The organism is Rhizobium sp. BK008 (assembly GCF_014197345.1).
Lineage (GTDB): Bacteria > Pseudomonadota > Alphaproteobacteria > Rhizobiales > Rhizobiaceae > Rhizobium > Rhizobium anhuiense.
Genome location: NZ_JACIFK010000002.1, coordinates 511293 through 604965 on the forward strand (window position 1 = coordinate 511293; position 93673 = coordinate 604965).

The 93673-nt window shown below is 59.8% G+C and carries 84 protein-coding genes, 7 pseudogenes and 1 riboswitch (1 of these 92 running past the window's edge); of the genes and pseudogenes, 39 read left to right on the forward strand and 52 right to left on the reverse strand.

The genetic code is table 11. The features are described from left to right. The 3 genes in view from FHT69_RS13860 to FHT69_RS13870 are tightly spaced (at most 12 nt apart) and all read left to right on the forward strand, a layout consistent with a single transcriptional unit that may run on beyond the window. Positions 1-13: the 3' portion of a Ku protein gene (locus FHT69_RS13860; protein WP_183905478.1), read on the forward strand. 896 nt of this gene lie to the left of the window's left edge; 13 of the gene's 909 nt are visible here — the last part of the coding sequence; its start codon lies beyond the left edge, outside the window; the stop codon is at positions 11-13. Between the two features lie 12 nt (positions 14-25). Continuing rightward, positions 26-838, forward strand: coding sequence for a Ku protein (locus FHT69_RS13865; protein ID WP_183905479.1), 813 nt, complete (start codon positions 26-28; stop codon positions 836-838). 4 nt (positions 839-842) lie between these two features. Next, on the forward strand, positions 843-1106 hold the full coding sequence (locus tag FHT69_RS13870; RefSeq protein WP_183905480.1) for a hypothetical protein: 264 nt from the start codon (positions 843-845) through the stop codon (positions 1104-1106). 256 nt (positions 1107-1362) lie between these two features. Here the strand turns inward: FHT69_RS13870 and FHT69_RS13875 are convergent, their stop codons facing one another. Together FHT69_RS13875 and FHT69_RS13880 are read right to left on the reverse strand one after the other, a co-directional pair. Further along, positions 1363-1581 carry a hypothetical protein gene (locus tag FHT69_RS13875; protein ID WP_183905481.1) on the reverse strand — a complete coding sequence of 73 codons (219 nt, stop codon included), beginning with the start codon at positions 1579-1581 and terminating at the stop codon, positions 1363-1365. Positions 1582-2176: 595 nt separating this feature from the next. After that, positions 2177-2545: a response regulator transcription factor gene (locus tag FHT69_RS13880; RefSeq protein WP_183905547.1), complete on the reverse strand. Its 369-nt coding sequence runs from the start codon at positions 2543-2545 to the stop codon at positions 2177-2179. Between the two features lie 317 nt (positions 2546-2862). On the opposite strand from FHT69_RS13880, the gene FHT69_RS13885 reads away from it, so the two are divergent. Together FHT69_RS13885 and FHT69_RS13890 are read left to right on the forward strand one after the other, a co-directional pair. Continuing rightward, on the forward strand, positions 2863-3162 hold the full coding sequence (locus tag FHT69_RS13885; protein WP_183905482.1) for a response regulator: 300 nt from the start codon (positions 2863-2865) through the stop codon (positions 3160-3162). A 206-nt stretch (positions 3163-3368) separates the two neighbouring features. Further along, on the forward strand, positions 3369-3998 hold the full coding sequence (locus FHT69_RS13890; RefSeq protein WP_183905483.1) for a hypothetical protein: 630 nt from the start codon (positions 3369-3371) through the stop codon (positions 3996-3998). A 141-nt stretch (positions 3999-4139) separates the two neighbouring features. On the opposite strand, the gene FHT69_RS13895 is transcribed toward FHT69_RS13890, so the two are convergent. Together FHT69_RS13895 and FHT69_RS13900 are read right to left on the reverse strand one after the other, a co-directional pair. Beyond that, positions 4140-4808: a hypothetical protein gene (locus FHT69_RS13895; RefSeq protein WP_183905484.1), complete on the reverse strand. Its 669-nt coding sequence runs from the start codon at positions 4806-4808 to the stop codon at positions 4140-4142. Positions 4809-5685: 877 nt separating this feature from the next. After that, positions 5686-6267, reverse strand: a complete 582-nt coding sequence (locus FHT69_RS13900; RefSeq protein ID WP_210304239.1) for a TetR/AcrR family transcriptional regulator — start codon at positions 6265-6267, stop codon at positions 5686-5688. A gap of 115 nt (positions 6268-6382) precedes the next feature. Here FHT69_RS13900 and FHT69_RS13905 point away from each other — a divergent pair, with 115 nt between their 5' ends. The 3 genes from FHT69_RS13905 (at position 6383) to FHT69_RS33960 (ending at position 8272) form a co-directional block, all read left to right on the forward strand. After that, complete coding sequence (locus FHT69_RS13905) at positions 6383-7138, forward strand: 3-oxoacyl-ACP reductase family protein (protein ID WP_183905485.1); 756 nt, start codon at positions 6383-6385, stop codon at positions 7136-7138. Between the two features lie 317 nt (positions 7139-7455). Beyond that, positions 7456-7650 carry a hypothetical protein gene (locus FHT69_RS34780; protein WP_210304240.1) on the forward strand — a complete coding sequence of 65 codons (195 nt, stop codon included), beginning with the start codon at positions 7456-7458 and terminating at the stop codon, positions 7648-7650. Between the two features lie 367 nt (positions 7651-8017). Further along, positions 8018-8272 carry a hypothetical protein gene (locus tag FHT69_RS33960; protein WP_210304241.1) on the forward strand — a complete coding sequence of 85 codons (255 nt, stop codon included), beginning with the start codon at positions 8018-8020 and terminating at the stop codon, positions 8270-8272. A gap of 151 nt (positions 8273-8423) precedes the next feature. On the opposite strand, the gene FHT69_RS13915 is transcribed toward FHT69_RS33960, so the two are convergent. Genes FHT69_RS13915 through FHT69_RS13925 form a run of 3 tightly spaced genes read right to left on the reverse strand, consistent with a single transcriptional unit; the run spans position 8424 to position 13910 of the window. Then, positions 8424-11723, reverse strand: a complete 3300-nt coding sequence (locus FHT69_RS13915) for an error-prone DNA polymerase (protein WP_183905486.1) — start codon at positions 11721-11723, stop codon at positions 8424-8426. Next, a complete protein-coding gene (locus FHT69_RS13920) occupies positions 11720-13231 on the reverse strand; it encodes a DNA polymerase Y family protein (RefSeq protein ID WP_183905487.1) in 1512 nt (503 codons plus the stop codon). The genes FHT69_RS13915 and FHT69_RS13920 overlap by 4 nt, the downstream gene beginning before the upstream one ends. Continuing rightward, positions 13152-13910, reverse strand: a complete 759-nt coding sequence (locus tag FHT69_RS13925) for an ImuA family protein (protein WP_183845652.1) — start codon at positions 13908-13910, stop codon at positions 13152-13154. The genes FHT69_RS13920 and FHT69_RS13925 overlap by 80 nt, the downstream gene beginning before the upstream one ends. A gap of 167 nt (positions 13911-14077) precedes the next feature. On the opposite strand from FHT69_RS13925, the gene FHT69_RS34170 reads away from it, so the two are divergent. Then, positions 14078-14332: a hypothetical protein gene (locus FHT69_RS34170; RefSeq protein ID WP_246780723.1), complete on the forward strand. Its 255-nt coding sequence runs from the start codon at positions 14078-14080 to the stop codon at positions 14330-14332. Between the two features lie 13 nt (positions 14333-14345). Then, positions 14346-15437 (forward strand): DNA polymerase IV, encoded by a 1092-nt coding sequence (dinB, locus tag FHT69_RS13930; RefSeq protein ID WP_183905488.1) that lies wholly within the window; start codon positions 14346-14348, stop codon positions 15435-15437. A 181-nt stretch (positions 15438-15618) separates the two neighbouring features. Here dinB and FHT69_RS13935 read toward each other — a convergent pair whose 3' ends face one another. Then, a complete protein-coding gene (locus FHT69_RS13935; protein ID WP_183845655.1) occupies positions 15619-16014 on the reverse strand; it encodes a response regulator transcription factor in 396 nt (131 codons plus the stop codon). Positions 16015-16558: 544 nt separating this feature from the next. On the opposite strand from FHT69_RS13935, the gene FHT69_RS13940 reads away from it, so the two are divergent. The 3 genes from FHT69_RS13940 (at position 16559) to FHT69_RS13950 (ending at position 24948) form a co-directional block, all read left to right on the forward strand. Further along, the gene (locus FHT69_RS13940) at positions 16559-17197 is read left to right on the forward strand and encodes a response regulator transcription factor (RefSeq protein ID WP_183905489.1); all 639 of its coding nucleotides are present in this window, start codon (positions 16559-16561) and stop codon (positions 17195-17197) included. A gap of 708 nt (positions 17198-17905) precedes the next feature. Continuing rightward, complete coding sequence (locus FHT69_RS13945) at positions 17906-23443, forward strand: trifunctional serine/threonine-protein kinase/ATP-binding protein/sensor histidine kinase (RefSeq protein WP_183905490.1); 5538 nt, start codon at positions 17906-17908, stop codon at positions 23441-23443. 1289 nt (positions 23444-24732) lie between these two features. Beyond that, positions 24733-24948, forward strand: coding sequence for a hypothetical protein (locus FHT69_RS13950; protein ID WP_097544219.1), 216 nt, complete (start codon positions 24733-24735; stop codon positions 24946-24948). A 343-nt stretch (positions 24949-25291) separates the two neighbouring features. On the opposite strand, the gene FHT69_RS13955 is transcribed toward FHT69_RS13950, so the two are convergent. The 7 genes from FHT69_RS13955 to FHT69_RS13985 all read right to left on the reverse strand — a co-directional run bounded on the left by FHT69_RS13955 (position 25292) and on the right by FHT69_RS13985 (position 31553). Further along, a complete protein-coding gene (locus FHT69_RS13955) occupies positions 25292-25486 on the reverse strand; it encodes a hypothetical protein (protein WP_183905491.1) in 195 nt (64 codons plus the stop codon). A 298-nt stretch (positions 25487-25784) separates the two neighbouring features. Continuing rightward, entirely contained in the window at positions 25785-26390 is a 606-nt protein-coding gene (locus tag FHT69_RS13960) for a thiamine phosphate synthase (RefSeq protein ID WP_097544217.1), read from the reverse strand. Next, entirely contained in the window at positions 26387-27160 is a 774-nt protein-coding gene (locus FHT69_RS13965; RefSeq protein ID WP_097544216.1) for a thiazole synthase, read from the reverse strand. The genes FHT69_RS13960 and FHT69_RS13965 overlap by 4 nt, the downstream gene beginning before the upstream one ends. 3 nt (positions 27161-27163) lie before the next feature. Beyond that, entirely contained in the window at positions 27164-27361 is a 198-nt protein-coding gene (gene thiS, locus FHT69_RS13970; protein WP_018245349.1) for a sulfur carrier protein ThiS, read from the reverse strand. Between the two features lie 4 nt (positions 27362-27365). Next, positions 27366-28343 (reverse strand): glycine oxidase ThiO, encoded by a 978-nt coding sequence (gene thiO / locus FHT69_RS13975; protein ID WP_183905492.1) that lies wholly within the window; start codon positions 28341-28343, stop codon positions 27366-27368. Further along, entirely contained in the window at positions 28343-30166 is a 1824-nt protein-coding gene (thiC, locus tag FHT69_RS13980; protein WP_183905493.1) for a phosphomethylpyrimidine synthase ThiC, read from the reverse strand. Before thiC ends, thiO begins: the two co-directional genes overlap by 1 nt. A gap of 92 nt (positions 30167-30258) precedes the next feature. Next, positions 30259-30390: riboswitch (TPP riboswitch) on the reverse strand. A 263-nt stretch (positions 30391-30653) separates the two neighbouring features. Next, positions 30654-31553: a LysR family transcriptional regulator gene (locus FHT69_RS13985; protein WP_183905494.1), complete on the reverse strand. Its 900-nt coding sequence runs from the start codon at positions 31551-31553 to the stop codon at positions 30654-30656. 120 nt (positions 31554-31673) lie between these two features. On the opposite strand from FHT69_RS13985, the gene FHT69_RS13990 reads away from it, so the two are divergent. The 7 genes from FHT69_RS13990 to FHT69_RS14020 all read left to right on the forward strand — a co-directional run bounded on the left by FHT69_RS13990 (position 31674) and on the right by FHT69_RS14020 (position 38994). Then, positions 31674-32606 (forward strand): VOC family protein, encoded by a 933-nt coding sequence (locus FHT69_RS13990; protein ID WP_183905495.1) that lies wholly within the window; start codon positions 31674-31676, stop codon positions 32604-32606. A 95-nt stretch (positions 32607-32701) separates the two neighbouring features. Next, positions 32702-33391, forward strand: a complete 690-nt coding sequence (locus tag FHT69_RS13995) for a hydrolase (protein WP_097544211.1) — start codon at positions 32702-32704, stop codon at positions 33389-33391. A gap of 71 nt (positions 33392-33462) precedes the next feature. Next, positions 33463-33744 carry a XapX domain-containing protein gene (locus FHT69_RS14000; RefSeq protein WP_097544210.1) on the forward strand — a complete coding sequence of 94 codons (282 nt, stop codon included), beginning with the start codon at positions 33463-33465 and terminating at the stop codon, positions 33742-33744. Then, a complete protein-coding gene (locus tag FHT69_RS14005) occupies positions 33744-35726 on the forward strand; it encodes an amidohydrolase (protein ID WP_127430007.1) in 1983 nt (660 codons plus the stop codon). The genes FHT69_RS14000 and FHT69_RS14005 overlap by 1 nt, the downstream gene beginning before the upstream one ends. A 181-nt stretch (positions 35727-35907) precedes the next feature. Continuing rightward, positions 35908-36351, forward strand: coding sequence for a DoxX family protein (locus FHT69_RS14010; protein WP_097631640.1), 444 nt, complete (start codon positions 35908-35910; stop codon positions 36349-36351). Further along, positions 36348-37946, forward strand: coding sequence for an MFS transporter (locus tag FHT69_RS14015; RefSeq protein WP_097631633.1), 1599 nt, complete (start codon positions 36348-36350; stop codon positions 37944-37946). Before FHT69_RS14010 ends, FHT69_RS14015 begins: the two co-directional genes overlap by 4 nt. Before the next feature lie 211 nt (positions 37947-38157). Beyond that, positions 38158-38994: an alpha/beta fold hydrolase gene (locus FHT69_RS14020; RefSeq protein WP_409527533.1), complete on the forward strand. Its 837-nt coding sequence runs from the start codon at positions 38158-38160 to the stop codon at positions 38992-38994. 130 nt (positions 38995-39124) lie between these two features. On the opposite strand, the gene FHT69_RS14025 is transcribed toward FHT69_RS14020, so the two are convergent. Beyond that, positions 39125-40030 carry a helix-turn-helix transcriptional regulator gene (locus tag FHT69_RS14025; RefSeq protein WP_244604755.1) on the reverse strand — a complete coding sequence of 302 codons (906 nt, stop codon included), beginning with the start codon at positions 40028-40030 and terminating at the stop codon, positions 39125-39127. Positions 40031-40322: 292 nt separating this feature from the next. Here FHT69_RS14025 and FHT69_RS14030 point away from each other — a divergent pair, with 292 nt between their 5' ends. After that, positions 40323-41156 (forward strand): helix-turn-helix domain-containing protein, encoded by an 834-nt coding sequence (locus FHT69_RS14030; RefSeq protein ID WP_183905549.1) that lies wholly within the window; start codon positions 40323-40325, stop codon positions 41154-41156. Between the two features lie 84 nt (positions 41157-41240). Here FHT69_RS14030 and FHT69_RS14035 read toward each other — a convergent pair whose 3' ends face one another. The 4 genes from FHT69_RS14035 to FHT69_RS34655 all read right to left on the reverse strand — a co-directional run bounded on the left by FHT69_RS14035 (position 41241) and on the right by FHT69_RS34655 (position 44579). Further along, positions 41241-41660, reverse strand: a complete 420-nt coding sequence (locus FHT69_RS14035; protein ID WP_183905497.1) for a type II toxin-antitoxin system VapC family toxin — start codon at positions 41658-41660, stop codon at positions 41241-41243. Continuing rightward, positions 41657-41911: a FitA-like ribbon-helix-helix domain-containing protein gene (locus FHT69_RS14040; protein WP_097544240.1), complete on the reverse strand. Its 255-nt coding sequence runs from the start codon at positions 41909-41911 to the stop codon at positions 41657-41659. Before FHT69_RS14040 ends, FHT69_RS14035 begins: the two co-directional genes overlap by 4 nt. Before the next feature lie 147 nt (positions 41912-42058). Beyond that, complete coding sequence (locus tag FHT69_RS14045) at positions 42059-42682, reverse strand: response regulator transcription factor (RefSeq protein WP_028757555.1); 624 nt, start codon at positions 42680-42682, stop codon at positions 42059-42061. Then, positions 42672-44579, reverse strand: a complete 1908-nt coding sequence (locus FHT69_RS34655) for a PAS domain S-box protein (RefSeq protein ID WP_183905498.1) — start codon at positions 44577-44579, stop codon at positions 42672-42674. The genes FHT69_RS14045 and FHT69_RS34655 overlap by 11 nt, the downstream gene beginning before the upstream one ends. Before the next feature lie 431 nt (positions 44580-45010). On the opposite strand from FHT69_RS34655, the gene FHT69_RS14055 reads away from it, so the two are divergent. The 9 genes and pseudogenes from FHT69_RS14055 to FHT69_RS34785 all read left to right on the forward strand — a co-directional run. After that, positions 45011-45985 carry an alpha/beta fold hydrolase gene (locus tag FHT69_RS14055; protein ID WP_183905499.1) on the forward strand — a complete coding sequence of 325 codons (975 nt, stop codon included), beginning with the start codon at positions 45011-45013 and terminating at the stop codon, positions 45983-45985. A 99-nt stretch (positions 45986-46084) separates the two neighbouring features. Next, positions 46085-46711 (forward strand): pyridoxamine 5'-phosphate oxidase family protein, encoded by a 627-nt coding sequence (locus FHT69_RS14060; RefSeq protein ID WP_183905500.1) that lies wholly within the window; start codon positions 46085-46087, stop codon positions 46709-46711. Beyond that, complete coding sequence (locus tag FHT69_RS14065) at positions 46668-46943, forward strand: DUF1348 family protein (protein ID WP_244653192.1); 276 nt, start codon at positions 46668-46670, stop codon at positions 46941-46943. The genes FHT69_RS14060 and FHT69_RS14065 overlap by 44 nt, the downstream gene beginning before the upstream one ends. Then, a pseudogene (locus tag FHT69_RS14070) lies at positions 46915-47235 on the forward strand (alpha/beta fold hydrolase); the annotation flags it as partial. The gene FHT69_RS14065 and the pseudogene FHT69_RS14070, both read left to right, overlap by 29 nt. Then, positions 47214-47847: pseudogene (locus FHT69_RS14075) on the forward strand (SDR family NAD(P)-dependent oxidoreductase); the annotation flags it as partial. The pseudogenes FHT69_RS14070 and FHT69_RS14075, both read left to right, overlap by 22 nt. Positions 47848-48212: 365 nt before the next feature. Next, positions 48213-48785: a hypothetical protein gene (locus FHT69_RS34175; RefSeq protein WP_097544201.1), complete on the forward strand. Its 573-nt coding sequence runs from the start codon at positions 48213-48215 to the stop codon at positions 48783-48785. Between the two features lie 50 nt (positions 48786-48835). Next, positions 48836-49180: a hypothetical protein gene (locus tag FHT69_RS14085; protein ID WP_183905501.1), complete on the forward strand. Its 345-nt coding sequence runs from the start codon at positions 48836-48838 to the stop codon at positions 49178-49180. Positions 49181-49190: 10 nt separating this feature from the next. Beyond that, complete coding sequence (locus FHT69_RS14090) at positions 49191-49634, forward strand: hypothetical protein (RefSeq protein WP_028757460.1); 444 nt, start codon at positions 49191-49193, stop codon at positions 49632-49634. 274 nt (positions 49635-49908) lie between these two features. Then, a pseudogene (locus tag FHT69_RS34785) lies at positions 49909-50197 on the forward strand (hypothetical protein); the annotation flags it as partial. Positions 50198-50230: 33 nt separating this feature from the next. Here the strand turns inward: FHT69_RS34785 and FHT69_RS14095 are convergent. Beyond that, on the reverse strand, positions 50231-51988 hold the full coding sequence (locus FHT69_RS14095) for an aconitase X (RefSeq protein WP_183905502.1): 1758 nt from the start codon (positions 51986-51988) through the stop codon (positions 50231-50233). A 240-nt stretch (positions 51989-52228) separates the two neighbouring features. Continuing rightward, positions 52229-52837: a class I SAM-dependent DNA methyltransferase gene (locus FHT69_RS14100; RefSeq protein WP_097623375.1), complete on the reverse strand. Its 609-nt coding sequence runs from the start codon at positions 52835-52837 to the stop codon at positions 52229-52231. A gap of 366 nt (positions 52838-53203) precedes the next feature. On the opposite strand from FHT69_RS14100, the gene FHT69_RS14105 reads away from it, so the two are divergent. After that, complete coding sequence (locus FHT69_RS14105; RefSeq protein ID WP_245445215.1) at positions 53204-54448, forward strand: MFS transporter; 1245 nt, start codon at positions 53204-53206, stop codon at positions 54446-54448. 32 nt (positions 54449-54480) lie between these two features. Here the strand turns inward: FHT69_RS14105 and FHT69_RS14110 are convergent, their stop codons facing one another. The 8 genes from FHT69_RS14110 to FHT69_RS14145 form a co-directional block, all read right to left on the reverse strand. Beyond that, the gene (locus FHT69_RS14110) at positions 54481-55365 is read right to left on the reverse strand and encodes a ribokinase (RefSeq protein ID WP_097623374.1); all 885 of its coding nucleotides are present in this window, start codon (positions 55363-55365) and stop codon (positions 54481-54483) included. Further along, a complete protein-coding gene (locus FHT69_RS14115; protein ID WP_028757177.1) occupies positions 55362-56234 on the reverse strand; it encodes a MurR/RpiR family transcriptional regulator in 873 nt (290 codons plus the stop codon). Before FHT69_RS14115 ends, FHT69_RS14110 begins: the two co-directional genes overlap by 4 nt. Then, the gene (locus tag FHT69_RS14120) at positions 56231-57205 is read right to left on the reverse strand and encodes an ABC transporter permease (protein WP_183845459.1); all 975 of its coding nucleotides are present in this window, start codon (positions 57203-57205) and stop codon (positions 56231-56233) included. The genes FHT69_RS14115 and FHT69_RS14120 overlap by 4 nt, the downstream gene beginning before the upstream one ends. Before the next feature lie 17 nt (positions 57206-57222). After that, complete coding sequence (locus tag FHT69_RS14125) at positions 57223-58734, reverse strand: sugar ABC transporter ATP-binding protein (protein WP_183905503.1); 1512 nt, start codon at positions 58732-58734, stop codon at positions 57223-57225. Between the two features lie 63 nt (positions 58735-58797). After that, a complete protein-coding gene (locus FHT69_RS14130; RefSeq protein WP_183905504.1) occupies positions 58798-59838 on the reverse strand; it encodes a substrate-binding domain-containing protein in 1041 nt (346 codons plus the stop codon). Between the two features lie 27 nt (positions 59839-59865). Next, a complete protein-coding gene (locus FHT69_RS14135) occupies positions 59866-60855 on the reverse strand; it encodes a sugar phosphate isomerase/epimerase family protein (protein WP_183905505.1) in 990 nt (329 codons plus the stop codon). A gap of 188 nt (positions 60856-61043) precedes the next feature. Continuing rightward, positions 61044-61208 carry a hypothetical protein gene (locus FHT69_RS14140; RefSeq protein ID WP_183905506.1) on the reverse strand — a complete coding sequence of 55 codons (165 nt, stop codon included), beginning with the start codon at positions 61206-61208 and terminating at the stop codon, positions 61044-61046. Between the two features lie 22 nt (positions 61209-61230). Beyond that, on the reverse strand, positions 61231-62130 hold the full coding sequence (locus FHT69_RS14145) for a LysR family transcriptional regulator (protein ID WP_097623372.1): 900 nt from the start codon (positions 62128-62130) through the stop codon (positions 61231-61233). 98 nt (positions 62131-62228) lie between these two features. Between FHT69_RS14145 and FHT69_RS14150 the strand changes: the two genes are divergently transcribed. Further along, entirely contained in the window at positions 62229-63644 is a 1416-nt protein-coding gene (locus FHT69_RS14150) for an aldehyde dehydrogenase family protein (protein ID WP_183905507.1), read from the forward strand. Positions 63645-64622: 978 nt separating this feature from the next. Here the strand turns inward: FHT69_RS14150 and FHT69_RS14155 are convergent. Together FHT69_RS14155 and FHT69_RS14160 are read right to left on the reverse strand one after the other, a co-directional pair. Next, the gene (locus FHT69_RS14155; RefSeq protein ID WP_127430153.1) at positions 64623-65555 is read right to left on the reverse strand and encodes an NAD(P)/FAD-dependent oxidoreductase; all 933 of its coding nucleotides are present in this window, start codon (positions 65553-65555) and stop codon (positions 64623-64625) included. A 280-nt stretch (positions 65556-65835) separates the two neighbouring features. Beyond that, positions 65836-66420, reverse strand: a complete 585-nt coding sequence (locus FHT69_RS14160; protein WP_097623369.1) for an alpha-ketoglutarate-dependent dioxygenase AlkB — start codon at positions 66418-66420, stop codon at positions 65836-65838. A 284-nt stretch (positions 66421-66704) separates the two neighbouring features. Between FHT69_RS14160 and FHT69_RS14165 the strand changes: the two genes are divergently transcribed. Then, entirely contained in the window at positions 66705-67004 is a 300-nt protein-coding gene (locus FHT69_RS14165; RefSeq protein WP_097623368.1) for a hypothetical protein, read from the forward strand. 312 nt (positions 67005-67316) lie between these two features. Here the strand turns inward: FHT69_RS14165 and FHT69_RS14170 are convergent, their stop codons facing one another. The 3 genes and pseudogenes from FHT69_RS14170 to FHT69_RS14180 form a co-directional block, all read right to left on the reverse strand. Next, complete coding sequence (locus FHT69_RS14170; RefSeq protein WP_097623396.1) at positions 67317-68201, reverse strand: DUF72 domain-containing protein; 885 nt, start codon at positions 68199-68201, stop codon at positions 67317-67319. A gap of 444 nt (positions 68202-68645) precedes the next feature. Then, a pseudogene (locus FHT69_RS14175) lies at positions 68646-68759 on the reverse strand (TerC family protein); the annotation flags it as partial. 426 nt (positions 68760-69185) lie between these two features. Then, positions 69186-69935, reverse strand: a complete 750-nt coding sequence (locus tag FHT69_RS14180) for a sulfite exporter TauE/SafE family protein (RefSeq protein ID WP_183905508.1) — start codon at positions 69933-69935, stop codon at positions 69186-69188. 247 nt (positions 69936-70182) lie between these two features. Here FHT69_RS14180 and FHT69_RS14185 point away from each other — a divergent pair, with 247 nt between their 5' ends. Then, entirely contained in the window at positions 70183-71742 is a 1560-nt protein-coding gene (locus FHT69_RS14185) for a phospholipase D family protein (RefSeq protein ID WP_183905509.1), read from the forward strand. Positions 71743-71831: 89 nt separating this feature from the next. Continuing rightward, complete coding sequence (locus FHT69_RS34550; protein WP_254955937.1) at positions 71832-71954, forward strand: hypothetical protein; 123 nt, start codon at positions 71832-71834, stop codon at positions 71952-71954. On the opposite strand, the gene FHT69_RS14190 is transcribed toward FHT69_RS34550, so the two are convergent. The 10 genes from FHT69_RS14190 to FHT69_RS14235 all read right to left on the reverse strand — a co-directional run bounded on the left by FHT69_RS14190 (position 71947) and on the right by FHT69_RS14235 (position 82850). Next, a complete protein-coding gene (locus FHT69_RS14190; RefSeq protein ID WP_097623365.1) occupies positions 71947-73014 on the reverse strand; it encodes an AI-2E family transporter in 1068 nt (355 codons plus the stop codon). The two genes, FHT69_RS34550 and FHT69_RS14190, sit on opposite strands and share 8 nt — an antisense overlap. A 477-nt stretch (positions 73015-73491) precedes the next feature. Next, positions 73492-74376 carry an intradiol ring-cleavage dioxygenase gene (locus FHT69_RS14195; protein ID WP_097623364.1) on the reverse strand — a complete coding sequence of 295 codons (885 nt, stop codon included), beginning with the start codon at positions 74374-74376 and terminating at the stop codon, positions 73492-73494. 7 nt (positions 74377-74383) lie between these two features. Beyond that, positions 74384-76138 (reverse strand): FAD-dependent monooxygenase, encoded by a 1755-nt coding sequence (locus tag FHT69_RS14200; RefSeq protein WP_183905510.1) that lies wholly within the window; start codon positions 76136-76138, stop codon positions 74384-74386. Beyond that, positions 76131-77216: a branched-chain amino acid ABC transporter permease gene (locus FHT69_RS14205; protein ID WP_097623362.1), complete on the reverse strand. Its 1086-nt coding sequence runs from the start codon at positions 77214-77216 to the stop codon at positions 76131-76133. The genes FHT69_RS14200 and FHT69_RS14205 overlap by 8 nt, the downstream gene beginning before the upstream one ends. 9 nt (positions 77217-77225) lie before the next feature. Further along, positions 77226-78089 carry a branched-chain amino acid ABC transporter permease gene (locus FHT69_RS14210; RefSeq protein WP_097623361.1) on the reverse strand — a complete coding sequence of 288 codons (864 nt, stop codon included), beginning with the start codon at positions 78087-78089 and terminating at the stop codon, positions 77226-77228. After that, positions 78076-78795, reverse strand: a complete 720-nt coding sequence (locus FHT69_RS14215) for an ABC transporter ATP-binding protein (RefSeq protein WP_097623360.1) — start codon at positions 78793-78795, stop codon at positions 78076-78078. Before FHT69_RS14215 ends, FHT69_RS14210 begins: the two co-directional genes overlap by 14 nt. Further along, positions 78795-79514, reverse strand: a complete 720-nt coding sequence (locus FHT69_RS14220; protein WP_097623395.1) for an ABC transporter ATP-binding protein — start codon at positions 79512-79514, stop codon at positions 78795-78797. The genes FHT69_RS14215 and FHT69_RS14220 overlap by 1 nt, the downstream gene beginning before the upstream one ends. Before the next feature lie 61 nt (positions 79515-79575). Next, positions 79576-80856 carry an ABC transporter substrate-binding protein gene (locus FHT69_RS14225; protein WP_028757987.1) on the reverse strand — a complete coding sequence of 427 codons (1281 nt, stop codon included), beginning with the start codon at positions 80854-80856 and terminating at the stop codon, positions 79576-79578. A gap of 54 nt (positions 80857-80910) precedes the next feature. Next, positions 80911-81969, reverse strand: coding sequence for a maleylacetate reductase (locus FHT69_RS14230; protein WP_097623359.1), 1059 nt, complete (start codon positions 81967-81969; stop codon positions 80911-80913). After that, a complete protein-coding gene (locus FHT69_RS14235) occupies positions 81966-82850 on the reverse strand; it encodes a dioxygenase (RefSeq protein WP_028757989.1) in 885 nt (294 codons plus the stop codon). Before FHT69_RS14235 ends, FHT69_RS14230 begins: the two co-directional genes overlap by 4 nt. A 94-nt stretch (positions 82851-82944) precedes the next feature. On the opposite strand from FHT69_RS14235, the gene FHT69_RS14240 reads away from it, so the two are divergent. Next, positions 82945-83895: a LysR family transcriptional regulator gene (locus tag FHT69_RS14240; RefSeq protein WP_183905511.1), complete on the forward strand. Its 951-nt coding sequence runs from the start codon at positions 82945-82947 to the stop codon at positions 83893-83895. Positions 83896-83963: 68 nt separating this feature from the next. Here the strand turns inward: FHT69_RS14240 and FHT69_RS14245 are convergent. The 4 genes and pseudogenes from FHT69_RS14245 to FHT69_RS14260 form a co-directional block, all read right to left on the reverse strand. Then, positions 83964-84467 (reverse strand): annotated as a pseudogene (locus tag FHT69_RS14245) (winged helix-turn-helix domain-containing protein); the annotation flags it as partial. Positions 84468-85196: 729 nt separating this feature from the next. Continuing rightward, positions 85197-86723, reverse strand: coding sequence for a SulP family inorganic anion transporter (locus FHT69_RS14250; protein WP_097623357.1), 1527 nt, complete (start codon positions 86721-86723; stop codon positions 85197-85199). A gap of 4 nt (positions 86724-86727) precedes the next feature. Further along, a complete protein-coding gene (locus tag FHT69_RS14255; RefSeq protein ID WP_183905512.1) occupies positions 86728-87417 on the reverse strand; it encodes a carbonic anhydrase in 690 nt (229 codons plus the stop codon). 189 nt (positions 87418-87606) lie between these two features. Continuing rightward, positions 87607-87972: a hypothetical protein gene (locus FHT69_RS14260; RefSeq protein ID WP_183905513.1), complete on the reverse strand. Its 366-nt coding sequence runs from the start codon at positions 87970-87972 to the stop codon at positions 87607-87609. A 57-nt stretch (positions 87973-88029) separates the two neighbouring features. Between FHT69_RS14260 and FHT69_RS14265 the strand changes: the two genes are divergently transcribed. Continuing rightward, complete coding sequence (locus FHT69_RS14265) at positions 88030-88779, forward strand: IS5 family transposase (RefSeq protein ID WP_183905514.1); 750 nt, start codon at positions 88030-88032, stop codon at positions 88777-88779. A gap of 79 nt (positions 88780-88858) precedes the next feature. Further along, positions 88859-89157 (forward strand): annotated as a pseudogene (locus tag FHT69_RS14270) (DUF1236 domain-containing protein). A 64-nt stretch (positions 89158-89221) separates the two neighbouring features. On the opposite strand, the gene FHT69_RS14275 reads toward FHT69_RS14270, so the two are convergent. After that, positions 89222-90361: a glycosyltransferase family A protein gene (locus FHT69_RS14275; RefSeq protein ID WP_183905515.1), complete on the reverse strand. Its 1140-nt coding sequence runs from the start codon at positions 90359-90361 to the stop codon at positions 89222-89224. A gap of 396 nt (positions 90362-90757) precedes the next feature. On the opposite strand from FHT69_RS14275, the gene FHT69_RS14280 reads away from it, so the two are divergent. Next, positions 90758-91504 carry an SOS response-associated peptidase gene (locus tag FHT69_RS14280; RefSeq protein ID WP_183905516.1) on the forward strand — a complete coding sequence of 249 codons (747 nt, stop codon included), beginning with the start codon at positions 90758-90760 and terminating at the stop codon, positions 91502-91504. Between the two features lie 163 nt (positions 91505-91667). Here the strand turns inward: FHT69_RS14280 and FHT69_RS34185 are convergent. Beyond that, positions 91668-91887, reverse strand: a pseudogene (locus FHT69_RS34185) (hypothetical protein). A 415-nt stretch (positions 91888-92302) separates the two neighbouring features. After that, a partial coding sequence (locus FHT69_RS14290) for a VCBS domain-containing protein (protein ID WP_246780717.1) occupies positions 92303-93673 on the reverse strand: 1371 nt, incomplete at its 5' end.

Genomic DNA, 93673 nt, shown 5'->3' on the forward strand with positions numbered 1-93673 from the left:
CAAAGCCAGCTAGGGAGATTAGACGATGGCTCCGAAATACTACTGGAAAGGCTATCTCAAACTCTCCCTGGTCACCTGCCCCGTGGCCATGACCCCGGCCACGAGCGAAAGCGAGAAGGTTCGCTTCCATACACTCAACAAGGAGACGGGCAACCGCATCGTCTCCCGATACATCGATTCCGTCACGGGCAAGCCCGTCAAGGACGAGAACGAAGCCAAGGGCTACGCTCGCGGAGAGAACGACTACGTTATCCTCACCGAGGACGATCTGGATGCCGTTGCGCTCGACACGGTGAAGACGATCGACATCGACAAGTTCGTCCCGGCCGACAGCATCGAGTGGATCTACCTTGAGAAGCCGCATTACCTGATGCCGGACGACGCCGTCGGCAACGAGGCATTTGCGGTGATCAGGGATGCCATGAAGGCCGACAAGGTTTTCGGTGTGTCGAAGCTCGTGATAGGCCGCCGAGAGCGGGCGGTCGTCCTGGAACCGCGCGGCGAAGGAATCGTGCTCTGGACGCTGCGTTTCGGCGACGAGGTTCGACCGGAGGAGAATTACTTCGAGCAAATCGACGAGCAAGCAGATCCGGATCTCATTCCACTCGTCCAGAAGCTCATCAAGCAGAAGACCGCGCGCTGGTCGCCGGACATGGTCAGCGATCCCATTCAGACCAGCCTGCTGAAGCTCATCGACGAGAAGAAAAAGGCGTTGAAACCGAAAAAAACGGCGAAGGGGAAAGCGGCCGAATCCGCACCGAAGTCGAATGTGGTCAGTATCATGGATGCGCTCCGGAAGAGCGTCGAGGCCGATCTCAAAGGCAGGAAGGCCGGGTAGTCACATGCACTTGCTGGAAACCAAGGTTGCACACGAGACGACGGGCTGGCGGATAGATTTCGTCGGCGACGACGGTGAAGTGGTGTCGATCAAGGTCGCAGACGGTCACGCTGCAAGCGAAGACGAGGCCATTGAGCGTGCGAAAGAGGTCATGGTTCAGTTGACGGCATATGGCACGCGTGGCGGTGGCCGCAGCATCAACCCGTACGATGCTGCCAGCAATGGAAACTTTGACGACGACGAGCCGTTGTTGGATACGTGGCACTGATCCGCCCTGAGGAACCCCCCGGCCTCTCAGGCAACAAAAAAGGCCGGGTCGAAACCGCACCGACCCATCATCGCCCTCTGACCAGTGCCAGTACATCCGTGATCAAAGGCATTTCAGCGATGCAGCGTTGCCAGCAGTGAATTCAGCGCTCATCAGCGAGGCCTATAAGGGAGCTCTAGCTGTGAGAAGTGTGTCCGCAACAAGTCTCAACTAGAAATTTCCTGAAGGATGTGCCAACCGGCTTCCCGGCCGTTGGTCAGGCCTGGGAAGCCGGCCAGTCGTTTGACGGTTCCTCGACAACGTTGTCCGATTGGTCGTCTGCGGGATCCGGGTCCCGGTCGTACGCAACCCTCAGGCGGTCGAGTTCATTCTGGATGGCATCGTAGACGTCCGTCGCCTTTGCGCCTTTAACCACAAACGTGTCGACGAAATCTTCGAGCTTCAGGCTCAGGTCGTCGCGCCATTCCTTGGTCATTGCCCGTTCTCCGGCTGAAGACGAATGCCTCTGCAAAGAAGGTCCCACGTCGGGCAATGTACGGAAGCGCGTATTCTTGGAGAAGCGCCCTCGTCGGGTTCGGGATCGGGAAGCGGTTCCTCCCCGGGTATCCGGTCAGGATCGTGCGGTGGCGTGTCGACGGGCGGCGGCGATGGCGGCGGCACAATGGGTTCGTTTGGCACAGACATGGGGTCCTCCTCGCTGCGAAAACGTGGGAAATCCTCCCGAGTTCCCTTGACGCTTGACTCCTTCGACACCATTTGCTGCGACATGCCCAAGACAAAGACGAATAGCAAGGAAGGCGACGACCCGCACCGCCCGACTTCGAGCCGCCACCCGCTCTTCGCGTAGGTGGAAAAGGGCGTCACCGCATCTGTATGCGCGGTCGCCTGCATCTCGATATTGTGTACGGGCGTCCTTGAGAGTTTCCCGCATTGCCGTATGCTTCGGCGACTGGTCCGATATCATCTGCTTGGCGACGTCCTTTATCCTTATGTACGCGGTACCTAGGCCCGACCGTAGAGAAGGAATTCCAGTCTCGTGATCATCGCCGGCATGAAGAAAGCTGGGAGCGCTATTGTCCTTTAGGAAGGCTCATATTTACCGTTGAATCGGACGTGGAAGCTGCCAGTGCCTTGCTAACGGCGTTGATCAGCAAGGCACCTGGAAACGGCTTATGCAGATAGGCGATGCATCCCGCTTGCACCGCGCCTGCTTCCACTGCACTCTTTTCGAGAGCCGTGATGAAAATTACCGGAAGCTTGGAACCGCACTCCCTCAGTCGTCGCTGCAGCTCGATCCCGGACATACCGCCGAGATCAATATCCAGCACGAGGCATTCAACCTTGCTCGCGGCGTCGCGGCTCAAAAATGCTTCGGCGGACGAATATTCCTCCGTCAAAAAGCCGTAGACATTCAGCAACCTCCGGACGCTCCTGCGCATGCTCGGATCGTCTTCCACGACAGCCACTATGCCTGGTGGGAGTTCCAATTTTGTGCCTCGCTTCAGCCAGCCGAGAAGGTGGATCTCCGATACTGTCCTAAAGGGAAGCGTTTCCGCGTTCAGACGTGACGCGGTGGGTTTGACGCGGGTTCGAGACGTCCCATTCTTTCAGCGATCGACACCGCCTCGCCAGCCGAACGCGCCCCGAGCTTTTCCATGACCAGCCCGCACCGGCGCGTCAGTTCGGCGCCTACATAATCGGGACCGCCGCGATGCTGTGGCTGGTTTCGCGGATCGCCGGGTTGGCGGCGTGAGCGGTGCGATCCACTGAAGGTCTGCTTCTCGCTCTGTCCGCCATGGTGATCGGCACTGCAAGTCGGCTCGACGAGGCGCTGGAGATGGTCAAGACGACCAAGTTCGACATTGCGGTTCTTGACCTTAAGCTCGGCAGAGAAATGAACTATCCCGTCGCCGATCTTCTCATCAAGCTGAAGAAGGGCTTCATCTTCTCGACGGGATTCGACGAGGCCGACATGGACGGCCGCTACAGCCAGCCTGTGCTCGAAAAGCCATACGACGAAGCACGGCTGGTCGAGCTGATCGCCAGGGCTTCGTGACGCTCAGGGAACGGCTGCGGACGCCGCCAAAAGGAAGGTGATCCAGTCAAGAGTACTCGAAGGCGGGCCTGCTCGATTGATTTGGATGCGTTAGCACCTTCCGCCGGCTAGCCAGCGATAATGACTAAGGTTCCACGAAGGTTTGCGGGCGGGTTCAAACTGTCACTGTCGTTGACGTCGAAGCACTCCCATCCCATCTAGCGCTCATGCCGAAACACGAAAAGAACGACGTAGAGCTCATCAGGACATGGACACTGTCTCCCGCAGCCACCATGGGGTCGTCGGTGCGCGCGAAAGGAATACTTCAGGAACTGCAATCGCGTGTTCCCGCGGCCTCGAAGAAGTCGCTAGCACTCGATGGAAGCGACATCATACTCGCGATGTCAGCTAGCGAGAAGGCCGTCTTCAACGCGGCGGCCGCAGTCGTCTCAAGGGCCATGGAGGACGTCGAAACCCTGCCCGTCATCCCGCGCGAGATCCAGGACATCCTAACTATGAAGGTCGGCGAACGACATCGCTGGCTCGCGGACGGCCGTCTGCCGAGCGCGGGAACCCGGACCGTACGACTTAACGGCCGAGCCCGGAGGATCACCTTTCATGTCTTCGATCCCAAGGTGGTCGAAGATCTGCTCGACCGCGGGGCGGTCGACGAATGGCGTGAACAAGATGCCGAAGCCAAAGCGGAGAAACGTCGAAAGGCGGTATACAAGGCGAAGCTGACGAGGTCGCTGAAGAAGGCCGCTAAGACCGAGAAGGTCAATAAGGGAAAGCCGGACGACGCGGCTTCGCAGCTTCGCGGTTGGGAAGAATTCGACGTCGATGGACTCTTGCGCTGAGGCCTCATCCTCGACGTTGTGGCGACCTCGAACGACCGGGGGAATCTTGAAACGGACACACTGACCGTCTATATGTCGGTCATTCGGCGTTGCTGGTGAGTGCTCCACGCCAGTCGTCCGCTGGGCCGTTGACCCCGGACGTTACTCACCCTCTTCACTTGTCTTCGGAAAGAGATGAGTGACATTGGAACCAGGGGTCTGAACCCTCGCTGCCATCTTCTTAATGCCGGTGCTGCGTTCGCCAGCAGCTTGTACGACCGAGGCAAATCCATCGCGCTGCCTGTAGTAGTCAGGTTTTCCCGGAAGACTGAGATCAAAATCGGCAAGCAGTCGCTCGATGAGGTCCATCGCCTTCGCCGCGACCACCGCATAGCCCTCCTGGCGCCGCTCGAAAAAGCTGTCGAAGCCTGGGCCGGAGAGATCAAGGTTATCCAACGCGTTCCCAAGGTTCGTCACTCGGTTCGATAACCATAAAGCCTCGTGGAAGAGCTCGTCGCCGAGGAGGCTCAAATCTTCAGCCAGTGGAAGGATAAGGACCGGATCCGGTGTGTGGAAGACGAATTCGCCTTCGTTGACTGGGTTGAACTCAGGCGTATCGTGAACGGCAGCGTATGCGGTGCCGACAAAATCGTCCAATGCCAGAGCTGTCAGCATCGCCGCGCTGCGCGCTTTGGCTTTTGGGTTCCGCCCGCGTCCAGCACTCGTCCACCGCAGTGCGCTCGGTATGATCGTGCCGGCGGCGAAACAGCCAGCCCCAATCATCGCTCCGACTAGCATGATGCCCTGAGTTGTTTCAAAGAACTGCGTCAACACTTACCTCGTAGAGTTCGAGAAGCGATTTGCATCGGTCGCACGCACGACGGAATCAGTACCGGCTATTGCAGTGTGCCTCGCTTGAAAGCGATTAGGAATGCTCTCCCCAAGATGAGATCTCGACAGAGTAGATTCAAGGTGTGGTCCGTATGCCCCCCTGCCCGATGACCCGCGGCCGAGCGACAAGACAAGGTTAAGGCCGGTCTGAATCCTGGCCCCACCCGTGCCACTGATGTTGGTATCCGGCCTCGCCTTCGCGGCCGTAGCACCAACCGATTTTATCGAGCTTCGCGCCTATAGCTTCCCGTCGCTCACAAGCTTTCCAGGTTTCTGGATCGTCGCCGGAGTTGCCTCGACAGCTTCCGTTTTCCTCTCCCCACTGAGCGATCAGTCGGCTCGGTAATCCCCCTATGCCCAGTGTCTACATGCCGGACAAACAATGGCTGCTCTTGGGAACCCCCACAATCAAATCGATGGCTGGTAGGGAAGATCGGGTCGAAGCGGGAAGTGCAATTTCTCACCCGTAGCGAGATCGAAGCGATCCTCGCGGCTCCTGATCGACAAATTGGGTTGGGCGTCGTGATTGTGGCTCGGCCATGAGTCCATGCGGTCCACACAGCCGTACTTGCATGCCCACCTGGCAATCACGGAGGCCGCTCTAGCCAAGATCGACCCGTTCAATGGACAATCGCCTGGCCGGTTCAGGGCTGGCGACGAGCTATTGGCGTTTTTCGACGAACTTTGATCCCTGCCGGAGCTATTGACATCGCGGTGAGGGCCGCGATGTCTTGCCGAGCCCACCAATCATCGAGGAACTCTCACTAGGCAGGAAAGCGCCGCCACAGGACATTGCATTCCCCTTGACAGCGCATCGTCACAGCAAAAGGCCATCCGCCAACAACGCCACCATCCGTTGCGCCTGGGCGGGGTCGTCATTCTCCGACATTGATAAACGGGCGATTGCTCCCAGCAATTCATCTGCGGCGATGTCCGAACGGATACGTCCGGTGGCTGACGCCGAAGCAAGAAGTTCTTGAAGAGCGGGACGAAGGCGTGCCTCGAAATGGCCCGGCAAGGCTGAATAGGCGGGTTCGCCCGAGTGAAGTGCTCCTGCGAGCCCGCGCTTGGTTGCGAAGAACGCAGAGAAGCGCTGCATCCACAATCGCAATGCCTCGAAGGGCTCGTGACGTTGCGCGAGATCGATAGCTGCGTCTGCGCAGTCGTCGATTTCGCGACGAAAGACAGCGGCGATCAGGTCAGACCGCTGCGGGAAGTGCCGGTACACCGTGCCCAAACCCACGCCTGCCTTGTTGGCAATGGTGCGAATGGGAGCATCCACTCCCTCGACGGCGAAAACGTCTTTGGCCGCCCGCAGCAGGGCATCCAGACTACGCTGCGCATCCGCACGCATGGGTTTGGTCGCCCCCTTCGCATCGCCATCCGATCCTGTTTCCATAAATGCTCCTTGACAAACGGAACATCGTTCCGCATTTAAAGTGAACGTTGTTCCGTTTCCCTGTAACCGGTGCGACGTCTTTTGACAATGGCATGGCCCTCATGGAGATCGCCCGATGAACACTGAAATATTTAATCTTTCCGGGAAAGCCGCCCTTGTAACAGGGGGCAGTCGCGGCATCGGCGCTGCCTGCGCCAAGCTTCTGGCTCATCGTGGTGCTTCGGTCGCGATCACCTATTCGAAGAGCGCGGAACGGGCCGAGGCACTTGTAGCTGAAATCGTAGCCGCAGGCGGATCGGCCTTTGCAATCTTTGCCGACGCTGGTGACGCCAACACCACCAAGGAAGCCGTGGCTCAAGCCCTTGATCGGCTCGGCGGTCACCTCGACATCCTGGTCAACAACGCTGGCATTGCCGAGCACGGTCCGGTTGGACTGGTGAGCGATGCCAGCTTCGAACGACAGATGGACATCAACGTGCGCGGCGTCTGGTATACGACTTCCTCCGCCGTTGCGGCGATGCGTGATGGCGGACGGATTATCAACATCGGCAGCTTCTTCAGCGAGCGCGTGCCGACGCCCGGTGCCAGTTCCTACGGGATGACAAAGCACGCCGTGGTCGGGATGACCAGGGGGTGGGCACGTGATCTCGCGGCCCGCCAGATCACGGTCAACACGGTCGAGCCGGGACCGATCGCGACAGAAGCCAATCCTGATGAAGGTGACCGCGCCGCAATGATCAAGACCATGGTCCCCCTTGGTCGCTATGGACAGCCTCACGAGGTAGCCGAGCTGGTTGCCTTTCTGGCGTCACCAGCAGCGGCTTACATCACTGGCGCACAAATTCTCGTGGACGGGGGTATGCTTGCCTAACGCTGGCGTGGCAGTCCCAGACTTGAGGATACCTATCGGCATGACCACTTGCCTCTACGGCGGCATTATGAGCTGAGCCCCGAGACGAGAGCTAGATTTATCATCTCGGGGATCGGCATACCTTTAGGCTTCGGCTGGCGCTGGACCGGTCCGGCATAACCCCGCTTTTGCCCACATGCAGGAACTATCCCGATGAGCCATAAGCAACACCCCATCGGCAGTGCTTCGCGCCCGCGTCGACAGCAGACGACGCCCTCGCCGGCATCGATCTCACCGGTCGGAACGTCGTCGTCACCGGCGGCCACGCCGGCATCGGATTGGAGGTCACACGCGCACTCACTAAGGCCGGTGCATCTGTCGTAGTTGGGGCCCGCAATCCCGATGGAGCCGCCGAAGCATTAAGAGGCCTATTTCGCGTCGAGGTGGACAAGCTCGACTTGATCGACCCGTCGTCGATCGACGCCTTGCCGCTCGTTGGCTCGACACGGGAAAGTCGCTGCACATCGTTGTAACAATGCCGGCGCGTCCGGCGGACCCGAGCGCGACGCGCGAGATACGAAACACAGTTCGCAACCAATCATCTCGGCCATTTCCAGCTAACGCTGGCGCTGCTGCCAGCACTACGTGCCGCCATGGGCGCGCGAGTGGTCAACGTATCCTCCGGCGCTCATCGGTTCGGACGCATCCGCTCGGAGGACCCGAACTTCACAACGGACTTCGACTCGCTCGCCGCATACGCCCAGTACAAGACGGCGAATGTGCTGTTCGCGGTCGAACTGGATCGTCGCTACGCAGCGGACGGGATTCGCGGGTACGCGGTCCATCGGTCGTCGCCGGCACCAAGCTTAACAGCGCTGCCGGCGATGAACACTGCGCAGAATGGGCCTGATCGACGAGGCAGGTCTTCCAATTATCGATCCCATCATCGGCAAGAAGACGCCTGCCCAGGGTGCCAGCACGATCGTCTTCGCTTCTGCTAGTCCTTTGCTTGACACCGTTAGTGGCGTGTATCTCATGGACAACGACATTGCACCGCTGAACGATGAGCCTCGATCGCTTACTGATCAAAGCATCCCGGCCGACGCGGCGTCGCATTCAATCGATCCGCACTCCGCCAAGCGGCTTGGGATATGAGCAAACGGCTGCGTCGGCGGACCTGACTTGAAAGTCACCGCGGCCGTATCACCCGCATTTCCATATCGGCACTTGCAACAAGCGAATGCCGGCTTCGGGCCGAACCCGGTCTTCCAACGCGTTCAAATTATGCCGAGCTTTCGATCCTGGATTATCGGAAATCTCGGGCCTTAGGGAAGTTACTCGGCATAGTATCGGGCTCGGGATAAATTCCCTTATGCCGAGTTCGGCATAAGGGAATGAAAATGTCCCTCGGTGTCAACGCCGGCACCTTGTCGCGTGAATCCTGGGCTCCCGGCGTGCCGTGTGCGAATTCGTCTCCACGGCCGGTTGGCAGCCGGAAGTCGGCGTCGCGGTCGGCCAGCCCGGAGAGATCGCCCGACAGGTCGAAGGCTTGTTGGGCCACGAGATGAACGACGTCGCCTTCACGCTGAATTCTCCCATTAATCGCTATCATCGATGCCCCGAGGACGACGCGTCGGCGCTGCTCGAAGAGCTTGGGCCAGACGACCACGTTGGCCGGACCGGTCTCATCCTCGATCGTCATGAAGATGACGCCCTTCGCGCTGCCAGGTCTCTGCCGGACGAGGACAAGGCCCGCGGCCATCAACCAGCGACCATCCCGCGCGTTCATGGCTTCAGCGCAAGTGACGATCCGGCGCTCCGTCAAAGCCGTCCGCAGGAAGGTGACAGGGTGTTGGCGTAGCGTCAGCCCGATATGACTGTAGTCCTGGACAACGTTGTGCCCCTCGGTCATTTGACAGAGGGCGACCTCGGGTTCCTGCTGCTCGGCAATCGCCCTTGCCTTTCGTTCCGAGGCGGCTGCAAAGAGCGGAAGTGGTTCGTCCCGCAGGGCCTTGATCGCCCACAAGGCGTCGCGCCGCTGCAGTCCCAGAGACGGCAGGAAGGCGTCGGCCTCTGCGAGCTCGACCAGAGAGGCCGCCGGGATCCCGGACCGCCGCCACATGTCATCGATGCTTTCGAAAGGCTGATCCATGCGGGCAGCCGCGATACGCGCGGCATCGGCAGCGGCAAGTCCGCGCACCATGCGCATCCCGAGGCGGACCGCGTGACGGTCGGTATCGGCGATACGCTCAAGCGTGCAGTCCCATCGGGAATTGTTGACGCAGACAGGCCGAATCTCGACGCCGTGGTTCCGAGCACAGCCGACGATTTGGGCCGGCGCATAAAATCCCATCGGCTGCGAGTTCAGCAGCGCCGCGCAGAAGACGTCCGGGTGGTGGCATTTCACATAGTTGGACGCATAGGCGATCAAGGCGAACGACGCCGCATGGGATTCCGGGAACCCATAGCTGCCGAATCCTTCGAGCTGGCTGAAGGTCTTATCGGCAAACTCGGCCGTGTAGCCGTTCCTGATCATGCCGGACACGAGCTTGTCCTTGAAGCGCGAGACGCCGCCGGTGAACTTGAAGGTCGCCATCGATTTGCGAAGCTGGTCTGCCTCGCCGCCGGTGAAGCCCGCACAGACCATCGCGACCTTCATGGCAGACTCCTGGAAGAGCGGGACGCCGAGTGTCTTGCCGAGAACGGCCTCCAGTTCCGGCGTCGGATACACGACTGCCTCCTTGCCCTCGCGGCGCCGGAGATAGGGATGCACCATATCGCCCTGGATCGGGCCAGGCCGCACGATCGCGACCTGAATGACCAAATCATAAAACGTCCGCGGCTTGAGCCGGGGCAACATTGCCATCTGCGCCCTCGACTCGATCTGGAAAGTGCCGAGGGTGTCGGCTTTTCGGATCATCGCGTATGTCGCCTGGTCCTCCTGAGGGATGGTCGCGAGATCAAGGTGCTCATCCTTGTGTTCTCGGATGAGAACAAAGGCCTTTGCCATGCAGGTCAGCATGCCTAGCGCCAGGACGTCGACCTTCATGAATTTGAGCGCCTCGACGTCGTCCTTGTCCCATTCGATCACTTGTCGGTCGACCATTGCGGCGGGTTCGATCGGAACAAGATCATCGAGGCGGTCATGCGTCAGGACGAAGCCACCTGGATGCTGGCCCAGATGCCGAGGGGCACCCATGAGCTGCTGCGCAAGTTTGAGGGTCAACGCTAGACGACGGTCTTCCGGGTTCAAGCCCTGATCGCGAAGACTGCGGTCGCTGACCAGCTCTTCCGACCACGCCCACATGCCCGAGGACAAGGCTTTGATGAGGTCCTCGGGCAGCCCCAACGCCTTGCCCACGTCGCGGATGGCGCCCTTCGCCCTGTAACGGGTCACCGTCGAACAGAGGGCGGCCTTGTCTTTGCCGTAGGTCTTGTAGATCCATTGGATGACCTCTTCGCGCCTCTCATGTTCGAAATCGACGTCGATGTCTGGCGGCTCATCGCGCTCCTGGGAGACGAAGCGTTCAAATAGAAGGTCGTTGGTTGAAGGGTCGATGCTGGTGATGCCGAGGATGTAGCAGACGGCCGAGTTCGCCGCCGACCCCCGCCCCTGACAGAGGATGCCTTGAGACCGGGCGAAGCGGACGATCGAAAAGACGGTCAGGAAGTATGGGGCGTATTTCATCGTCCGGATGAGATCGAGTTCGTGACGGACGATCTTGAGAACCTCCGGCGGCAGGCCTTCCGGATAGCGGTTGGGCACGCATTCCCAGACATAATGCTCGAGGGATTCCTGCGGCGTCTTGTCTGGGAGGATCGCCTCCTCGGGATACTGATAGCTTAGCTCGTCCAAGGAGAACTTGCATCGCTCGACGATCTCCATCGTCCGGGCCAGCGCCTCGCGGTAGCGTGGAAACAGCCTCTCCATTTCATCGGGTGGCTTGATGTAGCGGTCGGCATGTCGCTCGCGCTGAAAGCCGACGTCGTCGATTGTGGTGTTGTTGCGGATGCAGGTAACGATGTCCTGAAGCTGCCGCCGGCCCGGCTCATGGAAAAGAATGTCATTGGTGACGACCGTCTTCACCCGATGTTTGACGGCCATATTCGCCAACGCGTGCAGCCTCACCTGGTCGTTCGGACGGCGCCGGAGACAGAGCGAGACGTATGCCCCGTCTCCGAAGATCTCCGCCATCTTGCGAAGTTGGACGGCGCAGGCTTCATCCGGGAGGTCGGGCACAAGGATACCAAGTAGGCCTTCGGAATAAAGGGCGACGTCGTCGAGGTTTAGGATGCAGTTCGCCTTGCCACCCCTGCCCTTGCCGAGCGTCAGCAAGCGGGTCAGGCGCGAATAAGCCGAACGATCCGTGGGATAAACGAGGATCGACATGCCGTCCTGCAGATCGAGCCGGCAGCCGACGACGAGGCGGACGCCCGTCGCGCGGGATGCTTCCAGCGCTCGCACGATGCCTGCCAGAGAGTTTCGATCGACGACGCCCAAAGCGTCGATGCCGAGTTCCTTGGCGGTCACGAAGAGCTCGTCGGCCGAAGATGCGCCGCGAAGGAAACTGAAGTGCGTCGTGACCTGGAGCTCGGCGTATCTCATCCGAATATCCCGTGCATGAACCACTTATGGGAGCCAGTTTCAGGATCGATGCCGTCGCCGGAGCGAAAGATCCAGTACCGTTCGCCGATCTCGTTTTCGACGACGAAGTAGTCGCGCACAGCCTCGAATTCGCTGTCGCGCTTCCACCATTCGCCGAACACACGCTCCGGCCCGTCCGCACGCTTGACGCGATGGCGCTTGCCGCGCCAGGTGATGCTGGCAGGGGGATGGTCAGGCAGCAGAGCTATCGCCTCGATCGGATCCGGACGCCCCAACAGCCGCACCGGTCGCCGCCAATGGTAGACCCAACCCTCCGTCACGTCCTCGCCAACCGCGGCGATCCGCTGGACGCTACGCTCCGGAACGTCGGATGCGACGGGCGCGACCCGAAAGACGCGCTGGCCCCGATTGCCGAAGACGTCGATCAGCGGGGTGATGTCAGCGTCCTCGTCGTCGACAAGCGAGGATGCCTTCTGCTTCTCCTCGAGCGGTTCCGACATCACCGCGACGAGGGTCAGCTTTTCGATCCCGAAGCCCGGCTCGATCTTTTCCGTCCGGTCGCGGAACAGTTTCGTCAGCCAGGCGACGTCTCGCACGGGCTTGGCGGTTCCCGCCCTGATCGCTTGTCTGGCCCCGTCGACCTTCTCGACGATGAGGTCGGTGCGACGGACGCCAAGACCCTTCCGCTGAAGTTCGGCGACGAGTTGAACAACCAGCCGTCCAACATACTTGTTGATCGTCTCCGCCGCGCCGATCGGTTCGGCGAAGGATCGGCTGACCTCGACGAGTTCCGGGCTACGGATGGGATCTATTGGTTCGCAGACGCGACCGAACATCTGGTCGAGACGGCGACCCACTTCCGGTCCGAAGCGAAGCGCCAAGGGAGCACGCGGCGTCGCCAAAAGCTCCCCTATTGTCCGAAAGCCTAGCGTGCGCAAATCGCCCACGATCTTCTCCGGCAGCCGCAGCAACGAGATCGGAAGGCGCTCGACGGCCCGGATAGTTTCCCCACTCGGGACGACGACGGTTTCGCGGTTGATGGCACGAGCGCATGCGTGAGCGGCACCCCACGTGTCGGCGATGGCGACCCGTGTCGTCAGGCCCTTGGCGCGGAAGCGGTTGGCGATGCTCGTCAACATTCGCTCCTCGCCGCCCTGTAGATGGTCCGCGCCCTCCGTGTCCATGACGATGCCGTCCGGCGCGTCGACGGCGACGATCGGCGAATACTGGCTGAGCGCCCACATGGTGATGCGATCGAGCGCCGCTGCATCGGCGGCGGCATCGGCGTCGATCATTCGGAGGCCCTGGAAGAGCGCCTGCGCCTTGGCGGCCGGCATGCCCACATGAACGCCAGCCTTTCTGGCCGCGGGATCGGCGGCCGACACCCAGCGTTTGGAACCGCTCTTCGAAATGACGGCGATCGCCTCCTCAACGGGAATGGCGGGATCGGCCCGCCTGATCCTGTCCGTCGCCAGATCGGGAAAAAATATCGATACGACCCTCGGCATCGCAGGCTCCTACTTCGAACTCGGCGCACTCACCCGCTTTCACCCTCATCAGTTCCAGAAGCCATCTCGCCCGCCCGACGCCCGGAACCGGCAGTTCCTCGCTCGGGATGACGCTCACCCTCCAGCGCGTGGTCGACGCCGTCGGCTGGCCGAAGTCGCTGGCCTCGGTCTGCCGTCGCCACCGCCGCACTGCAAGCGCCATCGTGCCGCTCTTCTCGGCTGCGAGTTGCAGCCGCCGGGACGCGGCCATCGGCAGCCGGACGATCTCGCCGATCACCGCCCCGAGGCCGCCGTATGAAAGGCCCTCCTCCATATTGGCAAGGACGTCCTCCTCCTTGTCGGACTCGACGAAGACGACCCGGTTCGGATGAAGACCCGCCTGCGCCAAGGCCGGGAAGAACAGGTCAGGACGTGTCAGGCACCAGACGACCTTGCCTTTGGTGCGAGCGGCAATCCCGGCCACGAACAGGGCGGCGGCCGCCCCGTCGACGGTGCCGGTCCCGCCGCCGGCGCATTCGTGCAGCGCCCCATAGGCCAATCCACCACCCGGAAGCCGCTCGTCGATCTGCGCGACACCGAAAGGCAAAACGCCTCGGCTGCGCCGACCGGCGCCTTCCAGGTGCGCGATCTGCTCGCGCAGCCCGTCGAGGACGGCGTTTGGGGCGACGGCTGACTTCATGATCTCGGGCAACCCGTTTTCGGCTTGAGTAACAGCAATATGTTCTGTATTTGTTCCGAAGAGATAAATGAGTCAATGCGCATATGACCCGCTGAAGTTGAGCGCCGGTACAAAAGATAAAAATCGCCAGCGGATTCAATCGGATGTTGAGACAGGAATATTTTTGGATGCGCCGAACGCGGCTTGTGGACGATACGATCCCGAGACTGCAAGATCACCAGGTCCCGGTGGTCGAACTCATATGCCTCCTCTGCGATCGCCATTGTACACATGAGCGCAAACTGTTGGTCAAAGCGTTTGGCGCAAGCGTCACCTTCGCGGAAATCCGCCGGCGCATGGCCATGGGCTGCGAGCGGATGCAGACGCCGCGAGGTGACAAGTGTGGAGCACACTTCCCATGTTTGAGTGATGGTCTTTGCTGATGGAAGCTAGATAATGACAGGCGAAGACAACCGCGAACGGCCGCGCAAGATCGTGCATGTCGACATGGATGCCTTCTACGCATCGGTCGAGCAGCGCGACAATCCGGAGCTGCGAGGTGTGCCGGTTGCTGTCGGCAGTCCTGCTGCCCGCGGGGTCGTGGCGGCCGCCAGCTACGAGGCACGCAAATTCGGCGTCCATTCCGCCATGCCTTCGGTGACCGCCCAGCGGAAATGCCCGGACCTTGTCTTCGTCAAGCCGCGCTTTGATGTTTACAAAGCCGTGTCGTTGCAGATCCGCTCGATTTTCGCCGAATACACGCCGATGATCGAGCCACTGTCGCTCGACGAGGCCTATCTCGACGTCACCGACAACCTGAAGGGCATGGAGATTGCGACCGAGATCGCCGAAGAGATCCGAGCGAGGATCAAGGCGGCGACGGGGCTCAACGCGTCGGCGGGAATTTCTTACAACAAGTTTCTGGCCAAGATGGCAAGCGACCTCAACAAGCCGAACGGCCAGGCCGTCATCACCCCCAAGAACGGCCCCGCCTTCGTCGAACAGCTTCCCATCAAGAAATTCCATGGCGTGGGACCGGCAACGGCCGAGAAGATGCATCGGCTCGGGATCGACACGGGAGCGGACCTGAAGGAGAAAACGCTCGACTTCCTCGTCGAACACTTCGGGAAGTCGGGACCGTATTTCTACGGGATCGCCCGCGGCATCGACAATCGTCAGGTCAGACCGGACCGGGTGCGGAAATCCGTCGGTGCGGAAGACACTTTCTCTGCCGACATCCATTCTTATGAACCCGCGCGCAACGGGCTTCAGTCGCTGATCGAAAAGGTATGGGGCTATTGTGAGGCCAATGAAATCGGCGCCAAGACGGTGACGCTCAAAATCAAGTATGCCGACTTCAGCCAGATCACCCGTAGCAAGACAGTTCCGTCAGCACTGCCAGCAATTGCCGATCTTGAGGGGGTGGTCGACCTGCTTCTCGCGCCAATCTTCCCGCCGCGAAAAGGCATACGCCTGCTTGGCGTGTCGCTGTCTTCGCTGGAGCGGCGTAGATCTGAAGCGACGCCGCAGTTGCGGCTCGCGTTTTAGGTCACATTAGATGTAGCGCGGTTGGTTTTAGATTGGATGCGCTCCGCACCGGCGTTCCCGCGCCTGCCAGTGGTACCGCCCCTCGCCTAAGTTCCCTTGACCTGCTTGCGGCAGATCGAAGCTGAGAGGCCGGAGTTTCGTCGAAGCCGTCTGATGTGAAATTCCGTTGGAATTTGCGACCTCACGAACCGCTTTCGCCCTCGCTATTGAGAACTAGCGCAGAACGGATGCAATCAAGCAAAATCTGTTCGCCAAACGGTTTTGTCAGGCAGCCGACGACGTCCGCGCCCAACGCAGACGCGCGCACATTCTTTTCTGGAAAGGCGGTGATCAGAACAGTCGGAATGCTCTTGCCCAGCGCGACCAGCCGGTGGTGCAAATCGAGACCACTCATTCCGGGCATATTGATGTCAGTCACAAGGCAGGCCGTGCGGCGGATATCAGGGAATCTCAAGAAATCATCCGCGGATGAAAAGGTCTCGGCGTCAAATCCCATCGACCTTATGAGCCCCTTGATAGCCTCCCGCATCGACTCGTCGTCGTCGACGATCGCAATCAGAGGTTTCTTGGTTGGCACCGCCGCCTCCCGACTTCGCCGATGGGCGTCGCGCCTAAATGGCGTTATGGCGAGTTGCTGGATGGACTTATTATCGGGCGGCGACAAAGTCACCGCAAGCTATACGCTCGTATACGCTGCCTAAACAGTTCTGCGACGAACTGGGAATGTGAACGCGCGGAACATGCAAATGAGGAGACCGACGCGCGCTGCGAAAACAGAGCCATACGCGTGGGAAGTTCGTTAATGCAGAAAATGTGGGTTGGAGAACGGTCGTCTCAAATGTGCCCGCGCCGAAAGGGTGGAGAGCCGTCCTGCAGGCTACTCTTCCCGAACCAAGCGACGCGCCCCGACAGAAGGTTCGTTCGCCGGCGACGCTGGCCGCTCCACGATGCGCAAAACGCCGTTTGCGGCCGCCGGCATCCACCCTTGTGGCCGGGGTAATTATCGCGCATTGTGGCGTGCGAAAGGAAACCCGATTTCGGCATTCGTTTTCTCATCTCGTGGCCAATAGGCGTAGATAGTAAATTATGCCAACGTCGATTCACATTGCAGGTTCTGACGATTGACCGAGGCGCTAGCGACCATCATTGTTATCGATGATGACCCCGAGGTCCGGGAGGCGCTTGGGAGTCTGCTGCGTTCGGTCGGCTTTGCCGTCAATCTCCTCGCTTCCGTGGGCGACTTCCTCACGTCCGGGCGACCCGATGGACCGACCTGTCTCGTACTCGATGTCCGGCTTCCGGGACAAAGCGGTCTTGATTTTCAGCTCGAGCTGTCGAGAGAAAACATACAGTTGCCGATTGTCTTCATCACCGGGCACGGCGACATCCCCATGTCTGTCAAGGCGATGAAAGGGGGCGCGGTCGAGTTCCTGACGAAACCGTTCCGAGACCAGGACTTGCTCGACGCCATTCACATCGGCCTGGCGCGCGACCGCGAATGGCTTGAAAATGAAAAGGCGCTGGCGACGGTGCGCGCTCGTTTCGCTAGCCTGACCCCACGGGAGCGCGAGGTGATGGCTTTGGTGGTGACAGGACGGCTCAACAAGCAGATTGCCAGCGCTCTAGGCGTGAGCGAGATTACGGTGAAGGTTCACCGTAGCCAGGTCATGCAGAAGATGGGCACCAGATCCCTGCCCGAACTTGCGCGTATGGCTGACAAGCTGATGCTCGCGCCAGGAAAGACTCAAACGAACTCATAAAGGTCTTGGCTGCGCGTATAGGTCATCCCCTGCTTATTGGTAATCGATCCTTCCTGGTGGCCAATAGCCCCAGCGGAAGCCCTCCTCTATGGTGCGCGTTCATTTCCCCCTCCTCCCAGGCCGGATCGCTACCGATCGGCCCGCCTTGGCCTCCCACCCGCGGGAGGCTTCTTTTTGGCCTCAGTCCCTGCAAGACACTTTCGACTCCAACACGGAAACCGACACCGAATCGAACTGACGGCACCCATGCGCGCGTTAGAGGAGCAGACCATCGCCCCAGTCATTGCGGGCCAGGATGACTTCGCCGACATGAGTCGCTGAGCAGAAGTTCGCTGATGGGTGTCCGTGCCGGTATTCCAAGGTATCGCAAAGCGAAACCACAGTATAATGTCGCGTCGTCCCTTCCATCGCTAGACTACTCGTTGCCTCGCGAGACAGGTAGCGAATCCCCCCGTTGCTACCACCAAGCTTCGGCGCTCCCTCCATCCGAAGCTCTGCGGGTCCACGACCCGTCCGACCGCCCAGCAGCCGCTGGGCGGTCTTTCCTAGAGGTGGACCACGTATCGGCCGGGCGGATGATGGCCTCGTTGTTGGGACGAACAGGCGAGATGTGGTAGAAGTGAGGAAGTGGTTGCGGTTCGTCATATGTGCTCGCTTTGGCCAATTTGACCGGACGGATCTCCGAAACGCGCTGGTGGAGATGGGAGTTTGGAGGTTCTTTGGGAGGACGGTGATCGCGTGTTCCACAGGCAACGGCGCCTGGGTGCCGACGGCAAGTGGAACCCGGTGCTGGTCGTGCTTTCGGCCCTCGAGTATCCGACACCTTCAAGCCTCGGTCGCCTCGACCATGAATACGGATTGAAGGATGAGCTCGATAGCGCGTGGGCGGTGCGACCGCTTGAGTTGGTGCGCGAGGGCGGCCGGACCATGCTGGTGCTTGAAGATCCGGGCAGCGAGCCGCTCGCCCGCCGGCTCGGAGCGGCAATGGAAACCGGACTTTTCTTGCGCCTAGCGATCAGCATCGCCGCTGCGCTCGGCAGAGTCCACCAGCGCGGCCTGGTCCATAAGGACATCAAACCGGCCAATATCCTGGTAGCGGGCACGTGCGCCGAGGTGCGGCTAACCGGCTTCGGCATTGCCTCACGCCTATCCCGCGAGCGGCAAGCGCTCGAGCCGCCCGAAGTGGTTGCGGGAACGCTTGCCTATATGGCCCCCGAGCAGACCGGGCGCATGAACCGCTCGATCGACTCCCGCAGCGACCTTTATGCGCTCGGCGTGACACTTTACGAAATGCTGACCGGGAGCCTGCCCTTTGCCGCTTCCGACCCGATGGAATGGGTGCATTGCCACATTGCACGACAGCCGATGTCGCCCAACGAGCGGACGGCGGACGTTTCACCGGCAGTCTCGGCCATCGTCATGAAGCTGCTCGCCAAGACGGCCGAGGAACGATACCAGACGGCAGGCGGCGTCGAGCACGATCTGAGGCGCTGTCTCAGCCAATGGGAAATGGAATCGCGGATTGAGGCGTTCCCGCTCGGCGAGCGCGATATCGCAGACCGGCTGCTGATCCCCGAAAGGCTATACGGGCGGGAGCATGAGGTCGAAACCTTGCTCGCTGCCTTCGACCGTGTGGTGCTGGGCGGGGCGCCGGAGTTAGTGCTGGTCTCTGGCTATTCCGGCATCGGAAAGTCGGCTGTGGTCAACGAACTCCACAAGGTGCTGGTGCCGCCGCGCGGGCTGTTTGCGTCCGGCAAGTTCGACCAGTACAAACGGGACATCCCCTACGCGACCCTGGCGCAGGCCTTTCAGGGTCTGCTCAAAGGGCTCCTCGCCAAGAGCGAGGCGGATTTGGCACCGTGGCGCGAGGCGCTGAGCGAGACGCTGGGACCGAACGCAAAGCTAATGGTCGATTTCGTCCCCGAATTGAAGCTCGTCATCGGCGACCAGCCGCCGGTCCCGGAACTTCCGCCACAGGACGCGCAACGACGATTCCAACTGGTATTCCGGCGGTTCATCAGTGTCTTTGCCCGGCCCGAACATCCGCTGGCGCTGTTCCTCGACGATCTCCAATGGCTTGACGGAGCGACGCTCGATCTGCTTGAGGATCTGCTGACCCGGTCGGATCTGCAACACCTCATGCTGATCGGTGCCTATCGCGACAACGAAGTCACTGCCGCCCATCCGCTGATGCGGACGCTTGAGGTGATCAAGACCGCGGGCGGCAAGGTCGCGGAGATCACGCTTGCGCCGCTCACTGAGGACTGTCTCCAGCAGTTGATCGCGGATACGCTCCACTGTCAGCCTGATCGTGCGGCCCCGCTCACCCGAATGATGCACGACAAGACCGGCGGCAATCCGTTCTTCGTCCGTCAGTTCCTGTTTTCGCTCGCCGAAGAGGGAGTGCTCGCTTTCGACTATCGCGCGGCATGCTGGTCCTGGGATCTCAGCCGCATTCACTCCATGGGATACACCGACAACGTCGTGCATCTCATGGTCGGCAAGCTCGCGCGTCAGCCGCCCGAAACGCGGGAGGCGTTGCAGCAGATCGCCTGTCTTGGAAACACCGCAGATATCAGGGTGCTTTCACTCGTGCTCGGGATCCCGGAGGAGCAAGTCGCCGGGGCCTTGTGGCCTGCCGTCGCTCATGAACTGCTCGAGCGTCTGGCAGGCACCTACCGGTTCGTCCACGATCGCGTTCAGGAAGCCGCCTATTCGCTGATCCCGGAGGATCGACGCGGCGAGTTACACCTTCGCATAGGCAGACGACTTGCGGCGAATACTACGCCGGAGCGGATTGACGATCATGTCTTCGAGATTGTCAGCCAGCTTAATCGCGGAGCCGCACTGATCAACTCGGCTAAGGAGCGCGAGCAACTGTCAGAGTTTAATCTGATGGCCGGCAAGCGCGCCAAGGCCTCGACGGCATACGCTTCCGCTCTAACCTATTTCGTTGCTGGCACGATGATGCTTTCGGAAGACCGGTGGCAGCGCCAGCACCAACTGGCGTTTGCGCTTGAACTGAACCGGGCCGAATGCGAGTTCCTGCTTGGCGCGCTGCCGGATGCGGAGGGCCGGTTAGCCCAGCTTTCCAGTTGTGCTGTCGGCGCCGACGACCAGGCTGCTGTCGCCTGCCTGCGCATTGATCTCTATGCTGCGCTCGGGCAGACCAGCCGCTCCGCAGACGTCGGTCTCGAATATCTGAGGCGGTATCTCGGCGTCGACTGGTCGCCGCATCCGGCCGACGCGGAGGTGCAACGAGAATACGACCGGATCTGGTTGCAGCTCGGGAGCCGCGCGATCAAGGATCTCATTGATCTGCCATTGATGAGCGACCCAGCATCCTCCGCGACGTTGGATATTCTGGCCCGGCTCGTGGGGGCGGTGTGGCACACCGACGCGAACCTGGCATGTATGGCAATCTGCCTGGCTGTGAATCTGAGCCTCGAGCGCGGCAACAGCGACGGCTCCTGCTACCATTACGTGTCGCTTGGCTATATTGCTGGGCCGCGCTTCGGTGACTATGAGGCCGGTTTCCGCTTCGGTCAGCTAGGCTGCCAACTGGTCGAAAAGCGCGACCTGAAACGCTTTCAGGCCAGGACTTACAAAGACTTCGGGGCTCACGTCATTCCGTGGACGAGACATGTCCGAATCGGCCGCGACATGTTGCGGCGAGCCCTTGAAATTGCCGATCAGAGCGGCGACCTGACGTTTGCCGGATACAGCTATGCCAGTTTGAATTCGAATCTGCTGGCGGCAGGAGATCCGCTTATGGAAGTGCAACACCAAGCGGAGACCGGCCTCGCATTTGCGCAAAAGGTGCAGTTTCAGTTCGTCGTAGATCTCACCAGCGCGCAGCTCGGGCTCGTCCGGACGCTGCGCGGGTTGACCCGGAAATTCGGTTCCTTTGACGACGACGGTTTTGACGAATGTGAGATCGAACGCCGGTTTTCTGAAAATCCGAATCTTGCGGAAATCTGCTACTTCGTCAGAAAACTCCAGGCCCGGTTCTTCGCCGGCGACTATGAGGCGGCCGTCGATGCGTCATTGCGGGCGCAGAGGCTGCCATGGACGTCGGTAGCGCATTTCGAAGAGACGCCGGAGCATCATTTCTACGGTGCCCTGGCCCGCGCCGCGTGCTGCGACGATGCTGTGGCAGACCAGCGGGCGCGGCATACGGAGGCTCTGGTTTTCCACCACCGACAGCTTCAGATCTATGCGAAGAATTGCCCGGAGAACTTCGAGAATCGCGCCGCACTTGTCGGCGCCGAGATAGCACGGCTTGAAGGCCGCGAAATCGACGCCGTGCGCCTATACGAACAAGCGATCCGCGCAGCGCGCGCCAACGGCTTCCTTCATCATGAAGCCCTCGCATATGAACTCGCCGCCCGCTTTTATGCGCTGGGAGGCTTCGAAGACTTCACTCGTCTCTATCTCCGCAACGCGCGAGGCTGCTATTTACGCTGGGGTGCCGACGGTAAGGTGCGGCAACTCGACCAGCTCTATCCGGACCTGAGAGGGGACGAACGCAGTCCCGCTCCAACAAGCACTATTGGTGCACCGGTCGAGCAACTCGACCTCGCAACCGTCATCAAAATCTCGCAAGCCGTGTCGGGCGAGATCGTCCTTCAAAAGCTGATCGACACGATCCTGCGCACCGCCGTTGAGCAGGCGGGCGCCGAGCGCGGCCTGCTGATCCTGCCGCGGGGCGGTGAGTCCCGGATCGCGGCGGAGGCCACGACTTGCGGTGAAGCGGTCGCGGTGCAGATGCTCGACGCGATCGTCACAGAGTTCACGCTGCCACAATCGCTCCTTCGTTATGTCTTGCGCACGAACGAAACCGTGGTCCTCGACGACGCAGCAGCTCAGAATCCATTTGCCGCGGACCCATATATTTGTCGGCACCGTGCTCGTTCTATCGTCTGTGCGCCGTTGCTCAATCAGGGCCAACTGACCGGGGTACTCTATCTTGAAAATAACCTCGCCCCTCGGGTCTTCGCGCCAGCTCGGATCGCGGTGCTGAAGTTGCTCGCCTCGCAGGCAGCAATCTCACTGGAGAATACCCGGTTGTACCGCGATCTCGCTGAACGCGAAGCCAAGTTCCGTCGCCTCGTCAAGGCCAACATCATCGGCATTATCATCTGGGATATCGAAGGTCGCATTTTTGAAGCCAATGACGCGTTTCTCCGCATGTTGGGCTACGACCGAGAGGACCTTGCCTCGGGTCGGCTATCCTGGACGGACCTGACGCCGGTCGAATGGCGCGACCGCGACGCACGGACCGTCGCAGAGCTGAAGATGATGGGGGCCGTCCAGCCGTTCGAAAAGGAGTATTTTCGGAAAGATGGCACCCGCCTGCCCGTGCTGATCGGCGGTGCACTTCTAGAAGAAAGCAGGAACGAAGGTGTCTCTTTCGTCCTCGATCTGACGGAGCGGCGGCAGGCCGAAGAGGCGTTACGGGAGAGCGAGGAAGCCTTGCGCGAGGTACAAGGGCAACTGGCTCATGCAAATCGCGTCGCCACAATGGGCCAGCTCACAGCGTCCATCGCCCATGAAGTCAATCAGCCGCTCGCCGCATCGCTCACCAACGCCCAGGCGGCGTTGCGCTGGCTCGGAACCCATCCGCCCAATTTGGAGGAGACGACACAGGCGCTGGGCCGGATCGTCGAGAACGCCAATCGAGCCAGCGATGTCATCGGCCGGATCCGTGCTTTGATCACGAAGGAGCCGGCTCGCAAGGAGCGGTTCGACCTCAATGAAGCCATTCGTCACGTGATTGCCTTGACCGGCAGTGAAGTGCTCCGCCACGGCGTCACGCTGCAGACAGAATTCGCGGCGGGCCTCCCGTTGGTGGAAGGAGACCGCGTCCAGCTACAACAGGTGATCCTAAACCTGATCATGAACGCAATCGAGGCGATGAGCAGCATCAACGAGGAAGAGCGCGAACTGCTGATCAGCACCGGGGCAGATGCCTCAGGAACCGTTGTCGTCAGGATACGCGACAAGGGTCCGGGCCTTGACCCGCAGACAGTGGATCGTCTCTTTGAGGCTTTCTACACGACCAAATCGAGCGGCATGGGCATGGGCCTGGCGATCTGCCGTTCGATTATCGAGGCTCACGGCGGTCGAATGTGGGCCACCGCTGGTGAACCACGTGGGGCAGTGTTTCTGTTCACCCTGCCTCTCGAACGAGACGAAACCGCTGGCGCAATGCATGCCGACCAAATGGCAATGTTGGGAAACTGATTGGACCAACAACTGGCTGAAGCTCTCGCAGCCTGGGCAGGTCTCAGGCTGAAGGCCGTCGACCTGGCCCGCTTCTCCGTCACGAGACGATGAGGTACGGCCGAAGCTGAATTCACGTTCACGTCGCAGCCATCGGGCCAACGGGGCGGCAGTGGCGAAAGCAACAAGCGCATCGATCGTGCCGCGAAATCGTGCGCCAGGAAACTGGACGAGGCGACGGAGATGCCTGCACGAGCTAAAAGGTGCTAGGCACCAAGCTCGATGATCCTCAATTCTGGACCCAAACCCGGCTTACGGCATGTCGCGGAAATCACTGAAGCGCAGAGATCCCGAAGCCGTCTAAAAGACGGACAAGCCCGACGGAGTAGCACAGAAGACCGAACTGGGTTCCAGCAACATATAGGGTAAAGGCAGATCTCTGGGCGTGCAGCGCTTGTCCCCAGGGAGACTTGATCGTTTCGAATGGCATGACGGAGAACATCATCAAATGGGCCTCCAAGTCCGTAGGCGGCCATGATGAAATATCGGGCGGTGTGTGGAGCGGAGAGCCCGGAGCGCAAGGCCCAGCTTCCCCATATGCGCTGGGAAGCAGCGTCAATGGGACCAGTTCGATTTGGATGCGGTGGAGTTCATGTGTCATGGTCTCAATCCTTAGGCAAACGGTCCGACCCATCGGCTCGCCGGCACCTATCGTTGGTGGATGGCCTCAAGTCTGTCGTTGATGCAGGCATCAGGAGGCGTGTTGAACGCCTTCGTGAGCTGACATTGCCGCGCGGGAGAAGTACCCTGACCGTAACAGGACGCCGCTCGACCTGCTATTGATCTTGAGGAAGGATCGGGTAGCGAAGAGGAGGAGACGACTTATACGGGGGTTTAGCCGTTCATCGGGGCCGGCTACCAAAAATCAGACCACCACCCGCTCCTCGCGATGAGATGCCTTCGGCGCGCTCCTCTTCCCACGTCGATGACATCAACCAGATAGAACGTCGTCCTGGACTGCGTTACCTTGGAAGCCGTTTGCGCCACTAGGAGAGCACGGAGCAACGTGGGCACCCTTCATGCTCGAAATGAGTGGCTGAGCCGGGCATAGCTCCCTAGCAGCCCGCCTGTGTGCTGCCTCCGTATAATTTGCGCATACACAAGTATGATGGCGGACCTACACTCTTCGTTTTACCTTTTGCTCCTGAGTGCTGGCCCCTCCAAATTGGTCATGTTCGCATCGGCGTCGGCAGCCATTCACTTGGAACCATGGCCAATCAGGTTCCAAAACCGTTAGGAAGGGACGCAGAATGCCAACGGTATCTCCGACTCCTATCACGCCTCCAGACGAGCATCTTGTCACCGCCAGAGAGGCGCTTGAGCCCCTCTATGAGAGGCTGGAGCTTCACACCGAGGTCACCCTGCTGTCGGCGGCAATGGGGGCCGGATGGCCCGTCGACGAGGCAACGAGGGCGCTGGCTGCCCTTAGATTGCAAGACGCCCTCAATATTCTTGGCGGGAATTGAGGTCCAGCATATCGACCCCGCCCAAACGACAGAACGAGATGGAAGGCTTCGCAAAGTTCTAACGCGAATCGATCCGACGAGGGATTATCCAGCGGCACGATCATGGCGCAGGAATTTTGGTGTGGAATAGTCTGCACAGCAGAATCCACCGCCACATAGATTTTCCTTTGCGGTTGCGACAAACAACTTCGCCGGCATTCGACGTCGAAGGATTCGATGGTCCGACTGGAACTTCACAACGATATTCCCACCTTGTAAACCATCGCCGTTCCGTATCGACGCTCCGACGAAGTAGCCGCGTTCCAGCGCGAGTTGCACCGCAATGTGCGGCAGCCGGTTGCCTCTAGAACCATTCAGCGTAACACCAGAGGCTCGCTTGGTTGCCGCGATTTAGCAGATCTACCAAGTTATCGGCCTCCTCGGCGGTCAGCATGTCCATGACAAACCCATTGATGACGGCCGGCTGTCCGACGACTTTATCGAACACCGTCCAGTAAATATTGAGGTTCTTGCGACGGCTATATCTTTGCGCTGCCATCGTGTACTGCCTCCGGGTGCGGTAACGACTTTCGTTGATTGTGAGCGGTCTGTCAGATGTGACTGCTCGGCGGCTCTTGGATCTGCGAGGCCCGCGACGCTAGTCAGCAACTCGGCAGAGGAAGAAGGCCCGCATCCCCGCGGCGGCAAAGGAGCCCCTGCAGGGTCAGGTGGTTTGCCTTTAAACGTCGCTCACTGTAGAGCATTTTACTACCCGCCAGTGAAGAGATACATTAGCACTAGGGATGCTATCTACTTGTATATCCTTCCAAAAGCTCGCATCGCGTGGCGGCACCTCCCTAACGCCACGGTGCCGTGCGTTCGATCCATTCGCGCGTCCGCGCTTCTGGATCGACGTTCAAGGTAATGTCGGTGACAACGGCCGCGGTGTCGGCGCGCGCGTCGAATACGCCCTGTAGCCTGTCGACATTCAACCCGCCGATCGCCACCAGCGGCAACGGCGCGACACGCCTCTTCCAGTCTGTGATCCGTTCCAGGCCTTGCGGCGCCCATTTCATCTGCTTGAGAATGGTGGGATAGACCGGACCGAGCGCCACATAGTCGGGCCTCGCAGCCAAAGCCGTTTCGAGCTCTGACGCGTTATGTGTGGAAAGGCCGAATTTCAGGCCCGCGCTGCGAATGGCATCAAGGTCGGCTTCCCCAAGATCTTCCTGGCCAAGATGGATGAAATCGCATCCCTCCTCGATCGCCAGTTTCCAGTAGTCGTTGACAACCAGCTGGCACTTCGCCGCTGCGCAAACGGCCTTCGAACGCCGGATTTCCTGGCGCAGGATTTCGTCCGGGCGATCCTTCACCCGCAGTTGCACCAGTTTGACGCCCAGCGGCACGAGACGTTCGATCCATTCGGAACTGTCGACGATGAGATAGAAGGGATCAAGTCTCATGCGAAAACGCCCTTTCCGACAACCGGGGTGGACGGTACCGCCATGTCGCGCGGCTCCAGCATGCCGGAAAGATAAGCGAGCCTTCCGGCCTCGATCGCCTTGCCAAACGCCTCAGCCATGGCAGGCGGATCGCCTGCGACGGCGACCGCCGTGTTGAGCAGCACCGCGTCGTAGCCGAATTCCATCACCGTTGCCGCATGCGACGGTCTCCCGATCCCCGCATCCACGATCAGCGGGATGTCCGGAAAGGCGCTCCGCATGGCGGTGAGCGCGGAAGGGTTGCGCGGACCGGCCGCAGAACCGATCGGCGCGCACCAGGGCATCAAGACCCGGCATCCGACGGAGACCAGCTTTTCACCCACCACCAGATCGTCCGTCGTATAGGGAAATACGCAAAACCCTTCCGCACAAAGAATGCGTGCGGCTTCGACCAGTTCGAATACATCCGGCTGGAGACTGTCGTGGTGGCCGATCACCTCGAGCTTGATCCAGTCGGTACCGAATATCTCGCGCGCCATCTTGGCGGTCAGGATCGCTTCGGACGCGCTGTGACATCCCGCGGTATTTGGCAGGACGCGGACCGCGAGCTGGCGGATGAGTTCGAAGAAGGCTCCACCGGTCTTTCCGCCGGCCGTTTCGCGGCGAAGCGAGACGGTGACAATCTCCGCGCCGGACCGGCTGACCGCCTCGGCAAGGACGGCCGGCGACGGATAACGCGCGGTGCCGAGCAGAAGCCGCGAAGACAGTGCAGCATCATAAAGAGAAAGCATGGATCAACCTCCCTGCATCGGGGACAAGATTTCGATACGGTCACCATCGTCGAGCCGGTGATCGGCTCGGTCCTCGCGATGCACGAGATCTCCGTTGACGGCGGTTGCCAGCCAGTCGCCCTCGTATTCCAGAACATGAAGGAGTTCGGCCAGGGTTACGGCCTCGCAGACCTGTGTTTCGCCATTGATTATCAGTTTCATGAGGTTAGCCTTTCAGAAGTGAATGCCGCTGGAGGAGAATATCGGCGGCCCGCACCGCCATGGCGGGCGCCAGCAGGAAGCCATGCCGATGCATGCCGGCGATCGCGAGCCCCTCCTCCGTCTCGATGACTTGCGGAATGTTGTCGGCAAACGCCGGACGTATGCCAGTCCCGGTCTCGACAACGCGCGCCTCGCCAAACGCCGGATGCAGCGCATAGGCCGCGTTCAGGAATTCCATGAGCGAACGCGCGGTAATCGGTCCGTCATCGTCAGCCTCGATCATCGTCGCCCCGACCATGAAACGGTGATCGTCGCGGGGCACGATGTAGATCGGATGGCGGGGATGCAGCATCCTGACCGGCCTGGAAAGGGTAATATCCGCAGTTTCCAGATAGAGCATTTCGCCTCGCACGCCGCGCAGGCCGGAAAGTCGCGGTATCGCCGCCGGCCCGGTGCAATCGAGCATGCCGGCAAACCGCCGGTCCTGCGGCTGGCATCCGCCGAAATGGAAGACGACGCCACGCTCGCGGAGCCTGCCGGCTAGTCTGGCCAGTGCGCGGCGTGGATCGAGATGCGCTTCCTGCTCGAAGAAAAGAGCCTTTTCGAAGCGGCCGGCTAGTGCAGGCTCGAGGTCGGCCACACCCTTGCGATCGATCCAGACATGACCGGTGGTGCGCGCGGCAAACCGGACGAGATCCGGAAGGTCGCGCGGCTGCGCCACGACGAGAGTACCGCGGCGACGAACCTCGCCGGGCACGGCCTCCTCCCACCATCCGGCCGCGCCCAGGCCCAATGTCAGGACAATCTCTTCGGCCGCTTCCCGTTCGCAATAGGGCGCGAGCATTCCTCCAGCAAAGTGCGAGGCGCCAAGTCCCGCCGCGCCGGCCTTTTCGATCACCTCGACCGAAAAGCCCCGCCTGACGAGCTCATGGGCTGCCGCGAGGCCGGCAACGCCGGCCCCTTTGACGAGAAACGTAGACATTATGCGTTACCCGGAAGGTTTTCGATCGGCATGTACAGGTCGCCAGCCTCCCGATATTTCGCCGCCATCGCTTCCAGCCCTTCCTTCTGCGCTTCGGCGCGGATATCGTGCGAAATCCGCATCGAGCAGAATTTCGGACCGCACATGGAGCAGAAATGCGCCACCTTATGCGCCTCCTTCGGCAGCGTTTCGTCGTGGAAGGAACGGGCAGTTTCCGGATCGAGCGAAAGGTTGAACTGGTCCTCCCATCGGAACTCGAAACGGGCGCGCGACAACGCATCGTCGCGCACCCGCGCCGCCGGATGACCCTTGGCGAGATCGGCGGCATGTGCCGCGATCTTATAGGTGATGACGCCCACCTTGACGTCGTTGCGGTCCGGCAGGCCGAGATGTTCCTTGGGCGTCACGTAGCAGAGCATGGCAGTGCCGAACCAGCCGATCATCGCAGCCCCGATGCCGGACGTGATGTGGTCATAGCCCGGCGCGATATCGGTGGTCAGCGGCCCGAGCGTATAAAAGGGCGCCTCGCCGCAGACCGCGAGCTGCTTGTCCATGTTTTCCTTGATCTTGTGCATCGGCACATGGCCGGGACCTTCGATCATCACCTGGCAATCCTTCGCCCAGGCGATTTTCGTTAACGCGCCGAGCGTTTCCAGTTCTGCGAACTGCGCCGCATCGTTGGCATCGGCAATCGAGCCTGGCCGCAGGCCATCACCGAGCGAGAAGGAAACGTCGTAAGCGCGGCAGATGTCGCAGATCTCCTCGAAATGCTCGTAGAGAAAACTCTCCCGGTGGTGGTGCAGACACCACTTGGCCATGATCGAGCCGCCGCGAGAAACGATGCCGGTGACGCGATTGACGGTCAGCGGGATATAGGCAAGCCGCACGCCCGCATGGATGGTGAAGTAATCGACGCCCTGCTCGGCCTGTTCGATCAGCGTATCGCGATAGACCTCCCAGGTGAGGTCCTCGGCAATGCCGTTCACCTTTTCGAGTGCCTGGTAGAGCGGCACGGTGCCGATCGGTACCGGCGAATTGCGGATGATCCATTCGCGGATATTGTGGATGTTGCGGCCGGTCGACAGGTCCATGACCGTGTCGGCACCCCAGCGGATCGCCCAGACCATCTTCTCGACTTCCTCCGCCATGGAGGAGGTGACGGCGGAATTGCCGATATTGGCATTGATCTTCACCAGGAAGTTCCGGCCGATGATCATCGGCTCGCTTTCCGGATGATTGATGTTGGCGGGAATGATCGCCCGGCCGGCGGCGACCTCCTGGCGGACGAATTCCGGGCTCACATGATCGGGAATATGGGCGCCGAAGCTTTCGCCATCGCGGCTCATGGCCTCCGCCTGTGCCTTGCGGCCGAGATTTTCGCGGATAGCGATGAATTCCATTTCCGGAGTGATGATGCCGGCGCGTGCATAGGCGAGTTGGGTTACGGCCTTGTCGCCCCTCGCCCGCAGCGGCTGGCGCTTGGCCGGAAATTCCGGTGTCAGCCGTTCGCCGCTGACAAAGCCGTTGTCTTCGGGACGCACATGGCGGCCTTCATAGGCCTCGACATCTCCGCGGGCGATCACCCAGCCGCGACGGAACTGTGACAAGCCCTGCTCGATACGGATATCGGCGCCCTCGACAGTGTAAGGGCCGGAGCAATCATAGACGACGACGGGCGGCTCTCCCGATGTCGGATGGACGCTGATCTCGCGCATCGGCACGCGGATGTCGGAGTACATATCTCCGGGGATGTAGATTTTCCGCGAGGCCGGTAGCGGGCCGGTGGTGACGGTGGGTGTGACGTTCTTTGCGGCAATGGTCATGGTTTGAGGCTCCAAGTTGCAATTGGAGACCCAGTCAATCAGCCGGAATGATGGAAAGACGCCGGCATGGAATCCACGCGGGAATCCGAAGCCTTCGAGCGCTTGCACCGTCCCTACGCCAGTATGAACTGGATCAGGTTCAACGGGTCACTGCGCCACAACAGGCAAAGCCATATTGTCCAGCAGTATCTCAGTCCCTTGCCGGGACCCCCCTGGTGAATGTCGCAAAGACTATGTCCTGGGCCGAGTTCGTGTCAACCACAGACCTTCCGTCGTCCGGCTCTTGGGCGTATTTTGATGTGGAAGCCGGGCAGATGACTGGATTGGGAGAAGGATGTCGCCGAACTTCCAAATTGTCGCCTTGAACGGGATCGAGCGACCGGCCACCGAGATGGACCGGAAGCCCCTTGGTGCGCCGCCTAAGATTCTGCAAATTCCTTTTCGAAAGACCTCGTTGGAGCAACCGCACCTGCTTTATCGGCAAAGCTCATTCGATCGCCGAGAGGAACGCCGGGATCTGTTGCTCGAAGAACTTCGAGAACGAGGCGATGCGCGGCGGCAGGGCCTGGTACGGGGGGTAGTACAGGGTCAGCCATAAGTCTGGCGGCGACCAGTCCCGCAGGACGTGGACGAGCCGTCCGGTCCGCAGATGCTCGGCGACATGGAACTTGGGCAGCATGGTGACCCCGACGCCGTCGGCCGCCATGCTCGCCAGCACCTCTCCGCTATTGGCGCTGAATGCACGGCCTGCAGAAATCGTGGCGCTGCCACTGCCGTCCGACAGTGACCAGGTCTCCCGTTTGCTTTCGCCGCTATAGGCCAGGCAATCGTCAGGAATGAGCTCGTTCGGGTGCTTCATGTCGCAAAACCGGCTGCCGGGCGCTGCGACGAGGATACGGCGCACGACGCTGATCTTGCGCCAGATCGTGAACTTGTCCGAAGGTGCCGCGGAAATGCGGATCGCCAGATCATAATCGTCGTCGATGATGTCGACGAGTCCATCGGCGAGCGAGATTTCGAAGCTGATCTTGGGATAGCGCTCCCTGAATGCCGAGAGGATGGGCGGCAGGACCTGCTGGCCGAACCAGGTCGGCGCGCTGATGCGAAGGCGGCCATGATCCGCCTTGTGGGAATTCATCACGTCCTTGCGCGCGTTGTCGAGCGCCTGCACCGCCGGCTGTATCTGGGCGGCGAAGATCGCGCCATCGGTCGTCAGCGACACTTGGCGCGTGGTGCGCACGAAGAGTTGCACGCCCAGATCTTCTTCCAGGGCCGCAATCGCCCGGGTGACGGCTGCGGGCGTCATATCGAGCTCGCGCGCGACCTGCGCGAAGCTCCGCTTCTCGGCAGCCAGCAGGAAGGTTCGGAGCACCTTGTAGTCGTTCATCGATTATTTCACCAATGGCAATTCACTGACAACTATTATTGCAATTTCCACGCCTGATCAACGGACGTAGATTTTCAATCACACCAGACAAACCAACACAGCCGCGGAAGGGCGAGGATCATGATCAAGGATATCAAGGGACTGCATCACATCACGTCGATGGCATCGGATGCCCGTCGGAACAACGCGTTCTTTACGGGCACGCTTGGCCTGCGCCGCGTCAAGAAGACCGTAAATTTCGACGATCCCAACGTCTACCACCTCTATTACGGTGATGAGGCCGGTACCCCCGGCTCCGTCATGACCTACTTCCCGTTTCCCGACGTGATGCGCGGCCGTCCCGGCGTCGGCGAGGTCAGTGACACACAGTTCGCGGTGCCCAAGGGCTCGTTGTCCTTCTGGCAGGATCGCTTATCGGCAAAGGGAACCGGCAGCCTGCAGACCGACACTGCCTTTGGCGCTCCCCGCCTCCTGTTCAAAGGGCCGGACGGCGAAGGGTTTGCCCTTGTCGAAACCGAAACCGATGGCCGAAAGGCCTGGACTGGCGCCGGCATCGACGAAAGCGTCGGCATCCGCGGCTTCACCGGTGCCAGATTCCGCCTGCATGACGCCGCTGCCACGTCCGAACTGCTCGGTTTCATGGGCTACCAGCGCACTGAAACGGATGGTGACGTCACCCGCTTCATCATCCCCGGCGGCAATGGTGCCGACACGATCGACCTCGAAGTCCTTCCGAAAACGCCTTTCGCAAGGCAGGGCGCAGGTTCCGTGCATCACATCGCTTTCGCCGTCGAGAACCGCGCAAAGCAGCTCGAAGTCCGCAAGGCCCTGATGGATACAGGATACCAGGTGACGCCTGTCATCGACCGCGATTACTTCTGGGCGATCTACTTCCGGACACCCGGCGGCGTCCTGTTCGAAATCGGCACCAACGAACCCGGTTTCGACCGCGACGAAGACACGGCACACCTCGGCGAGGCTTTGAAACTGCCGGCTCGCTACGAGCCTTATCGTGACCAGATCGAGGCCGGGCTGACACCGCTCGCCGCCTGACGTCGCTTTCCAACAATAAGGCGGCATAACTTTCAAGACGTGCCGCCTTTCCTGCCCCATTACCTAGCTTCAACCCAGTCAAAGGAAGACACGAGATGTCCAGCAAGCTTCAGGTCCTAACCCCGCAGAACAGTCAGATCATCTTCATCGACCAGCAGCCGCAGATGGCCTTCGGCGTCCAATCGATCGACCGCCAGGTCTTGAAGAACAACGTCGTCGGTCTGGCCAAGGCTGCCAGGATCTTCAACATCCCGACCACCATCACCACCGTCGAGACCGACAGCTTCTCGGGCAACACTTTCCCGGAACTGCTCGCCGTCGTCCCGGACAATGATATCCTTGAGCGCACCTCGATGAATTCCTGGGACGACCAGAACGTCCGCGACGCGCTTGCCAAGAATGCCGCCGATGGCCGCAAGAAGATCGTCGTCGCCGGCCTCTGGACGGAGGTTTGCAACACGACCTTTGCGCTCTCCTGCATGAACGACACAGACTATGAGATCTACATGGTCGCCGATGCGTCCGGCGGCACGTCGCTCGACGCGCACAAATATGCAATGGACCGCATGGTGCAGGCGGGTGTCGTTCCGGTCACCTGGCAGCAGGTCCTGCTTGAATGGCAGCGCGACTGGGCACGCAAGGAAACCTATGACGCGGTCACGTCGCTGGTGAAGGAGCATTCCGGCGCCTACGGCATGGGTATCGACTATGCGGTCACTCACGTTCACGGCGGCGCCGAGCGGGTCCGCCATGGCAAGCGGATCGGCCCGAACCCTGCGAAGTAAAACCGTCATCACCCCGGCAGGCGGTCGCCAGCCGGGGTGAACTGCTTCTCTCCAAGCGAAGGTGATCCGCGATGAAAATCTATCTGCTGTCCCTCGGTGCCGGCCTGTTGGTGGGCGTAATATACAGCCTGCTCAATGTCCGTTCGCCCGCCCCGCCCGTTGTCGCCCTCATCGGCCTGCTCGGCATCCTCGTCGGTGAGCAGCTGGTGCCCTTGGCAAAAAGCATCTGGGCACGCGAGCCCGCCGCCGTCTCCTGGCTTCACCAGGTCAAGCCGCACATGTTCGGGCACCTTCCGAAGGGCGGCACAAACCTGACCCTGCCTCGTGAAGATCCGACGTCGGGGAAAAGCTGATGACCACGCGCCGCACATTCCTGGGCGCAGCGTCGAGCTTTGCCTTTTCAAATCTTTTTTCACCGGCGAACGCCGCCGATCCCATCAAGACGGGAGCTGCTTCCATGCACGCCGATATCGTTCTTCACAACGGACTGATCACGACGCTTGATCGCGCAAATCCGAACGCCACCGCCGTCGCCGTCAAGGACGGCGTGTTTCTGGAGGTGGGAACCGACAGCGAGGTGATGACGCTCGCCGGACCGGATACGAAGATCATCGACCTGAAAGGCAAGCGCATGCTGCCCGGTCTGATCGACAACCACACCCACGTCGTGCGCGGCGGCCTCAACTTCAACATGGAACTCCGCTGGGATGGTGTCCGGTCGCTTGCCGATGCGATGGACATGCTGAAGCGACAGGTGGCGATCACGCCGGCTCCGCAATGGGTTCGCGTGGTCGGTGGTTTTACCGAACACCAGTTTGCGGAGAAGCGCCTGCCGACGATCGACGAGATCAACGCCATCGCGCCCGATACCCCGGTCTTCCTGCTCCATCTCTATGACCGCGCGCTGCTGAACGGCGCAGCGCTCCGCGCCGTCGGCTATGGCAGAGATACACCGAACCCTCCTGGCGGCGAGATCACCCGCGATGCCAACGGCAATCCGACCGGCCTTCTGCTCGCCAAGCCGAATGCTGGCATTCTCTATTCGACCTTGTCGAAGGGACCGAAGCTTCCGTTCGAATACCAGGTCAACTCCACCCGCCATTTCATGCGCGAACTCAACCGGCTGGGCATTACCGGCGTGATCGACGCCGGCGGCGGTTTCCAGAACTATCCGGACGATTATGCGGTGATCCAGAAGCTTTCGGGTGAGGATCAACTGACGGTGCGTCTGGCCTACAACCTGTTCACGCAGAAGCCGAAGGAAGAGAAGCAGGATTTCCTCAACTGGACGCAGTCGGTCAAATACAAGCAGGGCAATGACTACTTCCGCCACAACGGCGCTGGCGAAATGCTGGTCTTCTCCGCGGCTGACTTCGAGGACTTCCGCCAGCCACGGCCCGAAATGGCGCCGGAAATGGAGGGCGAACTGGAGGACGTCGTTCGGGTGTTGGCCGAAAACCGCTGGCCTTGGCGGCTTCACGCCACCTACGACGAGACCATCTCCCGTTCGCTCGACGTTTTCGAGAAGGTCAACAAGGACATTCCGCTCGAAGGTCTCAACTGGTTCTTCGACCATGCTGAGACGATCTCGGATCGTTCGATCGACCGCATCGCGGCGCTCGGCGGCGGCATCGCCACCCAGCACCGCATGGCCTATCAGGGCGAATATTTCGTGGAGCGCTACGGCCATGGCGTCGCAGAGGCCACGCCACCGATCAGGCGCATGCTCGAGAAGGGTGTCAACGTCTCGGCAGGGACCGATGCGACCCGTGTCGCCTCCTATAATCCATGGGTTTCCCTTGCCTGGATGGTGACCGGAAAGACGGTTGGCGGGATGCAACTTTACCCGCGCGCCAACTGCCTCGATCGCGAGACGGCACTGCGCATGTGGACGGAGAAGGTCACCTGGTTCTCCAACGAGGAAGGCAAGAAGGGGCGGATCGAAAACGGCCAGTTCGCCGACGTCGTCGTCCCGGACAAGGACTTCTTCTCCTGCGCGGAAGACGAGATCTCGTACCTCACCTCGCAGTTGACCATGGTCGGCGGCAAGATCGTCTACGCTGCGGGCGAATTCTCGGGGCTGGACGAGAACGATGTCCCGCCCGCCATGCCGGACTGGTCACCCGTTCGCACATTCGGCGGCTATGCGGCATGGGGCGAACCGCAAGGCGCCGGCATGAATTCCTTGCGCCGGACTGCGATCTCGACATGCGGTTGCGCCACTTCCTGCAACGTCCACGGTCACGACCACGCCGGTGCCTGGACATCGAAACTGCCGATCGCCGATCTCAAGGGCTTCTTCGGCGCGCTTGGTTGTGCCTGTTGGGCTGTGTGATTTTTCCAATGTCTTCCATGGGGCAGCATCAGGTCGCTGCCCCGCAGACTGTTGCGAATATCGCAAGAGAATCTCAATTTTTGATGCAATTGTTGGCGCTAATCTTTGCGGCCAATATCGTTCCATCAGATGGAAACAACGCCGCCGCATGGCCGGAGCGGCCAACATTGCAGGAACCGACATGACGAACGACATTCTCTCCACCAAAAGCTGGCGCCCGCGTATTGCCGGGATCGTTGCCGCACCCGTCACCCGAACCTTTGCGCTGCTTGCCCTGTGCGCGGCCTATATCCAGGGGCCGCTGACCAAGCTCTTCGACTTCCAGAGTGCAATCGGCGAGATGGAGCATTTCGGCCTTCATCCGGCTGCCTTCTTCGCGGTCGCCGTGATCGTGTTCGAACTCACGGCCTCCGCGATGATCCTGTCCGGTTTCCTGCGTTGGCTGGCAGCGCTGGCGCTCGCCGGCTTCACGCTCTTTGCCACCCTTATCGCCCTCCGGTTCTGGGAAATGCCCCTGGGAATGGATCGCATCATGGCAACCAACGCCTTCTTCGAACATCTGGGGCTGGCTGGCGCCTTCATCATTGTCGCCGCAAACGATCTGACCAAGGGAGCTTGCAAATGAGCACTCTCAAATCCTCCGGGGGCAGCTTTGCTCCCCTTGCGCAGCCAGTCTTTGCAGTTCTTTGGGCTGCAACCGTCCTCGGAAATACCGGCAGCTTCATGCGTGATGTCGCCAGTTCCTGGCTGATGACCGACCTGTCGGCCTCGCCGGCCGCCGTCGCGCTGGTGCAGGCGGCCGGAACCCTGCCGATCTTCCTTCTGGCAATACCTGCGGGTGTGCTCACCGATATTCTCGATCGCCGCAGGTTCCTGATTGCCGTGCAAATCCTGCTCGCGTCGGTCAGCGTAAGCCTCATGATCCTGGCAAATACCGGCATGCTTTCAGTCAGTGCGCTGATCGGCCTGACCTTCCTTGGTGGTATCGGCGCCGCGTTAATGGGACCGACCTGGCAAGCTATCGTGCCGGAACTGGTGAAGAGAGAGGACGTCAAGAGCGCCGTCGCGCTCAATTCGCTCGGCATCAATATCGCCCGGTCGATTGGGCCCGCTGCCGGCGGCCTGCTCCTTGCCGCCTTCGGCGCCGGCATCACTTATGGCGCGGACGTTGCGAGCTATCTCGTCGTCATCGCGGCGCTCGTCTGGTGGCCGCGGGCAAAGAACACCAATGATGCGCTGGCTGAAGGCTTCTTCGGCGCGTTCCGTGCGGGCCTGCGCTATACCCGCGCCAGCAGACCCTTGCATGTCGTCCTTTTGCGCGCGGCGATCTTCTTTGCCTTTGCCAGTGCCATCTGGGCACTCCTGCCGCTCGTCGCCCGACAATTGCTCGGTGGTGACGCAGGCTTCTACGGCATCCTGCTTGGCGCTGTCGGCGCTGGCGCGATCGGCGGCGCATTGATCATGCCTAAACTGCGCGAACGCTTCAATGCCGATGGCCTGCTTCTCGGTGCCGCTGTTATCACGGCACTCGTCATGGCCGCTTTGTCGCTCTCACCGCCAAAATCGGTTGCCATCATCGTCCTGCTCTTTCTCGGGGGCGCGTGGATCACTGCCCTGACCACCCTGAACGGCGCAGCGCAGGCCGTGCTTCCGAACTGGGTCCGCGGTCGCGGCCTGGCGGTCTATCTCACCGTCTTCAATGGCGCGATGACGGCAGGTAGCCTTGGCTGGGGTGCCGTTGGTGAAGCTGCCGGGGTGCCGGGAGCGCTGCTGATTGGCGCGGTGGGACTGATCGTTGCGGGCTTCGTCATGCATCGCTTGAAGCTGCCGGCCGGCGACGCGGATATGGTGCCCTCCAATCACTGGCCAGAACCCTTGGTCGCCGAGCCTGTGGCCCATGACCGTGGACCTGTTCTGATCCTGATAGAATACCTTGTCGAAAAACATCATCGCGCAGCCTTCCTGCATGCGCTGGATGAGATGTCTCACGAGCGGCGGCGGGACGGCGCCTACGGATGGGGGGTGACGGAGGACTCCGCCGATCCGCAAAAGATTGTCGAATGGTTCATGGTCGAATCCTGGGCCGAGCATCTTCGCCAGCACAAGAGGGTTTCCAATGCCGATGCCGACCTGCAAGCCCACCTCCTCGCCTATCACTCAGGGACGGACAAGCCGGTCGTGCGGCATTTCCTGACAATCAACCGGCCGAGAGCCGCCTAACAACGCGGCAGACCGGCATCCACCGCTGCCCGCAAATCATTGCCTTGAAAGGACAACGGTACGCGAAATGACCGAGAACTTCCCCTCCATCACCCGCCGCAGCGCCTTGCTGTCCGGAGCTGCCGCCGCAGCTACCATGGCACTTCCCACATCTTTCGGGTTTGCCGCCAACATTTCTTCCACCCCCACCCCAGTCGAAGGAGACAATAGAATGGGCTACATCACCACCAAGGACGGCGTCGAAATCTTCTACAAGGATTGGGGTGCGAAGGATGCCCAGCCGATCGTCTTCCACCATGGCTGGCCGCTCTCGTCGGACGATTGGGATGCACAGATGCTATTCTTCCTGGCAAAGGGTTACCGCGTCGTCGCCCATGACCGCCGAGGCCACGGTCGTTCTGCACAGGTTTCCGACGGTCACGACATGGATCACTACGCTGCCGACGCATTCGCCGTGGTTGAAGCGCTTGACCTGAAGAACGCCGTTCATATCGGCCATTCAACCGGCGGCGGCGAAGTTGCTCGCTATGTGGCAAAATACGGCCAGCCGGCCGGCCGCGTCGCCAAGGCCGTCCTGGTTTCAGCCGTTCCGCCCTTGATGCTCAAGACCGAGACAAATCCGGGCGGCCTTCCGATGGAGGTCTTCGACGGCATTCGCAAGGGGCTAGCCGAGAACCGCGCACAGCTGTTCGTCGATTTCCCCACCGGTCCGTTCTACGGCTTCAACCGTCCCGACGCCAAGGTTTATCCCGGGGTCATTCAGAATTGGTGGCGACAGGGCATGATGGGCAGCGCCAAGGCCCATTACGATGGGATCAAGGCCTTCTCCGAGACCGACCAGACCGACGACCTGAAGGCAATCACTGTTCCGACCCTCGTCATGCACGGCGACGACGACCAGGTCGTGCCGATCGACAACGCCGGCAAGCTATCCGTCAAGCTCGTGCAAAACGGCACCCTGAAGGTCTATCAGGGTTATCCGCATGGCATGCTGACAACGCATGCCGACGTCCTGAACGCCGACCTCCTGGCATTTATCCAGGCTTAATCGGACCGTCCGGGTGGGGCCATTTTCGCCGCACCCGGATCCGGCTGCAGAAGCTCGGCCTATAGTGGGTCACCGTGCGTTTCCTTTTCTGATTCTTCGCTCAAGCGCAGTGCTGCTCGATGGCTTTTTGTCAGTGCCGGTTGCGCAAGCGCCACGCGGCGGGAGGCACTCCCTCGGCCTTCGTGAAGCTTGCGACGAATTCATCTTCATTCGGAAACCCGCACTCTTCAGCGATCTGGGCAATCGTTTCACCGGTTCTGCTCAGCCGCGACTGGGCTCTGCTCATTCGATATGACGCAATCCATTCCGAAACGGACTGCCCGGTCGTGCGCAAAAATCCGGAACAGAGCGCATCGACTGAAAACCCGCACGCTTCGGCGATCTTATCCACCGGCGTGCCGCCCGACAGGTTCGCGGCGATGTACGCCTTGATACGCTTTTCCTGAAGCGGAGACAGTTGACCGGTGCCTGAAAGGTGCTGGATGGGAGACCGTCCGTAACGATGCGCAAGATGGGCGCTTAGCGCTAATCCTATATGAGGAAGCAGTGTGTCCCTGACCTCGTCCGGCATGTCGAACATCGGCATCAGCGCACCGCCTATGTTGCGGACCACCTGATCGTCAATCCCGCGGCAGGTTGTAAGGTCATCGATACGCGGCTCGCCGGCTTCCTCGGCGAGCTCGATGAACAGCGCGCTTGGGATATGAAATGCGAGCGCTTCGAAGCGGCCACGAACCGAAATTGCCGCGCCATTCCTCAGACTGATGAGACACATGGAACCTCTGGAATAGGTCTTCAGAGGCGTCCGTGCCCCGTCCGGCAGGATGTCACAATGATCGACGTCGACGAGATAGAGCACGACCAGAAAAGCATCATCGGCCGGCAGTAAGACTGTATGTTCGCTGTTGTCATAGGAGTGCTCGAGATGGACGACAGTAAGCGTTTCTTCGTAAAGAGGCCTGATCGCCAGCGCCCTTGCGGCATTGATCCCAAAACACGCCGCAATTTTCTCACTGACCGTCAACGCTTCACTCATATGTGTCTCGATCATCCTGACTGGGGACTATATAGCCCTACCGACGAGATGCCGCGCTTGATATTTTCCTACACGGGTCTCGACTGTCCATCTTGAATAAAAGGATCCTCGCGGGGCAGATTTTGCAAATTATTATGAGGTAGACATGGTTTAGAAAGCTGCCAAGGCTGGCAGGTCCGGTGTTCGCGTGTTTAAAAAATGAAAGAAGTGCGTCGTGGTCCAAGTTCTCCCCCTCCGCCACCCATCTTCCACTGGAAACTCGACTGACGGGTTCGGGTGCTCGTTGAAGCAGTTGTCGGTCAACCAAAGCCTACCTGGTTCAGACATCGATATCTTTCGGAAGGCGACAGACAACACGAAACTCGATCAGGTCATGACGCCGGCGAGCGACCGAGGTTTCGTGGTCGGGGTTTCCTCGCTCGGTGGCCACACGCGGCGCATCTTCCACGAACATCATGCGACTTTCCACGAATTTGCCGACAACTCGATCTATATTCGCGATCTCTCGAACGCCTACAAGGCGGATCTCCGCGGTCCTTTCGATTTCGTGTTGTTTGAAATTTCGCCGGCGTCCCTCGCCAAAATCGCCGATGATGCTGAAATGCCCGGCGTGACGTCGCTATCAGCTGAAACTGCATCAAAAGATATCGTACTTGCCAATCTCGCTCGGGCGCTGATCCCGGCACTGGAAAAGCCAGACGAGGCGAACGCGCTGTTCGTCGACCAGATGGCGACTGCCATCGGCACCTACCTCGTTCAGCGCTACGGAGGCCGGCCCGCGAAAGCCAGCGACAGGACGGGTAGCCTTTCGCGTGCGCATGAGGATCTGGCAAAAAGCCTGTTTCTCGAAAACCTCGACGGCAACGTGTCGATTTCAGAGGTTGCCCAGGTCTGCAACCTGTCGCGCGGCTATTTCATTCGTGCCTTTCGCGAGACGACTGGCATGACGCCCTATCAATGGGTCCTACGGGAGCGAATAGACCGGGCCCGCAACCTCCTGCGGAACTTGGACACTCCACTCGCCGAAGTGGCCATCGCCTGCGGCTTCGCGGACCAAAGCCATTTCACGCGCGTCTTTGCAGCTATGGTCGGCACCACGCCTGGCAATTGGCGGCGTAACGCCTGATCCAGACCAGCCCTCTTGGAAGATTCGTCGAACCGGAAGCACTTGAAGCGAAGTGAACCAACCATAGGTGGATTCAGACTATCGTTATCGGGCCCAGGGATTAATCACTTTCAACCCGGCAGCCTCGAACGGGCTTGTATCGCGAGTTGCGACCGCGAGGCCGTTCGCTGCTGCTGTAGCTGCAATGTAGCCATCAGACGTGCCGATAGCCCTCCCAGAGACTCGCGCGCGCACCATCAGTTCCGAGTAGAACTGCGAACTCGCCAGATTGAAGGACAGGATGCGCTCGGAAAAATGCGGCAACACTTCGCCCTCAAGTCGATCGCGAAGGATAGTTTGTCGCTTCCCTAGCGGCATGGCCGCAATCCCGAAGCGAAGTTCAGCAATCGTTATTACGGAAAGAAACAGCGTCTCGATGGCTTGGGCATCTAGCCAGGCGACCACTCGCTCATCGGGAGCCGGTTTCCACGGTTCGGATAAGACGTTGGTGTCCAACAAGATCATTCGAAGGGCATCGGTACAGCAGGAGTGTCATCGCGATTATTCTGAAGCGCTTCGACATCCAGATTGGAAAGCTCAGCTTCACGGCCAATAGCTGCCAGTAAGGAACCTAGCTTCACGCGCTCAGAGGGACGGACAGCGGCTTCGATAATGTCACGGATCTCGGCCTCGGTGCTGCGGCCATGATGTGCCGCTCGCACCCGCAGAGCACGATGTGTTTCGTCAGAAAGATTTCGAATGGTGACCGCCGGCACTGATATCACCTCCGTACGAACGATGACTTTGATATCAAAGTACGCAGAACGATGCAAGATTTCAAGGGATTTGAAATGGGCAAGAACGATATCGGTCCACGTCGATAGATTGAAAGGGATCAAACCCCGCTCCTCCAAGAGCTGCTTTCACACCTCCAGAATGCCCGCGATCCTGACCAGATCTGCAACTGACGATGCATGCATTTTCCGCATCATATGACCGCGGTGAAGCTTCACTGTGGCCTCAGCGAGTTGAACCTCTGCCGCAATTTGCTTGTTCAGCTTCCCGGCGACAACCAGTGTCATAATCTGCCGCTCACGGTCGGTAAGTTTGGAATACCTTTGGCGCAATGCAGCCGTTTGGCTTGCCTCTTCCCGGCGAGCGCTATCGCTTGCCAAGGCGCGGTTCACCGCTTCGAGCAGGTCCTGCTCCCGCACTGGCTTGGTAAGCACATCGATAGCTCCGGCCTTCATGGCGCGGACAGCCATCGCGACGTCCACATGAGCGCTGATCAGCACCACAGACCTTGGGCGCCCGCCTCTTGCGAGCGCCTCTTGGAACTCCAGGCCGCTCTGACCTGGCAAGCGGATATCCAGTACAATGCAGCCTGCACGATCAGGATCATCCACAGCAAGAAACTCGGCCACAGAGCAATGGGTTTCAGCCACAAGTCCGACAGACTCGAACAATCCTCTCAATGCTTCGCGGACACTTTGGTCGTCATCGATGATAATGACTGTCGGCCGGCCTCTTTTGCGATCATCTATCATGGACGCTCACGCCCTCTGCCAGAGGCAAGGTAAACGTGAACTGTCCCCCTCCCCCGTTCTCCGCAGCCGTAGCCCAAATCCGGCCGCCATGCGCTTCGACGATGGAACGGCATATCGACAAGCCCATTCCGATGCCTTCGGCCTTCGTGCTGTAGAATGCTTCGAAAACGCGCTCCAACTGGTGAACAGCTACCCCGCGCCCCGTGTCCGAAACACTCACTTTCACAAGTTCCTCATCTATAGTACATCGGATGACGATGCGTCGTGCCTCGCAAGAAGCTGCCATCGCTTCCGCGCTATTCATGATCAAGTTTAGAACGACTTGCTGCAGTTGTGTCCGGTCTCCTACGACTTCAATAGGCACTTCCGCCATATCAAGAACAACGTCTATCCCGCGCCTTTGAAGTTCGCCAGTCAACAGATTCAGCACCTCACGCACGGCAGGTCGGAGGTCGGTTTGCTCAATTTTCGCAGGCAGCTTTTGTGCCATTGCCCGGATACTGGTGATAATGTCGCCGGCGCGATGCCCGTCCCTGACGATCCTTTCGGCTGCCAGCCGCGCTTGCTCCAGATCGGTGTGACCCGGCTGTAGCCATCGCAGACATGTGCCCGCATTCGTGACGATTGCCATCAGCGGCTGGTTGACTTCATGGGCAATTGAAACGGCAAGTTCACCTGTTGCCGTCATCCGGGTCACATGCGCGAGTTCGCTCTGGCTTTGTCGCAAGGACTCTTCCGCCCGTTTGCGATCCTCGATATCCACGACGACGCCGTACCATCTGACAACGTTTCCATCTGGATCCAGAAGGGGGCTTTGCCGTAGGTTGAACCACCGATATTCGCCATCGGCGCGTCTGATGCGGGCGTCTACCGGACGACTTTTTTTTGAAGCTACGATATCGTCCCAGGCCATACGCATCGGCTCGACATCATCAGGATGAAACATGCGATAAAAACCGAAGCCGACGATCTCTTCAAAAGGCAGGCCGACATAATCGATCAGGTTTCGATTAAAATATTCAAGCCGGCCATCCGAGGTACACGACCAAGCCATGGCGGGTATCGTGTTGATGATTAGATTGAGCTTGTGTTCACTTTCCCTGAGCGCAGCTTCGCTTTGTCGAAGAGCGTTCTCCGCATATTGCAGGTCTTCGATATCGATATTGACGCCGAACCAACGAACGACGCCGTTGGCGTCGACTAGCTTGCGTCCGGAGAAGTAAAACCAACGGTATTTGCCGTCTGCTCCGCGAATACGTCCTTTCAAAACAGTGTGGTCGGAATGCTCGAGGTCTCTCTTCCAGATGTCCACCATGCCGGGAATATCGTCTGGATGATAAAGGTCCAGGAAGCCCCAGCCGAGGATTTGGTCGGCAGGACGACCCGCATAGTCCAGCCAGCTTTTATTGACAAAATCGGCGCTGCCATCCGGTCGCGCTGACCATACGAGAACCGGCAGCGAATTGATGATGAGGCTGAGGTTCTGCTCGCTGGCCGCGAGCGCAGTCTTCGTTTCCTTCAATGCGTTTTCGGCCTGTTTGCGGTCCTCGATATCGAGGACCACACCGTACCATCTCAGGACATTTCCTTCTGCATCGAGCCGCGGCTTCTGGCGGAGCGTGCACCAACGATATTGGCCATCTGCGCGCCTCAGTCTGCCCACGACCTCCCTGGCATGCTTCGAGGCCATGATGTCATGCCATTCCGAAGCGAGATGTGACGTGTCGTCAGGATGAAATAGCTTGTAGAATCCCACTCCGGAGATTTCCTCAAGCGGCGCCCCGATGAACTCGAGAAAATGCTGGTTGGCAAAATCGAGCATGCCTTCCGACGTTGCGGACCACACCATGGCGGGGATTAGATCAATAATGGGATCGGTTTCCGGCTCTCGTTCCACCGCACTCTCCGTTCAGAGTTTGAGACGTTCGCGAGCCTAGAAGTTCCGACTCATGTCAGGAAGTAGAGAAGGGTGGCCGATCGTCCGACGGAAATAGTTACGGGATTTCCAGGTGTTGCGTAAGGACAAATCGATATACGAAGGTCTATGGTTGCAATGCCACCGTCTAGTTGCAGGCGACCTAGATCGCAATTGAGAGCGATCAGAAACCCGCTTACTCCTACGCATAGAAGCCCTTGACGAATGGCGACGTCGGCTGATCCGTCGTTGCCCTCACTCAAACATCTACGTGCATTGGAATTCTGCATCACTGCCATTTCCTGACTGATGCAACAGCATTCGGTGACGTGGTTTATCGCGACCCGAACGGCCCAAAGCAGCCCTTACTCGAAACCAACTTTCGTTTCATCTCGACCTATGGGGAGACTATCATGCGTAGTTTGATCATGTGCCTGATGTTGGCGACCGCCAGCATGACCACGGCAACAATGGTAAGCGCACTTCCTGCGCACGCCACGGCGGAGCTTCGCGAAGCTCCGGTTCCCATCCACTACCGAACCGCAAAGATCGAGGGCCTCGATATCTTCTACCGGGAAGCTGGCCCGGCCGACGCTCCGGTCGTGCTGCTACTCCATGGGTTTCCGACGTCCTCCCACATGTTCCGGAATCTGATCCCGCTTCTTGCAGACCGATACCACGTCATCGCGCCGGACTATCCCGGTTATGGCCAAAGCGCGTCTCCCGACCGTGGTAAGTTTGCCTACACGTTTGGCGGCGTCGCCGATATCGTAGACAAGTTACTCGACCATTTGGCGGTCAAAAGCTACGCAATGTACGTCATGGATTATGGTGCACCGGTGGGTTACCGCCTGGCGCTGAAACATCCGGAACGGGTGAGTGCGCTGATCATCCAGAACGGCAACGCCTATGATGAAGGGCTGAAGGAATTCTGGGATCCCATCAAGACCTATTGGTCCGATGGGTCGGACAAGAGCCGCGGGGCGCTCTCCGGTCTGGTCACGCTCGAAACGACCAAGTTCCAGTATACCGATGGCATGGAAGACGTGTCGCGCATCAGCCCTGACAACTGGGTTCACGACCAGGCTCTTCTGGACCGACCTGGCAATAAGGATATCCAGCTCGACATGTTGTATGATTATCGCACCAACGTTCCGCTTTACCCCGCGTTCCAAAGTTTCTTTCGTGAGCGCAAGCCGCCCACGCTCATCGTCTGGGGCAAGAATGATTACATCTTTCCTGAGGCCGGCGCTCATCCTTATCTCAAGGATCTTCCGGATGCCGAACTTCATATCCTGAACTCAGGTCACTTCCTGCTCGAAGAAAAGTTGGACGTCGCTGCTCCGCTAATCAACGATTTCCTGGATCGCCGCGTCGCAAAGAAGTGACGATCAGGCATGGTTGCCGGCGGTGTGGCGAAGGTTTCCGTCAAGTCGAGGTCGCACCGCTGAAAAGCCGTTACCAAATTCCAGATTTTGGAGATCCCCATGCCATACCATTTTTTGGAAGTTGCAGTCACTCCGAATGTGCGGCTGGCACAAGCTGAAATGGGTGCCGACCAGATCTGGTTAGGCGACCACCATCGGGAATCCGACAGCTTCACCGACAGCGAACTGGCTTTCATCTCTGCACGGGACAGCTTCTACATTGCCTCTGTGTCGGAAACCGGTTGGCCCTATGTTCAGCATCGCGGTGGTCCAAAGGGCTTTCTGAAAATCGTCGACAGGAAAACACTGGCGTTCGCCGACTACAGGGGCAACCGCCAATATATCAGTACCGGAAACTTTGCCGCAAATGACCGGGCCTGTCTCTTTGTGGTGGATTACCCGCGACGAGCCCGCCTCAAGATCTACATGCATGTCGAGAAGCTGACACTCGATGCCGACCCGGCGCTGGCCGACCTGGTTTTCGACGCCGGCTACCGAGCAAAAGCAGAGCGGATTTTTCGACTGCGGCTGGAAGCCTTCGATTGGAACTGCCCTCAACATATCACACCGCGTTACACCGAAGAGGAGGTCGAGAAAGCGGTGGCAGCGTTGCGTGAACGCTTAGCCGAACTGGAGTCGGAGAATGCAGAATTGCATACGCGGCTCGAGGCCTTGCGAGGAAGATAATGAACGCCACAAGACCCAGTTGCAGGAGTTTTCACGAGCTTCTGCAACAGAAACGGCGTGCGGAGGACGGCTGGAACAACAGCAATCCCGAAAGGTCGCGCTGGCCTATGGCCACGACAGCCGGTGGCGCAACCGGTCCGAGCTTATAAACGGCGAGAGCACTCCCGGTCTCAGCGATTCGGTTTCTATGGGGAAAGAACGACATGACGCATACCACCCATCACCGCGTTGATATCGACGGTCGTGATGTATTTTATCGGCAGGCCGGAGAACCAGCCAAACCGGCCCTGTTACTGCTGCACGGGTTTCCGTCATCGAGCCACATGTTTCGCGATCTTATTCCACTGCTTGCGGACCGATTTCACCTCATCGCACCCGACATTACGGGGTTTGGCCAGTCGCAAGCGCCTGCGCGCACAAATTTTGCCTACACGTACGACAATCTTGCCCGCATCATCCAGAGGTTCATTGAGGTGCTGGGCATCGGGCGGTTTGCTCTTTACGCCTTCAAGGCGAAGGTGCCAGGGGAAGCGTGAGCGCCGTCGCAGCCGATGTCGCAACCGCTGAAGGGTGTGACGCTCTCGTCGCCAAGGTTCCTCATGTCGATATCCTGATCAACAATGCGGGCATCTTCCAGCCGCTCGACTTCTTCGATGCGGACGACGAGGTCTGGGATCGCCATTGGCAGGTAAACGTCATGTCAGCCGTCAGGCTTTCTCGTGCCTATCTTCCGGGCATGCAGAAGCTCGACTGGGGCCGCGTTATCTTCATCGCGTCGGAATCCGGCTTTAACATACCGGTGGAGATGATTCATTACGGCGTCAGCAAGACCGCGGACATCGCGGTTGCCCGTGGGCTTGCCAAGCGCATGGCTGGTACGGGCGTTACTGTGAACTCGGTTCTTCCCGGACCGACACTGTCCGAAGGCGTCGAGGCGATGCTTGCCGAAGAGCGTGCGAAGACGGGCAAGCCGATCGAGGAGGTCGCGGCGGACTTCGTCAAGAAGCATCGTGGCGGTTCGAGCTGCAAGCGTCGAGGAAATTGCCAACCTGGTAACCTATCTGGCGTCGCCTTTGGCATCCGCGACGACAGGAGCTTCCATGCGCGTGGACGGAGGGCTGATCGACACGCTCTGAGCTGATCCCTCACCTGACCTGCCGTTGTTCGTAGGGCGGAGCCTTCCGATCGCCTTCTTATTGCGGCCGCCGGCACGCGTGTGCGGTATGAAGGAGGCATGAATCAGACAGGCTGCTTTGCAACACCAATTCGCTAAAGAGCAGACCTTCAGCCGGCCTTGAAACTGCATGCTGCACCTTGCGAGCCCGATCAACCGCTGCCAGGCAAGGGCAAATTCACAATGCGGTACAGTGGGTTAGACCTTTGTCTGATCCACCCCGGACTGAGGTCGTAGCCTTGGAACAGCCGGCACTCCCCTTCGTTTGCCAGACAGCCGCCGGTCAAACTGACCCAAGGCAAAACACAAACATTCGGAGGAAATCACATGATCAAGCTCACCCACATTGCGTTCGCTGCAGCCTTGCTGGCAAGCACGACGGCGACGGCATTCGCGCAGTCATCCAGCACCGTCGGCACGGGCGGATCGTCGGCGGGCGGCGGAACTTCGAGCAGCACCGTTGGTACTGGTGGAAGTTCCGCCGGCGGTGGCGACTGCCCTGCCGGAACTAAAAACTGCGGTTCCGGTTCCGCCTCGACCATCGGCACAGGTGGATCGTCGGCAGGCGGCGGCAAGTCCAGCAGCACCGTGGGCACCGGTGGTTCTGCTGCAGGCTCCGGTTCCGGCTCGGGTTCGGCATCGACACTCGGCACAGGCGGTTCCTCTGCGGGCGGCGGCACGTCGAGCAGTTCTGTCGGGACCGGTGGGTCGGCCGCAGGGTCAGGTGACGCCAATTCGGCCTCTTCAGTCGGCACGGGAGCATCGTCGACTGACGGCGATAAAACCGGCAGCACCGTCGGCACCGGCGCAAGCCAAGCCGGTTCATCCCATGAGAACAATGGGAAGAAGGGCTGCGCTCCGGGCCAGATGAAGAAGAATGGCTCCAGTCATTCATGCTGAGGCATCCGGCCGGCGCCACAAGGCGTCGGCCCTTTCACCGGAGAAAGCAAATGATCAACACAGTCAAAGGCATCATCTATGGAGCCGCGATCTTGGTAGCCGGTCAGGCTGCCTCGGAAGATATCAAACTGGACGACGGGACAACCTGCACGGTGGTCGAAGGCCGGACCTCATCGGGCAATATATCTACGACCGTCACCGCCGGAAACGGCAAGGTGTCTTCTTCGAGTGCGACCGGCGCCGGCTCGTCGACTGCGGCATCCTCGTCTTCAGCTAGCTCGGCAGGCGCGGGCAGCGTCGACAGCTACTCGACGGCAAGTGTCACGCGGCCCGACGGAACCGTCATCACCAAGCGCTCGGACGGCACCTGCTCTGTCACGAAACCCAATAAATAGGAGACCAGACATGAAGATCATGAGTTTGATCGGCGCGGCCAGTATCGCAGTTTTGTCCACCACGGCCGGCGTCTCGGCACAGGACTGCAACGCGGCTGGAACTGTCGGAACGGGCGGAAGTGCGGCGGCTGGCGCAACGTCTGCGAGTTCCGTCGGGACGGCGGGCGTGTGTCAGACCGACGAAGGGACGACCTCCTCCGTCGGCTCAGGCGGGAGCGCTGCAACCACTAACGGCAAGGCCATGAGCAAGACCCATGTCAACGACAACGGCGACAAGCTCAGGTCTCAGACGAAGGCCCAGGCCGTGGACAAAGGCACCTTTAGCAAGTCGCGGACGAAGACGAGCACGGATGGCGACAGTCTCCAGAGCACGACCCGCACGATGTCGCACGAGCCCGGCCAGAAGCCCGTCAAGAACACGACCGAACAGAAAATCATCCTGCCGCAGCAGTAATGGTGGCCGAGATTGCGCCGTCCGGCGCATTCATCGAGGGTCGATGACAACAACTTGGGAAAGGAAAATCAGATGAACAACCTGATCTGGCTCGTAGGCGCCGTTGTGATCGTACTGGCTATATTGAGCTTCTTCGGCTTCCGCTGAGCTCCAGCCTAAACCAGCCGCGTCTCAAGACCGAAATCGTAACTGGCTGATCGCGGTGAATGGTGGATGTGTATTTCAACCTTCACCGCCTAGGCAAGTTGCTCGGGCACGAGACCGCCAGTCAACAATACGCTTCGGGGAGTGCAAGTCGACAAACAGGTTCGAGCTCGATCCGGAATTCGCCTTGAGAGACGAGCAATCTGTTCGTGGCTGTTCGGGGCGAAATATGCGATGGTCATTTAGAAATGTCAGGCGACTATCGGCCGGCATGCACCGGAGTTCATCGCCATTCCTCTGCATCGGTACGCAGGATCGGAAAGGCGGATGTCAGCCGGCGCGGGGATCCATCTGCTTCACCGAGATTCTAGACGAGCGCACGCTGGCGATACCCCGACCGCCCGGGCAGCAACCGTCTCGTTTACGTAAGTCTGCGCACCTGGTGCTGGCAGCTAGGCCTGCCTCAGCCAGTTGGGCGCCGCCTTGCTGTATACCCCACTACATGCAGCCGCAACGCATGCGGCAATGCCGCCGAAGTAAAAGCGCCGACCGGTTATCCCCGGCCCGTAATGGGCATATTTGCCCGAGTTCGTCAGTATGGTTTTCGCAAAGGTGGGAATAATCGGATCAGTGATCATGCACCAGCATGTGTCCGTCACGAACTCCACCCCGAAGCGTTGAAGGGCCGCTATCAGCCCGGCTTCGTTGGCCTTATCGTGCGTTGCGCGTCCGCAGGTAACCACCATCGCCACATCCACATGCTTCATTCGACCGCTGCACAGAGACGCGAGCCTCTCGATTTCGCTGATCGAGAAATGCGGATTGCCGAGCGAGACGAGATCGACGCGCTCATCGTCGGCGCTGTTGAGTTCCTCCCAACTCGACGCGAGTTCCTCGAGCCGAAGATCGATCGAAGGGATGCTGATGCCTGAGGGGACAACGGCATCCAGCGTCTTTGCCTCGGGCGTCACCCCCACGATGTGAAACATCGGTGCACTGGAAACGGTCGCAAATGCGGCGCCGAAGGCCTTGAGATCGTCATTGGTTGGACCGGCCTGATCAAGACCGGAGACGACAGGGATAAGGTTCGATGCCAGCGCACCAATGTGATAACCGAGCAGCGGATAGAAGCTATCGTCGATGTTTTCGATATTAGCGACACTGACAAGCAGCCCGGCTTTCCGATTGCTGTCGATATGTGGGCCTGCCAGAGGCGCGCGGCCGGTTAGTGCGATGCAAATGTCGAGAAAGTCCGGATATTTCATTGTCCGCGCACCGAGAACGCTGTTGGCGTAGATGACGGCATTCGATTCTGCCCAGGCCACCTGCTCGCCGATCTTGGGAGCCGTCTCGAGCAGATAAGGCGCGCAGGTGAAGGTCGGCCGCGCACCCATTTCGACATAGACGTCACCCAACTGACTGGCCGGCTCGCCCAGGACGGGATCAATACCTTGCGAGCGCCAGCGTCGATGATCGACCGAAATCGAGTTGAGCGTTGTCGGCACCACAACGCGCCCGCCCAGATCCCGCAGTTTTTCGGCAAACGAAAGCGAGCCCGGTCCGCTGTAGATGCAGCCGTCGACGTGGACTTGTGAGACATCCATCAATTGTGTGGCGCCCTGCAGTTTCGCCATTCGCAGGATGATGCGGATCGCCGATTGTGCAGCCTTGCCGTGAGCACCAGCCAGATAAGCTCTATCCCGCTCCGACAATGCGACTTCACCGAAAAGAGGGGCAGAGTCTTTGCTATGCGACGGAATGGCGTCCATTGCCAGCCCGTCGGTGGAACAGGCAACAACGTTTCCGTCGATCTCGACAAATGCCGAACTCACCACCTTGCGAAAATTCTCGGGCGCGAGCGTTACAACGGGAATAGATTGACCGAATACCTCCTCGGCGATCACGACACCGAGCGTGAGGATATCCTCCTCTCGCTCGAACAACATCGCTTTGGGACCATTGCCATTGAGCAGCAGTTCCAACATCACGCCGCTGCCAGAGCAGGACCCCCTGCCCCCCGGGATCGCGAGGATATGGTCTTTGAGACCGCGGCCGCTCAAGGGGTGATGCCGATCGATCACCTCGCCGGTCCAGGGATCGACCCCGCCCCAGAAACTCAGTTCCAGATCGCTTGCAACAACATTGCCCGAAGCCTTGCCGTGCACGTAAGCCGTCCCTGCGAAAATCAGTCCGTCAACAAGGTTGACCATCCGTGAGCCTTTCAAGGTGGTGGCTGTGCAAGCAGTTTTGAGTCGTTCGAATCTGGGGCTAGCTTGATCGCGCCGGCGGCAATCGAGACGGGCGCCCCGCTCTCTACCGGATTAAGGCGGCCTTCGCAAAACGCAGAATATGCCTGAGTATGCTCCGGGTGGCCATCTGTTGCCGGCCCGCCCCGGCTGTTCCAGTTGGTGCAGAAAGTGACAGGGCGATCTTGGGATTTCCGCGACGCTTTACGCATAGCGCTGACGCGCCAGCCAGACCGTGCGCCCGCCACAATCTGGGTCTTCCGCAACATGGGCAACAACGTCAAAGCCATTCCGGTCGAGCAGCATGCGGTATTCGTCGGGATCGAGGCTGGCATGATAGAGAGGTTCCCCCTCCAGCGTGCCGATAACTTCGCCGAAGGCGGGGCCACTCGTGAACAGCAATGGTGCTTCCGGTTCAGCATGGTCGCGGAAGATGGAGAACATCATGCGCTGATCGGAAGGAGCAAGGTGAAACAGGCTGTCCCAAGCGATCAGCCCGCCATATCTCCGATCCAGTTTCAGCGAGCGCATATCCCCCACTTGCGCTGTCTCGCCGGGAAGATTGGTCCGGAATATGGAGATCATTTCTGGCGAACTGTCCACGCCTGTAATCAGATGACCTCCGCCAGCAAGGTACCGAGCGATTGGGTCACCTGAGCCACAACCAATATCGAGCACCGCCGCCATTCGTGGCAGCATCTCTGCAAACCGGTCGATCCATGCACGCTCCAACAGTGCCGTGCCGCGCGCCGCTGTCCACGCATCAGCATGGCGACGATAGAGGTCGATAATGCGGCCGGCTGCGTCGCTCACGGTCTTCCTGTCGATTTCCTATCTCCAGTGCAACAATGTGTTCCCGACAGGCGATGCTCTATCATATGCGCCGGTTCGGCGACAGCTATTGGCAGCTCGACCGCGCCGTCCTCCGATGGAACGAGACATTCGACAGCCTCCTCTCCTGGATCCAGGGCGCACGCCTGCCGCGGTCAGTTGCGAGTTTCTATATCCTTCGCCGGATCGAGCAGTCGGCCGGGCGAGTGATCACGAAGAATGTCTGGCAAACCGCGTGCTCCGTCGCATCCGCTCAGAAACAAGTTCTGATCTCCGGCCATGTGAGGTATTCATCACAGATCTAAAAGCGCTCGTCTGCTTCGAAGCGTCAATCCCCGGAGTTGCATCATGAAAATTGCGCCGCAACAGCGGATCTATGTCTGCTTCTTTCTCTTCGCCGTGTCGCTGGGGGCGCTGCTGTCGAGGATGCCGGATTTGCAGGATGCGCTTGGCGTCGATAAGTCCGAGCTCGGGTTGACGTTGATAGGGGCTGCGATCGGCGCCTTGATTTCGTTGACTTTGTCTTCGCCCTTGATCGCCCGGCTCGGCGCGCGGACGACGGCGTTCATTACAGTTCTCGGCACATCTGCGCTGCTGTCGCTGGTGCCATGGATCGGCGCTGCGCCGGCCGTGTTCTGTTTGCTTTTCGTCGAAGGGCTGCTCGCCGGGGCGCTGGAGATCAATCTCAATGTCGAGATCGACCGCATCGAAGCGCAGCTGGGACGCGGCGTGATGAACAGAGCCCATGGCTTCTGGAGCCTCGGCTTCTTCGTCACGGCGCTTGTCTCTTCGGTCGTCCGCCAAGCCGGTATTTCGATGCAGCTACATCTCGCCGTGACCTTTGTCGCGGTCCTCGTCATCGGCATCTGGGCGATCGCCGGCATGCGCAATGCGCCAGCGCGGATTACGGAGGACGAGGGCAAGGCGCCGCCGGTAGCGCTTCCTACCTGGGGACTAATGCCGCTCTGTGTCATCGGCATCGCCGCCTTCCTCGTCGAAGGTGCCGGGATCGACTGGTCGGCGATCTATATGCGCGACGTGTTTTCAGTCGAGCCCTTCATCGGCGGACTGGGATTGACACTCTTTACCTTTTGCATGGCGCTGGCGCGCCTGTTCGTTGATCCGCTGGTCGATCGGTTTGGTGCGCGCGCCGTCGCCACGATGCTGCTTGTTCTTTCGGCGATTGGCATCTGCGCCGTCGGGGGCGCACCGCATTCCTATGTCGCACTGGCGGGCTTCGCCTTGATGGGCGCCGGCTGCAGCGCGGTCTACCCCCTCGCCGTCTCGGCGGCCGCCCAGCGTACCGATCGCGCGGCATATCTCAACGTCGCCGCTCTCGGCCAGATGACCTTCGTCGTCTTCTTCCTGGCGCCGCCTCTGCTCGGTTTAATTGCCGAACATGCAGGCATCAGGACATCCTATCTCGCCTGCCTTCCGCTGATCATCTACGCGCTCTTTTCGGTCAAGGCGCTTGGCGCGCGCCGGACTGCCGATGGCGGTAGCGTTGTCGTGCGGATCGAGCGAAAGCGCGCAGATCAGCCCGCGGAACAAGTGGATCGATGCCAATCGGCATCCGGCATGTCCCCGAAATGACCGACGCGAAGCCAATGTTCGCCGAGACGATTTCAGTTTGCCCGTGGCGTGCTCACCAGAACCGCCGCCGCATGGTTCGCGGCCTCGATTGCGGCACGAATTCCACTTCCACGCGCGAGTTCTGAGGCGAGAACGCCGGTGAATTCGTCGCCGGCACCATGGGTGCTCACCAGTTCCACCTTGATCGCCTCGATCGAGAACGCATCACCTTCCCGGGTCGCGCAGGCGACACCATCGCCGCCCGCCGTCACGACCACGACGGGGAATTTCGCCGCGAGCAGTTTCGCGGCATTCGCGGCGCCCTCGAGTGTGTCGACAACTGGAAGCTCGGCCAACTGCTCGGCCTCGATAGCGTTGACCACCAGGACATCGACCAGTTGCTGCAAATCAGCGGAGAGAGGTCGCGCGGGCGCGGCGTTGAGAATCACTGTTCCGCCCGCGACCTTCATGGCCTTGGCCGCCGAGACGTTGGCGTGATCAGGCACCTCATTCTGCAGGACCAGCAGCGCTCCGTCGACGAACGCCTTCGAAGCTGCATCCACATCCACTTGTCCCAACATCAGATTGCTACCGGAAACGATGACCGCGCCGTAGTCGCCTTCACTGTCGAAGATTGCGACGCTCATGCCGCTACCGACCCCGGTCACTTTCTTGACGAAGCGATGATCGACCTTGCTGCGGGCCAGGTTGTCGGTGAGGGCATGGCCGAAATCGTCGTCCGCGACCGCACCAATCATCGACGTCGGTATCCCTGTCTTCGCTGCCGAGACTGCCTGATTGCCACCCTTGCCGCCGCATTTCGGGTGCCAGTGATCCCCCGTCACGGTTTCACCCTTCCGAGGACGTGCCGGGCCGTGCACCATGATGTCATAGTGCAGGCTGCCGAAGACGACGACGGAGGGTGATGCGGAACTCATGGAAGCCTGTCCTTGCGTTTGGATGCGACGGCGGACATCGTCTTCTCGAGATTTTTCTCCGCCGTCTGATAGTTTCGCTGCGCGACGGCCATGAAGAGCGCGTCGAGGATGTTGAGCTGGGCAATCCGGGCTGCGGCGTTCTCGCCCATCAGAGGCGATCCTTGCGCGGTGGAACACAGAACGATGTCGGCGATCTGCGCAAGCGGCGATCCACCGTAATTCGTGACGGCGATCGTTCGCGCCCCCGACTTCCGCGCGAGCTGGATGGCGTCGATGACAGCGGTCGTGTTCCCGGAATGGGAGAAACCGATCGCGATGTCGTCGGCTCCGAGCAGCGACGCCGACATCAGCATCATGTGCGAATCGTCCTGGACATTGGCCCGCACGCCGATTCTCAGGAACTTGTGCGCCACGTCCCTGGCAATCTGTGCCGAACCACCAACCCCGTAGAAATCACGTTGCCCCGCCTTGGCGAGTATATCGGCGGCGCGGTCGAAACCGTCGACATCCAGGATCGCGAGAGTCTCCTCCAGCGCATTTATCGACGTCCGGAAGACCTTCTGAATGATCTCCCTCGAACTGTCATCGGCTGACAATTCCTGATGCATTTCAGCGGTAGGAAGCCTGTTGTAATTCGACACTGCAGTGCGGAAATCACGATAGCCGCTGAAGCCGAGCTTCTTGGTGATCTTGACCACCATGGCCTCGGACACTCCCGCTTCCGCCGCCAGATCCTTGAGAGCGGTGTCCTCGGAAAAATCCCTCAATCCGAACACCGTCTCCACGACACGCGCCTCCAAAGGGGTGAGCTGCGGCATCATCATGCGGATGCGCGGGCCTACCGCCTTGGGATCATTTGCAGAATTCATCCTCTACCCCTTGTGACGCGATCGATCATCATGGCGACCAGGATAATAAGACCAGTGGCCAGAAGTTGGTAGAAGGCCTGGACATTCATCAGCGTCAATCCATTGCGCATTGCGCCGAGGATGATCGCACCGAGGATCGTGCCGATGACGCTGCCCTTGCCGCCCATCAGAGAGGCCCCACCAATTGCGGCGGCCGCGATCGCGTCGAGTTCCCAGAGATTGCCGAGGATCGGTTCGGCGGCACCCAAGCGGCCGACCAGGATCATCGAGGCCAGGGCAGCGAGGACCCCCGAAATCACATAGGCGGTGATCTTGGCGATGGCGATCGGTACGCCGGCGACATAGGCCGCTTCTTCATTGCCGCCGACAGCGAGCAGGTATTCGCCAAGCGGTGTCTTCTTGAGCAGCACCCAGGCGAGCAGGGCGACGACGGCGACCATGATGACCGGAATGGGAAGGCCGAGCAGGGAGCCGTTGAACAGCGACCGGAAGCCCGCGGGCACACCGAGAACCGGGTTGCCGCCCGTGTAGATCAGCGCAATGGCGCGATAGGTGCTGAGCGTGCCGAGCGTGACGATGAAGGGCTGAAGGCCCGCATAGGCCACGAGTACGCCGTTGACGAGACCGCAGATAGCACCGATCGCAAGGCCGGCCAGGATGGCGAGCGGAACGGGAACGCCGGCGACAAGCATCGTGGCCGTAATCACGGCAGAGATCGCGGCCGTCGGGCCGACCGAGAGGTCGATGCCACCGGAGATGATGACGAGCGTCATGCCGAGTGCCAGGCAGGCGTTGATACTCGACTGCTGAAGGATGTTGAGCAGGTTTCTTTGCGAAAGAAAGTCGGGTGCCAACAATCCGAAGATGACGACGATGGCGATCAATCCAATGAGGGTGCCCGCATCGCGTACCGAGAACGATCCGAACTGTTTGGAAGTGGGCGCCCCGGCATTCTGGGTCGTGTCAGACATGGATATGTTCCTGTAGGTCATGCCGCACCACGGCGGTTGTCGGCCTTCCCAACGGCGTGGGAAACGATGGTTTCTTCGGAGAGGTCTTCGCGGCCGAGTTCAGCCACAACAGCGCCGTCGCGCATGACGAGGACGCGGTCGGACACCCGCATCACCTCGGGAAGCTCGGAGGAGACGACGATAATCGAATGTCCCTCGCGAGCGAGGTCTTCGATCAGCTGATAGATTTCGGATTTCGCGCCGACATCGATGCCGCGCGTCGGCTCGTCGAACAGCAGGATGCGCGATCCGGCCGCCAGCCAGCGTGCGATGATCGCCTTCTGTTGGTTGCCGCCGGAAAACAGTCTGATCTGCCGGTCAAGCTGGAAGGGTCGCAGGTTGACGCGCTTGAGCAGGTCTTCCGCCGTCCGCTTGAGTTTCCGATGGTTGATGATCCCGGCTTTCGAGAAGCGGTTCATCGAGGGCAGCGCCATGTTCATGCTGACGGACCGGCCCGGAATGATGCCTTCGCGTTTGCGCTCCTCGGGTAGCAGCCCGATACCGGCGGCGATCGCCGCACGTGGATTGGACAGCGCCAACGCCCTTCCGTCGACCTTGACCGTGCCGGAGATAAGCTTGTCCGCGCCGGAAAGTGCGCGCAGGAGCTCGGTGCGGCCCGAGCCGACGAGCCCTGCGACGCCGAGGACTTCGCCCTTGTGAAGGTCGAACGAGACGTCGCGGATACGGTACGTCGAAAGATTGCGGACCTCGACACTCACGGTATCTGTGGTGTGGGAATGATGCTCTTCAGTCAGCAGCTCGCGGCCAACCATCATCGCGATGACGTCGTCGGGTGAAGTCGTTTTCAGATCGATACCGACGCCCACGACCTTGCCGTCGCGCATCACCGTGGCGCGCTGGCAGACCCGGAAGACCTCGTCCATCTTGTGGGATACGTAAATGATCGAGACGCCGCTCGCCGCCAACCGCTCGATGATCTCGGCGAGCCGCTCGAATTCGCTCGGCGTCAGGCTCGAGGTAGGTTCATCCATGGCGATGATCTTCGCCCTGTCGAGAAGCGCTCTGGCGATCTCGACGACCTGCCGCTGGGCGACCTTCAACGTCGAGATGGGAACCGAGGGATCGATGGACGGATCGATCATCGCAAGCGCCTCGGCCGCGCGCCGTTCCTGCTCACGGTGATTGACGATCACGCCGCCGAAACGGGTCAGGGAATGGCCGAGGAACATGTTCTGGGCAACGCTGAGATGCGGGACTTGCTGAAGTTCCTGGTGGATCATGGCGATCCCTGCCTGGCGAGCGCTGTCGGGCTTGCGGAAGTGGTGCACGGTGCCGTCGACTTTGACTTCGCCTTCCGTTGCCCGGAAGACCCCGGACAGAATGCGCAGCAGGGTGGACTTGCCTGCGCCATTCTCGCCGAGCAGCGCGTGGATTTCACCCGGGGCGACGCTGAACGAAACGTCGGACAATGCCTTGACGCCCGGGAAAACCTTGGAGATGCCTTCGAACGCCAGTCTGGGAGATGCCATGACAGTCCAACCTTTGAGAGTGCGGACGGCCGGCGGGGCCGGCCATCCTGCCTTGGGAGGCGTTTACTTTCCTGCGGCCTTCATTAGCACCGAGCGAACGTCGCCGCCCTGATAGTCCTTGATGTTGTCCTTGGTGATCAGGGCCTGCGGGGTTGCGACCACGCGCGGCAGCTTCTGACCGGAGACGAGCCGCAACGCGACTTCCATCGCCACCTCGCCCGTCAGGACCGGGAAGCTGTCTACGGTGCCCGTGAGTTCGCCGGCTTCGATCGACTTGTAGGCATCGGAAATGCCGTCGGTACCGAAGACGACGACCTTGTCCTGCAGGCCGGCGGCCTTCACCGCCTCGACAACACCAAGCGCCATGCCGTCATTGTTGCAGTAGAAGCCGACGAGATCAGGATGCTGCTGGAGAATGTTGGTTGCGGCGTCATAGGACATCTGGCGATCCCAGTTGCCCGGAACGCTGGCGACCACCGTGAACTTGCCGCCCTGTTCGATCGTGCTCTTGAAGCCATCGGTGCGCTGCACGGCAGCATAGACACCGGCCTGGCCTTCGATGATCGCGACCTTGCCGCCATTGGCGCGGTTTTCGATGAACCACTTGGCGACGCGAACGCCGTTGTCACGCTGGACGTTGCCGACATAGTGCTCGGCCTGCGGGATCACCGCATCGTTGACGTTGACGACCGGTACGTTGGCGGCTTTCGCCTGTTCGATGACCGGCTGCAGGTTGGCATCGGTCTGCGGCGAGACCAGCAACACCTTATAACCCTGAGTGACCATGCCCTCGGCGATCGTCAATTGGCCGAGCTGGTCACCCTCGCTTTGCGCCGCCTGATAGGCGACGGTCACGCCGACCTTGTCGGCGAACGTCTGATAGCCTTCGCCGAGCGAGCGCCAGTATTCATTGGTGAGCGTCTTGGAGACGCCGCCGACCTTGAGGCCTTCGGGCAACTTCGGCAGCGCACCGAGCTTGGCGTCGAGATCGGACCAGTCCATGCGGTCCGCTTCCGAATCCGAATTGAGCGGCTTCAGTTCCTGCGCTGACACGATGCCAGCGCAAAGGGTTGCGGCGAGAGCCGCAGCAAGAATTCTCTTCATGTTTTCCTCCCGGAAAGTTGGGGTGGTTCAGTGCTCCGCGCCGAACATCAGCTCCTGAACGATGGCCTGCGTGGATACGGCGTCCTGTCGGTCAATCGCGCTTGCAAGGCGATTGTCCTGCTCGAGGCGGTCGACGACCTTCAACATCCGCTGGACGGTCTGGATGTTGACCTCGCATTCGTGAACCGGATCGAGGCCGGTCATATCGGGGAACGTGTCGAAATAGATCGCGCCGTCATAACCATCCCGGCGTATCTGGCGGAGTAGCTCGATCGTTTGCAGCGTGTGCACCGCGCCGACCATCAGACCGTCGTCGCGCTTGGCGTAGCCGTCGTTGAGGTGGACGCCGAGCACGCGGCTATGACGGGCAATCAGTGCCGCCGCAAAGGCGGGCTGCTCGTCGGCATAAAGGACATGGGCGAAGTCGAGCGTGACGCCAAGATTGGCAGCGCCGACCTCCTTGATAGCGAGCAAAGTCGTGGCCGCATCCGGCATCAGACTGTAGGACCGCGGCTCGTTCGGCTTGTACTCAATCGAGATCAGGCAATCCGGATCATGGGCGCAAACTTCACGGATTCCATCGATTTCGTGTTGCCAAATCTTCGCGTAGTCCGCCTGAAAGGCATAATCGAAGCCATCTTGCCCAGGCCAGATGGTCATCAGATTGGAACCGGCTTCACGCGCTGCATCGATGCCCTTCTTCGTCAGGTCGATCGCTTCACGGCGGACCACTTCGTCGGGATGGGTGAAAGCACCAAGTTTGAAGGCGGGGTTGCTGTAGTAGCGCATAGCAAAGCCGTTGATCGAAAGGCCGATATCGCCAAGTTTTCGAGCCAGTTCTGCCGGATTTTCGCTCATGTGATCCGGATAGTTGAGATCGAGGTCGGTAAGGCCCTTCACCTGGGCGGCGCGCTCGGCCATCTGCATGACGGAGGGCTTCGACGACTGGTCGGGCCATTCGATATGGGACGCGGAGGCGAACGAGTTCAGCCGGGTGGCAAAGCGTGTCGGGTTCAAAGGATCATTCCAAATCTGTGAAGTTGCGCACTACTTCACAGATTATTTATTATTTGTAAAGTTCAAAAATGCCATGGGTGCAAAAAATTGGTGCAGGCCATTGCTGGTACCGACGCCTCATCGGCAACCAAGCGGACTGGCGCAACGGTGCAAGGCAAACAAAATCGCCAGCGGATTCAATCCGATGATCAGGCAGGCTGCTCGTCTGAGCGACGGCCGCGACGAAATGCCTGCCGCATGTACGGTCGCCCGGCGCAGTTGAAGTGATCGACTATCAGAACCAGCATTTCGAGCTGCTTGCGCATGACATCGATCTCGCTGTCGACCTTGTCGGCGGTGACGAGCCGATTCACGACAGGCCAGACACCCTCGTTATCAGTTGTCGCTAGTCGCGCGCTGGCGGATTAGCTCGATGAGGACACGCAGTTTGGCTGGCATGTGTCGGCGTTGGGAGAAATAGAGGCTGAGCCCCGGATAATGGGGAGACCAGTCTTCCAAAACGGGTATGAGATTACCTGAAGCAATATGTGGCGCAAGCGCGTGTTCACCCAGATAGGCGAGCCCGAAGCCGGCAAGAGCTGCCTCCAAGATAAGGTCAGACCCATCGAATGTAAGGTGACCAGTGACATCAATCACTCGTGTTTCGCCGTGTTTCTCAAACTCCCAGCGATAGAGTCTCCCGCTCGTCATGCGCATTTGGATACAGACGTGCCCGGCCAGATCGCCCGGGACGATTGGTTTTGGACGACCATCGAAATAGCGCGGGGATCCGACGACGAAAGACCGCATTTCCGGAATGATCGGAACGGCGACCATGTCCGGTGAGATCGCCTCGGTGAGACGAATGCCCGCATCGAAACCTTTGCCAATGACGTCGACAAGTGCATTCTCGGTCACGACCTCGATATCGACGTCCGGATATCGGCAGCTATATTCAAGAATAATCGGCTGCAGCAGAATGCGCGCCGCACCCGGCGCCATGTTCAGCCGGAGTCTCCCGGTGGGCCGGTCCGAGTGTTCGCCGACATTCTCGATCGCTTTCTCGAGCGTCTGCAGGGCCGGTTCGATTTCAGACAGGAATTGCTCTCCGGCCGCGGACAAGGCGACACTCCGCGTAGTGCGGTTAAAGAGCCTGACGGCGAGGCGCTCCTCAAGCGCGGCGATCGCATGGCTTAAAGCCGATGACGACATCCCCAGCTCGCGCGCGGCAGCCCGGAATCCACGATGACGCGCGACGCCGGCAAACGCTTCAAGCTCGATCAGGCTTGCCCTCATTGCACGATCCAGCTCATCAACTCATCCGATTTTGTCCTACTACTCGCAACACTTATCGCATGGCACTTTTACCGGGAAGTCATCAAAGGAAAAGAAACATGCATATCATCGATCGGATCTATATCGACGGCGCGTTCGTCAAGCCCACTGGCGACCAATGGGCGCCGCTTTTCAATCCGGCAACCGAGGAGCAGATCGGAACTGTGCGGCTTGCAGACGCAGTCGATGCAAACCGCGCGGTTGCCGCCGCCAAACGCGCCTTCCCGGCCTTCTCACATACAACCAAGGAAGAGCGGATCGACATGCTGAACCGGCTGTATGCCGCCGTGTCAGCCCGTACCGACGATCTCACTTGCGCCATGCGCGAAGAATACGGCGCGCCATCGTGTTTCATCGACTTTTCCGCTCCACGAGCAGGTACCGTCTTTCTGGACATGGCGAGAACGCTCAAGGATTATGAATTCCGACGCCGCGCCGGGAGCGCCGACGTGGAGATGCGGCCCTCGGGGGTTGCGGTGGCGATCACGCCCTGGAACAGCAATTACAGTTTTATCTGCGGCAAGCTCTCCGCCGCAATTGCAGCGGGCGCAACCATGGTGATCAAGCCATCCGAAATGAGCGCCCTCCAGACGCAGGTGATCACTGAATGCCTGCATGCTGCCGGTCTTTCCAATGGCATCTTCAATATCGTTACCGGGTATGGAAACGTCGTCGGCGCGGCGCTAACGACCCACCCCGACGTGTCGAAGATAACCTTCACTGGTTCCACGGCCACTGGCCGCAGCATCGTTCAGGCCGCAGCGCCCACCATGAAAAGGGTCACGATGGAACTCGGCGGCAAGAGCCCCAGCATCATTCTGGATGATGCCGATCTTGATATCGCCATCCCGCAGGTGCTGGCGGCGGGATTCCGCAACAGCGGGCAGGCCTGCATTGCCGGCACCCGCATCCTCACTCCTCAAAGCAGGTTTGGCGAAATCGAGGAGCGTCTCAGCCACGCGGTCAGGCGCTTCAGGGCTGGAAATCCCGCCGACGAACAGGTCCAGGTAGGCCCGATGGTGAGCCAGAAGCAGTGGGATCGCGTACAAAGCTATATCCGTTTGGGACAGGAGGAAGGCGCCAGACTGCTGGCAGGCGGCGAAGGACGTCCGGAAGGGCTGCACCGCGGCTGGTTCGTACAGCCAACGATCTTTACCGGCGTTCGCAACGATATGCGCATCGCTCGCGAGGAGATCTTTGGGCCGGTCCTCTCGCTGATCTCTTACCACGACGAAGCAGACGCCATCTCCATTGCGAACGACACCGAGTACGGCCTGCAGGCGCACGTTTTTTCCTCCGATATCGAGCGGGCGAAACGCATCGCAAACCAGATCGAAGCAGGGCGCGTGTTCATCAACGACGCGCCGCATGATCCGCTGGCACCCTTCGGCGGCTTTAAACAGTCGGGCTTCGGGCGAGAATTCGGTGTTTTCGGGCTCGAGGCTTTTCTCGAACCCCGGGCCGTACTGTCATGACGAAAGTGAGCCACAACGACGGTGCTGCGCGGGATGATAGTCAGTTAGCGCCGGATTCCGGCATGGCGGCCAGCTCTCCCAGGCGCTGTTTGCCCTCCAGCGCGGCGAACGTCATCATTCGGTCCGGACGCTACGAGTAATCGCTGAGGTGGCGTAGGGTGCTGCCACAGGCTCCACCCTACGCCGGCCGCCTCTTCGCTCTTTGGAAAATCTATCTGCTTACTGAGCGCAAGCCTGACCTTGTGGGGTCGCGTCGCTCAAGCCACCCTGAGTCTGGACGGAGCCCGAAGCGGTTGAGCTAGCAGGATCACTTCCGCCGCTGCAACCGCCCGGCGTGGTCGCCCCCATTGATCCGTTGGTCGTGCTGCCGGTGGGGGTTGGATCGGAGGTCATTGGCTGCATTGTCTGGACATTGGCACCCCCATCGGTACCGACGGCATTGGGTTCCATCATGGTCCCAGCTCCCATGCCGGACTGAGCAAAAGCGCCCGTGGCCATTCCAGCCGCTAGCAGAGACGCGACGATGAGCTTGATATTCATTTTTCATTTCCTTCGTCGGTTACGTTGCGGCCCTCCAACATCCAGATCACTGTTCTGTTCCCCGATTTTCTAAAAATCTAAGGAATCGATCGCGTACCAAGGGGACGCGTGCTCCAAAGCGAAAGAAGATCAGTGCGCTTCACCCATGGCCACCGGCCCCTGCGACGTGCAACCGGTGCTGGGATATAGGCATGGTCCAAACTGGCGAACGAGTCTTTACCACACTTGGATCAGCGCCTTTACCGCCGCCATGCTGATGCCCAACCCGCGAGCGAGCCCAGGTTCGCCGCCGGGGAAGCGCCATTGGATGGTCGGACTCTGAGCTGCCCTTTCCCGAACCGGCGCAGCCGATCCGCCACGCGATTGGCGGTAGCGCAAACTTCCTCGCAACGTCACTTTTTACCTGCTGTCAATGCGCCGGTGTCATGTTTCCGAAGGTTAACAACGCACCAGGGGTGCTTGCTCACCAAGGTCGTTGCGGATGGCCGTAGCAGCAACCCCGGCCTGCCCCATGGCGTTGCTGATCTGGTCAAGACCGGCGACGACGTCTCCTGCCGCGTAAAATCCTCGCACTGTGGTCCTCTGGTGACTATCGACGGTAACGCACCCTTCTTCCGATAGCCTGGCGCCAACTTGTGATGCCAGTTCCGAACATATGTCGGATCCGAGAGCCGCATATAAGGAAGCGAAGGAATAGGTTTCCGTGGGCGTCGTGATGCGCATCATATCATTGTCCAGATCGCTCGAGGCTATGGGGCCGACCTCCATTCTTATTCCGAGGTGGGCCAAGGACGACGTCTCGGCTTCGGACAGATCATGTACGCCCTCGGGCGATATCAGAGTGAGATCCTTCGTATAACTTCGAAGGAAAACGGCCTCCTTGAACCCCTTGGTTCCAGTTCCGAGAACACCAACGGGCTTGTCTGTCACCTCATAACCGTCACAGACGGGGCAGTAGCGCAGAAGGCCGCGAGCCACGGCTTCATCATGAGTTGCCTGTGGCATCGCAGGCGGTCGGTTGACGACTCCTGTTGCCAGGAGTACGGCCCGAGAGCGGATGCTGCCGTTCTCGAATTCTGCCACGAACAGGTTGTCGACTTTATGCAGCGCTGTGATCTTGCGGCATCGAATGGCTGCCCCATAGAGCTGAGCCTGGGCATTCATTCTCGCCAGCAGCTCAGTGCCGCTGACGCCGCACGGGAATCCGGCGTGGTTGTGTGACATAGGGATGATGGAAGCCCGGCTGGAATTATCGTGGAAGACCGTCACCGAAAGATGGTAGCGCGCCAGATAAATCGCCGCGGTGAGGCCAGCCGGACCGCCCCCGATGACCAAGCAGTCTTTTAGTGCGTCTCCAAATGCGGTGGTCATCATCCCATTCTCATCCTATTGGCCCCGACCGGGATTACTCGAATGTTGGACGTCATTGCCGACCTCGGGAAACGACGATGGCTCCATTCTCCGCTCACACCATTCGCGATGCCGTTGACATCCACGCGATGCTGTCGAGAACAACCCTGATCAGCGCCATCACGTTAGTTTCACATCGAACCCGGATGGATTTCCGGCCCTTTTTTATCGGCTGAAGCGATCAAGGTTCCCGGGAACAAATGGGCTGACAACAGGTTGGGCGACAATGAGCGACGCCCCCTCAGGTTACTGGGCTCAGTTCACGGAATGTTATCGAATAACGCAGCTCTGCGACTGGCGGGATGGAATGCTCCCACACGGTTCTGGCTTCGCCCGCCATCACATAGGCCGATCGCGGTTCGAGCGTGATCGAGCTACGCTGCCACTTGCTGCCCTGCCGCCGTCTTAGCCGGAAAGTGCATGCAGATAGCAGCGAGACTCCGACGACCCGACCGAAGACGAATTTATCCCTGTGCCAGCCGATCGGAGCTCCGGGACTATATTCGGTTACCAAAGTCTGTTCCAACCGATCGGGGTCGAGGCCAGCAAATGCAGATACGATTTTGCGAAGCGGCAAAAGAAATAGCGGAATATCTTCGCTCTTTCGGACACGCTGTGTATCAAACTCGTATTTCCAGCCGTAGGAGACCGTCCTGCGTTTGCCTTCGAATCCGTGGAAATCGAAAGCCTTGAACGGCAGTTGTAGCATCTTTTCCAGGATGGACTGCTGCAGATCGTCGGGGACCACATCCGGCGAATAGCGAAATCCGTCCGGCAGGGACGGTTGGACTGCACCAAAGAGGTCATGCTGTTTCATCGTGCTCATGTAAAGTTCTCGTATTTGCCTCCGCAGTGACCTTACGAATTTTGGCGTCGCGATGTCGTTGACAGTGGTTCACACAACGATCCCTTCCGACGGCGGAATCCAGCATGCTCCGGACTCTAGGAACGCCGGCCGGCGCAGTGTGTTCCTCGTAGTGGAGAGGCGTGGTCCGCCTGCGCCCTCCGAAGGATGTCCACGGTTCATTTAAAGCGCGCGATCGACGGATGGCACATCGCAATTGGGTTGACCGGTCCGGAACAATCCGGGCCGCTCAGAGTTGGCGCGCCATGCCCTACGTGATCGAACTTCTTCTTCCAGTCCCGCGCGAGCGCCCTAGCTTGGTGAGCGTTGGCACTGTCCGTGATGAACTCGCCGCAAAATTTGGCGGCGTTACCTTATATGTGAATTCACCCGCGGAAGGCTTGTGGGAAGACGATGGAGAGGTTGAGCATGACGTCATCGTTGTTGCCGAAGTCATGACTGAAAGTCTCGACCGAACTTGGTGGGCGGCATACCGAAAACAGCTTGAGGCTCGTTTCGATCAGGAGGAAATCGTGATCCGAGCCACGCAAGTCCAGCGTCTTTGAACCCATGTCCCGCGGTGAGGCCCATGATCTTGCACGCATTTGACGATTTGAGATCAGCCCAACCGATCTGGCGGCTGCTCGGCGGTTTATTTTCCGTCTCACAGCATTTCCTCGGTTTCATACAAGCCATCGCTTGAACGCTCGTCTGGGCAACGCCCGCTGGCGCTCCCTTGTTGCCGCCATCTAACCAAAGCGAAATCGGTGTCCCCGCCTGATTTCGTTGAGGCGGCAGCATGAAGGCGATGATGGTATTTACGCGACTGCTATGAAATCATCACTTGCTAAAACAAGCAGCGATCTTGAGACGGGCCATCAGGCCGGTGCGTCGATCAGCTCTAAAAGCCGCTTGGCGTTCTTGATCGAATAGCCATCGCGATCGTTGTTGAAATAGGCCCACACGGTCTTAGCGCCAGACAGCTTGATGCGCTCCGCCCACACCGTCAATTCGGCATCGCTGTAGTCATGGCGGTACCATTGTTTGATCCCATGGAACCGGATGTAGATGTCGTCGGCTGTCCGAACAAGCTCATCCGGCAACCGGGGACCGCTGCATGAACAGAAGATCGCGCCTGCAGCTTGAAACGCACTATAAACGTCCTCATTCCACCAGCTCTTGTGACGGAATTCGACGACGTTCCTGCGACGGGGATCCAGCTGCGACAAGATCATTTGCAACATGTCTGTGGAGTAGCGGACGCTCGGTGGAAGCTGAAACAGAAAACATCCCATCTGCATTCCAAGAACGTCTGCGACGTATCCGAAATCTTCAATGAGGGCGTGGGTATCTTCGAAGCGTTTGATATGCGTGATGAGCTCGCACACCTTGATCGTATAGACGAAGCTCGGCTCGGCCTGACGTTTCCATGTCTTGACAGTTGCCACCGTCGGCCAGGAATAAAATGGGGCATTGAGCTCGACGGTCTTGAAATTGTGCTGGTAGATCGAAAACAATTGATTGGAGGGAGCGTCGGTCGGGTAAAAATGGCCCTTCCAGTGCCAGTAATACCACCCGGAACAGCCAATATGGACCCGCCTGGCGACATTGCCATCGGAGCTGATCACAATCAGCGGATCGCTCGCCAGACGGGCTATATGCATTTTAGCGGCGCGCGCAATATTGGCCTCGCGCTGCTTTTGGCGGCGCTCGGCGCGCCGTGCCCGCCGACTTTCAATCTCTTCAGCAATGCGCTCTACCATTCGGTATCCGTGTGAAGGTCTTTCGGCCTCGGCTGCACCGCCAACCGTCCTGCGATATCTCTTCAAGCGCAGCAGAAGCGACATATCCCTGATGTTCAATTGCGATATCGCCGAGCAAAATAATGCCTAAAGCTCACCTTCATTGGTGAAGACTGCCAGCCGCCGCATCTCGGCCGTCTCGGTGATATCGTCATCCTTCCAGGCAACTTTCAACGGCGTAATCTCGTACCTTCATCGAACTCTTCCGTTTTTTCTGACGGCTAGCAGCGGTTTCCACCCCCGTAACTCCGACAAAGGGCGTGAGTTCCGGCCTACGCAGGTCTGTTCAGCGATTTTCCGTGATGGGCTGGACGCGGCTGCAGAAAATGGCTACCCAGTTCGCCGCGCCGTCGGCGTTGTCCTGCACCACAGGAACTTGCCATTGTGTCTAGCATGCCGCGTTCGCGCAGCGCTGGCGAACAGGAAGCGCAGGAGGGTGGCCGCGAGAATGCCGACTACGATCGCCTTGCACCTCTGCGAGGCCTCGAGGCCGGCCGCGGCGAGACCAATGACCACGGCGTAGAGCTGAACCCAGACGACATTCTTCGTCCCCCCGTGCAATCGACAGGACACGAGCACATCGGCCGCTCGTTAACATCTACCGAAAGAGCGATAAAGCAATCGGGAAGACGCTATTTAAGGAAGGGGTTGCCAGGGCGTGGAGCCCGGAGCGGCGGATTGATTGATATGGCTAATGATCTTTTGCGCAGGCAATTTGAGGCCGAACATGACCCGCATAGGGGTAGCACTCGACCTACGCCGGTCACGCGCGATAGTCGACGTAGCATTGAAGTAGCCGGACGCGCGGGTGCGCTGCTGATGAAAACAAAGGCTGCCCGTTCCCGGCGCCGCGCTGGTCAGACTCAGGCGATCAGGGATGCGCTCTGCGCTTACGCTGCAGCTGGTTGTGGTGGAGAGTCCGCAATTTAGAAAGCACGCCTCCGTTCAAAGGTAAGCTCGCGAAAAGAACACCGTTGTCGTCAAAACGGCGACCGCGACGGTTAGAACCCTGACGGCCGGCGATGGCAGCCTACGTCCGATATGCGCTCCGATCCACCCGCCGATAATGGCCCCGACCGTCATGAAAATGCACTCCTGCCATACAATTGCTCCGGCGAGTACGAAGGTGACTACGGCGACCGCATTTGCGCCAGTTACCATCACCATTCTTGTCGGATTGAGGCTCTTGATGTCCCCGCCCCCGAGCGCGCTCCATGCCGCAAGCATCATAAGGCCCACTGCGCCGCCAAAATAGCCGCCATAGAGACCGAGAAAGAACTGAACCGCTGCGAAGGCCAGAATACTCGGGCGTGCCTGCGTCCGGAGCTTGGCGGTGAGCCTCGGACCGACTGCCAGCATCACTGTCGCCATCAGCAAAAGCCATGGCAGTATTCCATCGAAGATCCTGGATGGGGTCAGAAGTAACAAAATGCTTCCGGCCACTCCACCGACCATTGTCACCATAGCGATTGGAACGACATTGACGCCGCACACACTCGTAACGCCGTCACGATAAACCCACGAGCTTGCCATACCGCCGGGAAACAAGGCTAAAGTGCTTGTCGCATTTGCGGCTACCGACGGCACTCCGACCGATATCAGCGCAGGCAGGGAGACGAACGACCCGCCGCCCGCCAACGCATTCATGCTGCCTGCTAACAAGCCAGCCAGGAAAAGAAGAGTAATATCGTACATGTTCAGCTCGCCTTAGCACCTAAGCTTGAGTTCGCGACACGCTTGTCGAAAACCGGCGCCCGGGCGGGTTGAGGGGCACCGACGCTTTACAGCGCTCCCGGTGACGGGGCAACCCTGGCCATCATGTCAAATCGCCCATGTTTCGCATCTCCTATGGCGACATCTTGCTCGCTACTCGCGTGACCCTATTTTACCCGGGCGGATCGAGTCAGCATAGCGCTTCCTGGCCGCGGCTCAGGGGTATCGTGTGAGTTGGTTCGGCATTGCCATCATCGCGACCGTAGCGCTGGTAGCCCTATGGGCTCTGGCAGCAGCATCAAGCTATGCCGGGTTTCTGAAGCGGGTCCAGAAAATCGATTCCCACGTCCTCAAGATTGCCGCTGCCGACACCGAGCTTGATCGATACGGCGCTGGGCTGTGCCACAAGCGGGAGGCGGCAAGCGGCCTCGTCCTGATCACCTCCAACCTGGACGCGTTCGCAGCCAGGCTTCTAGCGGCCCGTTCCGCCGGGCGCAGCCTCGATCTCATGTACTATATGTGGAATGCGGACCTGACCGGAATGCTGATCATGCGGGAGGTCGTCGCGGCGGCCGACCGTGGCGTACGTGTGAGGATCCTTCTCGACGATCTCGGCGTCTCCATGTCAGACAAGATCTTCCATGCGATCGACTGTCATCCGAACATCGAGCTGCGGCTCTTCAATCCCACAAAGGCACGTGAGCATATCCTACGTCGCGGCCTCGAGATGGCTTTGCGGCTCCGAAGCGTCAACCGTCGCATGCACAACAAGGCATGGATTGCCGATGGCCGGATCGCGATGGTCGGGGGGCGCAATATCGGCGATCCGTATTTCGATGCCGGGGAGAACGCTAACTTCAGGGACTTCGATCTCTTGATGGTCGGTGAAGCCGTTGCGAAGACGGAGCGGCTGTTCGACGGCTACTGGAACAGTTCGGTTGCCGTGCCCGTGCGTGCACTTCTGTCACGCAGAGCTAACAAGCTGGAGAAGCTCCGCCGCAATATGGAACGCCTTCATTTCGAACAGCGCGCCCAGCCATATCTGGATCCAGTTCGCGATGAAACATCGCTGACGCATATCGTTGCCGAAGACCGCTACATCTGGGTCCACAAACTCGACGTTCTGGCAGACCCCCCCGAAAAGGCGGCCGGGAAGCTGCGCAGCGGGCAAAACACGCTGATGGGAACGCTGCTCCCGGTCATCACGGGCACGGCCGAGTTCATCCATATCACCTCGCCGTACTTCGTTCCCGGCGAACGCGGCGTCGAGGCGCTGACGAAGCTACGCGACAAAGGAGTAAAGGTTTCCGTTCTGACGAACTCGCTTGCAGCCACCGATGTTGCCGCAGTTCACGCGGGATATTCGCGCTACCGCCCCGCCCTGTTGAAAGCCGGCATTGCGCTCTTTGAGTTGAAATCGATTGCAGACATGGGAACCTTCTCTTTGCGCGGTTCCAAGCAGGCCAGCCTTCACACGAAGGCCTTTGCCAGGGATGGCAAGTACGGCTTCATCGGATCTCTCAATCTCGATCCGAGGTCCGTATCCTTAAACACCGAAATGGGTGTCCTGTTCGAGTCACAGGAACTTGTCGAGCGAATGGACGCGATCTTTGCCGTAGAAACCGATGCGGATTTGAGCTATCCCCTAACGCTCGAAAAGGGATCCGTGCGGTGGCTTAAGGTCGTCGACGGGAAAAATACTCTCCTCCGAGACGAGCCGGATGCCGGGATTGCCCGGCGCGCGACCGCTTGGCTGATCAAGTGGTTGCCGCTCGAATCTCAGCTATAACCGTGACGACTGGTCTCGTCATGAGAGGCCAAGCTGAGCTGTGAGAAGCTGCTCGGCACGAGACAACCCGATCGTAGGGGAACGTGGTCTTGGCCGTAAGCGAAGCATTCATCTGGATCGAAGCCGGCAAGACCGATCGGGTCGTCAACAATCCGGCGCATGATTACCCGCGTGCGCTTTGGCCATTCGCCATCCCGACCCGCGCTATTTAGTATCCCCGGCGTCTGGTTTGTGTGCGTCCTGTTGGTCGGCGAAGATCGACCATGAAGCGATAAACAAGGCGGCAATCAGGGGTCCAATGACAAAACCATTGATACCGAAGAGCGAAATGCCGCCGACCGTTGAAATCAGCACCACATAATCGGGCAGCCGCGTCCCCTGGCCCACCAGTGGAGGACGCAGCAGGTTGTCGATTAGCCCTATGACAAATACGCCGACGAGAACCAGGATCGATGCTTTCAACCAGGCACCCGTGAGGGCTAGCCAGATGGCGGCTGGAACCCATACGAGAGCTGCTCCTATTGCGGGCAGCATCGACATGAACGTCATCGTGACGCCCCACAAAAGGGCCGCCTCGACTCCCAGGGCCCAGAATGCCACGCCACCGATCGTTCCTTGGATCACAGCAATGATGATATTCCCCTTGACGGTTGCCCGAACAACAGCGGAAAACTTGTCGCGAAACTGTCGGGTATAGTCGTCATTCAGAGGGATTGCATGTCGGATCGACCGGCCGAGGTCAGCCCCATCCCTGAAGAGGAAGAAAAGCAGATAAAGCATGATCCCGAAGCTTATGAAGAAATGCAGCGTGTTCTGTCCAAAACTCAGAAGGCTCCCGGCGACCGACCGGCTTGCCTGTACTGCGCCTGATGAGATGTTGGCGCGAAGTTCCGCGAAGCCGCCGAGCTTCAATGAGTTCAGCCAGTTGTCGACGAAGCCAGGCAACGCATTCTGAATCCGGACCAAGTAGTCATTGAGGTCGATTTCGTTGCTGCTTATCCGTTGGTAAAGACTGGTGCCTTCCTGGATAAGGGAAACGAGAATTATCAACGCCGGCACGATGACGAGGCCGATGCATAGCAGCACCGTCAGCAGGGCAGCGATGCTGCGTCGACCCCCTAGCATCTGCGCCAGTCGCATGTGTACTGGAAAGAAGATGATCGCAAGGATCACTGCCCAGAAGACCGCCGCGTAATAGGGGATAAGCAGCCAGATGAACGCGATCGTCACCACCGCTAGCATGACATAAAAACTCGTACGTTGGATAGACATGTCTGCCTTGTTCGCTGGCCAGTCTCCACCGCCGTTGTAGCGGGATTATTGTTTGGCGAAAATTTCTCGTCGCAACCATAGCCGCGTCACCGCATAAGGCCAACGCGAATCCCACCCTGAGACCAACGTGGACCACCTGACTACCGCCATAGCCGCACCCGAGCCCGGAGGGAGCGGCACGCGGGCCACCGTCCGCCAGAGCGCTAGAAGTACGCGTCTCCAAGCCGTCACCAGGACCCGGTAAAGGCAGCCCTGGCCCGAGGGCTTATCGCGGAATGCCGCGATCGACTCCTGAGGCGTAAGCACATTTTTGAAACGCCTTCGACAGTCTCGGGAGCAAGCTGCGCCTTTTCGCCCATATGATGGACTGCGGCGCGCAGCCCCCTACGGATTGATGCTTTGACCCGCGCATATCCATTCGAAGATCCTGACGCATTCGTAAGGTCAACGACGAATACCCGCCAGCTGAAGAGCATGCTACTCCTCGGGCCGAGCCAGCACGAAATCGTGCTCTATCTGCCAGAACTTGCCTGAGAAACCGAGCTCGCTAGCGAGTACCGGATCCTCAACGTGCTGGAATTGGGCAAGCAAGCTCTCCTTCACACCGAAGACGGCGTCAGATTGGATGTACGGGTCGTCCGGATCGAAGATGTGTGTCGTGAGCGTCTCGAAGCCGAGGGCCTTGATGATGTAGTGCAGGTGGGCGGGCCGGTAGGGATGGCGACCGAGCGCGCCGAGCAGCTTGCCAACGGGTCCATCATCCGGGATCGGGTAATATTTTGGCTTCACCGCTCGAAACCAATAGCGGCCGTCGGCGCCGGTCCGGAACACGCCGCGAAGGTTGAAGTCTGGTTGGATCCCCTGCTGCTGCACGTCGTAGAAGCCCTCGTCATTGGCCTGCCAGACATCGATAACCGCATCGCCGATGGGTTGTCCCGCCGTATCAAGGATCCGCCCGCCGATCACCATGTCCTCGCCCTTGGCATCGAGGCAGATATTGGCGCCCATCGCCAGTTCCGGCGCACCCTCGACATGGAAAGGTCCGAGCACCGTGCTTTCGGATGCGCCCGACGGCTTGCGGTTGTTGATCGCATCGACCAGCATCGAGACGCCGAGAACATCCGACAGCAGGATGAACTCCTGCCGCCACTCGTTGCACATCTGGCCGGTGCGCGTCAGAAACAGGATCGCCTGCATCCATTCGTCCTGGTTCGGCTCGATCTCCTTCACTGCCTCGTGCAGCTTGCGGGTGACCACCCCCATGATCTGCTTCAGCCGCTGGTCCTTGGCGTTCTTGTTCCGGCCGGTGACGACCTCGACGGAGTTTTCTTCGGTGAAGAAGCCTTTCTCATGCGCGTCCATCACGATCTCACTTTCCAAGAATTGCTGTCAGCACGCGGCGCAGTTCAGTCGCGGGATCGTCGGCCATCGCCTCGCGCCGCCAGGCGACGTGGTGGTCCGGGCGGACCAGCAGGATGCCGCTGTCGCGAATTTCGCGGATATTGGCCCAGTCGCCGGTAAAATCCTGCCACGGCTGGCGGGGGCCGATGACATGGGCAACGATCTCAGTGCCGAATTCCTTGCCGAGACTGCGGGCCGCCTCGACCCAGCCCTGCCCGCCGATCCCTGTCAGCACGGCAAATTTGCCGTGACCGGTGAGGTCAAGCGTCGAAACCTTCTCGCCAGTGGCGGAGAAGACCCAGGCATGCGGCAGCCGCGCACCGGGCCAGCTCGTCTGCTGGCAATGCAGTTCCGGATCCTTGGTAAAAGCCGGCTCCACCTGCCCATCTGAAATCGCAGCACCCGAGCGGTAGCGGTGGTTCATCTCGACGCCGTGGCAATCGAATTCGTAGACCTTGTCGGCGATCGCCTTGCGGATCGCGGCGCGCTGCTCTTCGGCAGCCGTCGTGTTGTTGCAGCGCGCGTCCATGTTCTGCTGCATCTTCACCGGGTCGATGGAATCGAGCAGTCCGAGCGCCTTGAAGATCGGCCCGAACTCCTCAATCGACTTGTTGGCGCGGGTGACGATCTGCTTGGCAACAGGCGCGCGCTCGGCTTGATAACTGTCGAGAAGTACCGGGCCTGCGGCTCCCTTCAGGACGAAGGCAAGCTTCCAGGCGAGATTGAAAGCGTCCTGGATCGAGGTGTTGGAGCCGAGACCGTTCGAGGGCGGATGGCGGTGAGTGGCGTCGCCCATGCAGAAGACGCGGCCATTTGACATCGTCGTGGCGTACATATTGTTGACGGTCCAGGTCGAGACCGACTTGATGGTCATTTCGAGATCGGGATCGCCGACGAGGTCGCGTACCACTTTCTTCGCATGCGCTTCATCCACCTCAGGCGGCGGCTGGTTGATGTCGTAACCCCAGACGATCAGCCATTCGTTCCATGGTCTCACCATCCGCACCAGCCCCATGCCGATGCCGCCGACATCCGCACCCGGCTGCAGCACCCAGTAAAGCACCGATGGACGGTGGGCGACCAGGCGCGACAGATCGGCTTTGAACAGAATGTTCATCGAGCCGGCAACGCCCATCTTGCCTTCGAAGGTGAGGCCGGCATGTTCCGCAACCTTGGAATTGCCGCCGTCGGCGCCGACCAGATATTTCGAGCGGACGGTAAGTTCCTTGCCGGTCAATCGGTCGAGACAGGTGGTCGTGACCCCGTCTTCATCCTGTACATGGCTCAGATATTCCGTCGACATGCGCGACTGGCTGCCGCGCGAACAGGCCGTCTTGAAGAGCAGCGGCTCCATGAAGGTCTGCGGCAGGTCGTTCATATGGGTCGGCGACGACAGTTGATGCTCGGCGCGTGACAGCGGATGTTTGCCCCAGCTCTTCAACCGGCCGATCTCTTCGCCGGTGAGCGAGGTGCAGAAGACGTTCTCACCCATCAGGTCCTGCTCGGCCGCGAACATATAGGCCTCATCCTCCACGTCGCGGCCGAGATCGCGCAGCACTTCCATTGTGCGTTGGTTGGTGATGTGGGCGCGCGGCGTGCTGGCGAGCCAGCGGTAACGGTTGATCACCAGGTTCTCGACCCCGTAGGACGAAAGCAGCGCCGCGGTGGCGGAGCCGGCCGGGCCGGTGCCGATGATGAGTACGTCGGTGGTAATGTCAGCCATGAGGCCCTCCCTTATGCGTGAGACTGAGCGGCCCGCCCTTCAAGACGCGGCGGACCGGGAAAAGCTGGATGCCGGTGCGGTCGGAGAACAGCCCCCAGAGGCCGCGCGGCGCGAAAAGCATGATGGCGATGCCAAGAAGACCCAGCATCAGCAGGTACCAGGAGCCGTAATCGGCGAGGAGGTTCTGCAGCAGAAAGAAGATGATGACGCCGAGGATCGGTCCCTCGATCGTGCCGATGCCGCCGATCACCACGATAAAGATGACATAGGCCGTCCAGTCAGTGACCGAGAAGGCGGCATCCGGCGAGATCCGCGCTTTCTGCACATAGATCAGCGCCCCGGCGATGCCGGTGATGAAGGCGGTGGCGAGATAGACCAGCGTCTTCATCAGCCGCGCATCGACGCCGACGGCGCCGGCCGCTTGCTCGTTGTCACGGACGGCAGCAAGCCCAAGGCCCTGCTTGCTGCGCAGCAGCCCATAGATGAAGCCGATGGTCGCGACGACGAGGATCAGCGCCAGCCAGTAGGTCAGCGCGTCACCTGCCTCGGAGGCCTTCATGCCGAAGAGATCGCGCATTGCGCCGACGCCCATCATGTCGCGGGTCGCATCCCGGGGCAGCGAGGTGCCGGTGCCGCCGCCGAGCGCCTTCCACTGGGCGAGCAGCAGCCGCACAACCTCGGCCACGACCCAGGTGCCGATGGCGAAATAGGGGCCGTAGAGCCGGAAGGTGAAGAAGGCTGTCGGAATAGCGAGAGCGACAGAAAGCAGCCCGGCGATCAGGATGGCAACGACCGGGTCGATGCCGAACAGGATGACGCAGCCGAACATGGTATAGGCGCCAAAGCCGACGAAGACCTGCTGGCCAACCGAGATCAGCCCGGCATAACCGGCAAGCAGGTTCCAGTTCTGCGCCAGCACCAGCATGGTGAGGATGAAGAACAGGTCCTGGATGACGCCGCGCGAGACAATGAAGGGTGCGGCGAAGGCAAGCAGCAAGAGAGCAATCACTGCTGCGGCGGATAATGTCGATGCCCGGGTGCGTGTCTCGACGATGAAGGATGGAATGGCCATGGTCATCGATGCACCTCAATCGACCGCGCGCGGGAAAAGACCGCGCGGCTTGAACAGGAGAACGGCAAGGAATGCCAGATGGCCGGCAAGGATCTGCCATTCCGGATTGATTGCTGCACCCACCGTCTGGGCAACGCCTAAGATGATGCCGCCGGCAAGCGTGCCCCAGAGCGAGCCGAGCCCGCCGATGATCACCGCCTCGAAGGCGTAGATCAGCCGCGATGGCCCTGACGTCGGATCGAAATTGGCGCGCGTCCCGAGATAGAGGGCGGCGATCGTCACCACGACCATGGCAAGCCCCGTCGCCAGCGCGAAGATGCGGTGTGGCCGGATGCCCATCAACCCCGCGGTCACCGGATCGTCCGAGGTCGCCCGGAAGGCGCGGCCGACGGATGTACGATAGATCAGCTGGTTGAGACAGACGATGACGGCGACGGCCGAAAAGAAGGTCATCAGCGGCATGATGCCGGCAGTGGCCGGGCCGAGATTGACGGAGGCGCTCTCGAGACTGCCGGCAAAGACGCGGCGGCTATCGGCGGAGAAGCCTTCGAGCAGGCCATTCTGGATGACGATCGACAGGCCGAAGGTGACGAGCAGCGGCGGCAGAATGTCCTTGCCGAGCGTGCGGTTGAGCAGGAAATATTGCAGGCCCCAACCGATGGCGAACATCAAGGGCATCGCGATCACCGCGGCAACGAACGGGTCGAGCCCGAGTGTCGTCACCAGCACCAGGATCAGGAAGGCGGCAAGCACGATCAGGTCGCCATGGGCGAGGTTGACCAGCCGCATGATGCCGAAGACGAGGCTGAGCCCCGCCGCAAACAGCGCATAGAGCCCGCCGAGCAGCACGCCCTGGAGAATGGTATCAAGCCAGTTCATGGTGATCCGTCCCGAAATAGGCCTTGTGGATGTCGTCGCGGCTAACATCGGCGGCGCGGCCGGAGAGCGTCACCCGCCCTTCCATCATGCAGTAGACGCGGTCGGCCACCTTCAGCGCCTGGGCGATGTCCTGCTCGACGATGACGATCGAAGCGCCGGTCTCGCGGATTCGCGGAAAAGCGGCGTAGATATCGCGAACCACGACAGGCGCGAGTCCAAGGCTGATCTCGTCGAAGAGCAGCACCGCTGGATTGGACATCAGCCCGCGGCCGATCGCCACCATCTGCTGCTGCCCACCGGAAAGTGCTGTGGCCGCATTGTTGCGCCGCTCCTTGAGGATCGGGAACAGCGAAAAAACGCTTTCGAGCGTCCACGGCCCGTCGACCTTGCGGCCATAGTTGCCGATCAGTAGGTTCTCCTCGACGCTCAGCGACGGAAAGAGTTTTCGCCCCTCCGGCACCATAGAGATGCCGCGCGCCAGGATGTCGGGCGCCGGCAGCGCGCCGATCGGTTCGTCGCGATAAAGGATCGATGCCGGCGCATTGGTGAGCACGCCTGAAATCGAGCGCATCAGCGTCGTCTTGCCGGCACCGTTGGCGCCGATGATGGCGATGGTCTCGCCGGCGCCGACCGCAATATCGACACCGAACAGCGCCTGGAAATCACCGTAGGAGGCAGTCAAGCCTCTGGTTTCAAGCAGCGCCATCAGATCTCGATCCCCAGATAGATTTCACGCACATCGCGCGAGGCCATAATGTCCTCCGGCTTGCCGATCCCGATGACCGTGCCGAAATGCAGCACCAGCAGCCGCTCGACGACGGAATTCAGCGCATGCAGCACATGCTCGATCCAGATGACGGCAACGCCGCGCGCGTGAATGGCGCGGATGGTGGCAACCAGCGATCGGCATTCGCCCTCGGTCAATCCGCCGGCGATTTCATCGAGCAGCAGCAGCTTCGGTTCCGTCGCCAGCGCTCGCGCCAGTTCCAGCCGCTTGCGCTGCAGCAGCGACAGGCTTCCGGCCAGCACATTCGCCTTGTCGATCAGCCCTGTATCCACCAGGATTTCGGCGCAGCGGTCCGACACCTCGGCCTCGCGGCGCCGCGAGCCGAAAGCGCCGGCGACGAGGAGATTTTCGAAGACCGTCAGCTTCTCGAACGGCTGCGGGATCTGGAAGGTGCGGCCCATGCCCGACAGGCAGCGCGCCATCGGCGGTGTGCGCGTCACATCGCTACCGAGAAAGCGGATGCTGCCGCTATCGGCGGCGATATTGCCGGTGATCAGATTGAAGAGGGTCGACTTGCCGGCCCCATTCGGCCCGATAATGCCCAGCGCCTCGCCTTCGCCAACGGCAAAGGAAATCTGCTCGGCGACGGTCAGGGCGCCGAATTTCTTCGAAACACCATCGAGTTCGAGAATTGCCAAACCCATTCCTCCCAGAACAGGCGGGGCCTCAGGCCCCGCGCCAAAAATCAGGCGCCAAAAATCAGGCGATCGCTTCCATCTTGCCGCCGGCCGGAATGCTCGGCGCCGTCTTATTGTCGGTGATGACGAGATCGTAGCCGCCGCCGTCCTTCAACCGCCACTGGCCGCCGACGAGCGGCGTCTTGGCAATGTTCTTGGCGGCAAATGGCGGCAGGCCTTTGCCGTCCCAGGCGATCGGACCGACCAGCGTATCGAGCTTGGTGGCGGCAATCGCCTCTGCGACGGCATCACCATCCTTGGGGTCCCCGGCCCGCTTCATCGCATCCACCGCCAGCTCGAACAGCGCATGGGCAAAACCGATCGGCTGTGTCCAGGGCCTGTTGGTCGCCTTGGTGAAGGCCGCTGCCACCTCAGCCGCACTTTCCCCAGTCAAGGACGACTTGAACGGATGGCTTGGCGTCCACCAGACTTCCGACGACAGATTATGCCCGGCATTGCCGAGCGCCTCCACGGTCTGCGGGAAGAGCAGCGCCTTGCCGATCGAGGCGATCTTCGGGGCGAAACCCTGCTGCTTGGCCTGGTTCCAGAAGGTGGTGAAGTCAGGCGGGATCACCACGCCGGTGATGATTTCGCACTGGCCGGATTTGAAGGCGTTGATCTGCGCTGAGAAATCATCCGTCATGTTCTGGTAGCGGCCGGGGTCAATCAGGCCGTAGCCCATTCTCTCCAACACCGGCGGGAAGCCGACGACCTTGTCGCCCCAGGCATTGCCGTCGCCGTCATTGGGGAACAGGCCGCCAACCTTTTTATTGGTCTCGATCTGCGCCCACATATTGGTGAAGACGGAGATGACGTCCTCCAGACCCCAGAAGAAATGATAGGCATAGTTGAACGGTTTCCAGGACGTGGGGTCACCGGGATTGCCCTGCTGGCCGATGAACCAGGGCTGCCAGGGCGCGACCGTCGAAATGCAGGGCATTTCCTCGGCCTCGCAGGTGGTCGCCACCGGATTGGTGGTCTCCGGCGTCGAGGCGACGAGGATCAGGTTCACCTCGTCGGTGACGATCAGTTCCTTGGCGACTTCGGCTGCCCGGTTCGGATTGGACTGGCTGTCCTTGACGACGATCTCATAGTTGAGACCCATCGACTTGGTGGTTGCCAAGAAGCTGTCGATGACAAATTTGTCGGCCTCGCCGAAGGCGGCAAGCGGCCCGGTCTGCGGGCTGACATAGCCGAGCTTGATCGCAGCATCCTGTGCGATTGCGGGGGCGGTAAGCCCGGATGTAGCCGCCAGTGCCCCGGTGGCGGCCGTGGTCTTCAGAAAATCTCGCCTCGTAAACATGTTTCCTCCTCCCATTTTTCTCTCCTCCCAGAGAGCGTGGTGTCTGTCGTCAGCTCATGCCGGCCGCTTGCCCTCCCAAGCATCCTGCAGCAGGGCGCGAATGGATTCGCGGTCGATCGGTCTTGGATTCCAATAGGGATTTTCGGTGGCAATATCAGCGGCGCGGTCCAGATCGGCTTCGCTCAGACCCAGATCCTTCAGCGCCAGCGGCGAGCCGATTTGCCTGGCGAAATCCCAAAGCCCGCCGCCGACCGAACCGCCGAAGATATCAGCGACCGGCGCCAGAAGCTCCGGCACGGCGGCGGCATTGTAGGCGGCGGTGTGCGGCAGCATGATCGCATGCGTATCGGCATGCGGCGTATCGAAGGTGCCGCCCAACGTGTGGCAGATCTTGTGGTGCAGCGCCATGCCGACCGTGCCGAGCACCGTGCCGCAGAGCCAGGCACCGTAGAGCGCATCGGCGCGGGCCTCGGGAGCCCAAGGTCTGGCGATGATGTCAGCCAGGCTGGTCTTGAAGGCCCGCAGCCCCTCAGCCGCCATCAGCGTCGAAATCGGGTTGCGATCCCGAGCATAGAGCGCCTCGACCGCGTGAGCCATGGCATTCAGCCCAGAGGTGACGCTCATGCCGATCGGCAGGCCAAACGTCAGTGCCGGATCGTAGATCACCACCTCAGGCAGGATGCTCGCATGGCGCACGGTTGTCTTTCGCCCACCCTCCGTCTGGCCGAGGATCGGCGTCACCTCAGATCCGGCATAGGTCGTGGGAATGACGATCTGCGGCAGATCGGTGCGATAGGCGATGGCCTTGCCAAGCCCGGTGGTCGAGCCGCCGCCGAGCGAGACGATGCAATCGGCCTTCGTCTCGCGAACCACCTCCATAGCTTTTTCGGTGACATCAACAGGCGTGTGCATGACAGCGCCCGTAAAGACGCCGACGGCGCGCGAGCCCAGCCGCTCCGCCAGGGCCTCCGCATCCGACTTCTGATGCGGCGTCGAGAGGACGAGCGCCCCGGTGCATCCGAGCTTTTCCACCCATTCACAGGCGGCAGCGCTCTTGCCTTGGCCGAAGACGATATGGGCGGGGCTGCCGCTATAGATGAAGTCGCGGCTCATGTGTCGGCTCCCTGTCTGGCGCGGACCATGACGAAGGCGAGGTCGAGCCGCCACGTCGTTGCGCCCTTGCCTTGCCGCTCGCCCTGGCGCTCAAAGCTTCGCACCAGATCCGGCTTGACGCTGAAGATCGCGTCTTCGGCCAGATGCGGATCGCTGCTGTCATAGATATGCGTGGTGATCGTCTCGAAGCCCGGCGCTTTGATGATGAAATGAAGATGCGCGGGGCGGCGCAGCGGATAGCCCGCCTGTCGCAGGAGCTTTCCCACCGGACCATCGTCCGGCACGCCATAGCCGCAGGGCTTGATGGTGCGATAATGGAAATGTCCATCCGTATCCGTGCGGAAGCTGCCGCGCAGATTGAACTCCGGCTGCAGGTCCGGCTGCTGGTTTTCGTAAAAGCCTTGAGCATTGGCCTGCCAGGTGATGATCTCGGCATTTGCGATGGGATCGCCATCGAGATCCTGCACGCGGCCAGACACATCGACCGTCTCGCCGATGCCATCGAGAGAGATATTGCTGCCGAGCGCCAGTTGCGGAACGTCCGCGCGGAAGAACGGTCCGCGCACGGTGTTGGGGGTGGCCGCCTTCGGACGGCGCGAATTGATTTCCTCGACCAGTGCCGAAACACCGAGCAGATCCGACAGCAGCACCCACTCCTGGCGCCGCTCGTCGCTGGCATGGCCGACATCGGTCAGAAATTCGATCGCCTTGCGCCAGTCCGCCTGGGTCGGCCGCAATTCCCGGATGAGGGCATGAAGATGCGTCACCGCAGCCGCCAGAATCTGCGGCAGACTGTCGTCCTTCGAATGCGGAAGTCGTTGCGCGAACATGTCATGCGAGGTGGCCTCGCTGAAATGCAGCGCCGTCGGTCCCGGCGTCATGCGTCTCCTCCAGGGCATTGGCTGGTAGAGATAAATTAGCGCGAGATCAGGTTGCCCATGATGATTTTATTCCAGTTTAATATATCATATCGTTATGAAAATAGATGAACGACATCTGGTCCAACTGGCTGCGGCCGTCAAAACCGGCGGCGTCACCGAGGGCGCGGCCCTGCTCGGCCTTTCCCAGCCGGCGGTGTCGCGCACGCTTTCCATGCTGGAAGCGCGGATCGGCGAACCGCTTTTCATCAAGGGCCGCCGTCCGCTGCAGCCGACGCCGCTCGGCCGAGCCTTAGCCGACCACGGTCAGACCATGCTCTCGGCATCGCGCAAGGCGTCCGATGTCGTCGAGAGTTTTCGGGTCGGCAAGAGCGGCGTCGTGCGCGTCGGGGGCACGCCCTTCTTCATGGATGCGCTAATCGCCGGCATGATCGCCGAGTTCCAGAACCAGCATTCCGATGTACGTATCGACCAGACCTACGGCTATTTCCCGGACCTGCGCGCAGCACTTCACGCCGACCAGATCGATCTGGCCATCTGTCCGATCGATATTCTCGACGAAGGGTCCGGCCTGGAATTCCAGCACATCCTGCCTGGCCGCAACGTCGTTGCCTGTCGGGTCACCCATCCGCTGCTCATGAAGCGACGTCCACAGCCTGCGCATCTGCTCGACTTTCCCTGGGTCGCGCCGCCGCCGGGTAGCCCGCTTCTCGCCGACTTGCGCAGCATGCTCCTGTCGTTCGGCGCAACCGAAGTCAAGATCCGCTATTCGGGCGGCTCCCTCATGAGCGTCATCCACTATATGAAGGCGGCTGATGCGCTGACCATTATGCCGCACAGTGTCGTCTTCGCATTGCGCAACGACAAATCCATCACCGCCCTGCCCGTCCCCATCCCCCATCCGGAACGCGCGCTCGGTTTGCTGAAGCGCTCGGACGCACCCCGCACGCCCGCCGTCGATCACTTCGCTCGTCACATCCGCACGGGCTTCGATAACCTCAAGCACCTGATAAAGCGGCATGAGCAGTCAGTGGTCTGGGGCTCATGAACAATATGCAAGCACCGGCCGCAGGCAGGGCACTTCGGCAAGCTGAGACGACAAAATTCTCCAGCCGCTTATATGGAGCTAACGTTGCCGTTCGCGGTGAGAGCCCCAATGGTAGCTATCCCGTCAGGGATGCCTGACTTGATTGGAGCCGTGAACTGATAACCGCCATTTCGGATCGTCCGGAAAAGCGGGCCACTTTGGGTTTGACCAAGCTTGCGTCGCAGCCTGCTCATCAGGACGTCTATTGATCTGTCCACAGGCTCGCTCCTGCGTCCGTGTGACAGATCAAGCAGCCGGTCACGTGTTAACGGTCGGCCCGGCCTCTCAAGAAAGGCCACCAGAAGGTCAAATCCGGCCCCGGTCAACTCGATTTCCGGGCCAAGGAACTTGCAAACCCGCCGGGTACTTGTGTCAGCGATAAGTTCTGCGAAGTTGAAGACCTTGTGGGTGTCGGCGTCCTCGGCGTTAGCGGCTCGTCGCAGGACTGCCCTGATCCTTGCTACAAGTTCTCGCGAATTGAACAGCTTGCCGAGGTAATCGTCTGATCCGAATTCCAGAGCACAGATCGTATCTCTGCTAGTGCGGTCCCGGACGTCGGGTGCGAGAGAGATCAAATTGGAAGGAGTTGGCTTGGAAGGATGGTGAGCGTCCCGCTTGTCCAGCAATATCAGTCGTCAGCTCGCCGCGCCAGCTGTTTACTGGTATCAGCGACATTGGCCCATTGCATCGGCCTTCCAAATTGAGGTTACAGGGATAACGAGCAATGCGCTTCGGCCGGTCGATGCCGCCGACCAAAATAGCAATGGCAAGCACTGTTGCCAAAATCGGGACGTAGGGCCGGTACATTTTATCGGTCACTTTGGTTTGGCCTGACGTTGGGTCAGAAACGGATACCGCTTGCAATCTGAACAATAGAATAGCCGCGCGAATGCTAAGTGACGCAAAGCTCGAGTAAAGTTCGGTAAATTTGGATCTCGAATGTGACTGAAGTCGCGCGGCTTAAACTAATCTGGAGGCCAGCGTCGACGTATTGACGTGTGATAACGGCATTTTGGCGCTGGGAGCGATGGATGTCATCCGTAGCGAGTTCGGCCTAGGAATTCCGCATGAGCTGGCGATCATCGGCTTCGCCAATATCGGGCTCGAGAGACCGAGTGCCAACAAGGCGTGACTGTAATTTGGCATCTCGTATGGCCGCAGCAATGGAAGTGACGGAATGTTTCGCGCTTCCCTTCTTGCTGTTCTTGCCCCGCAAGCGGGGCAAGAACATTGTCGCTAGATAGCTGGTTCTTCTCCGCCGATCAGGCAACTTCCTCTGATAGCCGTTCAAAGATCGGTTTCAGCCGGCGATGGCGTCCGACCGGCGGATGCTCTATTTCGACGAGGCGCCCTGATTTCTTCTCGCGCTTCAACCAGTCGCGCAGGGTCTCGGCGCTGGTATGATCAAGATAATGCAAGCGGGCACCCGCGATCCTGATCTTACGACCCTCGGGAAGCGCTTCCAGCGTGTTGAGCAGTACAGGAACGTCCTTGCAAGTCGCCGCGCCGACGAGGTCGAGGTGGATGGTTTCCTCATCCTCCAACCTGTCGATGGCAAGTTTGCGACGGAGGTGCGGTAGGATTTCCAGTATGGACAGCGCAAGGCCGAGCGCCACGCCGACGAGCAGGTCCTGAAGCACCACCATCGCCACCGTCGCGGTCCAGATTCCCACGGGAACCCAGCCGTGATGATCGAAGAGGTGCCGGACGTGATGGAGACTGATCAGCCGCCATCCTGTCACAAGCAGCACCGCGGCAAGTGCGGTCAGCGGCACCATCGCGAGCAGTTGCGGCAGAAATGCCACCAGCCCAAGGATCCAAACGCCGTGCAGAACGGCCGACGCCCGTGTCCGTGCGCCGGCCTGAATGTTGGCGGACGATCTGACGATGACACCGGTAATCGGCAAGGCACCAAGCAGACCACAAAGTCCGTTGCCGATGCCCTGGGCAAACAACTCCTTGTTGAAGCGGGTCCGCACGCCATCATGCATTCGATCAACGGCGGCGGATGACAGCAGCGTTTCCGCACTGGCGATCACCGCAATGACCAGCGTCGCCACGATGATACCGGGCTCGACCATCCTGGCGAAGCCATCGAGCGTCGGCAGTGTAATGCTTTCGACGAGAGAGGACGGCACCTCCACTCTTGCGATCGGCAGTTGCATCCCCACCGTCAAAGTCGTACCGGCCGCGACCCCCACCAGGGCACCAGGTACCAGCGTCAGGGACTTCGGCCTGAACTTCTCCCAGGCGATCATGGCAAGCAAGGAAATTAACCCCACGAGGAGGGCGACCGCTTCACGCGTCAGCCCCGCGCCCCATACGCGAGCGAAGGTCTGTTCCATGGCAGTGACGTTCTCAATGCCTCCGGCAGCGGGCCTTGCCCCCATCAGCACATGGATCTGCCCAAGAATGATGAGGATGCCGATCCCGGCGAGCATGCCGTGGACGACCGCAGGCGAAATCGCCCGAAACCATGAGCCGATCCGTAGGAAACCCGCGAGGACCTGCAGCAATCCGGCCACGATGAGAACCGGCCCGAGCATGGCAGCGCCATATTGCTCGACGAAGCCGAAGACGATCACGGCTAAACCCGCCGCCGGCCCCGACACCTGAAGCGGGGATCCGGCCAAGAGGCCGACAACGAGGCCGCCGACAATGCCGGATATGAGGCCCATGGCCACAGGAACTCCTGAGGCCACCGCAATCCCGAGGCAAAGCGGTATGGCGACCAGGAACACGACTAGGGACGACGCGAGGTCCCGCGAAAGAACAGAGCTGGAAATCATCGGCCTACTCCGCGGCTTGCGGAATCACATGCGGACGACCACGACCCTTAACCGCGACGGGCAAGGGCCTGTTCTCAAGGATTTCCGTGAAGCGAGCGGCCGCACCGTCATAGACGAGCACATCCCCCGTCTCGATATCGAAGAACCACCCGTGCAGGGTAATGTCGTTGGTCGCCAGCTTGGCGGCGACGGAAGGATGCGTGCGCAAGTGGTCGAGCTGGACGACGACGTTTTCCATCGCGATGGCGCGAATTCTTTGACGCTCGGACAGGTCGACGGGGTAGGCTTCGCAAACAATCGAATGGGCAGCATGACTATGCTTCAGCCAGGCAGCGACATTCGGCATCGGCTTCAGAAGATCGGGATGGCAAAGCCCTTTCATCGCACCGCAATCGGAATGCCCGCACACGATGATATCACGAACGCCGAGTGCTACGACCGCGTATTCTATCGCCGATGATACACCGCCATTTGCCGTGGAAAAGGGAGGAACGATATTTCCGGCATTGCGGCAGACGAAGAGTTCGCCGGGGCCGGACTGCGTGATTGTTTCGGGCATCACCCTGCTGTCGGCGCAGGAAATCATCAGCGCCTGCGGCTGCTGTCCCTCCTCCGCCAGCTTGCGATAAAGTGCCTGATGGTCTGGAAAGACGGCACCGCGAAAGCTGGAGATCCCTTTAAGCAAATCACCCATTGTCGAGTCCTTGTGTTGGGCCGGACGGCAGGCAGGGGGCGTACCCAGCCCGGCGGGTTGGCATGCGCGATATTTCGCAAGTGCGAGATAGGGGAAGTTGCCGGCGAGAAAATAGCCGACACGGAATGATTGCAATCTAATCTATAAAAATCTTGTGAGTGGATTGTGAAATGATTTTAGGCCGTGAACCTATAAAATCGATGGTGCGAAATTAGCGAGGGGCTTGTTCGCTGAGCTCTCCGCCAGAATGTAACTGGAGAAAGAGGCGGCTTTCTTGGCTAGATCAGCCGATTCTGAACGGATTGCGAGCACAAGCGGCTCTTTGTCGTCGATAGGATCGATATCGATGCGTTCCTCACATTCTGGGCGGAGTGCAACGGTCAGTTCCGTCCAGCCACCAACCGGCGCTTCATCATCATTTCCATCTGAATCGAAGTCGCAGTCGTTGCCCCAGAGATGGGGCGCGACAGAGATGGATCGTGGCCGCTCTCCCGGCGAGATTAGGTAGTAATTGAACATGCCGCTCATTCTGTAGTGGAAGGTGTCGGACTGCAACTACCCCACCGCAAGTGGCCCCTTTCGTATCGCTCTGATTTTTGATTCAAGATCATCGTGAGCCGATATGACCTGACCGACTTCGAGTGGCGCGTGATCAAGCCGCTCCTGCCCAACAAATCACGAGGTGTCACTCGCGTCGATGACCGGCGAGTGCTGAACGGCATCTTTTGGGTTCTTCGATCTGGAGCCCCGTGGCGTGATGTCCCTGAACGATATGGACCATATACGACATGCTACAATCGCTTCAGGCGTTGGACGATAGCTGGAGTTTGGGACAGGCTGATGGAGGCCATGGCGAACCCTTCGAATGATGGCATCGCAATGATTGATGGCACCTCTGTTCGCGTCCATCATCTGGCGGCCACGCTAACGACCGAACATCCAGATCGTTGCCTTGGGCGAAGTCGGGGTGGTCTCACGACCAAAATTCATGCCATCACTGATGGCAAGGGGCTACCGATCAAGTTTGCTATCACGCCCGGTCACGCTCACGACCTCACTGCGGTGAAAGAGCTGCTTACTGATCTCTCCCCAGGCGGTATGGTTCTCGCGGACAAAGCCTATGATGCCGATTGGCTTCGTGCGGAAGTGAGAATGAAACGATCATGGGCGAACATTCAGCCAAAATCCAACCGAAAGAGGCCAATCGTCTTCATTCCTTGGCTTTACAGAAAGCGAAATCTGATTGAGCGGTTCTTCAGTAAGCTCAAATGTTATCGACGCATCGCAACCCGTTATGAGAAGTTAGGCACGAGTTTCCTCGCCATGACAAAGCTGGCCTGTGTCCGCCTCAGCGCACGATAGTTCTGGATGGAAGTAGGCCATCCGCGACCGCCGGCGATTACCCAGTTCATTTCCAAATGGGCCATTCGCACGCCTGACGATCGCGTGCCCGAGCCGCCAATTAGTCAGCTCTGCGGTAACGTTGTTTCTATCACTGGGAGGAGCGGCGGTGGCACAGACAACGACGGTCGTCGTTCCTGGCGAGGTCAAGGCCTATGTCCAAAAACAGGAAACGCCATCCGTCACCTTTGAAGGTGACGTCGCAGTCGGAACGGCGCTTCCTGACACGGTCGAGATCCACACAAACCCCGATCAACCTGATTACGGTTATGTGGTCGTCATCAAAAACGTGTGCTCGTCAATCCGAAGACCCGCACCGTGATTGAGGTCATCAAATAAATTGAAAGCATCGCTGGCCTGCTTCCAAGGCCCGCGATTCCTCTGTCATCCTCCTCCGTCCGTATCAGGTGCTGTTTGCTCGGCGAGCGAGGGCTGAATTCAGCTTCGCATCCACCGCAGCCAGCCGTTTCAGATGACGTCGTAATCGCGGGGTCTCCTTTGGGCATTCGAGACGCCAAGGAGCAATATGATCGTCGAATTTCAACCTCTTCATTCGCGGCTGATCTTCACCGTTTGCTGTGGTCGTCCCGAGACGAAGACAGTGTTGTATTCGGCGCAGACCCTTCTCGAGCACAAGCCGAACCACGAAACGCGGGTCGCTTCGGAAAATCACCCCAATGGTCACGAGTGACAGATACGTTCTCCGAGCTTGTCGGAATTCCCAAAACGCATATTTCTGCGTGGCGTCGATTGCACTTCCAATCGCGTATCGGGGGACTTGCGGATTTGCGGCCAGCGAACGCCGGACGACTTCCAGAGCGCTCTTGCCCATTCGCACGTGATCGGAAGACATGCTGCCGGGATGCTTTCGATATCCCACCAGCCGCTCGGGAACGACTTCGATGAAGTAGCGTGCGGCTAGCTTGAGCTCGAAATCGAGGTCCTCGCAGCCTCCAACCCCGGCTGCAGCATATGAGCTGTCAAACCCGCCTATCGCAAGTGCGACGTTCCGCCGGACGAGAAGCGCGCTTCCATTCCCTATATATTTAACATTCAGATGCCGGGCGTAGATATATCCTCTTGCGACATCGGAACTGCCAGGGCGAATGATCTCGTCGTCCTCGTTGATGATGTAATGCAGCGTGTAGACCGCAGCCCAGTGCGAGGACAACCGGTTGAGAGCGTTCACCTGTTTTTTGATTTTCGTTGGGTGCCAGAGATCGTCTGCATCAAGGAATGCCACGTACCGACCTGATGATGCCTCGATCCCGGTATTCCTTGCGGCGGCGACGCCGCGGTTGGGGGTGGAGAGGAGGCGGATCCGCGAGTCTGACGTCGCAATCTGCTCCACGAGTTTTGCTGTGTCGTCCGTGGAACCGTCGTTGACAACGATAATCTCCAGGGAGGTGTAGGTCTGGCACATAGCGGACCGAAGCGTGCGCTCAATATAGGTGGAAGCATTGAAGGCCGGGATGACGACAGAGACCGGAGGCTGGTTAGAATAAAGAGTGCCTCCCCGATCCTCATCTGTAGTTGAAAGCATTGCAGATCTCTCGCCACGTCAACGACAAAGATACTTCCAAACAGATGAAGGGACTGCCTTTTTGGTTTTGCCGCTTTCGTTTCCAGCTCGAAGCGGGCCGGCATAGTAGAAGATCGCCTTCAACACCTACATTCTACTTTGTTCCGCGGGGCGCAAACGGACTTTAGTCTGACCAGACCCTCTCCTTTGGTAGAAGCGGTTGATATGTCAGCCACACGCTGGTGAGTAACTGGACCCGCCTGCGAAATTAGTAACGTTTGTACCGGAGTCATGGCCCGCAAGTTCATCAGCCACAATAGCAATTGACCCAGATTGGGTATTGATTGTCGGCGGGCTGCCTTGACCTGCGGGGGCAGGGTTATATCTAAATAGGTAGTTTCCCCAACGGAATGCCGGATGAGTAATCGCGTTTTTATCAAGGAATCGCTTCACGAACTTGCGCGTAGTTTCGCTTTCGCCGGACAAGGCGCGCTTGAAGGCTTGGTTAACGACATCCCTCGATATAACGGTGCACCGGGGCAGGTCTACCCGATCATCATCCAAGACGCAGATCCGGACACGGGCATCATGGCGCCCGTCTTTACAATCGCGGTTTGGGGACTAGTGCCGGCATCTATGAAGCCGAATGACCGGCGTCTCCCATTGATCAACGTTCGGTGCGAAAACATTGCCACCCACGGACTGTCCGGACCTGCTTACCGGTCGCGCCGCTGTCTGATCCCAGTCAGCGGCTTCTTTGAGTGGAAGTACAACATCTCCGCCAACCGTCGTGACAAGCAACCCTACGCTATTGGGATGAGGAGCGACGTGCCGTTCGCTCTTGCGGGCATTTGGGAGAGTTGGCGCCACCCGGTTGGCATCGATATCCGCAGCTTCGCGGTCGTAACCTGCGCCTCGAATGAGATGATGGCGACGATCAGTGGACGTATGCCGGTTATCCTCCGTCAAGCCAATTATGACTGCTGGCTGGCCTCTAATCCAGATCCGGCAGACCTAATGAAGCCCTATGCGACAGAGCTAATGACCATGTGGCCTATCGGCATAGGGGTTAATAGCCCGAAGAACACCGGACCAGATATTATCGAGCCGCAGTTTAGCATCGAAAGCCCAAGCTTGACCGAGGGATTGGACCCGCGGCTTTAACTTCGGCAATTCGATTGCGCCGGCGACTACAGGACGAGGGAAACTTTTGCGCGTCCTGCCCAAATGGCTTGGCTTGAAAGGCTGGTTCACCTTGTCTTCACTACCTCCGCAGCCTGCAGCCAACATGCAGAAAAAAGACTAGCCGCGTTGCATGAATTAAATTCTATCCGACGAGCGGCCTTCTGCGCTCATTCATATCGGAGGGATCGTATTTGATGTCCCAGTCCTTCCTCGGCTTCTTCTTGCCGGGCGGATTCTTGTGCACCGGGGCATATTCCGAGCCGGTGATGACGGTAGGCTTGGCGCTAGCAACGCCGCTGCTTTTCCGGTCGATCCCGGGATTTTGCGAACTGCCCGGCTGCGTCCTTCTCGGGATTGGCCATCTCAATCGCCATTCCGCTTCATCGCGTCGCCGAGATTTTTGTCTCGGGATCGCGGTTGTTTTCGCTCTTCGCGTCGCGATTTTGGTGGCACCTATTTCGGCCAACAGCCGGACGGAAAAATCGCTTCGGACAGCGGCAATGACAGCGCCAGCACGGCCCAACGATGGCAGCAATTGAGGTCGGCAGGCTGCCGCAACGCGTGTGACCTGATGCTATCCACCGATGAATCCGTCGCGCCCAGCGCGCTGGGCGCACAAACTCCGGGACCTCCCCGTCAGGCCCGAGTACGGGAATGGGCGCAGAATCTCGCTGCTGTCGGAAGACACCTGCCCACGCCGTCAATGGATCCTTTCATGGACACCGCAGGTGAGGGGGCTGCGTCTTCGGTGAGTGCTGGTCATGATCGCAGTTCGCCTCAGCTAAACAAGAAGTCGCCCGCGTTGAAGTTTGAAAGCCCGCCGAGGGTGGTGATGTTGTCGAATTCAGCGACCAGCACCGCTCCGCCGGCCGAACTTGGGTTCTGATCGTAGTAAACCGCGGCATGGCCGAGATCCGTATTGTGGAACACGAACAATGCCCCTGTGGTTATGTTGCTGTAACTATTGATGGTGCTCTGGACGGTTGCGTTCGTGACGCTCACGTCCGTTTTGACGGCAACCTCCGTTCCGGCAACATTGATCGTGCCGTTGTTTCCCACCTTCACGTTGTCCACGCTTGTATTGTTGTTGCCGACGGCGAACTCGAACGTGCCGCCTCCAACGTCCAATTGGAACCTGTCCACGGTTGTGCTATTCGTCCCAGCATTGAAGTCAGTCATATGGTTCGTGGTGGTGGCAAATCTTTGGAAAAAGAAGGTGTCATTTCCCACGCCCCCGGTCAGGGTGTTGTTGCCAACACCACCGTTTAGAGTGTCATTGCCGTCTTGGCCAAAAAGAGTGTCGTCACCTCCGAGCCCGAACATCATATCGTTACCGCCACCGCCGTAGAGCATATCGTCGCCCGTTCCACCGGTCGGATTGTCCGCTGAGTTGCCATTGCCACCGGTGATAATCGTGAACGTCTCGGTCTTTTCGAAGGCCGGGCCTATAGGATCACCGGTCTGCGTTGCCGTTACCGTCACTGAAAATGTACCGTTCGTCGACAGCGCATCCGAATGAAGCGTATTGCCGGTAATCGAAAATAAGCCCGGATTCGACTGCGAGGCAATGCTGAAGCTGAATCCACCTGCGTCGGGATCAGTCGCCGTCAGCAGCCCACTGAACTCAAAACTATTGAAGTTGACGCTATCCGCCGGAACGACAGGCGTCAGCTTAATGTCGGTCGGCGCCTGCCTAGCTGGACCATCATCTGCGCCGGTGATGGCGACGACGATGTTGTGGCTGGCCGTGCCGTCGAGCGAGCTGACGCTCAGCGTGTCGCTGACGGCGTCGCCCTGGTTGAGCGCCTGCGTCGCGGCCCGGTTATTGTCGAGCGTATAGGTCCAGCTGCCGGTGGCGGCATTGAAGGTGAAGCTGCCATAGATGCCGTTGAGGGAGGCCGGGGCGGCAAACGCCGCCTCGCCGTCGTCGACATCGCTGACCGTCAGCTTGCCGGAGGCACTCGCATCGCCGCTGCCGGCCGCACCCGCCTCGACCGTCGCCCGATCGTCGGTGACCGTCGCATCGACGACGATCGAAGCCGCATCGTTGGCGCCGGTGATGGCGACGACGATGTTGTGGCTGGCCGTGCCGTCGAGCGAGCTGACGCTCAGCGTGTCGCTGACGGCGTCGCCCTGGTTGAGCGCCTG

Excerpts from the sequence above, each read along its gene's own strand:
- FHT69_RS13865 (WP_183905479.1), top strand. The coding sequence starts at position 26 with ATGGCTCCGAAATACTACTGGAAAGGCTATCTCAAACTCTCCCTGGTC.
- FHT69_RS13880 (WP_183905547.1), bottom strand. The coding sequence starts at position 2,545 with ATGCGCAGGAGCGTCCGGAGGTTGCTGAATGTCTACGGCTTTTTGACG.
- FHT69_RS14020 (WP_409527533.1), top strand. The coding sequence starts at position 38,158 with ATGGGCTACATCACCACCAAGGACGGCGTCGAAATCTTCTACAAGGAT.
- FHT69_RS14055 (WP_183905499.1), top strand. The coding sequence starts at position 45,011 with ATGCGTAGTTTGATCATGTGCCTGATGTTGGCGACCGCCAGCATGACC.
- FHT69_RS13925 (WP_183845652.1), bottom strand. The coding sequence starts at position 13,910 with ATGAAGTCAGCCGTCGCCCCAAACGCCGTCCTCGACGGGCTGCGCGAG.
- FHT69_RS13900 (WP_210304239.1), bottom strand. The coding sequence starts at position 6,267 with ATGGAAACAGGATCGGATGGCGATGCGAAGGGGGCGACCAAACCCATG.
- FHT69_RS14090 (WP_028757460.1), top strand. The coding sequence starts at position 49,191 with ATGAAGATCATGAGTTTGATCGGCGCGGCCAGTATCGCAGTTTTGTCC.
- FHT69_RS13990 (WP_183905495.1), top strand. The coding sequence starts at position 31,674 with ATGATCAAGGATATCAAGGGACTGCATCACATCACGTCGATGGCATCG.
- FHT69_RS14120 (WP_183845459.1), bottom strand. The coding sequence starts at position 57,205 with ATGTCTGACACGACCCAGAATGCCGGGGCGCCCACTTCCAAACAGTTC.
- FHT69_RS14145 (WP_097623372.1), bottom strand. The coding sequence starts at position 62,130 with ATGAGGGCAAGCCTGATCGAGCTTGAAGCGTTTGCCGGCGTCGCGCGT.
- FHT69_RS14000 (WP_097544210.1), top strand. The coding sequence starts at position 33,463 with ATGAAAATCTATCTGCTGTCCCTCGGTGCCGGCCTGTTGGTGGGCGTA.
- thiC (WP_183905493.1), bottom strand. The coding sequence starts at position 30,166 with ATGACCATTGCCGCAAAGAACGTCACACCCACCGTCACCACCGGCCCG.
- FHT69_RS33960 (WP_210304241.1), top strand. The coding sequence starts at position 8,018 with ATGGGCCTGATCGACGAGGCAGGTCTTCCAATTATCGATCCCATCATC.
- FHT69_RS14165 (WP_097623368.1), top strand. The coding sequence starts at position 66,705 with ATGCCCTACGTGATCGAACTTCTTCTTCCAGTCCCGCGCGAGCGCCCT.
- FHT69_RS14035 (WP_183905497.1), bottom strand. The coding sequence starts at position 41,660 with ATGATCTTGTTGGACACCAACGTCTTATCCGAACCGTGGAAACCGGCT.
- FHT69_RS14180 (WP_183905508.1), bottom strand. The coding sequence starts at position 69,935 with ATGTACGATATTACTCTTCTTTTCCTGGCTGGCTTGTTAGCAGGCAGC.
- FHT69_RS14250 (WP_097623357.1), bottom strand. The coding sequence starts at position 86,723 with ATGATTTCCAGCTCTGTTCTTTCGCGGGACCTCGCGTCGTCCCTAGTC.
- FHT69_RS14015 (WP_097631633.1), top strand. The coding sequence starts at position 36,348 with ATGAGCACTCTCAAATCCTCCGGGGGCAGCTTTGCTCCCCTTGCGCAG.
- FHT69_RS13960 (WP_097544217.1), bottom strand. The coding sequence starts at position 26,390 with ATGAGACTTGATCCCTTCTATCTCATCGTCGACAGTTCCGAATGGATC.
- FHT69_RS14005 (WP_127430007.1), top strand. The coding sequence starts at position 33,744 with ATGACCACGCGCCGCACATTCCTGGGCGCAGCGTCGAGCTTTGCCTTT.
- FHT69_RS13890 (WP_183905483.1), top strand. The coding sequence starts at position 3,369 with ATGCCGAAACACGAAAAGAACGACGTAGAGCTCATCAGGACATGGACA.
- FHT69_RS14155 (WP_127430153.1), bottom strand. The coding sequence starts at position 65,555 with ATGACCACCGCATTTGGAGACGCACTAAAAGACTGCTTGGTCATCGGG.
- dinB (WP_183905488.1), top strand. The coding sequence starts at position 14,346 with ATGACAGGCGAAGACAACCGCGAACGGCCGCGCAAGATCGTGCATGTC.
- FHT69_RS34175 (WP_097544201.1), top strand. The coding sequence starts at position 48,213 with ATGATCAAGCTCACCCACATTGCGTTCGCTGCAGCCTTGCTGGCAAGC.
- FHT69_RS14210 (WP_097623361.1), bottom strand. The coding sequence starts at position 78,089 with ATGAACTGGCTTGATACCATTCTCCAGGGCGTGCTGCTCGGCGGGCTC.
- FHT69_RS14235 (WP_028757989.1), bottom strand. The coding sequence starts at position 82,850 with ATGACGCCGGGACCGACGGCGCTGCATTTCAGCGAGGCCACCTCGCAT.
- FHT69_RS14190 (WP_097623365.1), bottom strand. The coding sequence starts at position 73,014 with ATGTCTATCCAACGTACGAGTTTTTATGTCATGCTAGCGGTGGTGACG.
- FHT69_RS14085 (WP_183905501.1), top strand. The coding sequence starts at position 48,836 with ATGATCAACACAGTCAAAGGCATCATCTATGGAGCCGCGATCTTGGTA.
- FHT69_RS13950 (WP_097544219.1), top strand. The coding sequence starts at position 24,733 with ATGCCAACGGTATCTCCGACTCCTATCACGCCTCCAGACGAGCATCTT.
- FHT69_RS14110 (WP_097623374.1), bottom strand. The coding sequence starts at position 55,365 with ATGAGTTCCGCATCACCCTCCGTCGTCGTCTTCGGCAGCCTGCACTAT.
- FHT69_RS14010 (WP_097631640.1), top strand. The coding sequence starts at position 35,908 with ATGACGAACGACATTCTCTCCACCAAAAGCTGGCGCCCGCGTATTGCC.
- FHT69_RS14065 (WP_244653192.1), top strand. The coding sequence starts at position 46,668 with ATGCAGAATTGCATACGCGGCTCGAGGCCTTGCGAGGAAGATAATGAA.
- FHT69_RS14115 (WP_028757177.1), bottom strand. The coding sequence starts at position 56,234 with ATGAATTCTGCAAATGATCCCAAGGCGGTAGGCCCGCGCATCCGCATG.
- FHT69_RS14045 (WP_028757555.1), bottom strand. The coding sequence starts at position 42,682 with ATGATAGATGATCGCAAAAGAGGCCGGCCGACAGTCATTATCATCGAT.
- FHT69_RS14205 (WP_097623362.1), bottom strand. The coding sequence starts at position 77,216 with ATGACCATGGCCATTCCATCCTTCATCGTCGAGACACGCACCCGGGCA.
- FHT69_RS13920 (WP_183905487.1), bottom strand. The coding sequence starts at position 13,231 with ATGCCGAGGGTCGTATCGATATTTTTTCCCGATCTGGCGACGGACAGG.
- FHT69_RS34170 (WP_246780723.1), top strand. The coding sequence starts at position 14,078 with ATGCGCCGAACGCGGCTTGTGGACGATACGATCCCGAGACTGCAAGAT.
- FHT69_RS14105 (WP_245445215.1), top strand. The coding sequence starts at position 53,204 with ATGAAAATTGCGCCGCAACAGCGGATCTATGTCTGCTTCTTTCTCTTC.
- FHT69_RS14130 (WP_183905504.1), bottom strand. The coding sequence starts at position 59,838 with ATGAAGAGAATTCTTGCTGCGGCTCTCGCCGCAACCCTTTGCGCTGGC.
- FHT69_RS13870 (WP_183905480.1), top strand. The coding sequence starts at position 843 with ATGCACTTGCTGGAAACCAAGGTTGCACACGAGACGACGGGCTGGCGG.
- FHT69_RS13965 (WP_097544216.1), bottom strand. The coding sequence starts at position 27,160 with ATGCTTTCTCTTTATGATGCTGCACTGTCTTCGCGGCTTCTGCTCGGC.
- FHT69_RS14095 (WP_183905502.1), bottom strand. The coding sequence starts at position 51,988 with ATGGTCAACCTTGTTGACGGACTGATTTTCGCAGGGACGGCTTACGTG.
- FHT69_RS13905 (WP_183905485.1), top strand. The coding sequence starts at position 6,383 with ATGAACACTGAAATATTTAATCTTTCCGGGAAAGCCGCCCTTGTAACA.
- FHT69_RS14025 (WP_244604755.1), bottom strand. The coding sequence starts at position 40,030 with ATGAGTGAAGCGTTGACGGTCAGTGAGAAAATTGCGGCGTGTTTTGGG.
- FHT69_RS14160 (WP_097623369.1), bottom strand. The coding sequence starts at position 66,420 with ATGAGCACGATGAAACAGCATGACCTCTTTGGTGCAGTCCAACCGTCC.
- FHT69_RS14225 (WP_028757987.1), bottom strand. The coding sequence starts at position 80,856 with ATGTTTACGAGGCGAGATTTTCTGAAGACCACGGCCGCCACCGGGGCA.
- FHT69_RS14170 (WP_097623396.1), bottom strand. The coding sequence starts at position 68,201 with ATGGTAGAGCGCATTGCTGAAGAGATTGAAAGTCGGCGGGCACGGCGC.
- FHT69_RS14275 (WP_183905515.1), bottom strand. The coding sequence starts at position 90,361 with ATGCTTTCAACTACAGATGAGGATCGGGGAGGCACTCTTTATTCTAAC.
- FHT69_RS14200 (WP_183905510.1), bottom strand. The coding sequence starts at position 76,138 with ATGGCTGACATTACCACCGACGTACTCATCATCGGCACCGGCCCGGCC.
- FHT69_RS13875 (WP_183905481.1), bottom strand. The coding sequence starts at position 1,581 with ATGACCAAGGAATGGCGCGACGACCTGAGCCTGAAGCTCGAAGATTTC.
- FHT69_RS14150 (WP_183905507.1), top strand. The coding sequence starts at position 62,229 with ATGCATATCATCGATCGGATCTATATCGACGGCGCGTTCGTCAAGCCC.
- FHT69_RS14230 (WP_097623359.1), bottom strand. The coding sequence starts at position 81,969 with ATGAGCCGCGACTTCATCTATAGCGGCAGCCCCGCCCATATCGTCTTC.
- thiS (WP_018245349.1), bottom strand. The coding sequence starts at position 27,361 with ATGAAACTGATAATCAATGGCGAAACACAGGTCTGCGAGGCCGTAACC.
- FHT69_RS14060 (WP_183905500.1), top strand. The coding sequence starts at position 46,085 with ATGCCATACCATTTTTTGGAAGTTGCAGTCACTCCGAATGTGCGGCTG.
- FHT69_RS14240 (WP_183905511.1), top strand. The coding sequence starts at position 82,945 with ATGAAAATAGATGAACGACATCTGGTCCAACTGGCTGCGGCCGTCAAA.
- FHT69_RS14125 (WP_183905503.1), bottom strand. The coding sequence starts at position 58,734 with ATGGCATCTCCCAGACTGGCGTTCGAAGGCATCTCCAAGGTTTTCCCG.
- FHT69_RS13915 (WP_183905486.1), bottom strand. The coding sequence starts at position 11,723 with ATGAGATACGCCGAGCTCCAGGTCACGACGCACTTCAGTTTCCTTCGC.
- FHT69_RS14195 (WP_097623364.1), bottom strand. The coding sequence starts at position 74,376 with ATGGACGCGCATGAGAAAGGCTTCTTCACCGAAGAAAACTCCGTCGAG.
- FHT69_RS14255 (WP_183905512.1), bottom strand. The coding sequence starts at position 87,417 with ATGGGTGATTTGCTTAAAGGGATCTCCAGCTTTCGCGGTGCCGTCTTT.
- FHT69_RS13985 (WP_183905494.1), bottom strand. The coding sequence starts at position 31,553 with ATGAACGACTACAAGGTGCTCCGAACCTTCCTGCTGGCTGCCGAGAAG.
- FHT69_RS13995 (WP_097544211.1), top strand. The coding sequence starts at position 32,702 with ATGTCCAGCAAGCTTCAGGTCCTAACCCCGCAGAACAGTCAGATCATC.
- FHT69_RS14215 (WP_097623360.1), bottom strand. The coding sequence starts at position 78,795 with ATGGCGCTGCTTGAAACCAGAGGCTTGACTGCCTCCTACGGTGATTTC.
- thiO (WP_183905492.1), bottom strand. The coding sequence starts at position 28,343 with ATGTCTACGTTTCTCGTCAAAGGGGCCGGCGTTGCCGGCCTCGCGGCA.
- FHT69_RS13955 (WP_183905491.1), bottom strand. The coding sequence starts at position 25,486 with ATGGCAGCGCAAAGATATAGCCGTCGCAAGAACCTCAATATTTACTGG.
- FHT69_RS14280 (WP_183905516.1), top strand. The coding sequence starts at position 90,758 with ATGAGTAATCGCGTTTTTATCAAGGAATCGCTTCACGAACTTGCGCGT.